The organism is Methylophaga sp. F-2, assembly GCF_056859315.1.
The window spans coordinates 57,672-173,014 of sequence record NZ_JBSXOF010000015.1 but is presented as its reverse complement, the minus strand read 5'-3'; the positions used below and the strand labels follow the sequence as shown (position 1 = coordinate 173,014).

The 115,343-nt window shown below is 43.6% G+C and carries 115 protein-coding genes and 1 tRNA gene (2 of these 116 cut by a window edge); 66 read left to right on the top strand and 50 right to left on the bottom strand.

The window, feature by feature from the left end; genetic code table 11:
• The 4 genes in view from secB to AC13DA_RS03150 are tightly spaced (at most 30 nt apart) and all read right to left on the bottom strand, a layout consistent with a single transcriptional unit that may run on beyond the window.
• Positions 1 to 355: the 5' portion of a protein-export chaperone SecB gene (gene secB / locus AC13DA_RS03165; RefSeq protein WP_007144275.1), read on the bottom strand. 137 nt of this gene lie to the left of the window's left edge; the window shows 355 of its 492 coding nt (coding positions 1-355); it begins with the start codon at positions 353 to 355; its stop codon lies beyond the left edge, outside the window.
• Positions 356 to 372: 17 nt separating this feature from the next.
• On the bottom strand, positions 373 to 630 hold the full coding sequence (grxC, locus tag AC13DA_RS03160) for a glutaredoxin 3 (protein WP_040576134.1): 258 nt from the start codon (positions 628 to 630) through the stop codon (positions 373 to 375).
• 26 nt (positions 631 to 656) lie between these two features.
• Positions 657 to 1,076, bottom strand: coding sequence for a rhodanese-like domain-containing protein (locus tag AC13DA_RS03155; protein WP_284451365.1), 420 nt, complete (start codon positions 1,074 to 1,076; stop codon positions 657 to 659).
• A gap of 30 nt (positions 1,077 to 1,106) precedes the next feature.
• Positions 1,107 to 1,475, bottom strand: a complete 369-nt coding sequence (locus tag AC13DA_RS03150; RefSeq protein ID WP_007144272.1) for an ArsR/SmtB family transcription factor — start codon at positions 1,473 to 1,475, stop codon at positions 1,107 to 1,109.
• 88 nt (positions 1,476 to 1,563) lie between these two features.
• Between AC13DA_RS03150 and gpmI the strand changes: the two genes are divergently transcribed.
• The 5 genes from gpmI to AC13DA_RS03125 are packed head-to-tail and all read left to right on the top strand — an operon-like array spanning position 1,564 to position 6,979.
• Positions 1,564 to 3,096: a 2,3-bisphosphoglycerate-independent phosphoglycerate mutase gene (gene gpmI / locus AC13DA_RS03145; protein ID WP_284451366.1), complete on the top strand. Its 1,533-nt coding sequence runs from the start codon at positions 1,564 to 1,566 to the stop codon at positions 3,094 to 3,096.
• 9 nt (positions 3,097 to 3,105) lie between these two features.
• Positions 3,106 to 4,272, top strand: a complete 1,167-nt coding sequence (locus AC13DA_RS03140; RefSeq protein WP_284451367.1) for a murein hydrolase activator EnvC family protein — start codon at positions 3,106 to 3,108, stop codon at positions 4,270 to 4,272.
• A gap of 26 nt (positions 4,273 to 4,298) precedes the next feature.
• Positions 4,299 to 5,612 carry a S41 family peptidase gene (locus AC13DA_RS03135; RefSeq protein ID WP_284451368.1) on the top strand — a complete coding sequence of 438 codons (1,314 nt, stop codon included), beginning with the start codon at positions 4,299 to 4,301 and terminating at the stop codon, positions 5,610 to 5,612.
• A gap of 10 nt (positions 5,613 to 5,622) precedes the next feature.
• Positions 5,623 to 6,177, top strand: a complete 555-nt coding sequence (locus AC13DA_RS03130; RefSeq protein WP_284451369.1) for a DJ-1 family glyoxalase III — start codon at positions 5,623 to 5,625, stop codon at positions 6,175 to 6,177.
• A gap of 4 nt (positions 6,178 to 6,181) precedes the next feature.
• Positions 6,182 to 6,979: a response regulator transcription factor gene (locus AC13DA_RS03125; protein ID WP_284451370.1), complete on the top strand. Its 798-nt coding sequence runs from the start codon at positions 6,182 to 6,184 to the stop codon at positions 6,977 to 6,979.
• On the opposite strand, the gene AC13DA_RS03120 is transcribed toward AC13DA_RS03125, so the two are convergent.
• Complete coding sequence (locus AC13DA_RS03120; protein WP_284451371.1) at positions 6,956 to 7,861, bottom strand: LysR family transcriptional regulator; 906 nt, start codon at positions 7,859 to 7,861, stop codon at positions 6,956 to 6,958. The two genes, AC13DA_RS03125 and AC13DA_RS03120, sit on opposite strands and share 24 nt — an antisense overlap.
• A gap of 94 nt (positions 7,862 to 7,955) precedes the next feature.
• Here AC13DA_RS03120 and metE point away from each other — a divergent pair, with 94 nt between their 5' ends.
• Positions 7,956 to 10,235: a 5-methyltetrahydropteroyltriglutamate--homocysteine S-methyltransferase gene (metE, locus tag AC13DA_RS03115; RefSeq protein WP_284451372.1), complete on the top strand. Its 2,280-nt coding sequence runs from the start codon at positions 7,956 to 7,958 to the stop codon at positions 10,233 to 10,235.
• A 36-nt stretch (positions 10,236 to 10,271) separates the two neighbouring features.
• Here metE and AC13DA_RS03110 read toward each other — a convergent pair whose 3' ends face one another.
• The gene (locus AC13DA_RS03110) at positions 10,272 to 11,201 is read right to left on the bottom strand and encodes a LysR family transcriptional regulator (RefSeq protein ID WP_284451373.1); all 930 of its coding nucleotides are present in this window, start codon (positions 11,199 to 11,201) and stop codon (positions 10,272 to 10,274) included.
• Between the two features lie 126 nt (positions 11,202 to 11,327).
• Between AC13DA_RS03110 and AC13DA_RS03105 the strand changes: the two genes are divergently transcribed.
• Positions 11,328 to 11,567: a DUF2798 domain-containing protein gene (locus AC13DA_RS03105; RefSeq protein ID WP_284451374.1), complete on the top strand. Its 240-nt coding sequence runs from the start codon at positions 11,328 to 11,330 to the stop codon at positions 11,565 to 11,567.
• A 107-nt stretch (positions 11,568 to 11,674) separates the two neighbouring features.
• Here AC13DA_RS03105 and AC13DA_RS03100 read toward each other — a convergent pair whose 3' ends face one another.
• From AC13DA_RS03100 to AC13DA_RS03080, 5 genes are all read right to left on the bottom strand, one after another.
• Positions 11,675 to 12,541, bottom strand: coding sequence for a DNA ligase (locus AC13DA_RS03100; protein ID WP_007144262.1), 867 nt, complete (start codon positions 12,539 to 12,541; stop codon positions 11,675 to 11,677).
• Positions 12,542 to 12,611: 70 nt separating this feature from the next.
• Entirely contained in the window at positions 12,612 to 13,298 is a 687-nt protein-coding gene (locus AC13DA_RS03095) for a (5-formylfuran-3-yl)methyl phosphate synthase (RefSeq protein WP_007144261.1), read from the bottom strand.
• The gene (locus AC13DA_RS03090; protein WP_284451375.1) at positions 13,288 to 13,866 is read right to left on the bottom strand and encodes a DUF447 domain-containing protein; all 579 of its coding nucleotides are present in this window, start codon (positions 13,864 to 13,866) and stop codon (positions 13,288 to 13,290) included. The genes AC13DA_RS03095 and AC13DA_RS03090 overlap by 11 nt, the downstream gene beginning before the upstream one ends.
• Complete coding sequence (locus AC13DA_RS03085) at positions 13,838 to 15,409, bottom strand: DUF6513 domain-containing protein (protein ID WP_284451376.1); 1,572 nt, start codon at positions 15,407 to 15,409, stop codon at positions 13,838 to 13,840. Before AC13DA_RS03085 ends, AC13DA_RS03090 begins: the two co-directional genes overlap by 29 nt.
• 7 nt (positions 15,410 to 15,416) lie before the next feature.
• Positions 15,417 to 15,965, bottom strand: a complete 549-nt coding sequence (locus AC13DA_RS03080; RefSeq protein WP_284451377.1) for a flavoprotein — start codon at positions 15,963 to 15,965, stop codon at positions 15,417 to 15,419.
• A gap of 140 nt (positions 15,966 to 16,105) precedes the next feature.
• Between AC13DA_RS03080 and AC13DA_RS03075 the strand changes: the two genes are divergently transcribed.
• On the top strand, positions 16,106 to 17,419 hold the full coding sequence (locus AC13DA_RS03075; protein ID WP_273179184.1) for an NAD(P)/FAD-dependent oxidoreductase: 1,314 nt from the start codon (positions 16,106 to 16,108) through the stop codon (positions 17,417 to 17,419).
• Positions 17,420 to 17,491: 72 nt separating this feature from the next.
• Here the strand turns inward: AC13DA_RS03075 and AC13DA_RS03070 are convergent, their stop codons facing one another.
• The 4 genes from AC13DA_RS03070 to rd form a co-directional block, all read right to left on the bottom strand.
• On the bottom strand, positions 17,492 to 18,055 hold the full coding sequence (locus AC13DA_RS03070) for a cytochrome b (protein ID WP_007144256.1): 564 nt from the start codon (positions 18,053 to 18,055) through the stop codon (positions 17,492 to 17,494).
• Between the two features lie 87 nt (positions 18,056 to 18,142).
• Positions 18,143 to 20,563, bottom strand: coding sequence for a DNA topoisomerase (ATP-hydrolyzing) subunit B (gene gyrB / locus AC13DA_RS03065; protein ID WP_284451378.1), 2,421 nt, complete (start codon positions 20,561 to 20,563; stop codon positions 18,143 to 18,145).
• Positions 20,564 to 20,645: 82 nt separating this feature from the next.
• Complete coding sequence (gene recF / locus AC13DA_RS03060) at positions 20,646 to 21,722, bottom strand: DNA replication/repair protein RecF (protein ID WP_273179187.1); 1,077 nt, start codon at positions 21,720 to 21,722, stop codon at positions 20,646 to 20,648.
• Between the two features lie 177 nt (positions 21,723 to 21,899).
• Complete coding sequence (gene rd, locus AC13DA_RS03055; protein WP_007144253.1) at positions 21,900 to 22,064, bottom strand: rubredoxin; 165 nt, start codon at positions 22,062 to 22,064, stop codon at positions 21,900 to 21,902.
• A 212-nt stretch (positions 22,065 to 22,276) separates the two neighbouring features.
• Between rd and AC13DA_RS03050 the strand changes: the two genes are divergently transcribed.
• Complete coding sequence (locus AC13DA_RS03050) at positions 22,277 to 23,203, top strand: hydrogen peroxide-inducible genes activator (protein WP_007144252.1); 927 nt, start codon at positions 22,277 to 22,279, stop codon at positions 23,201 to 23,203.
• Here the strand turns inward: AC13DA_RS03050 and AC13DA_RS03045 are convergent.
• Positions 23,185 to 23,721, bottom strand: a complete 537-nt coding sequence (locus AC13DA_RS03045) for an SCO family protein (RefSeq protein WP_273179191.1) — start codon at positions 23,719 to 23,721, stop codon at positions 23,185 to 23,187. The genes AC13DA_RS03050 and AC13DA_RS03045 overlap by 19 nt on opposite strands.
• 142 nt (positions 23,722 to 23,863) lie before the next feature.
• Here AC13DA_RS03045 and murJ point away from each other — a divergent pair, with 142 nt between their 5' ends.
• A complete protein-coding gene (gene murJ, locus AC13DA_RS03040; RefSeq protein WP_284451379.1) occupies positions 23,864 to 25,405 on the top strand; it encodes a murein biosynthesis integral membrane protein MurJ in 1,542 nt (513 codons plus the stop codon).
• 48 nt (positions 25,406 to 25,453) lie between these two features.
• Here the strand turns inward: murJ and AC13DA_RS03035 are convergent, their stop codons facing one another.
• Positions 25,454 to 26,131 carry an OmpW/AlkL family protein gene (locus tag AC13DA_RS03035; protein WP_284451380.1) on the bottom strand — a complete coding sequence of 226 codons (678 nt, stop codon included), beginning with the start codon at positions 26,129 to 26,131 and terminating at the stop codon, positions 25,454 to 25,456.
• 116 nt (positions 26,132 to 26,247) lie between these two features.
• A complete protein-coding gene (gene fnr, locus AC13DA_RS03030) occupies positions 26,248 to 26,997 on the bottom strand; it encodes a fumarate/nitrate reduction transcriptional regulator Fnr (protein WP_007144247.1) in 750 nt (249 codons plus the stop codon).
• 98 nt (positions 26,998 to 27,095) lie between these two features.
• Here fnr and hisB point away from each other — a divergent pair, with 98 nt between their 5' ends.
• The 10 genes from hisB to tatC are packed head-to-tail and all read left to right on the top strand — an operon-like array spanning position 27,096 to position 32,278.
• On the top strand, positions 27,096 to 27,689 hold the full coding sequence (gene hisB / locus AC13DA_RS03025) for an imidazoleglycerol-phosphate dehydratase HisB (RefSeq protein WP_007144246.1): 594 nt from the start codon (positions 27,096 to 27,098) through the stop codon (positions 27,687 to 27,689).
• A gap of 54 nt (positions 27,690 to 27,743) precedes the next feature.
• A complete protein-coding gene (gene hisH / locus AC13DA_RS03020) occupies positions 27,744 to 28,388 on the top strand; it encodes an imidazole glycerol phosphate synthase subunit HisH (protein ID WP_284451381.1) in 645 nt (214 codons plus the stop codon).
• A gap of 26 nt (positions 28,389 to 28,414) precedes the next feature.
• A complete protein-coding gene (hisA, locus tag AC13DA_RS03015) occupies positions 28,415 to 29,164 on the top strand; it encodes a 1-(5-phosphoribosyl)-5-[(5-phosphoribosylamino)methylideneamino]imidazole-4-carboxamide isomerase (protein ID WP_007144244.1) in 750 nt (249 codons plus the stop codon).
• A gap of 8 nt (positions 29,165 to 29,172) precedes the next feature.
• Positions 29,173 to 29,946 carry an imidazole glycerol phosphate synthase subunit HisF gene (gene hisF / locus AC13DA_RS03010; protein WP_007144243.1) on the top strand — a complete coding sequence of 258 codons (774 nt, stop codon included), beginning with the start codon at positions 29,173 to 29,175 and terminating at the stop codon, positions 29,944 to 29,946.
• Positions 29,947 to 30,330 (top strand): phosphoribosyl-AMP cyclohydrolase, encoded by a 384-nt coding sequence (gene hisI / locus AC13DA_RS03005; protein WP_007144242.1) that lies wholly within the window; start codon positions 29,947 to 29,949, stop codon positions 30,328 to 30,330. It begins immediately after the preceding gene.
• Complete coding sequence (locus tag AC13DA_RS03000) at positions 30,327 to 30,644, top strand: phosphoribosyl-ATP diphosphatase (RefSeq protein ID WP_007144241.1); 318 nt, start codon at positions 30,327 to 30,329, stop codon at positions 30,642 to 30,644. Before hisI ends, AC13DA_RS03000 begins: the two co-directional genes overlap by 4 nt.
• A complete protein-coding gene (locus AC13DA_RS02995) occupies positions 30,644 to 30,982 on the top strand; it encodes a histidine triad nucleotide-binding protein (protein ID WP_040576129.1) in 339 nt (112 codons plus the stop codon). Before AC13DA_RS03000 ends, AC13DA_RS02995 begins: the two co-directional genes overlap by 1 nt.
• Before the next feature lie 9 nt (positions 30,983 to 30,991).
• Positions 30,992 to 31,231 carry a Sec-independent protein translocase subunit TatA gene (locus AC13DA_RS02990; RefSeq protein ID WP_007144239.1) on the top strand — a complete coding sequence of 80 codons (240 nt, stop codon included), beginning with the start codon at positions 30,992 to 30,994 and terminating at the stop codon, positions 31,229 to 31,231.
• Between the two features lie 20 nt (positions 31,232 to 31,251).
• Positions 31,252 to 31,554: a Sec-independent protein translocase protein TatB gene (gene tatB / locus AC13DA_RS02985; RefSeq protein ID WP_007144238.1), complete on the top strand. Its 303-nt coding sequence runs from the start codon at positions 31,252 to 31,254 to the stop codon at positions 31,552 to 31,554.
• Positions 31,547 to 32,278: a twin-arginine translocase subunit TatC gene (gene tatC / locus AC13DA_RS02980; RefSeq protein ID WP_007144237.1), complete on the top strand. Its 732-nt coding sequence runs from the start codon at positions 31,547 to 31,549 to the stop codon at positions 32,276 to 32,278. The genes tatB and tatC overlap by 8 nt, the downstream gene beginning before the upstream one ends.
• Here the strand turns inward: tatC and AC13DA_RS02975 are convergent.
• Positions 32,275 to 32,619: a pentapeptide repeat-containing protein gene (locus tag AC13DA_RS02975; RefSeq protein ID WP_007144236.1), complete on the bottom strand. Its 345-nt coding sequence runs from the start codon at positions 32,617 to 32,619 to the stop codon at positions 32,275 to 32,277. The two genes, tatC and AC13DA_RS02975, sit on opposite strands and share 4 nt — an antisense overlap.
• A 167-nt stretch (positions 32,620 to 32,786) precedes the next feature.
• On the opposite strand from AC13DA_RS02975, the gene AC13DA_RS02970 reads away from it, so the two are divergent.
• Positions 32,787 to 33,038, top strand: a complete 252-nt coding sequence (locus tag AC13DA_RS02970; RefSeq protein WP_007144235.1) for a TIGR02647 family protein — start codon at positions 32,787 to 32,789, stop codon at positions 33,036 to 33,038.
• Here AC13DA_RS02970 and folA read toward each other — a convergent pair.
• A complete protein-coding gene (folA, locus tag AC13DA_RS02965; protein ID WP_284451382.1) occupies positions 33,007 to 33,504 on the bottom strand; it encodes a type 3 dihydrofolate reductase in 498 nt (165 codons plus the stop codon). The genes AC13DA_RS02970 and folA overlap by 32 nt on opposite strands.
• A 286-nt stretch (positions 33,505 to 33,790) precedes the next feature.
• Here folA and AC13DA_RS02960 point away from each other — a divergent pair, with 286 nt between their 5' ends.
• The 14 genes from AC13DA_RS02960 (at position 33,791) to AC13DA_RS02895 (ending at position 47,896) form a co-directional block, all read left to right on the top strand.
• Entirely contained in the window at positions 33,791 to 35,974 is a 2,184-nt protein-coding gene (locus tag AC13DA_RS02960) for a primosomal protein N' (RefSeq protein ID WP_284451383.1), read from the top strand.
• A 105-nt stretch (positions 35,975 to 36,079) separates the two neighbouring features.
• Positions 36,080 to 37,837, top strand: coding sequence for an arginine--tRNA ligase (argS, locus tag AC13DA_RS02955; protein ID WP_284451384.1), 1,758 nt, complete (start codon positions 36,080 to 36,082; stop codon positions 37,835 to 37,837).
• 11 nt (positions 37,838 to 37,848) lie between these two features.
• Entirely contained in the window at positions 37,849 to 38,457 is a 609-nt protein-coding gene (locus AC13DA_RS02950) for an SPOR domain-containing protein (RefSeq protein ID WP_007144231.1), read from the top strand.
• Between the two features lie 102 nt (positions 38,458 to 38,559).
• A complete protein-coding gene (locus AC13DA_RS02945) occupies positions 38,560 to 39,834 on the top strand; it encodes a formylmethanofuran dehydrogenase subunit B (protein WP_284451385.1) in 1,275 nt (424 codons plus the stop codon).
• A gap of 13 nt (positions 39,835 to 39,847) precedes the next feature.
• Entirely contained in the window at positions 39,848 to 41,515 is a 1,668-nt protein-coding gene (locus AC13DA_RS02940) for a formylmethanofuran dehydrogenase subunit A (RefSeq protein ID WP_007144229.1), read from the top strand.
• Positions 41,512 to 42,411, top strand: a complete 900-nt coding sequence (gene fhcD / locus AC13DA_RS02935) for a formylmethanofuran--tetrahydromethanopterin N-formyltransferase (RefSeq protein WP_007144228.1) — start codon at positions 41,512 to 41,514, stop codon at positions 42,409 to 42,411. The genes AC13DA_RS02940 and fhcD overlap by 4 nt, the downstream gene beginning before the upstream one ends.
• The gene (locus AC13DA_RS02930) at positions 42,408 to 43,223 is read left to right on the top strand and encodes a formylmethanofuran dehydrogenase subunit C (protein WP_284451386.1); all 816 of its coding nucleotides are present in this window, start codon (positions 42,408 to 42,410) and stop codon (positions 43,221 to 43,223) included. Before fhcD ends, AC13DA_RS02930 begins: the two co-directional genes overlap by 4 nt.
• A gap of 90 nt (positions 43,224 to 43,313) precedes the next feature.
• A complete protein-coding gene (locus AC13DA_RS02925) occupies positions 43,314 to 44,318 on the top strand; it encodes a class 1 fructose-bisphosphatase (protein ID WP_284451388.1) in 1,005 nt (334 codons plus the stop codon).
• Between the two features lie 36 nt (positions 44,319 to 44,354).
• Positions 44,355 to 44,828: a DUF4124 domain-containing protein gene (locus AC13DA_RS02920; protein ID WP_284451389.1), complete on the top strand. Its 474-nt coding sequence runs from the start codon at positions 44,355 to 44,357 to the stop codon at positions 44,826 to 44,828.
• A gap of 22 nt (positions 44,829 to 44,850) precedes the next feature.
• A complete protein-coding gene (locus AC13DA_RS02915) occupies positions 44,851 to 45,318 on the top strand; it encodes a DM13 domain-containing protein (protein ID WP_284451391.1) in 468 nt (155 codons plus the stop codon).
• 51 nt (positions 45,319 to 45,369) lie between these two features.
• Positions 45,370 to 46,392, top strand: a complete 1,023-nt coding sequence (locus AC13DA_RS02910) for an alpha/beta fold hydrolase (RefSeq protein ID WP_273179237.1) — start codon at positions 45,370 to 45,372, stop codon at positions 46,390 to 46,392.
• A gap of 4 nt (positions 46,393 to 46,396) precedes the next feature.
• Positions 46,397 to 46,792 (top strand): MAPEG family protein, encoded by a 396-nt coding sequence (locus tag AC13DA_RS02905; protein WP_007144222.1) that lies wholly within the window; start codon positions 46,397 to 46,399, stop codon positions 46,790 to 46,792.
• 99 nt (positions 46,793 to 46,891) lie between these two features.
• Positions 46,892 to 47,416 (top strand): lipocalin family protein, encoded by a 525-nt coding sequence (locus tag AC13DA_RS02900; RefSeq protein WP_007144221.1) that lies wholly within the window; start codon positions 46,892 to 46,894, stop codon positions 47,414 to 47,416.
• Between the two features lie 48 nt (positions 47,417 to 47,464).
• Positions 47,465 to 47,896, top strand: coding sequence for an MgtC/SapB family protein (locus AC13DA_RS02895; protein WP_284451392.1), 432 nt, complete (start codon positions 47,465 to 47,467; stop codon positions 47,894 to 47,896).
• A gap of 19 nt (positions 47,897 to 47,915) precedes the next feature.
• Here the strand turns inward: AC13DA_RS02895 and AC13DA_RS02890 are convergent, their stop codons facing one another.
• Positions 47,916 to 48,266 carry a VOC family protein gene (locus AC13DA_RS02890; RefSeq protein WP_284451393.1) on the bottom strand — a complete coding sequence of 117 codons (351 nt, stop codon included), beginning with the start codon at positions 48,264 to 48,266 and terminating at the stop codon, positions 47,916 to 47,918.
• A 205-nt stretch (positions 48,267 to 48,471) separates the two neighbouring features.
• Between AC13DA_RS02890 and AC13DA_RS02885 the strand changes: the two genes are divergently transcribed.
• From AC13DA_RS02885 to AC13DA_RS02870, 4 genes are all read left to right on the top strand, one after another.
• Positions 48,472 to 49,020, top strand: coding sequence for a sigma-70 family RNA polymerase sigma factor (locus tag AC13DA_RS02885; RefSeq protein ID WP_284451394.1), 549 nt, complete (start codon positions 48,472 to 48,474; stop codon positions 49,018 to 49,020).
• Positions 49,021 to 49,043: 23 nt separating this feature from the next.
• On the top strand, positions 49,044 to 50,021 hold the full coding sequence (locus tag AC13DA_RS02880; protein WP_284451395.1) for a FecR family protein: 978 nt from the start codon (positions 49,044 to 49,046) through the stop codon (positions 50,019 to 50,021).
• Positions 50,022 to 50,093: 72 nt separating this feature from the next.
• Entirely contained in the window at positions 50,094 to 52,481 is a 2,388-nt protein-coding gene (locus AC13DA_RS02875; protein ID WP_284451396.1) for a TonB-dependent receptor, read from the top strand.
• A 182-nt stretch (positions 52,482 to 52,663) separates the two neighbouring features.
• Positions 52,664 to 53,104, top strand: coding sequence for a GNAT family N-acetyltransferase (locus tag AC13DA_RS02870; protein WP_284451397.1), 441 nt, complete (start codon positions 52,664 to 52,666; stop codon positions 53,102 to 53,104).
• A gap of 25 nt (positions 53,105 to 53,129) precedes the next feature.
• Here AC13DA_RS02870 and AC13DA_RS02865 read toward each other — a convergent pair whose 3' ends face one another.
• The 3 genes from AC13DA_RS02865 to AC13DA_RS02855 form a co-directional block, all read right to left on the bottom strand.
• Positions 53,130 to 56,300, bottom strand: coding sequence for an efflux RND transporter permease subunit (locus tag AC13DA_RS02865; RefSeq protein ID WP_284451398.1), 3,171 nt, complete (start codon positions 56,298 to 56,300; stop codon positions 53,130 to 53,132).
• A gap of 12 nt (positions 56,301 to 56,312) precedes the next feature.
• The gene (locus tag AC13DA_RS02860) at positions 56,313 to 57,395 is read right to left on the bottom strand and encodes an efflux RND transporter periplasmic adaptor subunit (RefSeq protein ID WP_284451399.1); all 1,083 of its coding nucleotides are present in this window, start codon (positions 57,393 to 57,395) and stop codon (positions 56,313 to 56,315) included.
• Between the two features lie 252 nt (positions 57,396 to 57,647).
• On the bottom strand, positions 57,648 to 58,949 hold the full coding sequence (locus AC13DA_RS02855; protein WP_284451400.1) for a DEAD/DEAH box helicase: 1,302 nt from the start codon (positions 58,947 to 58,949) through the stop codon (positions 57,648 to 57,650).
• A gap of 298 nt (positions 58,950 to 59,247) precedes the next feature.
• On the opposite strand from AC13DA_RS02855, the gene AC13DA_RS02850 reads away from it, so the two are divergent.
• The 3 genes from AC13DA_RS02850 to AC13DA_RS02840 all read left to right on the top strand — a co-directional run bounded on the left by AC13DA_RS02850 (position 59,248) and on the right by AC13DA_RS02840 (position 61,995).
• Complete coding sequence (locus AC13DA_RS02850) at positions 59,248 to 59,976, top strand: plastocyanin/azurin family copper-binding protein (RefSeq protein WP_007144211.1); 729 nt, start codon at positions 59,248 to 59,250, stop codon at positions 59,974 to 59,976.
• A 68-nt stretch (positions 59,977 to 60,044) separates the two neighbouring features.
• The gene (ycaO, locus tag AC13DA_RS02845; protein WP_482945846.1) at positions 60,045 to 61,796 is read left to right on the top strand and encodes a 30S ribosomal protein S12 methylthiotransferase accessory factor YcaO; all 1,752 of its coding nucleotides are present in this window, start codon (positions 60,045 to 60,047) and stop codon (positions 61,794 to 61,796) included.
• A gap of 122 nt (positions 61,797 to 61,918) precedes the next feature.
• Positions 61,919 to 61,995: transfer RNA gene (locus AC13DA_RS02840), tRNA-Asp, on the top strand.
• Positions 61,996 to 62,021: 26 nt separating this feature from the next.
• Here the strand turns inward: AC13DA_RS02840 and AC13DA_RS02835 are convergent.
• The 4 genes from AC13DA_RS02835 to AC13DA_RS02820 form a co-directional block, all read right to left on the bottom strand.
• Positions 62,022 to 63,131 carry a hypothetical protein gene (locus AC13DA_RS02835; protein WP_284451402.1) on the bottom strand — a complete coding sequence of 370 codons (1,110 nt, stop codon included), beginning with the start codon at positions 63,129 to 63,131 and terminating at the stop codon, positions 62,022 to 62,024.
• Positions 63,103 to 64,779, bottom strand: coding sequence for a GMC family oxidoreductase (locus tag AC13DA_RS02830; protein ID WP_284451403.1), 1,677 nt, complete (start codon positions 64,777 to 64,779; stop codon positions 63,103 to 63,105). Before AC13DA_RS02830 ends, AC13DA_RS02835 begins: the two co-directional genes overlap by 29 nt.
• Positions 64,772 to 65,233 carry a gluconate 2-dehydrogenase subunit 3 family protein gene (locus AC13DA_RS02825; RefSeq protein ID WP_284451404.1) on the bottom strand — a complete coding sequence of 154 codons (462 nt, stop codon included), beginning with the start codon at positions 65,231 to 65,233 and terminating at the stop codon, positions 64,772 to 64,774. The genes AC13DA_RS02830 and AC13DA_RS02825 overlap by 8 nt, the downstream gene beginning before the upstream one ends.
• A gap of 106 nt (positions 65,234 to 65,339) precedes the next feature.
• Positions 65,340 to 66,998, bottom strand: coding sequence for an autotransporter outer membrane beta-barrel domain-containing protein (locus tag AC13DA_RS02820; RefSeq protein WP_284451405.1), 1,659 nt, complete (start codon positions 66,996 to 66,998; stop codon positions 65,340 to 65,342).
• A 188-nt stretch (positions 66,999 to 67,186) separates the two neighbouring features.
• Here AC13DA_RS02820 and AC13DA_RS02815 point away from each other — a divergent pair, with 188 nt between their 5' ends.
• Positions 67,187 to 68,248 carry an SEL1-like repeat protein gene (locus tag AC13DA_RS02815; protein ID WP_284451587.1) on the top strand — a complete coding sequence of 354 codons (1,062 nt, stop codon included), beginning with the start codon at positions 67,187 to 67,189 and terminating at the stop codon, positions 68,246 to 68,248.
• A gap of 7 nt (positions 68,249 to 68,255) precedes the next feature.
• Here the strand turns inward: AC13DA_RS02815 and AC13DA_RS02810 are convergent, their stop codons facing one another.
• From AC13DA_RS02810 to def, 14 genes are read right to left on the bottom strand one after another with little or no spacing between them, the layout of a single operon-like run.
• Positions 68,256 to 69,005 carry an HAD family hydrolase gene (locus AC13DA_RS02810; protein WP_284451406.1) on the bottom strand — a complete coding sequence of 250 codons (750 nt, stop codon included), beginning with the start codon at positions 69,003 to 69,005 and terminating at the stop codon, positions 68,256 to 68,258.
• Complete coding sequence (locus AC13DA_RS02805) at positions 68,995 to 69,186, bottom strand: DUF3012 domain-containing protein (RefSeq protein WP_007144203.1); 192 nt, start codon at positions 69,184 to 69,186, stop codon at positions 68,995 to 68,997. The genes AC13DA_RS02810 and AC13DA_RS02805 overlap by 11 nt, the downstream gene beginning before the upstream one ends.
• A 17-nt stretch (positions 69,187 to 69,203) precedes the next feature.
• Entirely contained in the window at positions 69,204 to 70,481 is a 1,278-nt protein-coding gene (locus tag AC13DA_RS02800) for a dihydroorotase (protein WP_284451407.1), read from the bottom strand.
• The gene (locus AC13DA_RS02795) at positions 70,478 to 71,452 is read right to left on the bottom strand and encodes an aspartate carbamoyltransferase catalytic subunit (RefSeq protein WP_007144201.1); all 975 of its coding nucleotides are present in this window, start codon (positions 71,450 to 71,452) and stop codon (positions 70,478 to 70,480) included. The genes AC13DA_RS02800 and AC13DA_RS02795 overlap by 4 nt, the downstream gene beginning before the upstream one ends.
• Positions 71,449 to 71,973, bottom strand: a complete 525-nt coding sequence (gene pyrR, locus AC13DA_RS02790) for a bifunctional pyr operon transcriptional regulator/uracil phosphoribosyltransferase PyrR (protein ID WP_284451408.1) — start codon at positions 71,971 to 71,973, stop codon at positions 71,449 to 71,451. The genes AC13DA_RS02795 and pyrR overlap by 4 nt, the downstream gene beginning before the upstream one ends.
• Positions 71,970 to 72,389 (bottom strand): Holliday junction resolvase RuvX, encoded by a 420-nt coding sequence (gene ruvX / locus AC13DA_RS02785; protein ID WP_007144199.1) that lies wholly within the window; start codon positions 72,387 to 72,389, stop codon positions 71,970 to 71,972. The genes pyrR and ruvX overlap by 4 nt, the downstream gene beginning before the upstream one ends.
• Complete coding sequence (locus tag AC13DA_RS02780) at positions 72,386 to 72,946, bottom strand: YqgE/AlgH family protein (protein ID WP_284451409.1); 561 nt, start codon at positions 72,944 to 72,946, stop codon at positions 72,386 to 72,388. The genes ruvX and AC13DA_RS02780 overlap by 4 nt, the downstream gene beginning before the upstream one ends.
• Positions 72,947 to 72,953: 7 nt before the next feature.
• Positions 72,954 to 74,336, bottom strand: coding sequence for a Trk system potassium transporter TrkA (gene trkA / locus AC13DA_RS02775; RefSeq protein ID WP_007144197.1), 1,383 nt, complete (start codon positions 74,334 to 74,336; stop codon positions 72,954 to 72,956).
• Between the two features lie 9 nt (positions 74,337 to 74,345).
• Positions 74,346 to 75,620 (bottom strand): sigma-54-dependent transcriptional regulator, encoded by a 1,275-nt coding sequence (locus AC13DA_RS02770; protein ID WP_284451410.1) that lies wholly within the window; start codon positions 75,618 to 75,620, stop codon positions 74,346 to 74,348.
• Positions 75,617 to 77,782, bottom strand: a complete 2,166-nt coding sequence (locus AC13DA_RS02765; RefSeq protein ID WP_040576319.1) for a sensor histidine kinase — start codon at positions 77,780 to 77,782, stop codon at positions 75,617 to 75,619. Before AC13DA_RS02765 ends, AC13DA_RS02770 begins: the two co-directional genes overlap by 4 nt.
• On the bottom strand, positions 77,773 to 78,348 hold the full coding sequence (locus AC13DA_RS02760) for a DUF4390 domain-containing protein (protein ID WP_237701185.1): 576 nt from the start codon (positions 78,346 to 78,348) through the stop codon (positions 77,773 to 77,775). Before AC13DA_RS02760 ends, AC13DA_RS02765 begins: the two co-directional genes overlap by 10 nt.
• Complete coding sequence (gene rsmB / locus AC13DA_RS02755; protein ID WP_284451411.1) at positions 78,326 to 79,639, bottom strand: 16S rRNA (cytosine(967)-C(5))-methyltransferase RsmB; 1,314 nt, start codon at positions 79,637 to 79,639, stop codon at positions 78,326 to 78,328. Before rsmB ends, AC13DA_RS02760 begins: the two co-directional genes overlap by 23 nt.
• Positions 79,632 to 80,561: a methionyl-tRNA formyltransferase gene (fmt, locus tag AC13DA_RS02750; RefSeq protein ID WP_284451412.1), complete on the bottom strand. Its 930-nt coding sequence runs from the start codon at positions 80,559 to 80,561 to the stop codon at positions 79,632 to 79,634. Before fmt ends, rsmB begins: the two co-directional genes overlap by 8 nt.
• 9 nt (positions 80,562 to 80,570) lie before the next feature.
• Entirely contained in the window at positions 80,571 to 81,074 is a 504-nt protein-coding gene (gene def, locus AC13DA_RS02745; RefSeq protein ID WP_007144191.1) for a peptide deformylase, read from the bottom strand.
• A 396-nt stretch (positions 81,075 to 81,470) separates the two neighbouring features.
• On the opposite strand from def, the gene AC13DA_RS02740 reads away from it, so the two are divergent.
• From AC13DA_RS02740 to topA, 4 genes are all read left to right on the top strand, one after another.
• Positions 81,471 to 82,502 carry a LysM peptidoglycan-binding domain-containing protein gene (locus AC13DA_RS02740; RefSeq protein ID WP_273179288.1) on the top strand — a complete coding sequence of 344 codons (1,032 nt, stop codon included), beginning with the start codon at positions 81,471 to 81,473 and terminating at the stop codon, positions 82,500 to 82,502.
• 18 nt (positions 82,503 to 82,520) lie between these two features.
• Positions 82,521 to 83,624 (top strand): DNA-processing protein DprA, encoded by a 1,104-nt coding sequence (gene dprA / locus AC13DA_RS02735; protein WP_273179290.1) that lies wholly within the window; start codon positions 82,521 to 82,523, stop codon positions 83,622 to 83,624.
• Between the two features lie 24 nt (positions 83,625 to 83,648).
• Complete coding sequence (locus tag AC13DA_RS02730) at positions 83,649 to 84,116, top strand: Smg family protein (RefSeq protein ID WP_007144188.1); 468 nt, start codon at positions 83,649 to 83,651, stop codon at positions 84,114 to 84,116.
• Between the two features lie 84 nt (positions 84,117 to 84,200).
• On the top strand, positions 84,201 to 86,483 hold the full coding sequence (gene topA, locus AC13DA_RS02725) for a type I DNA topoisomerase (protein ID WP_284451413.1): 2,283 nt from the start codon (positions 84,201 to 84,203) through the stop codon (positions 86,481 to 86,483).
• Positions 86,484 to 86,503: 20 nt separating this feature from the next.
• Here the strand turns inward: topA and AC13DA_RS02720 are convergent, their stop codons facing one another.
• From AC13DA_RS02720 to purE, 4 genes are all read right to left on the bottom strand, one after another.
• Positions 86,504 to 87,019, bottom strand: coding sequence for a hypothetical protein (locus AC13DA_RS02720; RefSeq protein ID WP_284451414.1), 516 nt, complete (start codon positions 87,017 to 87,019; stop codon positions 86,504 to 86,506).
• A gap of 15 nt (positions 87,020 to 87,034) precedes the next feature.
• A complete protein-coding gene (locus AC13DA_RS02715) occupies positions 87,035 to 87,340 on the bottom strand; it encodes an Rdx family protein (protein WP_284451415.1) in 306 nt (101 codons plus the stop codon).
• A 1-nt stretch (position 87,341) separates the two neighbouring features.
• Positions 87,342 to 88,481 carry a 5-(carboxyamino)imidazole ribonucleotide synthase gene (locus AC13DA_RS02710; RefSeq protein WP_284451416.1) on the bottom strand — a complete coding sequence of 380 codons (1,140 nt, stop codon included), beginning with the start codon at positions 88,479 to 88,481 and terminating at the stop codon, positions 87,342 to 87,344.
• Positions 88,482 to 88,594: 113 nt separating this feature from the next.
• Positions 88,595 to 89,086 (bottom strand): 5-(carboxyamino)imidazole ribonucleotide mutase, encoded by a 492-nt coding sequence (gene purE / locus AC13DA_RS02705; protein WP_007144183.1) that lies wholly within the window; start codon positions 89,084 to 89,086, stop codon positions 88,595 to 88,597.
• Positions 89,087 to 89,315: 229 nt separating this feature from the next.
• Between purE and gltB the strand changes: the two genes are divergently transcribed.
• The 3 genes from gltB to hemE all read left to right on the top strand — a co-directional run bounded on the left by gltB (position 89,316) and on the right by hemE (position 96,413).
• Positions 89,316 to 93,800: a glutamate synthase large subunit gene (gene gltB / locus AC13DA_RS02700; RefSeq protein ID WP_284451417.1), complete on the top strand. Its 4,485-nt coding sequence runs from the start codon at positions 89,316 to 89,318 to the stop codon at positions 93,798 to 93,800.
• A gap of 23 nt (positions 93,801 to 93,823) precedes the next feature.
• Positions 93,824 to 95,227 (top strand): FAD-dependent oxidoreductase, encoded by a 1,404-nt coding sequence (locus tag AC13DA_RS02695; protein ID WP_007144180.1) that lies wholly within the window; start codon positions 93,824 to 93,826, stop codon positions 95,225 to 95,227.
• A gap of 121 nt (positions 95,228 to 95,348) precedes the next feature.
• Positions 95,349 to 96,413, top strand: coding sequence for a uroporphyrinogen decarboxylase (hemE, locus tag AC13DA_RS02690; protein WP_040576316.1), 1,065 nt, complete (start codon positions 95,349 to 95,351; stop codon positions 96,411 to 96,413).
• Between the two features lie 80 nt (positions 96,414 to 96,493).
• Here the strand turns inward: hemE and AC13DA_RS02685 are convergent, their stop codons facing one another.
• The 3 genes from AC13DA_RS02685 to AC13DA_RS02675 form a co-directional block, all read right to left on the bottom strand.
• Positions 96,494 to 97,765, bottom strand: a complete 1,272-nt coding sequence (locus AC13DA_RS02685; protein ID WP_284451418.1) for an ammonium transporter — start codon at positions 97,763 to 97,765, stop codon at positions 96,494 to 96,496.
• Positions 97,766 to 97,783: 18 nt separating this feature from the next.
• Positions 97,784 to 98,122, bottom strand: coding sequence for a P-II family nitrogen regulator (locus AC13DA_RS02680; protein WP_007144177.1), 339 nt, complete (start codon positions 98,120 to 98,122; stop codon positions 97,784 to 97,786).
• A gap of 62 nt (positions 98,123 to 98,184) precedes the next feature.
• Positions 98,185 to 98,925 carry a TorF family putative porin gene (locus AC13DA_RS02675; protein ID WP_284451419.1) on the bottom strand — a complete coding sequence of 247 codons (741 nt, stop codon included), beginning with the start codon at positions 98,923 to 98,925 and terminating at the stop codon, positions 98,185 to 98,187.
• Positions 98,926 to 99,222: 297 nt separating this feature from the next.
• Here AC13DA_RS02675 and lgt point away from each other — a divergent pair, with 297 nt between their 5' ends.
• On the top strand, positions 99,223 to 100,005 hold the full coding sequence (gene lgt, locus AC13DA_RS02670) for a prolipoprotein diacylglyceryl transferase (protein WP_284451420.1): 783 nt from the start codon (positions 99,223 to 99,225) through the stop codon (positions 100,003 to 100,005).
• Here the strand turns inward: lgt and AC13DA_RS02665 are convergent.
• Positions 99,992 to 100,345: a diacylglycerol kinase gene (locus AC13DA_RS02665; RefSeq protein ID WP_007144174.1), complete on the bottom strand. Its 354-nt coding sequence runs from the start codon at positions 100,343 to 100,345 to the stop codon at positions 99,992 to 99,994. The genes lgt and AC13DA_RS02665 overlap by 14 nt on opposite strands.
• A gap of 102 nt (positions 100,346 to 100,447) precedes the next feature.
• On the opposite strand from AC13DA_RS02665, the gene mnmG reads away from it, so the two are divergent.
• The 15 genes from mnmG to glmU all read left to right on the top strand — a co-directional run.
• Entirely contained in the window at positions 100,448 to 102,331 is a 1,884-nt protein-coding gene (mnmG, locus tag AC13DA_RS02660) for a tRNA uridine-5-carboxymethylaminomethyl(34) synthesis enzyme MnmG (RefSeq protein ID WP_284451421.1), read from the top strand.
• Positions 102,331 to 102,960, top strand: coding sequence for a 16S rRNA (guanine(527)-N(7))-methyltransferase RsmG (gene rsmG / locus AC13DA_RS02655; protein WP_284451422.1), 630 nt, complete (start codon positions 102,331 to 102,333; stop codon positions 102,958 to 102,960). The genes mnmG and rsmG overlap by 1 nt, the downstream gene beginning before the upstream one ends.
• Positions 102,961 to 102,968: 8 nt before the next feature.
• Entirely contained in the window at positions 102,969 to 103,745 is a 777-nt protein-coding gene (locus AC13DA_RS02650) for a ParA family protein (protein ID WP_007144171.1), read from the top strand.
• A 15-nt stretch (positions 103,746 to 103,760) separates the two neighbouring features.
• Complete coding sequence (locus AC13DA_RS02645) at positions 103,761 to 104,621, top strand: ParB/RepB/Spo0J family partition protein (RefSeq protein WP_284451423.1); 861 nt, start codon at positions 103,761 to 103,763, stop codon at positions 104,619 to 104,621.
• A 294-nt stretch (positions 104,622 to 104,915) separates the two neighbouring features.
• Entirely contained in the window at positions 104,916 to 106,775 is a 1,860-nt protein-coding gene (locus AC13DA_RS02640) for a methyl-accepting chemotaxis protein (protein WP_284451424.1), read from the top strand.
• Positions 106,776 to 106,984: 209 nt separating this feature from the next.
• Positions 106,985 to 107,359, top strand: a complete 375-nt coding sequence (locus AC13DA_RS02635; RefSeq protein WP_007144168.1) for an ATP synthase subunit I — start codon at positions 106,985 to 106,987, stop codon at positions 107,357 to 107,359.
• A 7-nt stretch (positions 107,360 to 107,366) separates the two neighbouring features.
• Positions 107,367 to 108,269, top strand: a complete 903-nt coding sequence (gene atpB / locus AC13DA_RS02630) for a F0F1 ATP synthase subunit A (RefSeq protein ID WP_007144167.1) — start codon at positions 107,367 to 107,369, stop codon at positions 108,267 to 108,269.
• A 57-nt stretch (positions 108,270 to 108,326) separates the two neighbouring features.
• Positions 108,327 to 108,560, top strand: coding sequence for a F0F1 ATP synthase subunit C (atpE, locus tag AC13DA_RS02625; RefSeq protein ID WP_007144166.1), 234 nt, complete (start codon positions 108,327 to 108,329; stop codon positions 108,558 to 108,560).
• 41 nt (positions 108,561 to 108,601) lie between these two features.
• Positions 108,602 to 109,072: a F0F1 ATP synthase subunit B gene (locus tag AC13DA_RS02620; protein ID WP_007144165.1), complete on the top strand. Its 471-nt coding sequence runs from the start codon at positions 108,602 to 108,604 to the stop codon at positions 109,070 to 109,072.
• Positions 109,073 to 109,084: 12 nt separating this feature from the next.
• Positions 109,085 to 109,618, top strand: coding sequence for a F0F1 ATP synthase subunit delta (locus AC13DA_RS02615; RefSeq protein ID WP_007144164.1), 534 nt, complete (start codon positions 109,085 to 109,087; stop codon positions 109,616 to 109,618).
• Between the two features lie 26 nt (positions 109,619 to 109,644).
• Positions 109,645 to 111,186 (top strand): F0F1 ATP synthase subunit alpha, encoded by a 1,542-nt coding sequence (gene atpA / locus AC13DA_RS02610; protein ID WP_284451425.1) that lies wholly within the window; start codon positions 109,645 to 109,647, stop codon positions 111,184 to 111,186.
• Between the two features lie 14 nt (positions 111,187 to 111,200).
• Entirely contained in the window at positions 111,201 to 112,067 is an 867-nt protein-coding gene (atpG, locus tag AC13DA_RS02605; protein WP_284451426.1) for a F0F1 ATP synthase subunit gamma, read from the top strand.
• A gap of 30 nt (positions 112,068 to 112,097) precedes the next feature.
• Positions 112,098 to 113,474, top strand: coding sequence for a F0F1 ATP synthase subunit beta (gene atpD / locus AC13DA_RS02600; protein ID WP_007144161.1), 1,377 nt, complete (start codon positions 112,098 to 112,100; stop codon positions 113,472 to 113,474).
• A 17-nt stretch (positions 113,475 to 113,491) separates the two neighbouring features.
• A complete protein-coding gene (locus AC13DA_RS02595) occupies positions 113,492 to 113,920 on the top strand; it encodes a F0F1 ATP synthase subunit epsilon (protein WP_007144160.1) in 429 nt (142 codons plus the stop codon).
• Between the two features lie 101 nt (positions 113,921 to 114,021).
• Positions 114,022 to 115,343 carry the 5' portion of a bifunctional UDP-N-acetylglucosamine diphosphorylase/glucosamine-1-phosphate N-acetyltransferase GlmU gene (gene glmU, locus AC13DA_RS02590; protein ID WP_284451427.1) on the top strand. 46 nt of this gene lie beyond the right edge of the window, so 1,322 of the gene's 1,368 nt are visible here — the first part of the coding sequence; it begins with the start codon at positions 114,022 to 114,024; its stop codon lies beyond the right edge, outside the window.

Genomic DNA, 115,343 nt, shown 5'->3' with positions numbered 1-115,343 from the left:
CTTCTCTGACAAATGGGAAAAGCGTATTGGGGCAGTAACTACCGACTAACGGTCCCATTTCTTCGGTGGTATAGCCCGTTAGCGTAAAAATACCAGCCTGTTTTACTTCGACTAGAAAGGCGGTTTTATCGCCTACTTTTGCGGTGACGGTAACAGATAACACGATTTCATGTGTGTCATCGTCGATACGGTTATATTCATTGCCTAACTGTAAATCCAGTTGTGGACGCCACTCATCACGAAAAATTTCAGGTGAGTTAGGTGATTCAAAAGACACATCTTTTGTGTAAATTTTTTGGATCACAAAACGTGGTTTTTGTTGTTCTTCACCTGTTGCTGTGTTTTCTTCAGCCATCTCTATTCCTTCTTGTTTTAAGATTGCGCCAGGAGACTATCTAGTTCTTTAGTGCGATCAATCGCAACTAAATCAGTGTAGCCACCTATGGCTTTATTATTGATAAATATCTGCGGCACGGTTCTTTGCTGGCTCTTTTTCATCATCTCTTCTCTTTTTGAAGGATCCAGATCCACACGAATTTCGTCGTATTTCACGCCTTTACGCTCCAGCAACTGTTTTGCCATTACACAGTAAGGACAGTGAGCAGAAGAATAAACAATTACTTTAGCCACAATATAACCCTGCCATTTTGTTTTGATTAACTAAACAGAGGCAATTTAGCCTCTTTCCATCCATTAATGCCACCAGTCATTACATAAACTTCTTCAAAGTCATTTGATTTTAACTTTTTGGCGGCATTCCGTGCACGCTGACCACTAGCGCAGACAATTACCAGAGGTTGCGATTTATTTTTTAACTTTTTAATTTCTTCGTCTAATTTGGATAACGGAAGATTGACCGAGTCAGTAATATGCTCTTTCTCGAATTCATCTGCTTCCCGGACATCAACAAATTTTCCTTTGTACTGATTGACCAGTCTGACCGACTGATTAGCGTCTAATGGCTGTAATCCGGTTAGTTTACGATTAATCGCATCAGAAAAAACTAACCAAGCCAATACAACCCATGCTGCACTCAATATCCAATGATTAACGATGAACTCACCCAAATTTTCCATAGCAACCCTTAAAACTGTCTTAAAATCAGATTAATTTTTTGCAGAACAGAATACTTCACGCATCATCTCAATCAGTCTGAGAGTACGCTCATCATTCACACGGTAATAAATACGATTAGCATCACGGCGTGACATAAGAATGTCTTTTTCACGTAACTTTGCCAAATGCTGTGATACGTTACTTTGTGTGGTGCCAACCTGCTCAACGATATCCTGAACGGATAACTCATGCTCACCAATCGCGCACAGAATCTTGAGCCGTAATGGATGAGACATCGCTTTCAGTGCAAATGCAGCACGTTCGATATCGTTATCAATCGCGATAGAATCTATGTTTAAAGCTTGTGCCACAATTTTGTCCGTCAGTACCTGTGACTGTATTTCATCACAAAACACCATATAATACACGGCATCAATTCTTAATGACATACAAGACAAGGGATAGTCAGCAGATAGCCCGACTACTTTTCGTTTTAAGGACTTATCAATGACGCAAACACACAGACCTCTGGCGCTCATCATCTTTGATGGATGGGGCTACAGTGAATCCGCAGAAAATAATGCCATTCTTGCAGCAAATACACCGAATTGGGACCGTATGTGGGCAACATATCCACACACGCTGATTAATGCATCAGGTGAAGGTGTTGGTTTACCGGGTGATCAAATGGGTAACTCTGAAGTCGGCCATTTGAATTTAGGTGCTGGCCGGGTTGTGTATCAGGAGTTTACACGTATCAGTCTGGCCATCAGAAATGGTGAGTTTTTCGATAATCGTGTGCTGATTGACGCGGTTGATAAAGCAAAAAAAACCGATAGTGCTGTGCATATCTTCGGTTTATTATCCGACGGTGGTGTACACAGCCATGAACAACATATTCACGCCATGGTCGAACTAGCCGCCAGACAAGGCGCCAAACAAGTCTATGTTCATGCCTTTTTAGATGGTCGTGATACCCCACCTAAAAGTGCTGAAGCGGCGATTGAGAAACTAGAAGAAAGCTTCAAAAAATCAGGAACAGGTCAACTTGCTACCATCATCGGTCGTTTTTATGCGATGGATAGAGACAACCGATGGAATCGAGTTGAAGAAGCCTATCAGCTCATCACCGAAGGTAAAGGCCAATATCATGCTGACACAGCGATTGAAGGTCTACGTGCAGCATATGAACGCGAAGAAACCGATGAGTTTGTTAAAGCGACCACGATTGGCACACCGGTAAAAGTGAATGACGGTGACAGCATTGTCTTTATGAACTTCCGTTCTGACCGGGCTCGTGAGCTGACGGAATGTTTCATCAATCCTGAATTTTCCGGTTTTGCTTTACCAAGAAAAATTCAGCTTGCTGACTTTGTGACATTAACCGAATACAAAAAAGACTTCACTGCGCCTATCGCCTTCCCAACAGAAAAATTACATAACATTCTGGGTGAATACTTATCTGCCCATGGCAAGACTCAGCTACGTATTGCTGAAACTGAGAAATATGCGCATGTGACCTTTTTCTTTAATGGCGGTCAGGATACCCCGTATGAAGGTGAGGACCGTATTCTGATCCCATCGCCTAAAGTTGATACCTATGATCAACAACCAGAGATGAATGCCCCAGAAGTCACAGACAAACTTGTCGAAGCGATCAATAGTGCAAAATACGATGTCATCATTTGTAACTTCGCGAATGCCGATATGGTAGGCCACACCGGTAATTTTGACGCAGCCGTGAAAGCCATCGAAACTCTGGACGTCAGTCTGGGGAGAATTTGGACAGCTATTGAAAAAGTGGGCGGCGAAATGCTGGTGACAGCAGATCATGGCAATGCCGAGCGTATGGTCAATCATGAAACTGGACAGCCTCATACTGCACATACCAATAATGTCGTGCCATTATTATTTGCCGGTCGCGAGGCTCATTGTGTCGATGGGGGGACTTTGTCAGACATTGCACCAACCATGTTGTCATTAATGGGGCTCACCATTCCAGACGAAATGGGTAAAAAACTCTTAGTAATAGCCCAATAAGCCTTTCAAGTGACGTTGAGAATACTACTGGCATGCTTAAGCCTGCTGCTCTGTTTCAGTGTTCATGCTGAAACAGATTCAGCATCGCGCCTGGACGATGTTCGCAAAGAAATAAAATCACTGAATAGTGATCTGTCAGAAAAAAAAGCAGACCGGCAGGCGCTTCTAGATCAGTTAAAAACACAAAGCCGACAAGTCTCTGAACTGAACAAACAGCTTCGAAAACTTGAAGCGCAGATTAACGGTAAACATAAAGAGGTAGAAGCGCTACGTCAAAAGATGGGCATCAAAGAAAAAGAGCAAAAACAGCAGCTTGATGCTTTATATAGCCAAATACGTTCTGCTTTTGTTCATTCAGAACCCAGTTATCTGGAGCTATTGTTAAACCAGAAAGATGTGTCTACCCTTAGTCGAGGAAGCACCTATTTTCGCTACTTCCATCAGGCAAGGCAGCAGGAACTGGAAAATATTCATCAACTATTGGTGAAACTCAACGACGAGCAACGCGATGTTTTACTTGCACAGCAATCTTTAGAGAATATGCTGACGGAGCAGCGTTCAAAACAGGCTCAACTTGAACAACAAACCAAACAAAGGAAAGCCACGTTAGCTGCGCTGGATAACACCATATCGACACAAGACAGTCGTCTGGCGTCTCTGAAAGATGAAGAGCGGAATCTGCAGCAATTGCTGGATTCACTTAGCAAAAAATCAGCGCCAACAGCTCCGGTAGCGAAGCCTAACAATAATTCAACACCTGTGAAACCAAACACACCTTTTCCACGTCTGACAGGTAAACTAACATGGCCTGTTAATGGAAAATTACTTGCCCGCTATGGCAGCTCGAGAAATCTTGGTAAACTCAAATGGCAAGGTATCGTCATTGCGTCACCAACTGGAAACGATGTCAAAGCCACAGCAGCAGGTCGAGTTGTTTTTGCTGATTGGTTGAGAGGGTTTGGTCTATTAATCATCATTGATCATGGTGATCAATATATGACTCTTTATGGCAATAATGAATCATTACTTAGAGATGTCGGTGAGTATGTCAAAGCCGGCGACGTTATAGCACAATCTGGCGAACAAGGAATTCGTGGCCTATCCGGCCTTTATTTTGAAATTCGTCATCGAGGCAGCCCAACAAATCCACTAAAATGGTTGGGGAAACAAGGCTGACAAGTCTTATCGATTAAGGAAGGAATATGAGTTTTTTTAAACGTGATTTCGGCTTAATTACCAGCGGTGTAATTTTAGGTGCCACCCTCGTATTTGGCCAAATGGTTTTTGCTGACAAGGAAGCAACAAAACCGGACCTACCTCTTGAAGACTTACGTACTTTTTCAGAGATTTTTGGCAGGATTAAAAGTAGTTATGTAGAACCTGTTGAAGATAAACAGTTACTGGAAAATGCTATCCGCGGCATGCTTTCCGGTCTGGATCCTCACTCAACCTATCTCGATAAAGAACAGTTCAAAGAACTGCGTGAAGGTACCTCTGGCGAATTTGGTGGACTGGGTATTGAAGTCAGTATGGAAGATGGCTTTGTTAAGGTCGTCACACCAATTGACGATACGCCTGCTGCAAAAGCCGGTATCAAACCGGGTGATCTGATTATTCGTCTTGATGACACGCCTGTAAAAGGAATGACCCTGAATGATGCAGTGGATATCATGCGTGGCAAACCAGGCACTGACCTTATGCTAACCATCATTCGTGAAGGTGAAGATACACCACTCAAAATTAATGTCACTCGCGCCATCATCAAAGTCGAGAGTGTTAAGAAAAAAATGCTGGAACCGGGTTACGCCTATGTTCGTATTTCAACATTTCAGTCACGAACTGGCGAAAGCTTAAGAGAAGCGATCTCTGAACTGAAAAAAGAAAATGATGGCAAACTAAACGGACTGGTCCTAGATCTACGCAACAATCCTGGTGGTGTATTAGATGCCGCGGTTGAAGTCTCTGATGCCTTCATTGAAAAAGGGCTCATTGTTTACACTGAAGGCCGTATTCCAGATTCTGATCAGAAATTCCACGCCACTCCTGACGATATGCTGAAAGGTGCTCCCTTAGTTGTATTGGTTAATGGTGGTTCTGCATCTGCTTCGGAAATTGTAGCTGGTGCCTTACAAGATCATGATCGTGCGGTCATTATGGGTACAAAAACCTTTGGTAAAGGCTCTGTGCAGACTGTCATGCCTCTCACTAATGACACTGCTGTTAAGATGACAACAGCTCGTTATTACACACCTTCAGGCCGTTCTATTCAGGCAGAAGGTATTGTTCCGGATATCGAACTAAAACCAGTGCATATTTCTGCGATTGAAGACGCAGAATTTACTCCGCTAAGAGAACGTGATCTGGCTCATCATCTGGTCAATGGTGACGAAGAAGAAAAAACCAATGCTGAACAGAACCAAGCGGATAAAGAGAAAGAGCAACCTCTTGAAGTCTCTGATTATGCATTATCACAAGCACTGAATTTGTTAAAAGGAATGACCATCCTTAAAAAATAAAGGATAGCTTATGTCAACTGTATTGGTTCCTCTCGCCGAAGGCTTTGAAGAAATTGAAGCGGTCACCGTTATCGACTTACTGAGGAGAGCAGGGATCAATGTGGTGACAGCCAGCCTGACCCAGCGTCATCAGGTCACCGGCAGCAGACAAGTGGTATTATCTGCTGATAGCCTGATAGATGATGTCAAAGAAGCGACGTTTGATATGATTGTTCTGCCCGGCGGTCAGCCCGGCACGAACAATCTCAATAGCGATGCTCGTATCGCGACCTTATTACAAAATCAGTTAAATGCTAATAAATATATTGCAGCAATTTGTGCTGCACCTTTGGTATTAGCGAATGCAAAGATCCTTAATCAACACCGTGCTACCTGTTATCCAGGCGTATTGAAGCAAGAAGATTGGCCTGAGATATCACTCATTGATCAAACTGTTGTCATCGATGACAGAATAATTACTTCAAAAGGACCAGGTACCGCCATGGATTTTGCATTAAGCATTATTGAAATTCTGACAACCCAACAAACACGTAACCAAGTCGAAAATGACTTGGTAAGAAACTAAGCCTATGGCCTTACTTACAGCTAACGATTTATCTATTCTGCTGGTTGAACCTTCATCCATGCAGCTCAAGCTCATCATGCGTCATCTGAATGAAGAGGGTGTTCATAAAATTGATGGCGTCAGTAGCGGTAAAGAAGCATTAGCGCTGATTAGTAAATACCCTCCTGATCTGGTGATTACAGCCATGTATCTACCGGATATGACGGCCAATGAGCTTATTGAAACGGTGTTAAAAGACCATCCGGAGCTCAATCTGTCATATATGCTGATTTCCAGTGAAAAAGGGCATGCAGCACTGGAACCTGTTCGTCAGGCTGGGGTGATTGCTATCCTGCCCAAACCCTTCGATCATAAAGACTTACAACGGGCTATAAGGGCCACGTTAGACATCATTGATCCAGAAGAAATTACGCTGGAAAGCTATGATGTCAGTGAGCTGAACTTATTGGTTGTTGACGATAGTCTGACTTCACGTAATCACATTATGCGTATTTTCAGCACGATGGGGATTCAGCATATTGATGATGCTGAAAATGGTCGTAAAGCTTTGGATAAAATTAACGACAATCACTATGACCTGATTGTCACCGATCTGAATATGCCTGAAATGGATGGTCACGAGTTGGTTCAGTACATCAGAAATGATATGGGTAATGACGCCATTCCAATCATGATCTTAACCACAGAAAATAATGAAGCCCGACTTGGTCAGGTCGAACAGGCAGGTGTCTCAGCCATTCTCAACAAGCCTTTTGAACCTAACACCATCCGTGAGATGTTATTTCGTCTGCTTGATTCCTAAAGCACCTTTTTTCTGTCCCATTTCTAAAAATGTTGCCATATAGGGCACCGTCTGTTCACCCACCCGCATCGCTGCAAATAAGGTTTTCATCACACCATGCTGTCCTAGTCTAACGATAGAAGCAGGAATTTCCTGGCAATATTGTTTAGCCAACCAATCAGGTAACACGGTCACACCACGGTTCAGGCTCGCCATTTGTACCATGATATCTAAAGATTCCATCGTTTTATGTTGTGGTTTTACATTGGCAGGCAGTAAGAACTGAGTATAAATATCTAAGCGTTCATGCGGCACGGGAAAAGTCATCAATAACTCTGATTCCAATGCCTCTGCTTCTATATAATCCAGTCCAGAAAATGAGTGAGTACTTGCTACCAACAACACCATTTCATACTCGAATAATGGCGCATAGAATAAATCTTTGTGTGTCACTTTATCCGGTGTTACCAAACAATCTATGTGATGATTTAATAGTCCTTCCAAACCGGAAAACTGGAATTTATGAACAATATCTACATCCATTTTCGGCATCGCGATCAGATAGTCCGTTAATATTGCTTTTAGCCACTGATAGCATGGGTGACACTCCACCCCCACCTTTAACACCCCTTGCTTACCATCAGCCAGAGCCTGCATTGTATTTTCTGCCTGCTCAAAAACAGGTAATACCTGCCTTGCCGTTTTTAATAAAAGTTGGCCAGCCTGGGTGAGCCTCAATTTTCTTCCCTGTCTCTCCCAAAGACGAACCTCTAACTTCTGCTCAAGATAACGAATCTGATGAGTTAATGCCGGCTGAGTGACATATAAGGCGTTTGCAGCCGCCGTTAGACTGCCATGCTCTGCCAAAGCCTGAATAATTTTTAAATGCGTACGCTCAATCATGTATGAAATATTCTTATAGGTTAAGAAATAATTATCATTATTCCTTATCTCTTATCAACTTTACAATGGCCCACGATTTGTAAAGGAACATAACATGGTAAAAACACATAACCTGGGCTTCCCACGTATAGGGAAGAAACGAGAATTAAAATTTGCTCTAGAAGCCTACTGGCGTGGTGAAACATCGCTTATTGATCTGGAACAGCAAGCCACTGAATTAAGAAAAAAACACTGGAATAGCCAAAAAAAGCTGGATTTTAGTCCTGTAGGCGACTTTTCATTTTATGATCATGTGCTAGACACCAGCTTACTGGTAGGTAACTTGCCTCGACGCGCTCGTAGTGGACTGTCTGAACTGGATCAATACTTTCAAGCCGCCAGAGGTCAAACCAGCAAAGCCGTTGAACAAACGTCTGTAGCAGCAGCTGAAATGACTAAATGGTTTGACACAAATTATCATTATCTGGTCCCGGAATTCGACGCAGACACCACATTTGAACTTCATGCTGAGCGCTATCTGTCTTACGTAAGAGAAGCAACGCAGCAAGGCGTCAATGCCAAACCCGTTATTCTCGGCCCCGTCAGCTACCTTTGGCTAGGTAAAAGCAAGGATGACAGCAACAAACTTGACCTGCTACCTAAACTCTTGCCCGTATACGAAGCTTTGTTAAACCTGTTAGCAAAAGAAGGTATTGAGTGGGTACAAATCGATGAAGCCATCCTTGTTACGGAACTGGATAAGGACTGGCAGCATGCACTAAACCAGGCCTTCTTTGCTTTAAACAAAACACCGGTTAAATTACTGCTGACCACTTATTTTGGCAGTCTGAAAGAAAACCTGCAGTTGGCCTGTGAATTACCCACAGCAGGGCTGCATATTGATGCCATTAATGCTCGAGATGAAGTCATTAAGGTAGTCGACTGGTTACCACCACATAAAGTGTTATCTATCGGCATAATCAATGGAAGAAATATCTGGAAGACCGACCTTAACGCAACGCTGGATTGGCTCGAACCTGTTTATATACGTCTTAAGCAACGTCTCTGGTTGGCGCCATCCTGTTCGTTATTGCATGTTCCTGTCGACTTAAACAGCGAAACGGATATCGATACTGAAGTAAAAGATTGGCTGGCATTTGCTGAGCAAAAGCTCGATGAACTGGCTATTGTCGCCACCGCGCTGAATGAAGGCCGTAAGGCCGTTGCAGCAGAACTAACCGAAAATGCTAACGCGATTGCGCATCGACAAAACTCCACGCGAGTTCACCGTAGTGACATTCAACAGCGTCTGCAATCAGTTACCGATGCCATGGCAAATCGCCAACAACCTTATGCAGAACGCGCTGAATTACAGCGTAGCAAGGTCAAGCTACCGCTTTACCCCACGACCACCATTGGCTCGTTTCCACAAACCACCGATATTCGGCAAACACGTCAATTGTTTCGTAAAGGAGAGATAGACTTTACCGCCTACCAAGCCAAAATGCACCAACAGATCCAGCTGGCAATTGAAGAGCAGGAAAAAGTTGGGCTGGATGTTCTGGTGCACGGTGAAGCAGAGCGAAACGATATGGTGGAATACTTCGGCGAACAACTCGATGGTTATATCTTCAGCCGGTTTGCTTGGGTGCAATCTTACGGTTCACGCTGTGTTAAACCTCCTATCATCTTTGGGGATATCGCACGACCCCGTGCAATGACCGTCGACTGGATTAATTATGCTCAATCACTGACCGATAAGCCTGTAAAAGGCATGCTGACTGGCCCTGTCACCATGCTGAACTGGTCCTTTGTTCGTGATGATCAACCACGTTCAGACACGTGTTTACAACTGGCCCTGGCCATTCGTGATGAAGTACTGGATCTTGAAAAGTCTGGGGTTAACATCATTCAAATCGATGAAGCGGCATTACGCGAAGGGCTACCACTGCGTCGTGCTGAATGGCAAGACTACCTTGACTGGGCGGTACGTTGTTTCCGAGTCACTGCCAATGGCGTAGCGAATGAAACGCAAATCCATACCCATATGTGTTATTCCGAGTTCAATGACATTATTGAATCGATTGCTGCGCTGGATGCTGATGTCATCACCATTGAAACCTCACGGTCAGATATGGAACTGTTGGATGTCTTTAATGCCTTTGATTACCCCAATGAAATTGGACCGGGTGTGTATGACATCCATACACCAAATATTCCTAATGTGGAGTACATGAAAACCCTGATGAAAAAAGCAGCTCAGCGAATTCCGGCTGAACGTTTGTGGGTCAACCCCGACTGTGGCCTGAAAACACGTCAATGGGCAGAAGTGAAACCCGCGCTGGAAGCCATGGTTGAAGCCGCCAGAGAGTTACGCCAATCTCAGGCAGCCTAGCGTAATGGATGGGTGGAGTAGGGGACTTAATGGTACCTACTCCCCCTTATCCCAGCTATTAGGTAAATTTTGATGTAAAAAGTCCTGAAAAACCCGTACTTTTAGCGTTTTTGCAAAACGATCAGCAACACAAAAATAATAATCTAAAGGTTCCGCTTCACCGTGAAGTTCAGAGTGATTGCCAGCTTCAAATAAGGGAATGAGTCTTCCTTGAGCAATATAAGGGGTTGCAACGAAAGCCGCTAATCTCGCAATACCGCCACCGGCAACGGTGATATTTGCCAACATATCAATATCATCACAAACCATGGCTGTTCTGACTTCTGGTTGGAAACGTTCACCATGTCTTATAAAAGACCACCCGACTATTTTTTCATCAACAGGAATTTTAAACAGCAAACATCTATGCTGACGTAATTCAGCAATAGAATCTGGAACACCATTTTTATCTAGATAATCAGGGGAAGCACAATAAACAAGCGGAACGGTAGTAAGTCGATTCGCCACCAGGCTATCATCCAGTTGCTCTCGAATTCGAATACTGACATCAATGCCTTCCTGCCGATGGTCAACATGTCTGTCACTGGCCATAAGCTCTATACTCAGTTCTGGATACTGCTCATAAAAAATGGGGAGTAACGGAGCTAATACATGCCGTGCAAAGGCTGCAGAGCAGGCTATTTTCAGTCGTCCAGACACTTTACCATCAACTAATGAAACCGCTTCTGCCGCCAGCTCCATCTCTTGCAACAGACCTTTTACTCGCTGGTAATAAACTTCTCCGCTATCTGTTAATGCCAGACTTCTTGTCGTTCTGGTAAGTAAACGTGTAGCTAAAGCAGACTCTAATCGCGCAATATTCTGGCTGACCGCCGCTGCGCTAATACCTAACCTTCTTGATGCGGCTGCAAGACTGCCTAACTCCACCGATCTGACAAAACTCTCTACACCACGCATCGTATCCATCTGTTGATTCCCTATAAGCAACACAATATTACTAACTTTAACTTAATAATTTATTTAGTTTATACCCTCTATTTACTTAACAGTAACATGGTTAAACTTCTCACCATAAATTAAGAGGAGTCAGTAATGAAAACAAAGAAGTTACCCGTCAAATTGACATCTTATGTATTTGCTTTTTATATGGCAGGGATTATGGCCATGTTAATGTGCTTAATTATTACTGGCGTTAACCAGGGTTGGTCTTCGCACTACATCAGTGATGTTTTACATGCTTATAAAATTGCGATGCCAGCGGCCTTTATTTGCGTTCTTATTGTCAGACCTATAGTAGCTATCCTGGTGAAAAAAACCGTTCACGTTAGCTAAAATTAAACATATACAGTGATACAAACCGACCATACATTGTTACGTTTATATCACTGTTGAGAACACTAAAAATCAAACGCATGGCCAATTCTTCTTATTTGTCAGATTTAATCCAGCTCGGTGTCACGGATACGCAAAAAACGAGCAAAACGTGGCAAGCCTTTTTTGGTATAACCTTGATAACGATAGGTGATAACCGTGCCAATCGCAGGCGGATTTAGGCGATCTTGATCGGATAAACCACTGCCGATAGCGAAAATTTGACCTCGGTCATTTTTAACGCGTAAGGCACCTAACTGATGGGTATATTTGCCTTTACCAGGCAGATGTCCAATAACGACGGCTTCTTCATCGTCGTAAGGTTTTAATTTTAATAATGCTTCTGTTCTGCCACCCTGATGTTTGGCAGAGGCCAGGTGTAGAATCAGACCTTCCGCGCCGTGCTCAAGCTTTTGCTGTAATAGGTCTTGTAATGCGCTATCACTCGCAACGCGTTGTTGTTTAACTGTTTTGAGGTGAGGCAGATCTAGTTTAGTGATTAAACGAGTGTAGTTTTGATAACGTTGCTCAAACGGCAATTTTTTATCAGGCATATCAAATACGCGGTAACTAACATGTTGCCACTCCTCATCAACGGGTGTTTGTGTTCTCACAATACCACTGAGCCGGGCAAAGTCCTGATGCGTTGTCCACAACTCACCGTCCAACCACACATCAGGGAGGGGAGCAGTAAACCATTCCGGGGCATTAATAAGGTTTCCACTTCGCGTCAATAGTTCTGTGCCGGTCCATATAGCTCGAACACCATCAAATTTCTCGCTGACGAGGTAGGCTGATATTGGCTCAGCATTTTCTGACTTATACACACTGGCCAGCTGCACTGGCGGCATGGCCTGAGCAGCATGAACGATCCCGTTAAAGGTAAGCAGGGTAAGAATTAAAAAAACACGGATAAAACGTTGAACAAGTTGCATGTTCGCCTCCTTGCGATTTAATGATGACCTATTTCACTGGCGTCCTGCCAATAAAGCCTGCTGATAACGTTTACTGTAACGCTGACGCGATAGTTTTGGCCAATGTTACGGATAAGGTTCCATTTCGTTTTCGGTCTGGACAAAGGGCACTGCGAAAGCCAAGATAGTCCGGCTGTAATGTTCGCAGGGTAGCAATGTCATCAATGCGTAATGCACCTGCCAAACCACATAATTGTTGTGCATCTTTTACGACGTTTACAAAGTCAGTCAGGGCATCAACGGACCAAAGATCCAACAAGGAACGACCATTTTTTTCAGCGGTATCGATCATTACACCGCTAAATCCTGTCTGCAATACCTGTTTTATCACATCCTTTTCATAGTGACGGTCAGCAAACGTCACGGCAATGACCGGTGTATTAAGTTGTTTGATAACCGGCGTTAATTCTTGCAGACATTCAGCCTGCTCATCGCCGCCAAATAAGCCTACTTTGACATAATCCACACCTGTTTCAGCCATCTTCATAATTGCAGGTTCAATGAATTGAACCTGCATTGGCAAATCACCAACTGTGGCACTGGTTAAACACCGACCTGATGCCCATTTGACGACATTTTTCACCACATCCAGTGGCAGGGCACCCAAGGCGCCTTGTGCCGGTTGTTTCATGTCGAGTATATCTGGCAGACACTCGTTCAAGCTTTGCGCTTCTTCCAGCGATTGCACGCTGGCAAGCCACTTTGTGTTATTCGACATCGATACCTGCTTGTTTAACCTTTTCCATTAACCATCCCCAGGCTTCCCACTCGCGTTCTCCCGCGGTTTTTTCCATGCCAATGGTTAAGTAGTTAATTTCATCGCGAATTTTTTGTTCCGGCAGCATGGACAGTCGACTGACCAAAATCGCCGCTTCAATCACGGCGCTTTGGGCACGGTTGTAACCACGAAATAAGCCGTGTTGCTGTTCATTTACCACAGCACCATAAAAACATGCACGCGGATCATCGTCATCCACATTCTGAATTGCGATTTCACTATGACTTAGCGCATCCGTCAAATAGAGCCCATCCACCTTTTCGCATGGTGATATTGGCCATTGTCGATGCCCGGTTAATGCCCCAGCAAATACACGAACATCATCAATATAATTAATACTACACGACCGCTGGTTCATCAGATTGTTGTATGTTGTTGAGGGTTTAAATGGTTTTATTTGAAAGTAATTGTTTACTTCACTAATTCCCATCGGCGCATGATGCGCCGTACCATCAGCATTTTTTGTTGTTACGATGACTTCATGAATCTTTGCGGTCAGCCGTGCCACAGGGGCGCTCCTTTTTCTTTTTATCGGACTCTGCCGTTCCACAGGCCGTACGTCGTTTTTTCACTTTAGGGGCTTTCTCATCACGCACGATTTTTTTCATACTTTCTCGCGCGGTATCACTGGCCTCAGCTGTCCCGCAGGCACGTTGTTTCTTTGTTTTCTTCATCGTGGTGCCTTCTTCTTTCTGCTCGCTGAGATCGTCTTCCTCTCTCGATACAGCACAACCCCACTGAAGCTCTTCATCCTGAGTATAACGTTTACCTAATTCCCAGGCTGTTTGTGCTCTGGCAAGCTCCACACCCAAGTAAAATGCATGTCCAGGATCATTTTCTACTTCAAGGTGTGGATAAAACTCAAACGGATCCACATCATGAATAATACCGTCACGATTAAACAAATAGATGCCATCAGCTGCAATTTTTATACGATAGTTAGGATCTTTAATGTTTTCAGCCAGCGCTATAATTTCATCCCGACTATCCGTAAAGGGTTTCCGTTCATGCGCAACTAGAAGGTCAGCCGTAAAATCTCGCGGTAAACTATTATCCTGTTTGGCTGCATACATCATTCTCCTTGCCACATCCGCTTCCCTGATAGCTCGTCGCGCATGCGGGCTGACTTCGGTAGCCAATACACAACTTACATTCAGCTCTGAAATAATGCCAAACAACATCGCATTGATGCCACTGGTGTCTGCATCTGTAAGCTCAGTTAAATTTCCCACTCCCATCATTATGGGAATATCAGGGTATTTTTCTCTTAATTGATAGTAACGAACGATAGACGCTGTCAGGCCAAAATGGATAGGATCTAATATTGGGTCAGCAATATACGGTTTGCCCCATCGTTCCATTGTTTCCATCGCTCGCTCTAATGACTTGAGTGAACCTGGTTCAGCTGGAACTAATATCGGTATAGCATCGGTTTCTTTAGCAAGGTCGATGGTTTTTTCAGTAAGGCTCAATAAGTAGTCCGCGCCAGCATTAGCGGCTCTTTTTAAGTCCGGCAATGATAGTGAGTCCACACTTACTTTAAAACCATTATCATGTAATGCTTTAACAGCTTCTTCAAGGTGTGGAAATGATTCTTGAGGTAAGCAACCAATATCAATGACATCGGCACCATTATCACGGTAATAGTTTGCTCGGTCGATAATGCTATCAATCGTACGTTCTGGTGCATCAACAATTTCGGCGAAAATATCAACGGAATAGCGGCTCAGATCGGGGCGTTTTTTTGCTCGACCAAAGTGGATTGGCAGATCCTTAATTTCATCTGGTCCACGTGTAATTTTAATACCTAATTCTTTACCCAGCGCTTCAAGGTCACCACGGCACCGCCCCGGTACGATAATTTCGTCACAGTCCTGATAGTCTTCTGCTTTAAGCCTGCGTGCGATCATCGCATCCGTTATCAACGCCGCCACCGACACACCAATTTGGTGTACCCGGTAATCAAATGGCAGGGGTGCCATTTCCTGTAAAACCTGATTTACACTTGGTTCTGCAAGCTTGCCGGTGATAAACAAAATTCTTTCAGACATGCGGGACTCAGCCCACCTCTTTCAGGCGTATTTTCAGTGCAGCAAACAGCTGGTCAGCATCGTCTACGACGGTGGTTGCTTCGAATGTTCTCAACGTCTTGGTGTGCTCAAGATCGATCCTGCGAGGCCAAACACGCACGATTCGATCTGGTGCAGGTGTATCAATCTCCGGCTCAGAGTCACAGGCCAGCACGATACTTGGGATTTGGCACTTACCTGCCTGAGCAAAAATGTTTGTCACTAAGGTATCAGAAATGCCTAATACCATCTTAGCAACGGTATTAGATGTCGCTGGTGCTACTACTAAACTATGGTAATCACCCCGATAAAAAAGGCCCACAGGTGGCGCACTGGCCGCTCTGTCACGGTAAACCCGTCCCTCTGGTACTTGGGATTTTGGGTCATATCCGTACATTCTCACGACTTCTTCACCTGCACGGCTATAAAACAAGTCCACATCCTCTAATTCCCGGACAATTTCCAGACACTCTTTCAGGTAATGCCCTGAGCCAGTAACAGCCCAAGCCAGACGAGGTTTTTCAGGCCTTGCTTGCATTTCATTTCTCTGTGAATAAGTTAATGTGTAAATTTTGCCAGACTAAACAGATATAGTAAAAATAAGATAGGTTTTATAAGGTTTTTTACGTTAAAATCGATAACTCATTGTAATTTTGCGTCAGATTGGAGCCTTTGCGAATGTCTAACAGTATTCCAAAAATTGTGGTTGTCGGTGGTGGAGCAGGTGGCCTTGAATTGGTCACTAAACTCGGCAAAAAACTGGGTAAAAAGGGCAAGGCTGAAATTACGCTTGTCGATAATACGCACACTCACATCTGGAAACCACTTCTTCATGAAGTTGCAGCAGGCACACTCGATTCTCACGAAGACGAAATTGAATACCTGAGTCAGGCAAACGCCAGCGGTTTCCGCTTCCGTCTTGGCAAAATGGATGGTCTCGACAGAAACCGCAAAACAATATCTCTTGCACCAACACTCAACCCCGATGGTATTGAGATTATTCCTCGTCGTGAATTTGAATATGACTATCTTGTGATATCTGTCGGCAGTGTAAGCCATGACTTTGGTATAAAAGGCGTCCGCGATCACTGTTTGTTCCTCGATACAACTAAGCAAGCTGAATCTTTCCAGAATAAACTGCTTGAGGCTTATCTGCGCGCGCATACGCAAGGCAAACCGCTAGACGAAGGCCAGCTAAACATCGCGATTGTCGGCGCGGGGGCTACTGGTATCGAACTTAGTGCTCAACTGCATGAGGTTTCTCACTTACTGACGGCTTATGGGCTGGATGAAGTGCAACCTCAGGACGTGAAAATTAGTATCATCGAAGCGGCAAACCGTGTTTTGCCAGGTTTACCTGAAAACTTATCAGCAGCGACCACCAGTGAACTTACAAAACTGGGGGTTGATGTTCTCACCGGGGAACGCGTCGTAGAAGTCAACGATAAGGCCATATTTACTGAGAGTGGCAAAACCATCCCTGCATCTATAAAAGTCTGGGCTGCAGGTATTAAAGCACCTGAATTCCTGAAAGATATCGCTGGACTTGAAACTAACTGGATGAATCAACTTGTTGTCAGACAGACACTGCAAACAACTCTTGACGATGATATTTACGCCATTGGCGATTGCTGTGCATGTAAATGGCAGGGTCACGATGAAAATGTTCCACCACGCGCGCAAGCAGCCCATCAAATGGCATCAGTTGTATACAAGTCAATACGTAACAGGATGGCAGGTAAGGTAGCACCTGAATTTGAATATCATGATTACGGTTCTCTGGTCTCTCTTGGTAAGTACAGTACTGTTGGTAACCTGATGGGCAACCTGAGCAAAGGTAGTTTGATGATTGAGGGCTTTATGGCGCGTCTCATGTATCTGTCACTGTATAAGATGCATCAGGTAGCCTTATTTGGGCCTTTCCGTGTAGCGATGCTGTCGTTATCACATATCTTTAGACGTAGCGTACATCCTAAAATCAAACTTCATTAAGCCTCTTTTCTCGCTTAACGATATAAAAAAAGGCCCTGTCAGGGCCTTTTTTATTCCGAGATGCCTCATTATTTATTTTCTGGAAAATAATGACATTCGCTGATTAATAGTATTACCACTAAGGCGGTGTTTTACTGCTGCGCCGATATGAATGACTAGTATAGCGATCAATGTAAATGCAAGAATTTCATGTATTTCACTGAAATACTCTCTCATATCAGGATCCGCTTCAGCCAGCCTGGGTAACACAATGCCCCAGAGCTTAGTATCGTATTTGCTGTACATTGACTGAAGATATCCGGTGAAAGGCATAGCAACCATCAATACATATAATAGCCCATGAACGCCACCAGAAAGCCGCTGTTGCCACGATGGAATGTAAGAGGGTAGTTGTGGTGCTTTGTGTGATAATCGCCACGCTATGCGCAGCACAATGAGAACAGCGACACTTATACCGAGTGACTTGTGCAATAAAAACCAAAACGCCCTTACACTCTCCTGGCCTGGCGGTAATTCCCATTCTTTGGGAAGCTGAACCATATACAGCCCAATAGCAATCATCGCTAATATCGCCAGTGCGATTAGCCAATGCAAGATTCTTTGTACCAAGTCATACTGATTTTCAGTTTCGGACATACCGTTTCCTTCACTTTCTTTTATGCATAAAAAAGTCACACAACCTATCGGCTGTATGACTTATTTAATCAGGAAAGATTCCTGGATTTAGATATCCAGATTCGAGACCTGTAATGCATGTGTTTCAATAAATTCTCTACGCGGTTCAACATTATCACCCATTAGCGTATTGAATGTTTCATCGGCTGCAATAGCATCATTGATTCTTACCTGAAGTAGTCTACGTTTAGACTTATCCATTGTGGTTTCCCATAATTGATCAGGATTCATCTCTCCCAGACCTTTATAGCGCTGGACATGTTGCCCTCGTCTGGCTTCGGCTAACAACCAAGTGACCGCTTGTGAGAAATAACTGACTTCTTGTTGTCTTTCACCACGTTCAACCCGTGCACCATCACCGAACAAACCATTGATTTTATTAGAAAATACCAAAATCTTCTGATATTCAGTACTATCAAAGAATTCACCCGGTACGTGATAGTCTGTGCTGATACCATGTCTGCTATAGCTAATATTAATGGTACCGACGGGCTCATTTTCCTGACGTTTGATGCTCAGTTTAAATTGTGTACCTGTCGGCAGTCCTTTGTTTAAAGCAACTTCAATATTTGCTAGCCATCCATTAATCGCCGCATCATCATTCATGTCTGGAATTTGCGGCTCGTACACCAATTTATCCAGAAACGCAGGGTAATAATGATTAGACAATCTACCAATAATTGAATTGACCGTTTGATATTCCGTTACTAGCGACGCCAGTGCAGTACCTTCAATCGGTTGAGCATTTTCTGCCGGATATAATTTCGCATTCGTTAATGCTACTTCAGTAAGATACCGCTCCATCTCAGCATCATCTTTTACGTAACGTTCTTGTTTCCCTTTTTTAATTTTATATAAAGGTGGCTGTGCAATATAAACATGGCCACGCTCTATTAACTCGGGCATCTGACGATAAAAGAATGTCAGTAGAAGCGTACGAATATGAGAACCGTCAACGTCAGCATCCGTCATGATAATAATATGATGATATCTGAGCTTTTCAGGATCATATTCATCACGACCAATACCGCAGCCCAAAGCCGTAATTAATGTTCCGACTTCTGCAGAGCTGATCATTTTGTCAAAACGCGCTCTTTCTACGTTAAGAATTTTTCCCTTCAGCGGTAATATCGCTTGTGTACGACGGTCACGGCCTTGTTTGGCACTACCACCTGCCGAGTCCCCTTCCACTAAGAATAATTCTGATAGGGCAGGGTCTCTCTCTTGGCAGTCTGCTAGTTTACCTGGTAGTCCGGCAATATCTAATACACCTTTTCGGCGTGTCAATTCTCTCGCTTTTCTTGCTGCATCCCGAGCACGGGCGGCGTCAATCATTTTATTGGCGATTAATTTAGCATCGGTAGGATTTTCGATTAAGAAATCGTGGAAAAACTCATTCACATAAGATTCCACAATTGTTCTTACTTCTGACGACACCAACTTATCTTTTGTTTGAGAGCTAAACTTAGGATCCGGGACTTTAACCGATAGCACTGCTGTTAAGCCTTCGCGAGCATCGTCACCACTTGTTGTGACTTTAGACTTTTTCGCCAAACCTTCACTTTCAATATATTGATTTAAGGTTCTGGTCAGGGCTGCACGAAATCCAGCTAGGTGTGTACCACCATCACGTTGCGGAATATTATTGGTAAAGCAATAAATATTTTCTTGATATGAATCGTTCCATTGCATCGATAACTCGACAGCAACATCATCACGCACACCTGATATCTTGATAATATTTTCGTGGATCAGATCTTTGTTCTTATTAAGGTGCTGAACAAAAGCAGTGATACCACCTTCGTAAAAGAAGGTTTCTGTCTTTTCATTACGCTCATCGGTTAGAACGATTTTTACACCTGAATTCAGAAAAGCTAATTCACGGATACGTTTTGCCAAGATATTGTAGTCAAACGTCACGTTAGTGAATGTTTCTTCACTTGGCCAGAACTGAATTTTTGTTCCTGTTATCTCTGTGTCTGCAACATCTGTTAATGGCGAGTCGGGTACACCATGTGTATAGGTTTGTTTATAAACTCTGTTATTCCGATGAATTTCCATTGCCAGCTTTTTGGATAATGCATTAACAACAGAAACCCCCACACCGTGAAGTCCACCTGACACTTTGTATGAATTATCATCGAACTTACCGCCAGCATGAAGAACCGTCATGATAACTTCAGCAGCAGAAACACCTTCTTCTTCGTGGATGTCGACAGGAATGCCACGACCATTATCAATGACTGATACTGAATCATCTGGATGTATACGCACCTGAATTTCACTACAATGACCGGCTAACGCTTCATCAATTGCATTATCTAACACCTCGAAAACCATGTGGTGCAATCCTGTGCCATCATCGGTATCACCGATGTACATACCAGGTCTTTTTCTAACTGCATCAAGTCCTTTTAGGACTTTTATATTCGAAGAGTCGTAAGTGTTGTTGTTTTTTTCCGTTGTCATAATCAAACTATTCCTGGCCAAATGGAGGATGTGCTGAATAACCTTCTATTCTACTACTTATACAGGTTTGTTGACAGTCTCATTATGAAGCTATCATTTCACCTTGTTTCACGTGGAACACTTTTTCTTTGTCTGTATTGATTAATGATGCGAGTTCGCTATTTGTACTCGTTATGAAACTCTGTACAGGTAGATTTCGTAGTGTATCTATGACTGTTATTTGATGGTTCCAATCCAGCTCTGAGCTTAGATCATCAATCAATAAAACCGTGTTTTTGACATCTTTTTCGTTCAGTAAAATGATTATTTGTGCCATGCATAGGCCCAGGTAAAACAATTTTTGCTGTCCCCTAGAAAGCATTTCTTCAGCAGAGGCATCATTAATACGTAATGTCCAATCGGCTGAATGTGGACCATTGCGACTATAGCCCATAATCCGATCACGCTCATAATTTTCATCCAGGATTTCGGCTAAAGATTTTTCCTTACTCCAACCCTTGTTGTACTTGACGGTAAACTTGCAGTCACTCAGCGATGGACAGAGCTTATGGAATAATGGCTCAAAAACACTAACGAGCTTATCTAAATAAGCTTCACGATAGTCCGTTATAATTAAACCATGCTTTATTAAATATTGATTCCATAGTTCAGTCTCATTTCTAGACTTTTTGTTTTTTAATGCTGCATTCTTCTGAAGTAGCGCTTTTTTATACGTTTGCCAGTGATAATTAAATTTGTGTTCCACGTGGAACATACCCCAATCGATCATCTTGCGACGAAATTTTGGGCCTAACTCAAAAAACTGGTGACAATTTGCAGAAATAAATTGTAGAGGAGTGTTAACTGCCAAATCTGATAACTTTTTAAGCGGGGCATTATTCAAACGAATTTGCAGCCCTGACTGGATATCATATAACAGTCCAACCGGTGTCATTTCAGAGGAACGCGCAAAAAGCGTAAATTGAGAATATTCTAGCTGGACAATATTTTTCAGATGACGCGATCGAAATGATCTACCCATGGCAAGTAAGTGTAGAGCTTCAAGAATACTTGTTTTACCAGATCCATTTTCCCCAAGAATTAGGTTAATACCTTCAGAGGGGGATAGAGTAGCAGAACTAATATTACGAAAATGAGCGAGGGTCAGGTGTGAAAGCACAAGTAATCTTATACGACCAAACAATTATTTCTGAACAGCAAAAGAAATCAATAACCTCATATGTTGTTATCATTTACGACAAAACAATAAATAGAACACTTCTGTGAACTAATGTTCATGTACATAGAACCCATTTATCTATAGGATCAAGGCGTTTGATTTGGACAAAAGAAACTTCTAGATTTCTACCATTTCAAAATCGTCTTTGCCAACACCACATTCAGGACATTCCCAGTCTTCTGGAATATCTTCCCAAGCTGTTCCAGGGGCAATTCCTTCTTCAGGTAAACCTTCTGCTTCATCATAGATAAAACCACAAACAATACATTGCCATTTCTTCATTCTAAAACTCCGAGTATTTGAGAATAAAATCTAGTTATTATGAGTAAAGAATCTTAACAAAATTGAAGAGTTTGCGCTCAATCAATCCTCGTCAATAGACAATAATAAAACTATTAGCGTTACTGCAAGTCGATAAAGTAATAGACTAGGTTTAGCACATATAATATTTATGCTATAAATCAATAGAAAGATAATAAACGGAAATATCGATTATGCGACTACCGACATTAAGACAACTGCAATATTTAACTGCTGTGGTGGAAGAGAAACACTTTGGACATGCTGCCGATAAATGCTTTGTCACACAATCAACTTTAAGTGCCGGTATTCAGGACTTAGAGCAGTTACTTGAAGTGTCTTTATTAGAGAGGACAAACCGAAAAGTACTACCGACCCCGATCGGAGAAGAAATCGCCAGCAGAGCACAACAGATACTATCATTGACTGAAGACCTTGTTGACCTTGCTTTATCGGAGAAGAACCCATTATCTGGTCGAATTCAAATTGGCATCATTCCGACAATAAGTCCTTTTTTATTGCCAAAAGTCTTACCCACTGTCAGAAAACAATTGCCAGATCTTGAGATAGTATTAATAGAAGACCAGTCAGAACGTCTGTTAGATCAATTGGAAACAGGTAGTATCGATGTCGCTGTATTGGCATTTCCATACAATACTCGCGGATTAACACATCGAGAGTTTGCAAAAGAACCCTTCTGGATAGCATTACCACAAAATCATCCCTTAGCCGATAAGGATAAGTTGAGCGCTGATGAATTACCTATTAATGAATTATTACTATTAGCAGAAGGACACTGTTTGCGAGAGCACGCATTGAGTGCTTGCCAATTACCCGCATCAGCTCAACGTAAAAGCGTTCAGGCAACAAGCTTATATACACTGATTGAAATGGTGGCCAGTGGATTAGGGATCACACTTATACCTGACATGGCGATAAATTCAGATATGGTTATACATTCAGACATTCGTCTTGTTCCTTTAGCTGCTGATAAAGAACAAGCTATGCGTGAGATAGGGTTAGTATGGCGACCAAGCTTCAGAAGAACAGCGACCTTAGAGCAGCTGGCAAAAACATTTTCTGATGCTTTAGCAGATACTAATTACTCACTACGAGCATAAAAGTCGCGTATCTGAAAAAATATTTTTTGAATAGCTAAGGAAGTAAAAGGCGGTTTGAATACAGCATAAGCACGCCCTTGAGGATCAATCAGATAAATATAATGCTGTTGTTCAACTTTCAAGCTGTGTTCATATTCCTCAGGCTCTAAATATAAAAAGTCGACACTTTTAGTGATAGATTCGATAACTTCCGATGAACCGCCAAAGGTTTTTAAGTCAGGAAAGGAAAGGGAAGCAGTGTCGGTATTATCGCCAAAGTTAATAATTAAAAACTGTATTGAGGAACCAGCAAATAAACGTTGCAAATGCTGCATCACTTTTACGACAACAGTACACTCTGGCTCACAATATAGGTGTGTAAAGTAGACAAAGCTCCATTTGCCGTCGAGGGAGACATTCGTTAATACCTGTTTTTCATGGCCTTGCAATACAAACTGAGGTATCAGTTGTGGAGGGGAGATAAGAAATTTTCTCAGATTGTCAGGAATATCACGCCTGTCTGGTTGCGTAAACTCCATTCTGCTTAGCCACAACACTAAAATAATCAGTGTAATAACAAGATATAACGCTAAAAAAGCCTTAGAATTAACACTTTTAATTGGCTTAAACATCTTTATTTAACCTTGTACAGCCGAGATATAACCCTGTTGTGAGTAAAACATGAGCGAAAAACTCTTCAAGTCTACCGCAGTTGTCAGTGTGATGACTTTTTTATCCCGGATACTAGGCTTTGTAAGAGATATTGTCATTGCCAGAATGTTCGGTGCAGGCTTGGGCGCAGATGTTTTCTTTGTTGCTTTTAAGATCCCCAACTTTTTAAGACGACTTTTTGCTGAAGGTGCCTTTTCACAAGCTTTTATTCCCGTTCTTGCAGAATTTAAAGAACATGGTGATAAGCCCTTACGGCAATTGATTGCACAAACCAGCGGCACTTTAGCCGTTATTCTAACCATGATAACGGCTGTGGGGATGATTGCCGCACCTGTGATTATCATGATTTTCGCCCCCGGCTTTGTAGAAGACCCAATCAAAGCCGACCTGGCAGCTAATCTTCTTACCATCACCTTTCCGTATATCTTTTTTATCTCATTAACGGCGCTTGCCGGTTCAATTCTCAACAGTTTTGGTAAGTTTGCTATTCCTGCATTTACCCCCGTATTTCTTAATATATCGCTAATTGCAGCAGCGATATGGTTATCACCTAAATTAGAGGAACCAGTCACAGGTCTCGCCTGGGGTGTTTTTATAGGTGGGTTTGTACAGTTTTTATTTCAGCTACCCTTTTTAATAAAACTCGGCTTATTGCCCAGGCCAAAATGGGGGTGGAAAAGTGAGGGTGTCAGGAAAATTATCCGCTTGATGATCCCGGCTATGTTTGGTGTTTCCGTTGCGCAGATAAATCTTCTACTGGATACCTTACTTGCATCATTTTTAGTTACTGGCAGTATTTCCTGGTTGTATTATTCAGACCGACTTGTTGAGTTTCCATTGGGTGTTTTTGGAATCGCTTTATCTACTGTTATTTTACCGAGCCTATCTAGAAAACATGCAGCCAAGACCACAGAAGAATTCTCAGACACTATCGACTGGGCCTTACGCTGGGTGTTTCTTATTGGAACACCGGCTGCAATAGGGCTGATTTATTTAGCTGAACCTTTGTTAATGACATTATTTCAATATGGAGAATTTACAACCGTCGATTCTCATAAAGCTTCTTTGAGTTTAATGGCCTATGGCTTAGGTCTATTACCGTTTATATTTATCAAAGTCCTGGCACCAGGCTATTACGCCAGACAAGACACAAAAACCCCTGTCAAAATAGGCATTATTGCCATGATCAGTAATATGGGGCTGAATATAATCCTGATGATCTATCTTGAGCACGTGGGCTTGGCTTTAGCGACATCATTATCAGCCATACTTAATGCTGGCCTGCTTTATCAAGGTTTAAGAAAGCGCGGTGTTTATTCTCCAAACCCTGGCTGGGCACGATTTTCATTGAAATTAATTATCGCGAATTCAGGTTTATTGCTGTTTTTATTCGCCTTGAATCCGGTATATAAAAACTGGGAAATGTGGGATGCTTTACAGCGAGCCAGTCATTTATCTGGATTAATCGTGGGTGCAGCTGTGATTTATTTTGTCTTACTACTCATCTTACGTATCAATCTAAGAAGCTTAGTTAGACCAATCAACAGATAAAAAAAAGGCCCTCCGAAGAGGGCCAAGCACTACGAGGACATTAATTTCTTAGAAGCGGCGTCCGATACCAATACCCCAAACAAATGGGTCGATATCAGCGTCAATTTTTGCTGATGCTGCCGCTGCAGTATTTTTGAAATGTGCAGTGGTATCAATATCAATATATTTCACATCAAAGTTCACAAACCAGTCATCATTTAAAGCCACATCAACACCTGCTTGTGCGGCTAAACCCCATGAGCTATCCAGTTTCACTTTTGCACCAGACTGGTCTAGAACATTACCTGCTACTTCTTCATCGAAGAAATAGGTGTAGTTAATACCCGCACCTACATAAGGTCTAATATTCGAGTCCGGCATAAAGTGATATTGCAGCGTTAAAGTAGGTGGCAATACTTTAGTATCAATAACATCACCTAGAGCTGACCAAGATTTCTCACCTTTAACAGTGTGATTTGAATAACCTAGGATTAATTCTACACCCCAGTTTTTATGGAGCATGTAAGTGATATCAAGCTCTGGAACCGTATCAGAGTTAACACTAACGCCTTTTGTGCCTTGGTCAACACCATTTAATGTAAGTGTTCCACTGTCATCATTAGGATTAACGTTGATAATACGACCACGAACTAACCAGTCACCTGCTTCATAAGCCATGGCAGGAGCGGCAAGCGTAGACATGCCTAGAGTAGTAAGTAGTGCTGCAGCAAGTGTTGTTGTTTTCATTTTTTCCTCCTCGGACAAACTATGTTCTGTAAGACATGGTTTGAATTTTACGGAGGTGTGGGGTTAATGCATTGACCTGGATCAATAAAGCGAGCGCTTACCAATTTTTACCGGAATTACCCACATAATGTTTTTAATTTTTCAGTGTCACGCAAAGAAATAGATTTGTTTTGAATATCGATCAAGCCTTCATCCTGAAAGCGCGAAAAAAGCCGACTGACGGTTTCAACAGCCAGACCCAAATGATTAGCGATATCACCACGTGACATACTGAGCTGAAATTCACGTGCAGAAAAGCCACGATCCTGGAAACGACGCGAAATAGATAATAAAAATGTCGCCAGTTTTTCTTCAGCCGTTTTTTTGCCTAATAAAAACATCAGACTTTTATCACCAGACAGTTCTTTACTCAAACGTGACATCATCTGTACTTGAAGTTGAGGCATATTGGTGCCCAACTCTTGCAACATATCGAAAGGTAATTCACACACACTACTGCTTTCTAATGCTTTTGCGTTAGAACGATAAGCCTGTTCATAGATAGCATCCAGACCAACAAACTCACCCGGAAAATAAAATCCGGTTACTTGCTCGCGACCGTCAACCGCAGAAACCGTTGTTTTAAAGGAACCAGAACGAACAACATAGATAGAATTGAACGGTGTCTGGGTACTAAACAGTGGCTGACCCCGGGAATAACTCTGACTGCGCTTGATGATTTTATCTAATTGAATCAAGTCGTTATTGTGTAAACCAAGTGGCAAACATAAACGATAAAGTGAACACTCCTGACAAGCGAGATTATGTTCATGTTCGACTTTAGCGAGGTCCTGAAATAGTGGGGTAACGTTGCCTAACTGGGTCATTGCTAATCCTATATAGTGAACGTTGACTATAATAACGCTTCAAACCCTTGTTCGAAACAGTTATTATCTCCTTTTATTACTAATTTTCAGGAAATCAAATGACCACTCGTAGCGCGTCAGTTGCGCGAAACACACTGGAAACGCAGATCGAAGTTTCAATCAATCTGGATGGTAGCGGTCAATTCAATGCCGAAACGGGTGTTCCGTTTTTAGATCACATGATGGATCAAATAGCCCGTCATGGCTTGTTTGATCTGAATGTTAAAGCAAATGGCGACTTACACATCGACGCTCATCACACCGTTGAAGATGTAGGCATCACAATCGGTCAGGCCTTAAAAAAAGCATTAGGTGATAAAAAAGGGGTTGTTCGCTACGGACATGCCTATGTGCCGCTAGATGAAGCATTATCTCGCGTTGTACTTGATCTTTCTGGTCGTCCTGGACTCGAGTTTGATGTCACATTTACCCGCGATAAGATTGGCGAGTTTGATGTTGACCTGTTCTACGAATTCTTCCAAGGCTTGGTAAATCACGCCGGCATTACACTACACATTGATAATCTAAAAGGCCGCAATGCTCATCATATTGCTGAAACCATTTTCAAGGCATTTGGTCGAGCATTACGAATGGCTGTTTCACTGGATCAGCGCGCATTAGAACAATTGCCTTCAACTAAAGGTGCTTTATAATCTTTTTAAAAGAATTATTAGCCATAAATTATTAAGTAAATAAACAGGTTTAACATGCATCGCATAGCAGTGATTGACTACGGCATGGGTAATTTACGCTCTGTCTCAAAAGCACTAGAAGCAGTTTCCAATAATGCCTCTGTTGTTGTTACGTCAGATCCTCAGACCATTCTTTCTGCCAGCCATGTTTTATTTCCAGGTGTTGGAGCAATACGTGATTGTATGGCAGAACTAAAACATCTGGAACTGGAACACGTTATCAAACAAGCTGCTCAGGAAAAGCCTTTTCTTGGAATATGCTTGGGGATGCAGGCCTTATTGACTCATAGTGAAGAAAATAATGGCGTCAATACACTTGATATTTTCACTGGCGAAGTCAAATTATTTCAGCCTGCCAAAAATGCTGATGGCGAAAAACTCAAAGTCCCACACATGGGATGGAACGAGGTTCATCAAACCTGCTCACACCCGTTATGGAAAGGCATAGAGCAAAACAGCCGTTTTTATTTTGTACACAGTTTTTATGCTGTTCCTGAAGACAAACAGGTTATCGCTGGCACATCTGCCTATCCTGATGATTTTGCCGCCGCACTGTATAAAGACAATATCTTTGCTGCTCAATTTCACCCTGAAAAAAGTCAGCGTGCTGGGCTTCAGTTATTAGAAAATTTTGTAAACTGGGACGGTCAGTCGTCCTAATCAACATCAACAAACGGAGTAAGATTATGTTGTTAATCCCTGCCATTGATCTCAAACAAGGTCACTGCGTGCGCTTGCGTCAGGGGCGAATGGAAGATAACACCGTGTTTTCAGAAGATCCTGTTGCCGTTGCCCGTAAATGGGTAGAAGCGGGAGCCAAAAGACTTCATATGGTAGATTTAGACGGTGCTTTTGCTGGTAATCCGGTTAATGCTGAAGTTATCCATGAAGTTTGCAAAACATTTCCTGAGCTAGATGTACAAGTTGGGGGTGGCATTCGTGATGAAGAAACGATAGAAACATATCTTCACGCCGGTGTTCGCTACGTCATTCTGGGAACCAAGGCGATCAATGCGCCCCATTTTGTGGGTGATGTATGTGCCGAATTTCCAGGTCACATCATCGTTGGTCTCGACGCTAAAGACGGGAAAGTCGCCATTGATGGCTGGTCGAAATTATCCAATCATGATGTCGTCGACATTGCCCAGCAATTCGAGCAAGACGGTGTTGAAGCCATTATTTACACAGATATCAGCCGCGATGGCATGATGCAGGGCTTTAATCTTGAATCTACTCGAAACTTGGCTCGGGCAATTCAAATCCCTGTTATCGCATCAGGTGGCGTCAGCTCCTATGAAGATATTGAATCTTTATGCGCTTGTGAAGACGAGGGTGTGATGGGGGCTATTTTAGGCCGCTCAATTTATGAAGGCAGTATCGACCTGAAAAAAGGTCAGGAACTGGCTGATAAATTAAACCCGCCGTTGGAGTTTTAAAGCTAACCATGGCTCTCGCGAAACGCATTATTCCTTGTCTTGATGTTGATGGTGGACGTGTCGTAAAAGGCGTCCAGTTTGTTGATATCAGAGATGCCGGCGATCCAATTGAGGTTGCTAAACGTTACGACCAACAAGGCGCTGATGAAATCACTTTTCTCGATATCACAGCCACACATGCTGAACGTGACACAATGGTCCATGTTGTTGAAGCTGTAGCCAGTCAGGTGTTTATTCCATTAACTGTTGGTGGAGGAATAAGAACGGTTGAAGATATTCGCCGAATGCTGAATGCCGGTGCCGATAAAGTGGGCATCAACTCTGCTGCAGTTAATAATCCTGAATTTGTTCGCGAAGCGGCAGAAAAATTCGGCTCACAATGTATTGTGGTAGCGATCGATGCTAAAAAAGTCTCTGCTGAAAACGAAACTGATAAATGGGAAATTTTTACCCACGGTGGTCGTAAACCTACAGGGATTGATGCTGTTGAGTGGGCTAAAAAAATGGTCGACTATGGTGCTGGAGAAATTCTGTTAACCAGTATGGATAAAGACGGCACCAAATCAGGGTTTGACCTGGCACTGACGCGAGCAGTCAGCGATGCGGTGAACGTTCCTGTTATTGCGTCAGGTGGTGTTGGCAAACTTCAGGATTTAACCGATGGTATAAAACTTGGCCATGCCGATGCTGTCTTAGCAGCAAGTATCTTCCACTTTGGTGAACACACTGTTGAAGAGGCAAAACAACAAATGGCAGCACAGGGTATTGAGGTGAGACTGTAAATGACAGCTTGGATAGAACAAGTAAAATGGAATAGCGATGGACTTGTTCCTGTTATTACACAAGAGTTTGAAAGCAAGCAAGTACTTACTTTAGCCTGGATGAACAAAGACGCTTTACAACTGACCGCAGAAAAAGGGCATGCTGTTTACTGGTCTCGTTCCCGACAAAAGTTATGGCATAAAGGGGAACAGTCAGGGCATCAACAACTCGTTAAATCGATACGAATGGATTGTGATAACGATGCCATCTTGCTTGAAGTGATTCAAAAAGGCGGGATAGCCTGTCATACAGGCCGCCATCACTGTTTCTTCAATGAGCTTCAAGAGGGTCAATGGCAAGCTGTTGAGCCTGTGTTAAAAGATCCCAAAGATATCTATTCATGAGCGATATAATCAAACAACTGAGTGAAGTTCTTATTGAACGTAAAACAGCAGATGCAGACAGTTCTTATGTCGCTAGTCTCTATGCTGCTGGCACCGATAAAATCCTGAAAAAATTAGGTGAGGAAGCGGTAGAAACCGTTATCGCGGGTAAAGGTGGAAACAAAGATGAAATCATCTATGAAACTGCCGACTTATGGTTTCATAGTCTTGTTTTACTGGCACATAATGATATCGATACTCAAGCGGTGCTAGACGAACTTGCAAGACGTTTTGGCCTCTCAGGCCTAGAAGAAAAGGCTAACCGGAGTAAATGATGAGTGATTGTATATTCTGCAAAATTATCGCAGGTGAAATACCTTCAAGCCGGATCTTTGAAGATGAGCTGATTTATGTCTTTAAAGATATCAACCCAAAAGCGTCGGTCCACCTGTTAGTTATCCCAAAACAGCATATTGCCAGACTGGATCACGCTAATCAGCAACACGCCTCACTTCTTGCTCATATGATGCTCAGTCTGCCTAAAATTGCAGAGAGTCAAGGTTTGGATAATGGCTTTAGAACTATCATCAATACCGGACCGGGTGGCGGTCAGGAAGTTGATCATCTGCACATTCACATCCTTGGCGGCGATAAAATGCCAGGATTTAACTAGGAGATAACCATGTTAGGTGGTATTAGCATTTGGCAGTTACTGATTGTTTTAGCCATTGTGATTTTATTATTTGGTACAAAAAAATTACGCTCACTGGGCGGAGATTTAGGCAGTGCCATAAAAAACTTCAAAGACTCAGTGCAAGATGGCAAGGATGACATCGAGAAAGGTGAACATGATTCAATTCAGCACCATGATACGCATGAGTCATCACAGAAAAGCGATAGTAAAGATAAAACATCTCACTAAGCTAAATCGGCGTATTTGCCATGTTTGATATTGGATTCTGGGAAATCTTGGTTATTGCTCTTGTGGCACTGATTGTTGTCGGCCCGGAAAGGCTGCCTAAACTCATCAGAGTGACAGGATTATGGATAGGGCGAGCCCAGGCTTCTTTGCACGCCATAAAAACCGATATTTCAAGAGAGCTTCGGGCACAAGAGCTTAAAGATGCTCTGAATAAAACCAATCAAACCATGTCTGATATGAATCAAACAATTCATATTGATGAAAGCTTAGAAAGCCAGAAAAAAACAGAAAACACCGAAGAGACAGATAAAAAAGATGGATAATAACGATCAACAACCATTGATATCACATCTGGTTGAACTTAGGGATCGTTTGCTAAAAGGCGTGTTAGTTGTACTGGTCATCGCTTTATGTTTACTGCCTTTTTCTAATGACCTTTACCACTTTTTGTCCGAACCGCTCTTAAAGCAATTACCAGAGAGCAGCACCATGATTGCGACCGAGGTCGCTTCCCCCTTTTTGACCCCCTTTAAACTGACGCTGAGCATCTCCATTCTGTTGGCTGTTCCAGTTTTGTTATATCAACTGTGGGCCTTTGTTGCACCAGGCTTATATTCACATGAAAAAAAGCTGGTATTCCCACTGCTGTTTGCCAGCACCATTTTATTTTTCTTAGGAATTATTTTCGCTTATTACGCGGTGTTTCCACTGATCTTTGCTTTTTTGACGCAAGCTGCTCCTGAAGGGGTAGCAGTGATGACAGATATCAGTAGTTATCTGGATTTTGTTTTAAAACTATTTTTTGCCTTTGGTTTGGCCTTTGAGGTCCCTATTGCCACTGTCTTGCTTATCTGGACTCAAGCGACAACGGTGGAGGCCTTGAAAGAAAAACGGCCTTACATCATCGTGGGGGCGTTTGTAGTGGGCATGTTACTCACGCCCCCGGATGTGATTTCTCAGACCTTACTTGCTGTCCCCATTTGGCTATTATTTGAGATGGGATTATTCAGCGCACGGTTTTTACCAAAAAAACAGCAAGAACTCTAAGCCTTGTAACGCATTCGTGTTCCATGTTGTAAAGAAAGTAAAATTTCCTCAGCTTCAAATTGTTTAGGAAAATAGACCCCGGAAATTTTTGCACCATGAATGCTCGCACCTTCCATGCTGACACATTCGGTAAAGTCTATCCCCCTCAAATCTGCTTGACGAAAATAGCTATTTGAAAAGTCCAGACCTTTTGCTAGCAAACCAACTAATGTTAAGTGCCTAAAATCGCATCCCCTTAAATCTACCTGCTCACCGGCAGCAACTCGTTGGTTAAATTCTTGAACTTTACCATCACGTAGTAATTGGTAAAGTGGGTTATCGGTAATTACTGGAGCAGCCATTGTTGTTTCTCCCTTACTGTCTTTATTGTTATATAACGGCTAGATTCTAGCTAAGTCCATCATATTTCTATACAAAAGAAAATATTCCGATATATTTCACAAATACCTAAATGAATTTCACCCTTTATGCTATTTTAAATCCATAAAAACAGCAAAAGGCTCAGATCATGACAATCAAACAATATCTAATAGAAGAAATCGAAGTATTACTTCAATTCCCGTTAAACAGCACTCAAGCAGGCATTAAAGTTCATCACAACGCCAGACAAGAAATGATCGATGCCACTGAAAATTTATATAAAAAAGGACTCATCAGCCAACATGATGGGGGTTATCTCACTGATTTAGGGTACGAAGCTGCAGAACATTTACAGCACGCATTACAAATCATCTGTTCTGAATCTTCTGAAATAGCATAAAGCTATAATCATACTGATTCTTTTCATCGGCTTTATGGTCTTCTGAACTCACCAGTTTCCAATCAGAACGATCCCAGTCAGGAAACCAGGTATCACCACCATCAATGGTGGTGTGGACTTGTGTGATATAGAGTTTGTCACATAGTGGAAAACATTGTTTATAGAGCGATGCTCCTCCCATAATCATCACTTCTTCAGCATTTTCACACAAAGAAAATGCCTGCTCCAATGAATGAACAACATCACAACCGTCAGCAATATAATCATCTTGTGACGTCACAACGACGTTTCTTCGACCCGGTAGTGGTCTGCCAATTGATTCATGTGTGTTTCTTCCCATGATAATGGGTTTACCCATGGTGGTTCGTTTAAAAAACTGTAAATCGGCAGAAATTTTCCATGGCAAATCATTGTCTTTGCCAATCACACCTTGTTCATCCATCGCCACAATCATTGCTATTTTCATTCATTCTCCAAACACATTTTTAACCTAATAACAGGCGTAAATTTTACTCATAATAAGTGCTGTATAAGATCCATATAAGATCGATCACAAGCTGTGGATAACTTTCCCTGTGGATAAATCCTGTTTTTATCCACAGGATTTAGTCTGCGCAGCTTTAAAGTTATCAACAAGTGTAAACATCGATAACAATCTGATTTATATGTTGTAATAAGAACTATCCAACAATCCACAGGCATAAATCATTAACATCACTAAAAAAATATCTTTCTTTCTTTATGTTTAATTAATGACTTGCATACTTCACATTAGCGTACCGTGTCCTCTCAGACAATTGTTTGATTACACCTCAGACTTACCTATCTCCGAATGGGAAATAGGTGCTCGGGTAAAAATAAACTTTGCCAACCGACTCTGCACCGGCATTGTTGTAAAACTGACCGAAGTTAAAAGCGATACAGATATCACTAAGTTAAAAGCGATCGAAGAAAAGTTAGATGACAAAAAATTAATTCCAGATGAATTAATGCAAACATTACTTTGGGTAAGTCGGTATTATCACCATCCTCTTGGCGAATGTTTTCAGACAGCTTTACCCAAATTACTCAGAACAGGAAAACCAGCAGAACTTGATAAAGAAACGTGGTGGTTCAGAACAGACATATCTGTCGATAAAAAAATGGGTTCAAAACAACAGCAGTGTCTGGATTTACTAGAAGATTATGCTGACGGTATCAGCCAGTCGATGTTTAAACAGTATTTAGGGAATGTCAGCAGTTCTCTCAAAGCGCTTGAAACAGCAGGCTTGATATCACAACAACAAAAAGCAAAATTACCCATTCCAAGTAATGAACTGAATGTTGATTTAATACTGAATCAGCAACAACAACAGATTGTAGAAAACGTTTGGCAAAAAAAAGAAGAATTTCAGCCCTTTTTATTGGAAGGAATAACCGGTAGCGGTAAAACAGAAGTTTATATTGAGCTAACCGAAAGAGTGTTAAAAACCAATAAACAAGTATTAATACTTATTCCAGAAATTGGTCTGACAGAACAGTTTGTTGAACGATTTAAAAAAAGACTGAACACGACCATAGTCATCCTGAACTCTGCCGTTTCAGATAAAGAAAGAAAACAAGCCTGGTTATTAGCAAAACAAGGTTTAGCAAATGTGATTATCGGTACACGCTCAGCCGTTTTCACCCCATTGATTAACCCTGGACTTATCATCATCGATGAAGAGCATGACAGTTCCTATAAACAGCAAGATGGCTTACGTTATCATGCAAGAAATGTCGCTCTGATTAGAGCTCAAAAATACAATATACCGATCGTCATGGGCAGTGCGACACCGTCACTAGAGAGCTTGTACCAAGTAAAAAAACAACGTTTTCAATTGCTTGAGTTAACACAAAGAGCAGGTAATGCTCAATTACCAGCGGTACGTTTAGTCGATAACAGTCAAGCAAATCCTGAGCATGGCTTTAGCGATGTCTTACTCAAAGCAATCAAAAAACATTTGGATGCGGGTAATCAGATTATTTTGTTTATCAACCGACGTGGTTATGCCCCCGTTTTGATGTGTCATGACTGTGGCTGGCAAGCTAAATGCAAACATTGTGATGCAAGAATGGTGGTTCATCAGCATCGCAATATTTTGTTTTGTCATCATTGTGGTTTTATTCAGCGATTAGTTGAGGAATGTCCTGAATGTGAATCAAAGTCATTGAAAAGTTATGGTGCTGGCACGGAAAAAATTGAACAGCACTTGCAAAAACTTTTTCCTGAAACACCGGTTATTAGAGTCGATCGAGATACTACCCAGAGAGTGAACGCTTTTTCAGATCTGATTGCTGATATTAAACAAGGGGAAGCCCGAATTCTGGTGGGAACACAAATGCTGGCAAAAGGTCATGATTTTCATGATGTTACTCTCGTTGGTGTTCTCGATACTGATCAGGGATTGTATAGTGCTGATTTCAGAGCCACAGAAAATCTGGCACAAATGATTACCCAGGTCACTGGCAGAGCCGGGCGTGGAGATAAGTCAGGCGAGGTATTAATTCAGACAGAACAACCTGCGCATATTTTCTGGAAAAACCTCATCAAAAACGGCTATAAAAAAACAGCAGAGAGCTTGTTGGAAGAACGTATTGATATGGAATTACCGCCGGTTTCGAATTGGGCGGTTATCCGCGCTGAATCTTCTGATAGAGAACAAGCAACAGCGTTTTTACAAGAGTTCAGCGCACAATGTCATCAACATGCGTCAGAGGAGGTTCTGATTTTGGGACCGGTTCCAGCCATTATGGAAAAAAAGGGAGGGCGGTTCAGAGCGCAATTATTATTGAGTAGCGCACATCGAAAACCCTTACATCAGTTATTGGATCGACATATCAGTGTGATTTCACGGCATAAACTGGCAAGAAAAGTACGTTGGTCAATTGATATTGATCCAGTCGATCTTTTGTAAACATATTTACCACCTAAAAACGATAACGAAACAAGGATGTAATCCAAGCGGATGATCGGGTAAAATGCGCGACACTATTCAAATTGCATTCAAGGTTCATCAACGTTGAAAAATCAACTGAAAAACCTGCTTGGTCAGGCTTTATCTTCATTTACTCAGAAACATGCTCTAGAGTTTGATCTACCTGAGATTCAGATAGAACGAACCAAAGATAAATCTCATGGTGATTTTGCTTCAAATATTGCGATGATGTTGGCAAAACCAGCCAAAATGAATCCACGACAAATTGCGACCGAAATTCTCGAAGCATTACCAGAAACCGACTTTGTCACAAACGTCGAGATTGCCGGACCTGGATTTATTAATTTTTTCCTTTCTGCTGAAGCGAATCAACAAGTCATCAAAGATGTGCTTGAGCTGGGTGAAAAGTTCGGATTAAGCCAGGTAGGTCAGGGTAAAAAAGTACAAGTTGAATATGTCTCAGCTAACCCTACAGGTCCTTTGCATGTCGGTCATGGGCGTGGTGCAGCTTATGGTTCTGTTGTTAGTAGTCTGTTATCTGCCGCTGGCTTTGATGTGCATCGCGAATATTATGTCAACGATGCTGGCCGCCAGATGGATATTCTGGCTACTAGTGTCTGGCTTCGTTACCTAGATGAATGTGGTGAAGTGTTTACCTTCCCAAGTAATGGCTATCAAGGTGAATATGTTCGCACCATCGCCGCAGAGTTAAAAACGGAGTATGGAAATCAATTTTTGCTGTCTGCCAGTCAGGTCTTTGAGGATATCCCTGCTGATGAACCTGATGGCGGCGATAAAGAAATGCATATTGATGCCTTAACCAATAAAGCCAAAAGCTTATTAGGTGAAGCCAATTATCGGATTGTTTTTGATAAAGGCTTAAATGCCATCCTCAATGACATTCGTGATGATCTGGCTGAGTTTGGTACCGAGTATGACGAGTGGTTTTCTGAGCGTTCATTAGTTGAATCCGGTGATGTAGACAAAGCTGTTGAAATGCTGAAACAAGCTGGTCATCTCTACCAGGACAAAGGTGCATGGTGGTTTAAATCCACAGATTTTGGTGATGAAAAAGATCGCGTTGTTGTGCGTGATAATGGTCAGGCCACCTATTTTGCTTCTGATATTGCTTATCACCTCAATAAATATCAACGTGGCTTCGATCGCATCATTGATATCTGGGGTGCTGATCATCATGGTTATATTCCGCGTGTTAAAGCGGCTGTGGAGTCAATGCAGCTTGATGCGGATAAATTAAATGTCTTGCTGGTGCAATTTGCTGTGCTGTACCGGGGAACTGAAAAAGTAGGTATGTCTACTCGCAGTGGTGAGTTTGTCACTCTTCGTGAATTACGCAATGAAGTTGGCAAAGATGCAGCGCGTTTCTTTTATGTAATGCGTGGTGCTGATCAGCATATGGATTTTGATCTGGAACTGGCCAAATCACAGAGCAACGATAATCCGGTGTATTACGTCCAGTATGCCCATGCACGTGTCTGCAGTGTTTTTAGACAACTGGCTGAACGTGGACACAACTGGGATGCAGAAGCGGCAAAACAACATTTAGCTAAGTTGACTGAGCCTCATGAAGAAGCTCTGATGAGCATGTTATCGCGTTATCCTGAGATTCTGGAAACAGCCGCGTTAAACCATACACCACATCTACTGGCACATTATCTTACTGATTTAGCTCGTGATTTCCACACTTACTACAATGCACATCAGTTTATTGTGGATGATATGGAATTGAGTCAGGCTCGTTTATTACTTGTATCTGCAGTCAGACAAGTGATTAAAAATGCATTGTCTGTTATGGGTGTTTCTGCGCCTGAGTCTATGTAAGAGGTTGAACATTGGCGGCAAAAAGAAATACACGTAACGATTCATCATCACGCTCCCTGCCATGGGGGCCGATGTTATTGAGCTTTGCTGTAGGCGCATTTGTGATGTTTTTATTGCATCTCAAAGATAATGTTCCAGCAGATAAGTCTGGCAGTGTAAAAACAACCGAGTCGAAGCAAAAACAAAAGCCTGCAAAAAAAGAAGGGGTGGAACCCACATTTGATTTTTATACCTTACTTCCTGAGATGGAAGTCATGGTGGATAAAAAAAATCAGGGTTCTCAGCCTATCGTGACTTCGCCTTCTGATGACTCAGATGCAGCAGAAGCCACTATTGGAAGCGAAACGGGCAGTGAAACGCAACCCTCTGCTGAAGCTGATGTCAGTTATATGTTGCAAGTTGGCTCGTTTAAGCGGGCAAGTGACGCTGATGGTTTCAGGGCCAAATTAGCCTTATTAGGTATTGAGTCTAAAGTTCAGAGCGTTACTATAGACAATAAAGATACGTGGCATCGCGTTCAGGTGGGTCCTATTGCTGGGCGTAGTAAAGCTGATGCATTGCAGAAGCAGTTACGTGATAACAATATTGACTCACTACTTTTGCGAGCCAAACATAATTGATAATAGAAAGTTGAATTAATTCGTGACTGTCATGGTCCCGGCTGTTTATTATCAAGCGCTACTGATTTCAGTTTTGTAATTTGAGTAATTGAGGACACCGACATGACGGACAATACAGCAGCTCACATCTTTGAAGATGTAGTGAGTCCTTTTTGTGGTATTGCTTCCGATGATTTAGTCATTGAAGTTAAAGGCAATACTGTCACGGTGAAAGAAAATGGCGATGCGGTCACCAAACCAGGCTTTGAGACACCGATAACCGATCTTTCACCACGAATAAAAGGTCAGGATGTTTCATTTGAACAAGCAGTTAACCATATCGCGAGTTTGCTGAAATCAAGCAAACAGCCGCTGATTAGTGGTATGGCTACTGATTTAAACGGTGCTCGTGCAGCGATGGCCGTGGCTGATGCGACACGAGCAACAGTCGACAGTTTTTATTCTGATAATGCCTTTAAAAATATTCTGGTGCTGCAAGACACCGGCTATATGACGACCACGCTGACCGAAGTCAGAAATCGTGTAGATTTACTTATCGTTGTCGGTAGTGATATTGAAAAAGGCTTTCCCCGTTTTTATGAACGCATGGTTTGGCCACAAGAAAGTATGTTCGGCCAGGATATTGAATCTCGAGAAGTGATTTATCTAGGTAAGGCGCCTTCAGGTGATGCTTCTACTTCACCAGCAGGTAAAAAAGCAGCTGTTCTGCCTTGCGATATAGATGATTTACCCGAGGTGATTTCAGTATTACGTGCTCTGGTAAAAGGTAAATCTGTTCAGGCTGAAACCGTTGGTGGTATTGCTGTATCAGAACTCGCCAATTTGGCTGAAAAAATTAAAGCTGCTAAATATTCTGTTCTGACCTGGTCTGGTTCTGAAATGAGTATGGAGCATGCTGAAGCTACTATTCAAAACCTGTGTGAAATGATCAAAGAGGTCAATGAAAAAACACGTTGCAATGGTTTGATGTTAGGCGGTAAGGATGGTGATACAACGGTGAATGCTGTGTCATCCTGGCAGGCAGGTTACCCAATGCGAACCAGCTTCAGTCGCAATATGCCCGACTATGATCCGTATTTGAACCGTGGACAACGCATGTTGGATGAAGGCGAGGTGGATTGTCTGGTGTGGATTTCCAGTTTCAATACCCAATTAACACCACCAAAAACAGACGCACCAACAATTGTTTTAGGCCGCTCTGGTATGACATTTGATAATGAGCCTGAAGTCTTTATCCCGGTGGGTGTTCCTGGTATTGATCATGTCGGTCGTACTTTCCGCTGTGATAGTTCTGTGTCACTACCACTCAAAAAATTACGTGACAGTGGCTTGCCAAGCACTTATGACGTGCTGACTGCTGTTGAGAAAGCCCTGTAAACGGAGAAAAAATATGCTGACAAAATTAACAGGTGGACGCATTTTTGACCCAGAACATGGGCAAAATGATGTGGTGAGAGATATTTATATCCGTGATGGTCGCATCGTTGATGCACCGGCGGATGGTAAAGTTGATGAAGAAATTGATGTTCGTGGCAAAGTCATTATGTCGGGTGCGATTGATATGCACACGCATATTGGTGGTGGTAAGGTCAATATTGCCCGTACCATGTTGCCGGAAGATCATGCGGAATCGTTAATTGAACGTACCGAGTTAATGCGAAGTGGTTGTGGCCATGCTGCACCAAGCACATTAACTACGGGTTATCGTTATGCCGAAATGGGTTACACAGCCGGTTTTGAGCCTGCGGTGATGCCAGTTAATGCTCGCCAAGCGCATATGGAAATGCATGACACACCGATTATTGATAAAGGTGGTTATGCCATGCTGGGAAGTGATGACTTCCTGTTACGCATGATGGCAGCCAATGAAGATCAGGAAGCGATTAATAACTATGTTGCCTGGACATTAACTCACAGTCAGGCGATTGGTCTGAAAGTGGTTAATCCTGGCGGTATTAACGCATTCAAATTCAATCAACGTAAGTTGGATCTGGATGAGAAAAATAGTTTTTATAACGTTTCTCCACGTGAGATTTTACAACGCCTATCTCGTGCGGTGACGGAACTGGGTGTTCCTCATCCATTACACGTACATGGTTGTAATCTTGGTGTGCCAGGAAATAAAGATACTACCCTCGATACTATTCAAGGTATTGAAGGTTTGCCGATGCATCTAACGCATATTCAGTTCCATAGTTATGGCACAGAAGGTGACTTTAAATTCTCATCCGGTGCAGCAGAGATTGCAGAAGCGATTAACAGAAACAAAAATATCACCGTCGACGTGGGTCAGATTCTGTTTGGCCAGACAGTCACTGCCTCTGGCGATAATATGCGTCAGTTTGATGGCAGTAAACATGCCCACCCCAATAAATGGGTGTGTATGGATATTGAATGTGATGGTGGTTGTGGTGTTGTACCGTTCAAATACAAAGATCAAAGTTTTGTGAATGCTTTGCAGTGGATGATTGGTCTGGAAACCTTCCTGATGGTGGATGATCCATGGCGCATATTCCTGACCACGGATCACCCGAATGGTGCACCTTTTACCAGCTATCCTCATTTGATTAAGTTGTTGATGGATAAATCATTCCGTAACGATATGCTGTCTACCCTGCATCCGGAAGCACAAAATGCCACGCATTTAGCGTCTTTAGATCGCGAATACAGTCTTTACGATATTGCGATTATGACGCGTGCCGGTGCAGCAAAACTGGTCGGTTTGTCTGATCGTGGTCATTTAGGTGTAGGCGCTGCAGCGGATATCACCGTGTATACCGATCATGCTGATCGTGAAAAAATGTTCACTTCACCGGATTATGTGTTTAAAGATGGCAATATCGTTGTGAAAAATGGTGAGCTGGTTAAAGTCACCTGGGGGACGACTCATGTGGTCAAACCTGAATACGATAAAGGCATTGAAAAACCATTAAAAGAATACTTCGATAAATATCACACCATGACGATGGGTAACTTCAAAATCAGTGATGATGAAATCGTGGATGATGGCCGCGGAAGCTTGACCGTACAGCCGTTGAAAAAAGGAGGCAAGTTATGATTATCAACGGCGTCACTATAGACGAGACGTTTGCTGAAGCTTTTCCGATGAAAGGCACTCGGCTGATTATTACGGCATTAAATGCCAAGTGGGCCATGATTTCGGCACAGGCATTTACCGGCTTTGCTACCTCTGTTATTGCCTGTGGTTGTGAAGCGGGTATTGAGCGTGAATTGGATCCAAGTGAAACACCAGATGGTCGCCCAGGCGTCTCTGTGCTTATCTTTGCTATGGGCGGTAAAGGCCTTGCAAAACAAGTAGAAACACGTGCTGGCCAATGTATTTTGACTTCACCGACTTCAGCCTTATTTTCTGGTCTGGATAACAGCGAAAAAGAAATTGCTCTAGGTCAAAACCTGCGTTATTTCGGTGATGGTTTCCAGATTTCAAAAATGATTGATGGCAAACGCTACTGGCGTATTCCTGTGATGGATGGTGAATTTTTAACACAGGAAAAAACCGGTGTGCATGACTCGGTCGGTGGTGGTAACTTCCTGGTATTGGCAGAATCACAAGCTCAGGCTTTAGCTGCCTGTGAAGCGGCTATCGAAGAGATGAGAAAAATTCCAAACGTCATCATGCCTTTCCCTGGTGGGGTTGTACGGTCCGGTTCTAAAGTGGGCTCTAAATTTAAAGCCTTAAACGCATCGACCAATGATGCCTTTTGCCCGACCCTGAAAGGTCAGACTAAGAGTGATTTATCACCAGAAGTTGAATCGGTCATGGAAATTGTTATTGACGGCCTAACCAAAGAAGATATTGATAAAGCGATGCGAGTGGGTATTCAAGCTGTGTGTGACTTGGGCGCTGAAAACGGTATTCGTCGAATCAGTGCGGGTAACTACGGCGGTAAATTAGGCCCATATCACTTCCACTTGCAGGAGATTATGGCATGAGTGCATTAACATTCACGTTAAAAACGTCACCTGCACAGCGGGTGGATTGTTCACCATTAACAGCGGATAAACTGGCTGATAAAACAGCTGCTGAGATTGCAGCGATCACCTTAGTTGTCGGTAATCAAAAAGTCCGTACCGATGAAATTTTTGATATTCAAGGTGAGGATGTCGAGAATATTCATTTTGCTAAAGCTACAGACAAACTGGACCATATAGGTCATGCCATGGCTACGGGTAAAATCACGGTTGATGGTGATGCCGGGGCTTATCTTGGTCAGTTTATGGCAGCCGGTGATATCGTTATTAACGGCAACACTGGGGTTTATGCAGCCTGTGAAATGAAAGGTGGCACCATTAAAATTAATGGTAATGCCGGTGATTTCCTGGGTGGTGCACGCATTGGTTATAAAAATGGCATGACTGGTGGTACCGTGATCGTGACAGGTAATACAGGTGCACGAACCGGTGATCATATGCGTCGTGGGTACATCTTCATTGAAGGTAATGCCGGTGATTACTGTGGTTCAAGAATGGTGTCTGGCACGATTGCTGTGTTAGGAAAAGTCGGTAAGCATTTTGGTTACGCGATGAAACGCGGCACTTTATTACTGACATCAGCACCGGAACAAGGTATTTCTGCTAACTTTAATGACTGTGGTTCACATACATTAGCGTTTTTGCCGCTGATGTTTGCGTCATTTAAAAAGTTTGATACCAAATTTGCTGAAATTGAACCTTTTTCACGTGTTCAACGTTATGCTGGTGATGTTTCCGGCATAGGCATGGGTGAGATTTTAATTAAAATTTAAACCTTAAAAACCCGGCTTCAGGCCGGGTTTCTTTTCTCTCCGTGTTAGAAATGGTGATAGCTTTAATGTGTTAATAACGGAGACGCTTCTATGTCTGATATCGGACAATCAGTTAATCAATTCCTTGTTGAAACGCAGCGTGCTCATCCTTCTGCTACAGGTGATTTAACCGGGCTGTTAAATGATGTCATCAGCGCCTGCAAAAAAATCGCGAATCTGGTTAACCGTAGCAGTATTTTAGGCCTTGAAGGTTATGCCAGCAGTAATAATGTGCAGGGTGAACATCAGAAAAAACTCGATATTCTGACCAATGATGTCATGGTTGAGCACTTAAACTGGACAGGCCACCTTGCTGCCATGGTGTCAGAAGAAATTGATGAAATTATCTCTATTTCTGAGGATTACCCCAAGGGTAAGTACTTACTATGTTTTGACCCGTTAGATGGCTCCAGTAATGTCGATATCAACCTGAGTGTGGGTACCATCTTTTCGGTATTACGCTGTCCTGAAGGTATCAAAAACCCAAGCCACGAACATTTTTTGCAAAAAGGCACAGAGCAAGTTTGCGCTGGATTTTGTGTGTATGGTCCGAGCACGATGCTGATTCTTACCACGGGATTTGGAGTGAATGGTTTTACCTTAGATAGAGAGGTCGGCGAGTTTATTTTGACGCATCCCAATATGCAGATTCCTGAGGATACCGCCGAGTTTGCCATTAATATGTCGAACCAGCGCTATTGGCAGTCGCCTGTTAAACGTTATATTGATGAATGTGTTCAGGGTGTTGATGGTGTGCGTGAAAAGAATTTCAATATGCGTTGGAATGCTTCAATGGTGGCGGAGGTCTATCGCATTTTGACACGCGGTGGCATTTTTATGTATCCACTTGATAGTCGGATTGCAGAGCAGGGAGGAAAGTTACGCCTGATGTACGAAGCTAATCCGATGAGTTTTATCATTGAGCAAGCGGGTGGTGTCAGCAGCACGGGCACACAGCGTATTATGGACCTGCAACCAGAAACTATCCATCAGCGTGTCCCGGTCTTTCTTGGCTCAAAAAATGAAGTGGAAAGGGTGGTTTCCTATCATAAGTAAGCGTTATCGCTATAAAAGGGATTTTAGGAGCAATGGATGTCACGACTTTTATTATTAATCAGTCTTTGTTTTGGATTAGCAGTTCAGGCAGACATTTATAAATGTCATGATAATGGACAAGTTCATTATCAGGATAAGCCCTGTAATGCTCAGTCTGAAAAAGTCGAAATCAAACTTCACCAACCTTCGAAACAAGATATTGAACAACAAAACAAGCTAACCGCTGCATATAACGAAAATTCACGTATTTACCAGATAAATATGCTCAAGCAAGAAAACAGGGCATTGCAAAAACAAAAAATCGCGTTGGAAAAAGAAAACAAAGCAAGATATGACGAGTTGCAGAATCAAACCTATGATGTAGGAAATGGGATGATCGCCACTCGTGACCCGGCATTATTGAAAAATATGCGTGGGATAGTTGAGCAGCATGTACAGCAGCTTAAAAGCCTTCAGCAGGAAATAGATAACAATAAACGACAGATAAAAGCGCTTTCTGCACAACAGTAACGTGGTCAAGGGGGGGTAACCCATGAAAAAGCTATTATTACTGATAACGCATGGAATGATGTTGGTACTTGGTTTTGGCTTAGGTATTTATGCTTTACCCATACTGACACAACCGGATAAACCGTCCATGACGGAGATTGGTCAAGTTGCGACATCAGCATTATTTACTGGCCAGTTTGAGCGCGATCTTGAGGGAAGTGATGCCCTACATTACGGTAGTGGTACGCTATATATTAATGCTAATAAAATAGCGTTTGATGGGCAGATTTCTCCCGGTCCGGATTACAAATTATATTTATCACCCGTGTTTGTTGAGAATAAAACAGACTTTTTAGCGAATAAAGATAAGATGTTAAACATAGGTGATGTCAGAACCTTTAACGGCTTTATGCTTGATATACCAGAAGGTATTAATCCGGCAGATTACCAGGCCGTCGTGATTTGGTGTGAGTCTTTTAATCTCTTTATCACGGCGGCTAAATATCACTAATATTAATGATATTTAGCCAAAAACAACAAAGAAGCAGGTAAATAGTTAGTCATGATGAAGATATGCCATGCCATTAGTTTTATTGTTACGCTGTTATTGATCAGTTCTTCTGTCTCAGCAAATAATAAAACGGGGTTTAGATTAGAGAATTTTGATTACCCATATCCAGTTCAGTTTATGCCTCTTTCCAGCCAGAAAAAGCAGTTGGAAATGGCTTATATGGATATAAAACCGACAGCCAAAGCTAATGGGAAAACGATTGTATTGTTTCATGGTAAAAACTTCTGTGCAGCCACCTGGGGGGAGACAATTAAAGCGTTAGCGGCAGCTGGTTATCGGGTTATAGCAATGGATCAGATAGGGTTTTGTAAATCTTCAAAACCAGTTGATTATCAATACAGCTTCCATCAATTGGCAACCAATAGCTGGAATTTATTAAATAAACTGGGTATTGAAAAAGCTGTCATTGTCGGCCACTCAATGGGTGGCATGCTGGCAACACGCTATGCTTTGCTGTATCCAGATAATGTTGATGCTTTATTTTTAGTGAATCCAATCGGTCTGGAAGATTGGTTAGCTAAAGGCGTGCCATATGTGTCGATTAAAGACTGGTATAAAAACCAACTGACACTAACAACAAAGCGCGCCAGAGCCTATCAACAAAAAACATACTACGCGGGTCAATGGCGTGATGATTATCAGAAGTGGGTCGATATGCTGATGATACAGTATAGGGCGGATAAAGAAGACTCAGCCTGGTTATCTGCTATTCATTACGACATGATTTTAACGCAGCCCGTCGTACATGAATTTGATCAGCTCTCAGTGCCGACATGGCTATTTATTGGTGAGAAAGACAATACTGCTATCGGTAAAGCCTTTGTGCCAGACGATATCAAAAAACAATTGGGCAACTACCCCGTATTAGCCAGAAAAACGGCAAAAGCGATTCCTGATTCACATTTGATATTGTTTAATGATTTAGGTCATTCGCCACAGATTCAGGAACCTGAACGTTTTCAACAGGCGTTATTAAACGCATTAAACACCGTATTTTCTAAACAAAGCGAGTAGATGTATGCCGTTTATTTTATGGGTCTTATTTATCGTGGCTATTTTGCCGATGTTACTGGCGGTGTTAGGTGGTTATTGCCGTTACAGGCAGTTTGGCAAGTTTGATAATCATTATCCGAGATCACAGCAAGCACATATGACCGGCTTGGGTGCACGTGTTATGGCTGCCCAACACAATGCCTGGGAGTCATTGACTCTGTTTTCTGCTATGAGTTTACTGGCATATGCCTCTGGACTTAATCTAGCTGATTTTAGTTATCCAGCCGGCTTATTTTTACTTAGTAGAATTTTTCATCCCTTATTTTATATTCTCGATATGGATACCTATCGTTCATTGGTTTTTTTGATTGGTTTATTTAGTGCCATCTATATTGGTGTGAAAGCAATCACTGCCTTTTAGGATCCATCAGCTTATTTCTTCTTTAAGGGAAACAATAGCGTCAATTCGTGTCGTACACATATTGCTTCAGCCATAAAAATAATGAGAGGACGGTGATATATGCGGCTAATCGGCATGCTTTGTTTGTTAGTTATGAGCGTCGTAGCCTGTACAGGCACACCCAAAGGCGTCACACCTGTAGATAACTTTGTTTTAAACCGCTATCTCGGCAACTGGTACGAAGTAGCCAGACTTGATCATCGCTTTGAACGTGGTTTAAGTAATGTTACAGCGCAATACTCTTTAAAAGGGGATGGTGGCGTTAAAGTGATCAACCGCGGTTACTCGGAAGAGGATAAGGAGTGGAAACAGGCCGAAGGCAAAGCCTATTTTGTCGAAGGTCCACATACTGGACATCTTAAAGTCTCTTTTTTTGGGCCTTTTTATGGCAGTTATGTGGTATTTGAGTTAGAAGATGATTATCGTTATGCCTTTGTTTCAGGCCCAAATCACAATTATCTGTGGTTACTTTCACGGACTCCGGATGTGTCTGAAGAGGTGAAGCAACGCTTTATTAATAGAGCTAAAGCGGCGGGGTTCGATACAGATGATCTGATCTTTGTGAAACAAAAATCATTGAAATAGATCGCCTGCTAATGGCATGGTGACACTCTGCCTTTAAGAGATGTTTTTATGCCCGATATTAATTTTGATCAGGTTTGGTTTAATTTATATCAGATAGGTATCGCGTTTATGCTCGCACTGCCTATTGCGTTTAATCGTGAATATGTAGATAGCGGCGGTGCTGGGTTAAGAACCTATCCCTTGGTGTCTATTGCCTGTTGTGCCTTTATGTTGGTAGCGATGGATGTTTATCAGGGAAGTGATGCTGAAGCGCGGGTCATGTATGGCGTGATTACCGGTATGGGATTTATTGGGGGTGGTGCCATAGTGAAAGAATCTGGTAGAGCGATGGGTACCGCTAACGCGGCCGGTATTTGGTTAACGGGTGCGATAGGTCTTTCCGTGGCTTACAGAAGGTATGAAATTGCTATCGTGTTATCGTTGATTGGTTTTTTGATATTTCAGTTTGGCAGTTATTTAAAAAGGCGTGATGAATCATAAGTTTGTCGGAGGTTATCGTTTATTCAGACCATACGGCATATTGATTACCAGTGAGATCGGTGAAGTGAAAACGTCGTCCTCCCGGAAAAGCGAAAATGTCTTTGACAATCTGACCACCAGCGGCGTTTACGTCTTTTAGTGTTTCCTCCAGAGCGTTGCTATAGAGCACTATCAATACACTACCTGACTCTGGTGTCGCGACCAGTGGTGATCGATAAAATCCACCATCAATGCCGGCGTCTTCAATGGCGATATAGTCAGGACCATAATCAATAAATTTCCAGCCAAATGCATGACTGAAAAAAGCTTTGGTCTTATCTAAATCCGACGATGGAATTTCAAGATAGTTAATCTTTCCTGTCTCTTTCATTATTTATCATTATCTCTGGTTATTTTATCTATTCAATGTAGATCATCCGCTTGCTTCTACACATAATTCATATCTTACTCAATGCAATAATCGCTTCATATTAACTCAGATAACGGTTTTTATTAAAAACAAAAGGTTGCATAAGGGATAGTTTTTAAATGATAATAGTTATCATTAATATCTATATATGGTTCAGCCGTTTAATATGTCGAGTAATAAACAGATTGTTTTTGATCAGCCGAGCTATAAAAACAGTTTTATTGCGTCTTTGTATGAAAATCATCACTATTGGTTGACGGGCTGGTTAAGTAAAAAATTAGGCTGTTCGCAAAACGCCAGCGATCTCACCCATGACACCTTTGTGAATGTCATCAGCAAACAAAATGACTTAACTCAAATCAGAGAACCTCGTCCCTGGTTGTTGACGATTGCCAAGCGCTTATTGATTGATAAACGTCGCCGCTTTTTATTAGAACAAGCCTATTTAGAAGAGTTAAAACTCAGCCTGGATGATGCAGATCCAATACCATCAACAGAAGATGTTTATCTGGCCATTAATGCACTTAGTAGAATTTCTGAGGCGCTGGAAACCTTACCTAGCCACGTCAGACAGGCTTTTATTCTCAGGCATATTGATGGTTTAACCCAGTCTGCCATTGGTAAAAAACTGGGTGTATCCACCACCATGGTGCAGAAGTATCTGATTCAGAGTTTAGTCGCCTGTCAGCAGGCGTTTGAAACAGAAATCTTTTAATGGTCACGAGTTCATCACCTTAAATGACAGATTCAGAAAGTATTGCCACCCAAGCTGCGGAGTGGGTTGTGTTGATGTCAAATGAAGAAACCCCACCGTCAACAGCACAAAAACAAGCCTTCCTTGACTGGAAAAATCAGGATCCTCGGCATGCTGAGGCGGTGGATAAGTTACAAGCGCTATTAGGTGACATCCAACAGTTTCCCCGGTCGGCATCAAAGGCTGCGTTATCAGTCTCAACCAGCAAAGCATATCATCAGCATTCCTGGCAGACCTTAGCAAAAACCTTTGTATTATTAATGGTTATTTTTATCCCAATGTTTGTTTGGCTACCAGATAAAGTCACGCTGATGATGGCTGATAAACAAACATCCGTCGGTGACTGGCAATCCTACACCCTGGCAGATAACTCAGTAATTATGCTCAGCAGTGATAGTGCTATTAATGTGGATTTTAATCATATCCAGCGAACCATTCATTTATTAAAGGGAGAAATACGGGTCAAGGTAAGTAAAAATCCACAAAGACCGTTTGTCGTCAAAACAGAACACGGTAGTCTCACGGCTTTGGGTACAGAGTTTAGTGTGGATAAGCGTAGCGATTACACCTTACTGAAAGTGATCGAATCCACTGTAGCAGCCACATGTCAGCGACGAGGCTGTGATGTTAAGCCCCTTCAGCCGGGCCAGCAGATTCGTGTTTATGCTGAACATTTGGGTAAGGTTTCTGACTTTAGTGTTGATGATGCCAGTCTGATGTGGAATAAACACCAGTTGATGGTGGATGGTATGCCGTTAACTGAGGTGCTTACTATTCTGAACCGTTTCCATAAGGGCTATTTCTATTTTGATGCTCAGCAGTTAGAGAATTATCATGTCTCGGCCGTGTTGCCACTTGATAATCCGCAGGCGGCATTAGCCTTATTAGCAGACTCATTCCCGCTAAAAGTCACCCATATCACTCCCTGGTGGACGGCTATTACTGTTGTCCCAAAAACATAAATGAAGTTAAAGGTGGTGATTTCTTTATGTCATTCGTCAGAGTAGGTAAGACAAATGAAATAAGGGAGTCTCATGTTTATTTATCGTTTTTTTTCAACAGCCGGGTTTCGCTATAGCCTTGTTGTGTTTTTATTAAGCTGGCTTTCCGTTGTGTCGGCGGCAGAGAGTCAGAAAAAGCCAATTGATATTAAGGCAGGTCTTTTATCAAGTAGTCTCAACCAACTTGCCAGCCAGACAGAGATATCCATCGTGGTGAATACTGATCTGGTGAAAAACAAATCAGCAAAAGCGATTAAAGGTTTTTATACGCCGCAGAACGCTTTAGAGATGTTATTAGATGGACATAAGCTGCAGGCGGAAGATACCGGTACAGGCTTTGTTATTAAAGCGGTGTCAGAGGATGAGGTTGTTTTAAGCGCTATTGATATAAACGCTGAAAAAGTAAAAAAGTCCTTACAAACTGATAAATATGCTGGGGGACAGGTCGCGAAACAAGGTCGTGTCGGTATCCTGGGTAACCGTGATGTGATGGACACGCCGTTTAATATGACCAACTTTACCAGTGATTTTATCGACAATACACAGGCCGAAACCATAGCCGATGTGGTATCAACTGATCCTTCCGTCAGAACAGCACATGTGAGTGGTGGCATGCTGGATTCTTTCCGTATTCGTGGTTTTGCTATGAATGAAGGTAACTCAGGTGATATCGCCTTTGATGGTGTCTATGGTGTGGCGTCTAATTACCGGGTGTTGGCAGATTATGTGGACAGAATTGAAGTCATAAAAGGCCCGGCATCGATGATCTATGGAATGTCACCAGATAGTAGTGTGGGTGGCAGTATCAATATCGTTCCCAAGCGCGCTCTGGATGAGGATTTAACGCGGTTGACCGCATCTTATGCTTCCGACAGCCAATTAAAAGGCCATCTTGATCTGAGTCGACGTTTTGGTGATGACGATCAATTTGGGGTTAGATTTAACGGTACGGTCAGTGATGGTAATACCGAGCGTGAAAATCAATCACGCGAAGTCGAGTCATGGGCATTAGCTTTGGATTATCAGGGTAAAAAACTGAGGATGACAGCCGATCTTATTCATCAAAAAGAGGATCTGGATGCCCCCTTACGTCATTTATGGTTAGCCAATGGTGTTGATGTGCCGTCAGCGCCGGATGGTGAACATAATATTACTCAGGATTGGGAATGGTCGAAGGTAGATGACAAGTCATTACTGCTCAAAGCGGAATACGATATCCATGACCAATTAACTTTTTTTGCAGATATCGGCGGTGGTAAAACCCGTGTATCCCGGTTATTTGGTTATCCCAGCATTACCAATGCATCGGGTGATGTCAGCGTAACACCAAGTAATGCCGATTTTAATGTGGATAGATATACCGTCAGCACTGGCTTGAGAGGCTGGTTTGATACGGGTGCGATAAATCACAATATGACTGTGCAATTAACGGAGTATCGCGATCAGCTCGAAAAAGCGACGATCAATGCCAGTTCATCCTATTTAAATAATCTTTATTCACCGACCGATCAGGCAGAGATTGTGGTCGCTAATCCGCATAATGCACCTAGAGTCAGTGAGAGTCGATTAACAGGGATAGCTTTAGCGGATACCTTGTCTGCGTTGGATGACAGAGTGCAACTGACCCTTGGTGTCAGAAGACAACAGGTGGAATCAGACAGTTTCAATGCCAGTACTGGTGCCGTCACCACACACTACAATGAAAGTGCATTAACACCGATGGTGGGTGTAGTCATTAAACCCTGGGAAAATGTATCGTTTTACGCCAATCGCAGTGAGGGCTTGAGTAAAGGCGATATTGCGCACGATAGTTCAGCCAATGCGGGGGAAGTGTTTGAACCCTATAAAACCAAGCAATATGAAGTGGGTGCTAAGATTGATTTTGGTGAGTTCACATCAACAGTGAGTTTGTTCCAGATCGAAAAGCCCAGCTATCAGACGGTGAACAATATCTCATCTGTGTCAGGTGAACAACGCAACCGCGGCATCGAAATGAATGTGTTTGGACAATTAACCCCAGATGTTCGGCTATTAGGTGGTTTGATGTTACTGGATGCAGAATTAAATAAAACCAATAACCCGGCAACCCAAGGTAATACCCCTGTTGGTGTCGCTGAACGTCAGGCCAATATTAGTGCTGAATGGGATATGCCCATGCTGCCAGCTTTAACCTGGACGGCAAATTTGATTTACACCGGTGAACAATATGTTAATCAGGCCAATACTCAGAAAATCCCCAGCTGGACCCGACTCGACCTAGGTGCTCGTTATGATCTGTTGGTGGCAGGTAAAGACGTGACCGTTCGTGCCGGTATCCATAATGTCTTTGATCGTGACTACTGGTCAGGTGTGGATACCTGGAGCGGCATGGCTTACGGCGCACCACGCACATTTACCATTTCAACCAGCATCGACTTTTGAATTATCCGCCTCTCTTGTTATCAGACAACAGAGGCGTTTTTTTCAGCATAATTTAGCTTTGGCTGTTCTGGTCACTTGGCTTCACTCTGGTGTTGAAAAGGTATAATCACGCCGTTTAATGGATGCCTTTATTATGTTTATTTTTGATAGTCATCATCCTATTGCCGTTGTCGTTGAGAAATATGGAAATTAGAGAAATAGCTTCACAGCAAACACATGCTTTAAGAAGTCAGGTTTTGCGCCCAGGTAAACCGCTTTCTGAATGTGTCTTTGAGGGCGATGATGCTGTCACCACAAGACATTTTGCTGCCGTGGATCAAACCGAGAATATCGTTGGAATAGTATCGGTTTATCTCAACGATAATCCTTTATTGAAGCAGAGCAATAGCTATCAAATCAGAGCGATGGCAACTGCACCGGATTACCGAGGCAGAGGTGTTGGAAGCGCCTTACTGACGGCTGCGGAGCGATATGCGAAATCCCAGGGAGCAACCCTCATCTGGGCCAATGCCAGAAGTACGGCAATCGGTTTTTATCGCCGATCAGCTTATACGCTGGCTTCCGAGGAGTTTATGATTTCCGGCATCGGTCCACATTATCTGGTCAGCAAACCATTGAGATAAATTCAAATAGAACAAGTGGTGTTAGTTACATTCTCGTCGTTGCTTCATTAATCTCTGTTTTCTTAACGGAGAAGCGTTCAGCCCAGTTTAAAACAGTGATTAACAAGCTGGGTAAAAAGGTCAGCGTGACGATCATTGAACATAAAATGCCAACCAGCACGACGATACCGACGCCGCGATAAAGCTCCGTCCCTGCACCTGGAATAAAGACCAAAGGTGCCAGGCCAAACACGGTAGTGGCGGTTGACATCAAGATTGGACGCAAGCGAGTGGCAACCGCCTGATTGACGGCATCACGCACGGATACTGCTTTATCTTCTAAATTCCTTCGCGCCTGTTCAACAATCAGAATAGGGTTGTTGACGACAGTACCCAGCAAAATGACAAAACCAAGCATGGTAATCATATCGAATGGTTGAATAATCGCTGGAAGACCAAACAGGTTGAGTAATGGCCCGGCGGCATTGACTGCTGCTAAGCCGACAATACCACCAGCAATACCTAAGGGCACGGTCGCAAGAATGAGTAATGGATACCACCAGTGACTAAATATAGCGACTAACAGCAAATAAATAAGAATTAATGCAATGACAAGGTTGCCTGATAAAGATTCACGGGTAGCATCTAACTGATCAGCAGCACCCGAAATACTGATAGAAACCCCTTTAGCTACTTCTCCCTCAGCCTGCATATTTGGCAGCATTTGGGTGCGAACCTGGTTCACCGCTGTTTCCAGTGCAATTTCTCGTGGTGGAATAATCAGTAAGGTGACCGTGCGACGGCCATTCACACGGCGTAACTGATCACTGTCTACCGTATCAACAATATTGGCCAGCGCATTTAAGGGTAAAACCGTACCTTGTGGCGTCATGATAGGCACATTAGCCAGTGATGACAGGGTTTGGTTTTGTCCGGCGGTGCTAAAGATGAACATATCAATTTTGTCATCATTCATAAAAAACTCATCGACATAAGCACCGTCACTTAATGCGGCTACCGTATAACCAAAATCATCTGCAGACATATTGATCTCGGCTAGCCGATCCCAGTTCGGACGAATTTCGACCAACGGTTGGTCCAGAGACAGCGCTGAAGGTTCAGACTCAATCTGAGGGTTACCAAACAGCTTTTCAGCACGTCTCATTGCATATTCAGCCGTGCTGTAGAGGCTTTCCTGATCGGCGCCGGAAATATCAAGGTTAACAGCGCGCGTGCCGCCCTGATTACTGGAAATAATTGAACCTCGGTTCGAGAAACCACGCATTCCCGGATATTCTTTAAACATTGATGTGAGTGCATCCATCATCGCCTGTAAATCTTGTGGACGAACAGGTTCGCTCAGAATCCATATCGAACCTGGATTAATACGCTGAAAATAATATTTAAGTGCTGGTAAGCTGTGTTCACCGTTATCAAACTTTTGTGGATCGGCATGCAAGGCTTCGCTTAAATGCTGGCGGATGTCATCTGCCAATAAACGCATCTCAGGTATGTTATAGCCGGGCGGGGCAATCATCATACTGAAGGCTTTGGGTTCTTCGCCTTCCGGTAAATACTCAGCTGGTGGTAGCAGATACCAGCCAGCGCCCATGGTGCTGGTAAAAATAATCACAATGGAGAGTAAGCGCTTTAAAGGTGAGGTATTGAGCCAGCTGACCATTTTTAAAATCGGGCCAGGATGTTTTAAATCATCACCATGATCACGATCATCACCAAAGCCAACTCGGGCACAGGCAGCAGGCACCACGGCGACAGCAAATAGCATAGAGGCTAAAATAGCTGTGGATATCGCAATCGCGATATCTGAATAAAGCTGTCCTGCTTCTTCATCAACAAATAACACCGGAGCAAACACTAATACCGTGGTCATACTGGAGGCCAGTACCGCAGTCCACACTTCTTTTACGCCAGTAATGGCCGCTTGGATCCGATCCAATCCTCGTCGACGTGCCTGTTCAATACTTTCCAGGACCACAATGGTGTTATCCACGGTCATACCAATGGCAAAAGCAATCCCTGCCAGAGAGATCACATTGATCGTGCGATCAAAGGCGAGTAAACCGATAAAGGCTGCAATCGTACATACGGGCATGCCGAGTAGGCCGATAACGGTGGCTCTGCCCGAACGTAAGAATAAATACAGAATAAGCGTCGCAAGAATGGCGCCCAGGGCCAGGTTCTGCGTGACTTTTTCTACAGAGGCTTGAACATAACGAACGTCATCACCTATCAGGGAAATAGTTAAGCCGTTAGGATGAAGTTGATCCTGGCGGATTTCATCAATTTCTTTCAGCATGGCCTGTTTGATATCAATGACATTTGAGCCTGTTTCACGCTTAACAGCCATGGTCAGTGCGGCTTCATCATTGACTATCGACAAACCTCGCACTTCATAATGATCCAGCCTGACTTCTGCTACGTCCTTAAGTTTGATATCCGTATTATTGCGATGAGCCAGAGTCAATTCTCGAAGGCTTTCAACATCTTTGAAACGACCTACGGTACGGATAAAGTAACGGCGCTTACCATCGTCAAGATCGCCGGCTGAGGTATCTCTGTTACGTTCACGAATGGCGTCTCTGACATCAGTTAACGATAGACCGCGTTGTGCCAGTTTAGCGGGATCTATGTGGATTTGTATTTGTCGTTCAGCACCACCACGAAGTTGAACTTCGGATACACCAGGAACACGTTCCATACGCGGTCTGACATCGTCATCAATGAAATCAGTGACCATATCCATATCAAGGCTCAGTGGATTACCAGGCAGCGGTGTAACAGCAAAATACATAAACGCATTTTCTGAGAAAGAGCTGCTGTACAGGCGTGGCTGATCGACATTTTCAGGGTAGTTAGATACCTGACTAAGGGCGTTGGATACTTCTATTAAGGTCTGATTGATGTCAACGCCGAAAGGAAATTCCAGCTCAATGCTGGCTTCGCCTGTATCTGCCAGTGATTCCATTCTGGTCAGGTTGGGCACACTGCGCAGGTAGCGCTCCTGCTCAATGAGGATTTCTTTTTCAATATCCTGTGGTGTCGCGCCAGGCCAGCCGGTAACCACACTGATGGTTTGCACATCAAGATCAGGAATCATCTGTACCGGAATACGTTTTGCGGCAGCAATGCCCAGTACCATTATGATAAGAACGATAACCGTGAGCAGCTTTCCGTTTCTGATGGGGGCTTCAAGCATAACTAGACCTGATTATTGTGCTGATTCAACGATGGTAATGCTTTGCCCATCACGTAATACCTCATTACCACGCGTAACAACCTTATCGTCTAGAGTGATGCCAGACAAAATGGTAACGCCCTGACTACTTTGGGTGCCGATGTGGACTTTATGGCGTTTGGCAACACCGTCTTTTACTACAAAGACACTGTAACCACCGTCAGGGTGCAAAAGTAATGCATCTCTAGGGATAATGATTCGTTGTTGTTTCTGTTGATTGTCATTCAAGCCAATAATGGCTTTTGCTGAGGTGCCAGGCAGTAAGCTGATATCACCGGTATCAATAAGAATACGTACTAAAAAGGCTCTAGCCTGTGGATCACTGACTGGTACAATGGCATTGATCGTACCCTTGAAGCGTTCATCAGGAAAAACATCTGGGATAACTTCTACCTGACTATGCCTGTTGATTTCAGAAAAGCGTTCCTGAGGTACTTTGACATCCAGTCTGACTTTATTGGTAGCCACCAGCTCAAGTACAGTGGTTCCTCGGTTAACCCACTCACCAACTTCGGTAAGCTTAGCGCTGATAACACCCGAAAACGGCGCGGGGAGACGATGGCGACTTAGCTGTTCCTGTGCTGAGGCTTCTGCTGCCTTGGCAGCCATAAGCGCTGCCTCTGAGAGGTTCAGATTCGATAATCGACTGGCATTTTCACTGGCAGAGATATAGTTTTTTTCTCGTAAACCTTTGGCTTCATCAACAAGTCGCTGCGCTTCGTTACGTGCTGCTTGTGCTTCAGCGGTGGCGGCTTTTGCCTGAGCCAAAACCTGTTTAGATAAGGCGGGATCAAGCTCCAGTAATAAGTCGCCTTTTTTGACTTTACTGCCAGCATCAACAAATACCTTTGAAACTAGGCCATCGACTCGCGGTGACAACATCGCTTGTTTTTCAGCCGTCAGTGTTCCTGATAGTGATAAGTTATCACTTACTTTTGATTTTTCTGGTGATACAACAGTAACTGGTGTTTCAGCAAGAAGAACTGTAGATGTCATTAATCCAGACAAAACAAATAAAAACACACAGGCTAATTTTAAATGATAATGATTCTTCATATTATTCCGTTATAGCACGTTCATCGCTTACTTAGGTAATAAGTCAGAGCTTAGTTCCCGGAAGCGTAAATATTTGTTAAGAAATGTGTAATGAAGGTTACATTGAATAAAAATTTTTTACTAATTCTGCCATAGCAGGCGAGAGTATTGGTCTGTTGAGGTAATGTTCTGAAGCTTATTTGAATGCTGATTTGGTGAGCATGGGGTCATAAAAAGACGCAAAGAGCTAACTTTGCGTCTGCTGTTGAAGATCTAGCGTGGTTTTTTATTGGTTCTATTGGCCGGTTTGGCCCGTGGCGGACGACGCGCAGGTCGCTTTGCAGCTGTTGCATTGTCCGTGTTCGCTCTTGGTGGGCGGCGTTTTGCCGGTCTCTGTTTAGAGGGAGCTTTTTTGCTAATACTGTAACTATCTGGTACGTCATGCGTTGGCTCAAAACCATCCATATACTCTCGTTCCAGTTTATTACCGATAAGTTTTTCGATATCTTTGAGTTGATCAATTTCGTCAGCACTGACTAGTGAGATGGCCTCTCCAGTAGCACCAGCACGACCTGTGCGGCCTATTCTATGAACATAATCAGCAGCCACATTGGGCAGATCAACGTTGATGACATGAGGTAGTTGATCAATATCTAATCCCCTTGCGGCAATATCTGTAGCAACTAATACCTGAATCGTATTGGACTTAAAATCAGCCAGCGCTCGTGTTCTTGCTCCCTGACTTTTATTGCCATGAATGGCCGCAGCTTTCAGGCCGTGATCTTCTAGATATTTAGTTAATTTATTGGCGCCATGTTTTGTTTTTGAAAACACTAACACCTGATACCAGTTGTTATCCTGAATGAGTTGATTGAGTAATGCAGGTTTTTGTTTTTTATCAACAGGAATGATCCACTGTTTCACTTTCTTGGCGGTGGTATTCGCCGGTGCAACAGAAATCTCAACGGGGTTTTTAACCAGGCGTTTTGCCAGCTCGCGGATCTCATTAGAGAATGTCGCCGAAAACATTAAGGTCTGGCGCTTTTGTGGTAAGACGTTAATGATCTTGCGGATATCGTGTATAAAACCCATATCCAACATGCGATCGGCCTCATCCAGTACTAAGACTTCCAGTTCATCAAAGCGAATCGCATTTTGTTGGTAAAGATCCAGAAGACGTCCTGGTGTGGCCACTAATACATCAACCCCACGGCGCATTTGCATCATTTGAGGGTTTATTTTAACGCCACCAAACACTACAGCTGAACGTAATGGTAAATATTTACCGTAAGTTTTAATGCTTTCTTCAACTTGGGCGGCAAGTTCACGCGTCGGTGTTAATACAAGGGCACGAGCCTGATTAGCGCGGGCTGGTTTGCCTTCAGACAGTTTATGCAGAAGTGGTAAGGTAAACCCTGCAGTTTTACCTGTGCCCGTTTGGGCAGCAGCCATCACATCATTACCCTGCATGATTGCAGGAATGGCTTTGGCTTGAATTGGAGAAGGGGTCGTATAACCTGATTCTGTGACGGCACGTTGCAGTGGCAGAATGAGGCCTAACTCGGAAAATGTCATAATTTACTCAATATAAAGCGTTATAGTGAAAACAGCGTCTTCGCATTATTCAGCGTGTGTCGTTGGATAAGGTTAACAGTCACGGTTTTGTTACATCGACAAGAAGTGATGTAAAAGCGGAGGTGATGCCAGAACGTCTGTTAACACATAGAACTTATTGTTTACCATGAAAATAGGTAACGACGAGTTCTATGAATGCAATTATGACAGAGTTTTAATGAGAATATTGTTTTCTCTACACTAAATCGTTAGTTGAGAATGTTATCATTCACCTATGAATTTTTATCCAGGAGGAATCATGAAGAAAAAATCGATTTTAATTGCTATTGTGATTGCGTTACTAGCAATCTTTGTTGTGGCGGCTGTCTCCACAGTGTTTGTTAACGATAGTAAAGAACGTTACGCCAATGTCTCATCTAATAAGTCTGATGATGCTGTTGCACCAGCCTCAGTTAAAGATGAATCAACACAGCCACTGGCACAAAATGAAGTCGGTGGGGTGAATGAGACAGTTACCGAGCATATGGAAGATGCGAATGAAGCTGTGCCTGAAACGGTGGTAGATGAAGGCGCGATAGCAGAACCGGATACGACTGAAGAAGCGACAGCGCCGGTTGAACAAGACCAAGCAGAAGCGGCTCCTGCAGAACAAGAACAAGCCTCTGCCGAAGCAAAAACACATATCGTGACTGCGGTCGGTCTGAAGTACGAGCCTTTGGTGATTCAAATTCAACCTGGCGATAAAGTCGCCTGGGAAAATATGCCTACACATGACACCCAATCTCTGGAAGGTCTGATTCCAGAAGGTGCTGAAGCATGGCATTCACAAATGGGTGAAAACTATCAGCGCACCTTCACGGTTGAAGGGATTTATGTTTACAAATGCACGCCTCACTTTGGTGCTGGCATGGGAGGGGCCATTATTGTGGGTAACCCTGTCAATCTGGATCAAATCAAAGCGGCTGATGCAAAAGGTGCAGCAGCACGTCTGGTGAAAAAAGCCATTGCTGCCGCTGAAAAAATGTAAGAAACAGCTGATGATGTCAATCAACCCTCTGCTCGTACCGGGCAGGGGGTTATTTTTTGGAAGAAATGATGACTGAGCAAACATTTATTAAAGGTAAAGATCGTGATCTGGAAACCAGTATTGCGACCATGCAAGCAAAGCTAAAGGCATTTGGTTTTGATGTGGAAGAAGCCTCGTGGCTGAATCCGGTCAGTCATGTTTATTCTGTACACATACGGGATAAAACCTGTCCGTTGATGTTTACCAATGGTAAAGGCAGCTCTGCTAAAGCCTGTTTAGCCAGTGCCTTGGGTGAGTATTTTGAGCGCCTCAGCTGTAATTACTTTTTTGCTGATTTTTATTTAGGTGAGCAGCATAGCCAGGCACCCTTTGTGCATTATCCGAATGAGCGCTGGTTTGTTTCCAATGATGATGAGATGCCTGAAGGTTTATTAGATGAAGGCTTATGGGATCACTTTGATCCAGAAAGAACACTGACACCAGAGAAATTATTTGATACTAACTCCGGTGCTGGTGAAAGAGGCATCTGTGCGGTGCCGTATGTGCGTCAGCGTGACTACGAAACCCTCTATTTCCCGGTGAATATCATCGGTAATATCTATGTCAGCAATGGTATGTCTGCAGGCAATACCCAGAATGAGGCTCGTGTTCAGGGTTTATCTGAAGTGTTTGAGCGTTATGTCAAAAACCATATCATCGCTGAAGGGATTTGTTTACCCGAAGTGCCACAGTATGTCATCGACCGGTTTCCTAAAATTAAAGCCGCATTAGAAGAGCTTGAGGAGCATGGTTATCACCTAAAAGTGGCTGATGCCTCACTAGGTGGTCAGTTCCCTGTGATGAACGTGACCTTGATTAATCCGAAAGATGGTTCTGTGTTTGCCTCTTTTGGTGCCCATCCCAGCTTTGAAGTGGCTTTGGAACGAACGGTCACCGAATTACTTCAGGGTAGAAGTCTGGACCAACTGGATGTGTTCCATCCACCGACATTTGACATGGAAGAGGTGGCATCACCACAAAACCTGGAAATGCACTTTATAGATTCCAGTGGTTATGTCTCCTATGACTTTTTTCGTGATGCGCCAGATTACGAATTCTATGACTGGGATCACGATGCGCCTACCCGCGATGAGTTTACTTATCTGACCGATATCATTCATGAGATGGGGTTTGATATCTATATTGCCGACTATGAGCATCTGGATGTCTACGCTTGCCGTATTCTGGTGCCAGGGATGTCGGATATCTATCCAGTGGATGAATTGCTCTGGGAAAATAATAATGAAGGCGCCTTATTTCGCGAAGACTTATTATCACTGAAATTTCGTACCAAAGAGCAGTGGAGAGAGTTATTAGTGGCTTTGGAAGATGGTGGTTATAACGACCATACACCGGTTGCTCAGTTTATCGGTTTAGCGCCTGACCCTGGCACTTTGTGGTCAACCATTCGCTTAGGTGAAATCAAATTGATGTTGTGTTTGGCTTTGGAAGATGAGCAGGCATTGGAGTGGGTGGACTGGTGTTTGTCGCTGGGGCAAGGCGACGAGGCGCAATTACGCTTCTATCGCTGCTTAAAAGCGTTACTGGACATCAAATGGGATGATGAGCGTGAATATAAAGACTATCAGCAGTATTTGGCCTTAATGTACGGTGAGCAAAATGTGCAAGATGGCATCGCTATCGTTGATGCAAAAACAGTTTTCCATCAATTACATACACCTGGTCTGAGCCTGCATGGCTTTGAACGTCATAATGCACTGTTGGCTGGCTATGAAAAACTTCAAAAAGCCAAAAAAGCGTACTGGGATAAAAAGGATTAAGAGCGATTTAAAGGTGAGAGAAAAAATTTTTACATGAAACACTAACACCTTTGTAAAAATTGCTGTATATTCTCTCGCTTCTTCGGCCAACAGACGTTTTTTCGTCTGCCAAGAAGGATAGTGGAGCGGTAGTTCAGTTGGTTAGAATACCGGCCTGTCACGCCGGGGGTCGCGGGTTCGAGTCCCGTCCGCTCCGCCATTATTCCTTACCTATTTTCCCCAAGTTTATTTCACATTTTTTGTTTCTAAATGAGCGAAAAGTTCATGCCTGACTTCTGCATTGCTAATCCGCCAGATACAGCTATCAACAAAATAATGATGAATATTTATCAAGCTTGAAACCAGTACTGCAAATGTAAATTGTTGGTTTTCGATAGAGATAAATTCCGGAAAGTAAAAAAAGACGATACCGGCACTGAGCAGCAATACGTAATATTTTATAGCCCAGGCTTTTAATGCAAATTGTTTGATATCACCTAAATTTGCTTGTCGACGGTTTAACTCAACACGCATTGGAAACGGTAGATACTGTAATGCGTGAGATGCTTGTACCAACAAGTATGCTTCTGGCATAAAAAATAATACGAAATACCATAAATAAATCGATAACCACGAGACGAGTATACGTTTATCTGGAATTCGCTTTGTTCGAAGATAAACGCCATACCACACCATCGATGAGGCAAAAAAGGCAAGACAAGCAGCGATATTGACCAAGCTCAGCAACATATCAATATTGGCATGTAAAACACCACCAAACCATTCTGCAGGTAGATCCTGAGCTCCCCAGATTACATGCCATGTAAGCAAGGTTCTTAGCCCTAAACGAAGTGTAAGCCGTTCACTTTTTTTCAGCGTCAACTGACTCAATTTGCTGTAAGTCGCTATCATCCCCCAAGCCTGTCCGGTGTAATGCCAAGCAAGATAGAAGGCAGCAACGAGCCAGCAAAAATAGGTGACATCCTGATTCACAGAAAATAGCGATACAGTTCCTTCGGTTGGCTCACTGGTGACTAACCCAACTATTAAGATTAATAAAAGTACTGATGGGATATAAATAGTGGCTGACTTGTAGCGTTTTATATTACTTTTTGGAGTATAAATAAGTCGATAAGCACCCATGAAATGGGGCCAGTTAATGAGTAGCTGTAGCACAATGGCAGTGCCTAAGATGCTGGTAATGTTAGCTGTAGATTGTGGGACGCTAGTAAAAAAGATATAGACCAACAATAAAAACATCACAACAATGGATACACCGCCTGTCATCCAAAAATCGAGGCTTTCAGACAGAATATAACCGGACCGATTACCGCGAAGTGCTTTTTTTGGTTTCATGTAGTTTTTTCATTGCTCGTAAGGTTATTGCTTGAATAGTAAGACCGGGTGACTCACCACCGCCTGAACTTGGAAACACGCTACCATCAACAATATATAAGTTGTTCCAGCGATGACTTTGACACCATTGATTGACGACAGACTGCTCTGGGTCATTACCCATCCGGCAGGTGCCAAACACATGAGAGCTACTAAAAATATCGTAGCAACTAAATTCTTCAAAAATATCCGTGGTTCCAGCATGTTTTAGGATGTCTCTGCATATCTCTGCCATAAACCGTATACGCTTGGTGGTCATCTCATCAATATAACTGTGAATCCTTGCTGCTGGTTGTTTATGTCTGGTTTTGATACTTGGATCGAGATCGATAAAACTTTTGGGGTGTGTGTGACTTTCAGCTATACCACTCAGCGATAATACCTGACCGAACTGTTTTCTCATCTGTTGTTTGTGTTCTAGTCCCCAGCCTGCAACTACTCGTTGAGCATAGTTAATTGGACCAATAAGATCTGATTCAGCTACAGAAGGCGAAAAACGACAGCCGCCAATAATGCCCGGAATACTGTCAGGCTGATTATAGTCCCAGCAAATACTATCGACAGCCAGGCCACGATGACTGCCAAGTGGAGCATCTAAAATGGCATTTGATGTCCATAAAATGGTTTCCATGAAGTTTTTTCCAACTTGGCCGGATTCATTGGCAAGACCTTTTGCGTCCTTGGTTCCAGATGCTAGTAATAATCTGGGGGTTTCTATAGCACCAGCAGCAAGAATAAGATGTGGTGTTGAAATGAAGTGTTCAACGCCATCATTGTCGATATAGTAAATACCTTTTACTTTATCGTTTTTATCAGCCTCAATTTGTGTGACGTAGCAGCCGGTTTTTATATCACAGCGTCCGGTTGCCTTTGCCATTCGTATATATGTCACATCAATACTGCCTTTGTCAGCGCGTGGGCAACCTTTGAGGCAGCAGTTGCAATAATTGCACTCTGGTCGGTCTTGTTTATTGGCGCTAAGTATCGCGACACTGTTTTCTATCAGATTCAGATTTTTTTCTGAAAAGGCTTTTTTTAAAAGCTGACTGCTATAGCTCTGTTTATGAGGGCTTTGTGGATAAGGTTGGGAACGAGGACGTGAGTTATCGGTGGTCGAGCCTGCTACGCCAACCAGTTGCTCAGCTTGATTATAGAAGGGTTCTAGTTCCTTGTATGAAACTGGCCAGTCAGCCGAGAGTCCGAATTCTGAAAACATGTTCATTGAGCGAGGGTTCAGACGGTGTGCTTCACCACTAAAATGAAGTGAGCTACCACCAACCCCTTGGACATGCTGATAGCCAAATGGGATACGACGATCCGTTTTGTTTAATTTCCCTTGAATATGATTCCATGAACGCAGATCATCATTCTTTTCAGAAAGTAATTGCATATCCGCATAGCTATAATTTCCCTGGCTAAGTTTTTTTTGTGGGAAGGGTGACTCCCACTGACTAGTGGCAGCTAAATAATCATTTTCAGGGTGGAAATATGGTCCAGCTTCAATTACAAGCACTTTCCAGCCATGATGACTTAAATACCAGGCAGCAGTACCTCCGCCAGCCCCGGAGCCAACGATGACGGCATCATAATAGGGTGTGGCGTTATTCATTAAGTAACGGTCTGAAGTAGCTTAAATAGCCGGTCGGTTGTGGTGGTGAAATGTCTAATCCTGACCAGCTGGCTGGATTAGCATAGTAAAAACGAAACAGATCCTGCCTAATGTGAGTAAAAAATTGTGCAGGGATACTCAGCTCATCACTGTTTGCTGCTTTTTTTATAATAAGGTTTTGTTGTTCAACACTAAGACGAAGAAACGGCTGTTGATTAATGAGGTCCGCTTGGTTATCTAACCACTGACAACCAAGCTGAATCAGCTCAGGATAGTTTTTTATTTCTTTAGCGTGAAGTAACAAGGTTTGATGAAGTTTTAGTTGTGAAGCGGAAGGTGTTGTATCAGCCGGAATTAATGCGTCGATGAAGGCTACAAGGGTGCGTGTTTGCTGAAAAGATAACAAGTTGGCCAAAGCTGTTGGTAAAGAGAAGTAGGGTAAAAATAACCCCAAACCAACCCCACTTTTTATTATATCTCGGCGTTTCATATCTGTATTTAGTACACGCTATAAACGAAAAAGGCACCATTAAGGTGCCTTTATCATTACTGTTTTATGATTAGAAAGTCCAGTCAGCATAGAGCTGACCATTATAGGCACGATAACCGGAAGAGGCTTCTGCACCTAGCTCAACACCCAGTGACAGGCTATCTGTTTTTGCCCAGTTAACCCGGCCACTAATACTGCCAGTATTACGATCGACATTTTGACCAACACTCTCAAACTGACCACCACCACCCAAGAATGATGATGTAGTTTTGATGCCATCTTCTTTAAATTCATGACGCCAGCTTACTTGTAGTGTCGGCGTTAAGATACTGCCGTCGGATAATTCAAACTCTTTGCTCACTTTTGTACCCACAAGTGAACGGAAGCGATTAGACTCATTACTATTTATGTGCATAGAAAGGTAGTCAGCCCCTTTCTCCGTATAGCCTCTCTGTCTGGTGTGGTAAGCTTCAACACCAAAAAAAGGCGTGACAGTAAACTGCTCAAGATAGAGTGGCATACCTGACACCAGTCTTGCAGCAAACATATCACCATCAAAGTCACCTTTGGCTACACCGATAACATGAGTATTTCGTTTGGTTTCGTAGTTCTGATAGGCGTAAGTCAGCATGCCTTCTACATAAAAACGTTCAAAAGATTGATTGAAGTAGGCCGTTAATTGATAGGTATCAATATCGGCGCCATCACCATCACGATAATCATTCATATTGACATCGGTACGAGCATAAGCAAACGCCGCTCCTAGGGTGAGATCTGAGCTATTGGTAAAGTCCATGCCACCCATTACACCGTGATAACGCGAGTCTGCGCCGGCAAAACCATCTTCACTATCTTGTTTAGATTTCCCACCAAGCGCTTTAACCCAAGCATGGCGCTCTAATATGCCATCAAGAACTCCACCGGAGGATAAACCTGATGAATGATTCAGGTTTTGGACATCTGTACCACCCAGCCTGAGCGAATCAAGGCGTACCTGAACGGTGTCGAAACTTCCGGAAACCGTATTATTAACAGATTGACCTAATGCCTGACTTTGTTCCGGTGAGATGCTTTTTAAAACTTCCTGTTGCTTTTCTGGTGTTTGACTAGCGAGCAGTGTGATGAAATCATCGAGTTTACCTCCAACGTTGCCACTAATTTGATCTAAGTGTTGCCCAACCCCGGTTTTCTGATTTGATCCGGCGTTGGACTGAAAAGTAGATGAGGAAACAACTTGAGATTGATCGATAGGGCCTGAATTAGAGCCATTATATCTCGCACCATTTACGGAAATACGGTAGCCATCAAAGGTGAACTGACCTGAGGTCGCTTCTATAGTAAAAGTAGTTGTACCAGAAGGGGTAATATTGGCGGCTGCTAGCGTGGGGTCAGTTGCTCTAAACGATGATGCTGATTGTGTAACATTCGAAAAGTCAGTTGCTAAAGTGTCATAGCTAAAAGTTTGACTCCATGAGCCGATGGTTACTTTTAAACTGTCTCCAGCTGACCATGAAACATTATTATCCACTCCAGTACCCAGAAAATGAATATCAACAAGCCCACTTGCTCCAGCGCTTTCGTATGATAATTGGGTTATTTCAATACCTTGACCTGACTTCAGGTTGATAGGCGTATTACTTGAGCCTTGGGTAAACAAGTGACCAGCATTAGCGGAGAATGAAACTAAAAGAAGAGAAAAGAACGTAAAACGTAAAAAGAATTTGACCATGATGCCGCTCCGTTACCAAATCTCGTCCAATAGATTTTGTTGAGATTGGAAAATATTATATGTATGTTTTTGTAAAAAACACATGATCTAATGTGAGATAGTTTATATTTTCGTTAAGGTTTCTCAGCATTGCTCATTAGATTTTTATGTCTATATTTATCGGTTCAAAAGGATAAAATTTGAAACAAATGTTTTTGTTTTTTCTACAAGTGCTTCTTATCGTTTCCAATATTTTCGTTACAGCACATGCTGATAGTTTTTCCGAAGGCATGGATGCGGCGCAAAAAGGCGATTATCAGGCTGCCCAGCAAAATTGGTTAGCCGCTGCCAAGCAGGGAAATATTGAAGCCCAATATAATCTCGGGGCTTTACTGCTATCAGGAAAGCTGGGCCAACCAGATTATGATTCTGCAATGAGCTGGTTAGATATCGCCGCGCAAAAAGGCCATGATGAAGCGGCTTATGCATTGGGAATGCTTTACTACACAGGGAATGAGCCAGACGTAAAGAGAGATCAAAAGAAAGCCTTTGAACTTTTTAAAAAATCTGCAGAAAGAGGCAGTGCCGTGGCTCAGTTTAATGTCGGTGCCATGTTAATGAATGGACAGGGTGTCAAAAAAGATCTCAAAGCTGCCGCTGACTGGTTTGAAAAAGCCGGTGAACAAGGACATAGTCAGGCCCAATTCAATCTTGGGCTTCTCTATTTAAGTGGTTCTGGTGTTAAGCAGGACACAAAACAGGCTTATTCTTGGTTTAAACGCTCAGCAGAATCTGGTTATCCGAATGCACAATATCGTGTAGCAAAAATGTTATTTGATGGGGATGGTGTTGCTTTAGATCATGTACAGGCAAAAAGCTGGTTTCTAAAAGCCCAAGAGAATAATAGTGTTGAGGCAGCATTTATGTTGGGGTTTATGAGTTATCTAGGGCTAGGGGGCAGTCAGGATAATTTAATGGCAAGACACTGGTTTGATGTTGCCGCGAAGGGATGGGACCGAAATGCACAGTTTTATTTGGGGCTGATGAACCAGCGTGGTGATGGTGATCAGAAGAATCTTCTCGAAGCCTATAAGTGGTTTGATTTAGCCGCTTCTAGCGGACATGAAGATGCCCATTACTATCGTTCAGCTGTGGCGGCTGCGTTAAGTGCAGAGCAGAGACAGCAAGCCAGTCAGTTAGCCCAGCAGTGGTTTGATGAAAATCACGATACGCCACACAAACACTACAATAAGATTCCTCACCAGCACTAAATTTGTATCAAAGTAGTGCCATGTCTGAGAGTTGGATAACAGAGATTCTGTCGATATTATTTGCACTTTCCTTATCTGAAGCGGTGTTGTAGCCCCAACTCGCCAGATAGAGCTTGATATCATCCAGACCGTCTTCAGTGATGACATTTATCAGTGCTGGAAGTCTATCCTCAATGAAAACAATCTCCATATCCGGTTTTTCGGCGTGCAGATCGCTGAGGATCTGTTGTTTGCTCATATTTCTGTCCAGGCCATAAACCTGTGCTATTGGCAGTGAAATCTGATTCGCTTTGAGAATATGATCAACGAAGCGTTCTTGTTTTGTGGTGATAATCACTAGATTATCCGTTGGAATGGTCCGAAGTTTTTCAGCAATACCTTCGAATAATGGATTCATAGCAATCCAGCTATCAAAGTCGTCCCTAATCCATTCATCGCGGGTTTTACCGAAGACTTCTTTCAGTTCATCGACAAACATATCATCGCGGATCATCAACGCTTCAATCTGATGATGAAATGCAGACATGAGTGTGTCAGCAGACATGCCTTCATACAGCAGTCGCATGATAAGCACGGCCTCATAGCCCGTTTCCATGACTGGACGCACTTGCCGGAATTTTTCCAGTAAATCATCAGGCATCTCAGTTGGCATATCTGCCCATACTTTCAGGGCAACCTTCCAACCTGCTATGCCAGTCTCTATAGCGCTATCACAGATAACACCATCAAAATCCAGCGCGTAGAGTTTATTTGTCATTGCTTGGGAAAATACAGTAACGAGTGAAGTCAGCGGCTTCGTTGGCAGTCCAGTCGCCTTTGGCTTTATCTTTCATCATTTGGCACCAGTCTTCGCTGCCTACTTCTGGGCTACAGGCGGTTATCATGAAAAATGCAGCAATTAACGTGGCGCAGCATAAAGCCATTTTTATTGATTTCATCTTGTTTCCTTTAACTCTTAATCTCGTTCATGAACTAAGCGACCATGAAATAAAGTATGGCTGACCTGGTGGTTAAATAACCAGCCTTCAAACGGGCTATTTTTACCGGCACTGACAAAGTTTAACGGTTGGCATTCATATTCAGAATCAGGATCAATTAAGCAGATATCGGCAGTAGCCCCAACTTTAAGCTGTCCTGAGTCGATACCCAGAATGTCTGCCGGGTTACAGGTTAGAGCAGCTAAAGCGGTGTGCAAATTAACCTCGTCATCTTCTACTAACTTCATTGTTAATGGTAATAAGGTTTCAAGACCAGAAATACCAGGTTTTGTTTCTGCGAAGGGGCCTAATTTGTCGTCTTTATCAAGTGGTTGATGATGGGAAGATATCGCTGAAATAACACCGTCACGGACACCTTGTTGCAGTTGCTCTCGGTCGCGGATACTGCGAAATGGCGGCAATACATGGCTTAACGCATCGTAATTACCCAGATCATGCTCGGATAAATGTAAATGATGGGCACTGACATCGGCGGTTACCGGTAACCCTCTATTTTGTGCATCACGAATTAATTTAACCGCTTTAGCTGTGGATAAATTATGAAAGTGAGCACGCACTCCGGTTTGTTCGATTAAGATCAAATCACGACTGACAGCAATGGTTTCAGCACTTTCTGCAATGCCTCCTAAACCAAGTCGTGAGCTAACTGCGCCCTCATGTACACAACCCTGGCTTTGTAACCATGGATCGGCAGGCGTGATAAAAACCGTCATATCGAGTGTGGCAGCATAAGCCATTGCTCTTTGTAAGATGACACTATTTTTAATCGGAGACAGTCCATTACTGATTCCGACACAACCAGCGGCTTTTAGTCTGGCCATCTCGGCTAATAATTCACTGTTCAAATTTTGCGTCATTGCGCCCATGGTCAATACCATGCTGCGACCGGATTTTTTAGCACGATCCTCAATGAGTTCAACTACAGTGGGATTATCAATCACCGGTGCCGTGTCGGGCGGTACACAGACCGTGGTGATGCCACCAGCGGCTGCTGACTTGGTTTCTGTGAGGATAGTGGCTGTGTGTTCCTGTCCCGGCTCACGTAATCTGACACTGAGATCAATTAACCCGGGGCAAACGATTAAACCGGTTGCGTCAATGGTTTTATCAGCCTCAAAGCCATCTAATTGCTCGCCGATAGCGATGACTTTTCCATCGCTGATATAGACATCCTGGCGGGCATCAAACTGGCTTGCAGGATCGATAACACGGCCATTTTTTATACGAATTTTCATGCTGGCAGCTCGTTTTGTTCTGATTGTGCACCCATAGCCATAGACATGACAGCCATTCTGACGGCGATACCATGAGTGACTTGTTCTAATATGACCGATTGCGGGCCGTCAGCCACCGAAGAGGCAATTTCGACGCCTCGATTGATTGGACCTGGGTGCATCACAATGGCATCCGGTTTCGCGAGTTTGAGTTTGTCGTCTGTTAGCCCAAAGCAGTGAAAATACTCCCTGGCGCTGGGGATTAAAGCCCCTTGCATACGTTCAAGTTGCAGACGTAGCATAATAATCACATCAACATCTTCTAAGCCCGCTTCCATATCGTGATACACATGCACGCCGAGCGTTTGGCAGTCGGCAGGCAGTAAGGTTTTGGGACCAATAACACGAATTTCACCAACGCCAAGTGTTGATAACGCTTGAATCTGTGAACGTGCCACCCGTGAGTGCAAAATATCACCGACAATCGCCACCCGCAGATCAGGGAAGCTTTTTTTATGGCGACGAATGGTAAACATATCCAGCATGGCTTGTGTCGGATGAGCATGACAGCCATCACCTGCATTAATGACACTGACGTGAGGTGAGACATGTTGGGCAATAAATTCAGCGGCACCGCTTTGATTGTGTCTGACAACAAACATGTCTGTGTGCATCGACTCAAGGTTGTGCAAGGTATCCAGCAGACTTTCACCTTTTGAAGTGGCTGAGGTGCTGATATTAAAATTCATGACATCGGCAGACAGACGTTTTGCTGCCAGTTCAAAGGTAGAACGGGTACGAGTACTGTTCTCAAAAAACAGGTTAACGATGGTTTTCCCCCGCAGGATGGGGACTTTTTTTACCTGACGATTGGTGATGCCTGAAAATTGCTCTGCCCGGTCCATAATTTCCGTCAGTAGTGGCTTTTTTAGTCCTTCAATCGTGAGGAAGTGGCGTAGCTGACCGCTTTCCGTCAATTGGTTGTTATTCATTCAGCCTTGCCTTTGTTTCGATATTCCAACTGTAATCCTGAGCTATTAGTGAGTTTGATATGTTGGCCTTTGGCGACTTCAACGGTTTTTCCGATGATATCTGCCTGGATAGGCAGTTCACGCCCATTGCGGTCAACCAAAACCACCAGCGTGACGCTGGCTGGGCGGCCATAGTCAAAAATCTCATTGAGAGCGGCACGAGTGGTGCGTCCACTATGCAGCACATCATCAACCAGAATCAGATGACGGCCATCTACGCTAAAAGGCAAATCCGATGGTGTCACCTGAGGGTGCATGCCAATGCGGGTGAAATCATCCCGATAATAGGCAATGTTAAGGGTGCCGAGTGGCGCGTCGAAAAAATCCTTACCCAGAATATCCTGTAAGGCTTTAGCTACCCATACGCCTCCGGTATGAATACCGACGAGTAAGGGTTGTTTTTCCGCGAATTTATCGCGAATATCTGCTGCCATATCATTGAGCAGGTTCTGAACTTGATTTTGGGTCAGTGCGATGGTCATTGTTGGTTCAGCCATGATTGAAGTATGAGTTGTGCAGATAACTGATCGACGTCACTGCGTTGACGAGAGTCCATTTTACTGCGGATTCCCATTTGGTCTAGTGCTTCGTATGTTGTCAGTCTTTCATCTTGCCATTCCACTGGAATATTAAATCGACCATTCAGTCGATTTCCAAACCGTTTAGCGGCGGCCGTCATTTCTTGTTCAGTCCCATCCATATTCAGAGGAAGACCGACGATAAGCAGATCGGGTTGCCACTCTTTCAGCAGTTTTTCTATTTGCGACCAGTCCGGAATACCATCACGTGCCTTGATTGCGGTCAGCGGGTTAGCTGTGGCCGTTAATTCCTGACCGACGGCAATGCCGATATTTTTCATGCCGAAATCGAAACCAAGTAAGGTCCTGGCTGCACTCATGAGTGGCCTGCAAAGTTAGACATCAGGTTAATATCAACGCCGATAGATTTAGCGGCTGCTTGCCAGCGCTGTTCGGCTGGTGTGGTAAATAATAACTCATGACTGGCTGGAACAGTTAGCCAGCTATTTTCCATGAGTTCCTCTTCTAGCTGACCTGCGGACCAACCGGCATAACCCAGGGTTACCAGGGCATTAGATGGGCCTTCATCGGTACCAATGGCTTCAAGAATATCAGTGGATGTGGTTAAGATAACATCGTCAGATAATTGCAGACTCGATTTCCAGGGAGATTGAGCCTGATCATGTATCACCATGCCCTGGCCTTTTTGTACCGGTCCCCCAAATAAAACCGGTGTGTTTTTTATGCTTTCGGAGGGGTTCTCAATATGAAGGTGAGATAAGAGTTCTTCTAACATGACACGGGTCGGTCGATTAATAATCAGGCCCATAGCACCATTTTTATCATGTTCGCAGAGATAAATGACCGAACGATAAAAAAATGAATCGGCCAGAGTAGGCATCGCAATCAGAAAATGGTTTTGTAATGAAGACTCCATAGCACTCCTAAAAGAAGGTAAAGCCAACCTGGAATAAACGTTCGACCTCTTTTATATAGCGTTTATTCACTAAAAACAAAATAACGTGGTCTTCAGATTCAATAATGGTCTCATCTTTAGCAATAATCACTTCTTCACCCCGTACAATCGCCCCAATGGTTGTACCCGGCGGTAAGTCGATTTCATCAATGCGGCGACCGACAACGACAGAGGAACTGCTATCACCATGAGCAATCGCTTCCAATGCTTCAGCAGCACCACGGCGTAGGGAGTGAACGGCGACAATATCGCCACGACGAATATGGGCAAGTAGACTACCAATAGTCGCCTGCTGAGGTGATAAGGCAATATCAATACTGCCACTTTCTACCAAATCCACATAGGCTGCCCGATTAATCAGCGATAAAACCTTACTGGCACCAAGTCGTTTTGCCAGCATGGCAGAGAGAATATTGGCCTCGTCATCATTGGTTAAGGCACAAAACAGATCGACTTTATCGATTTCTTCTTCGAGTAACAGCTCTTCATTGGCGACATCGCCTAACAGCACAATACTGTTGCTCAACTCTTCTGACAAGAACTCAGCGCGATCGGGGTTGGCTTCGATTAGTTTGATTTGATAATCATTTTCTAAGGCTTTTGCCAGGCGGGCACCGATATTACCGCCGCCAGCCAGCATAATACGCTTATAGGGTTTTTCCAGACGACGCAGTTCGCCCATGACAGCACGAATGTCTTTGGTGGCGGCGATGAAAAAAACTTCATCATCGGCCTGAATCGTAGTGTCACCGGTGGGCGTGATAGGGTGACCATCACGGAAAATAGCGGCAACCCGGGTTTCTGTTTTCGGAATATGTTTGCGTAAATCACGCAGTGGATGCCCGACCAACAGACCGCCATGAAAAGCTTTTACAGCGACAAGCTGCACTTTACCTTCAGCAAAATCTAATACCTGTAAAGCATTAGGATGGCTGATAAGTCGCTGGATATATTCCGTGACGATTTGCTCAGGACTGATCAGCATATCAATGGCAATCGCCTGAGGGTTTTCTTTATCAAATAATTGTGGCGTCGACAGGTAGCCTGTTGAGCGAATACGGGCAATTTTGGTGGGCGTGTTGTAGAGCGTATGACAAATCTGACAGGCCACCATATTGGTTTCATCACTGTTGGTCACCGCTAGAATCAAGTCAGCATCTTCAGCGCCGGCCCGGGCCAACACATCGGGATGAGAGGCTTGTCCCTGAATCGTTCGAATATCGTAATGATCCTGCAGTTTGAGTAAGTTAGTGCTGTCTGTATCGACAAGGGTGACATCATCGTCTTCGCGAGCCAATGTTGCCGCCACAGAAGCGCCGACTTGACCGGCTCCGAGGATCAGAATTTTCATAGTCGATTCCTAAATCTGTTTGGTGTCTATACCAAGAGAGCGAAGCTTTCGATAAAGATGTGTTCTTTCCATGCCAGCCAGTTTAGCCGCTTTACCTACATTGCCGTCTGTTTCTTGTAATTTACGTAAAAGGTAAATGCGCTCGAATTGTTCTCTGGCTTCACGCAGAGGTAATTCAAAGTTAATAGTTTCATCACCATTTTCGATAGCTTCAGCTTCTGAGGCGAGTGCAAGATCGACATCTGCGACATCAATATCTTCACCATTCCCCAGTACTAATAAGCGTTGGATGACATTTTTCAATTCAAGAATATTGCCAGACCATTCATGGTTCCTGAGGCGGTTTTGTGCGGCAACAGTGAAACGACGGTATGGTAGGCCTGAGCGGGTGGTTTGTACGTCAACAAAGTGATGAACAAGCTCTGGAATATCTTCAATATGATCACGAAGTGGTGGTACTACCAGAGTGATGCTATTGAGTTGATACAACAGGCTCTCCAGAAAGTCACCGTTATCGACGGCTTTTTGTAAGGAGTATTGTGTAGCGCAAATCAGCTGACACTGCTGTAATTTATGACTCTCCAACAGGTGTAATAACAGTGCCTGAGCTTCATCACTCAGCAAGGCCAAGTCATGGATATACAAACAGTTATTTTTAGCTAATGAGGTAATCTTCAGGCTATCTAATGGAAAGCTTTCTGGGCTTAATTCAATAAATTTACCGCCTGAGAATTGACCCAGGCTATGTAAATAATGCGAAAAACAATGTTTACCCACCCCAGGCTCACCTACCAGCAGAATAGGCATTTCATGTTTCGCAACGCGTTCAACTTGTTCACGCAATAATTTTATCTGCTGACTTTTACCCACAGGAATCTGTGCCAGTTCTTTTTGTATGCTGGCTTGTTTTGCTCTATTTTCGAGGGCTTGCTCAACACCGCGCAGAAGTTTGGCCGTCGACAGCGGTTTCTCAATGAAATCACTGGCGCCCAGCCGCGTTGCTTCTACGGCGGTTTCTATCGTGCCATGGCCGGACATCATCACGATAGTGACATTTTTATTTTGTTGTTTGAATTCTTTTAACAAGCTAATACCATCGATATCCGGCATCCAGATATCGAGCAGAATCAGATCAGGCTGTTGTTCGTTAAAAATTTGTTGTGCTTCCTGCCCATCAGCAGCAATTCTGACTTCATAGTTTTCGTCTTCCAGAATGTCTTTGATTAGCTCGCGAATATCCGGCTCATCATCAACAACAAGAATCAGGGGTTTGTCATTACTCACGACGGAGACTCCTCCAATGGCAATCTTATAATTATACTCGTTCCTTCTGGATCCAGATTTTCCGCCCAGACATCACCACCATGTTCTTCGATCATTTTTTTAACGATAGCTAAGCCAAGCCCGGTGCCTTTATGTTTCGTCGTGGCGTAGGGTTCGAATAATTTATCAATAATAGAAAAGGGGATGCCAGGACCGTAATCCCGAACAGAAATTTCAAGCCAACGACGTTGTTGGTGAGTAAGTGGATGGTAACTGATAACGATATCGACAGGAAGTTGAGCGTCCTCACAAGCTTCGATAGCGTTTTTCAATAAATTATGCATGACTTGCCGAAAACGATTGACATCAATTTTGACCGCCACACTTTCCGGACTGTTTAACAGCGTGAACTGATGATTCGGATTACTCTGATACATGGTGAGCACTTCTCGAATCAGTTGACCGATATCATAGGACTGTAATTGTAATGCCGGCGTGCGCGCATACTCGGAGAATTCATTCACCATTTCTTTCATCGCTTCAACTTGTTGAATGATGGTATTGGTGAGTTTATCGACCACTTCGACCTGCTCCTCGGGCACAATCGCTGCGTATTTTCGTTGCAGACGTTCCGCTGACAGCTGAATCGGTGTTAAAGGATTTTTTATTTCGTGAGCCAGACGCCGTGCCACTTCCCCCCAAGCGGCATTACGCTGGGCTTGTAGCAGTGTAGTGATGTCTTCAAAGACGATAACCCAGCCACTATTATTGGGTAATTCAGTACCATGGCAAATTAAGGTTTGGTTGCCGTTTTGTTTTTGTAGTTCTACCTGTTGTTCCCAGGCAATACCTTTGACAGCGCAACGTTCGATCATTTCGCAGAACGTTTTCATGTTTTTGTTAATTTCAGCCAGCTTGGATAAAGGGCTTTCCAGACGTTGCTGGAGCTTAACACCGAGAATTTTGCTGCTGGCATTATTGGCTGTATGCAGATAAAGGCGTTTATCCACGGTGACCACGCCACTGGATAAGCTGCCAAGGACGGTAGTTAGGTAACTTGTTTGTTGTTCCAATAAGCGATGACTACGCTGTGACGCATTGCGGGCATGGGTTAGCCTTTGTGTCATCTGGTTAAACGAGCGAACCAGGAAGCCAATTTCATCGTGGCCTGAGGCCGTCAGTTGCATATTGTAGTTACCGGAAGCCACCGCTTGTGTACCTTGCGCTAGTTCTTGTAGCGGCTCGACGATACGTCGGGATATCCAGATAGCAAACCAGATAGACACCAGAATGGTTAAAAACACAATCAGGCTTAAGGTCAGTGTAAACACGGTAATTAAAGGTTTTCTGAGATAACTTAACTCTTTGTAATCAGAGTAAGCATCTTGCACGGTTTTACCGAGCTCACTTAAATGATCATTGATCGGAAACAACACATTGAGAATTCGTTCTTCGGCTAAGACAGACTTTTGTGGAATTCTGACAGCGGCCCGCAGTTGGAGCTTGTCATTTTCTGAGGGGTCCATGCCGATATAATCTTCACCCTGAAGCAGCTGATGCATGATGGTATCGTTAGGTCTGTTCGGTACCATAATAGTTGGACTTTCAATACTCGACGCAATCGGTTGTCCATCTCTTGCCCAGATACTAAGCTCCAGTGCGCCACTCAATTGCGTTAAATCCCGTAAGCTGTGTGATAGCTCGCTATCGGGTAGTTCACTAAGAACACCAGCCATCATCCTTGTTTGGCGTAGCAGGGTTCGCATGCGGATACCAAAAGCGGTACGGCTTAACTCCAGTGAATCATTCAGTGCTTGTTCTACTTTGACATCAAACCAGCTGTTAATACCACGATGCAGGAAGTGAATCGAAAAGCCGTAAACAATCGATGTGGCAACTAAAATCAATAAAACAAACAGGCTGACCAGTCGGACGGTAAGCCGCGATCCCGCCTCATGTTTTTTAAAGTCGCGATATAAACGAAAGAGGCTGCGAGCAAGAATGCCCACCAGTAATAATAGACAGGCAACACCAATACCAAAGATAACCAGAAAGAGGTCATTCAGCCGTGAACTATCTTGAGTAGCCGCGCTTAGCAAATAGGCGAGAACAAGCAGTAAAAATGCGAGAGAGAAGTATGGTGCTGTACCTGAGCTAAGTCGCTTGATAAGACTTATAGCCATACTGCTTGAACCCATGGACTGGTGAGTTGCCATTTGTCAGAGATTAAGGCTCCAGGACGCATTGGAGTTGGTAAGGCATTGAGATCCAATCCACTGCGAATTTCCAGAATCAGATTTTCCGTATCTTCGGTATATTCTGGTGGCAGCGAGAGCGCATTAATATCGCCCAAGGCTTTTAGAGCACCACTCAAACTAGGGAAGTTTTGTTGTTCATGAGTATCGAGTGACTCCACAATATATTGCTCTGATAATGCGTGGTAACGAAGCTCATAGCTCAGAGTGCTCTCCCATAAGGTGGTTTCCCATTGCCAGAAGCTGCCCAATATTGGCATAGCATCAATTAGCCGAAACTCTTGCAAAAAGGTAATGGGTACGCCATTTTGCAGGGCTTCAATCACTCGTGGTGTTAATGGGTAATTAATTTGAGCCGTCAGCACATAGGCATTACCAATGGGATGAACAACCGGGTTATTGACGCTAAAAACAGTGGCATTGGCTGATGTTTGAATAAACAACCATAAGAAAAGAGACAGGAATAGACGCTTACTTACGGCGAAGGCAGGCATAATAAAAACCGTCCATAACATCATCACCAGGCAGTCTCTGGTAGCCGAAAGGCCTAGCTGTCGCTGGTGTCGAAGAGAGTTTGACTTCTTCAGCATCTGGATGTCGTTGTAGAAACGCTTCAATTTGCTGCTCATTTTCTTTTTTAAAGGCAGAGCAGGTAGTGTAAACCATTAAACCATCGGCTTTCAGCAGTGGCCACAAATTATCTAATAAAGCCTGTTGTTTACTGGCCAAAGTATCGATATCTTCTGGATGACGTAGTAGTTTTATGTCCGGATGGCGGCGAATGACACCACTACCCGTGCAGGGTGCATCGATAAGGATGCGGTCAAACGCTTGTCCGTTCGACCAATGGTTGGTGTCTGCGGCATCGGCAGCAACTAATGTGGCGTGTAAACCAAGCCGATCCGTATTTTGTTGAATTTGCAGTAAGCGATCAGATGATATATCGATAGCTGTGACGTCATTTTCAGGAGAGGTTTCAAGAATATGGCATGTCTTACCGCCGGGCGCAGCACAGGCATCTAACACGCGCTGTCCTGGCTTTATATCCAGAATCGTTGTGGCTAGTTGGGCTGAGCCGTCTTGCACAGAAACCCAACCTTCTTCAAATCCCGGTAGTTTATATACATCGCAAGGTTGGTCCAGCAAGATACCCTGGTCGGTGGCTTCAATAATTGAGGCAGCAATCTGTTCAGACTGTAACTGCTGAAGATATGCTTCACGTGAAACTTTTTGCTGATTAACCCGGAGCATCATCGGGGGCTGTTTATTATTAGCGTTGGTAATATCTTGCCAGCTTTCAGGCCAGTCTTGCTGGTATTGTGAGAGTAACCAGCTTGGATGCCCGTAATTAGCTGGGTCATTTGCCAACAGCTTCTGTTCGATCTGTTCTTGTTGTCTTAGATAGTTTCTCAGGCAGGCATTTAATAAACCACCCGCCCAGACTTTTTTCAGTTTTTTACTGGCATCCACTGTTTCAGAAATAGCGGCATGATCCGGTGTATTTAAAAAACGTAACTGTAAAATACCGAGTATTAATAGTTGCTCAATATCTTTGTCTTTAGCTTTAAAGGGTTTTTTTATCAGCTGGTGGACGATAAATTGCAGAGTCGGGTAATGACGCAAACTGCTATAGCAAAGCTGTTGACAAAAACCACGATCTTTTTCATCAACATGAGGCAAATACTGAGCTAAGGCCGTATTGAGAGAACGTTGCTGAACGACTACTTCATTCAAAATGAGTGCAGCATTCGTTCGGGCACCTTTAGTGGGGTTAGGCTTAGCCAAAATGATCGCCAACTTTCATGGTGTTTGCATTAAGGAAATCCTGCACAGACATCGCACGTTTACCGGGTAACTGTAGCTCAGTGATGCGAATAACACCGTCGCCGGTGGCAACATCAATCCCGACTTTATCGACCTTAATAATTTGACCTGCTGGTTGCCGTGTTTCTTCTTTCACTAATTGTGCTCGCCATATACGAAAAATGGCATCGTGCCAGATCGTCTGCGCTACAGGCCAGGGGTTAAAGGCATTGATTTTACGAAGAATATCTTGAGCTGAAAGTTGCCAGTCAATATCGGCTTCTTTTTTATCTAATTTGCTGGCATAGCTTGTCAGATCGTCATTTTGTGGTTTGGCATTGCGTTGGCGTTGCTCAATATCCTTGAGAGTTTCAACTAAGGTTGTGGCGCCCAATATTGCGAGACGATCATGAAGTACCTGGGCAGTATCTTCTTCGGTAATTGGACAACGCGCTTCAGAAAGAACGGGGCCGGTATCAAGGCCGGCTTCCATTTGCATGATGCAGACACCGGATTCTTTGTCGCCGGCCAAGATAGCTCGTTGGATAGGCGCTGCGCCACGCCAGCGGGGAAGTAGAGAGGCATGCACATTGATGCAGCCAAGCTTGGGCGTATCCAGAACGACTTGAGGTAACAATAAACCATAAGCAACAACGATCATCAGATCCGCCTGGTAGCCGGCTAGGGTCTGTATCGCGTCATCGGTTTTGAAGTTAACAGGCTGCTCTACCGGAATATTATGTTCGAGAGCGAGTTGTTTAACAGGACTGGCTGTTAATTTACGTCCACGACCTGCGGGGCGATCAGGCTGGGTATAAACGGCGCAAATTTCATGCTCGGTATTGATTAAAGCTTTCAGTGTTTCTGCGGCGAAAGCCGGAGTACCGGCGAAAATAATGCGCATCCAAGATCCTTATAGTTTTTGTTTTTGGTGTTTTTCTAAGCGTTTTTTTATGCGTTCGCGTTTTAGGTTACTCAGATAATCAACAAATAATTTACCATCGAGGTGATCAATTTCGTGTTGAACACAGGTCGCCAGAAGTCCTTCGGCAGAAAATTCAAAAGGTTCACCATCTCGGTTCACTGCTTTTATGGTTACTGTGTCAGCACGCACAACGGTTTCATAGGCCTCTGGCACGGATAAGCAGCCTTCTTCATATTCTCGTTCACCTTGCTTATCAAGTATTTCTGGGTTGATAAGGATGAGTGGTTCTGATTTGTCTTCAGAAATATCGATAACTATCAGGCGTTTTTGTACATTCACCTGATTGGCGGCAAGACCTATTCCTGGCGCATCATACATCGTTTCTAGCATGTCGTCGGCAAGTTGACGGATGTCATCAGTCACTTCCTCTATGGGCTCAGCTTTTTTGCGCAGCCGTGGATCGGGGAAATGGAGAATATTTAAAATGGCCATGAGTAATACCTGTCAGGATGATTTACTGCTTTTACAAACCTTATATTGTAGTCTGCCAGCGCCTTATTGAAAATATAATGAATTTTGCTTGATCCCGATTAGTCATTGGTGACGGTGAATCAAAACCTAAGCAAACCAGCTATGGCGTCATAAACCGAGCCTGTTAACATTTTTTTGAGTTTTTTCCCGGTATCCTTGTGCTGAATGCGACAGTTAGACTCAATGACTAGTTTCAGCGCTGAGTCTCAAATTACTTGCCGGAGTTTACTTGTTGTCTAAAAATGATTAAGTTTGACGCTGGTAGCAATACTTGATTAGTCATACCGCATATAACACACTATTTAAAGTTGCCCATTACAGGATTGGGGCAAGATTAAGGTCCATGAGGATGGTTCGATGATAAAGCGCATAGCGATTAGTTTAATTTTTGTTTTGCTGAGTAACCCTCTGCTGGCCAAAGAAGTGGAGCTTAATCCAGACCATCCACAACGATATACGGTTAAAAAAGGCGATACCTTATGGGATATTTCAGGCATGTTCTTAAAATATCCGTGGCACTGGCCTGATATTTGGTATGTGAATCCGCAAATTGAAAATCCCCACCTGATCTATCCTGGTGATGAATTATCTCTCAGTTATCGTGATGGCAAACCGGTCATTGAGATTAATCGTGGTAAGCGTAGTGTGAAGCTGTCGCCTGAGGTTCGAGAAACGATTTTAGATAAACCCATCCTGACTATTCCGCTATCGGCAATTGGCCCATTTTTATCCAAACCTCGCGTAGTGGGCGATGAAGTACTCAATGATGCACCTTATGTTGTTGCCAGTGCCGATGAACGTCTTATCTCAGGCGCGGGCGATTATGTTTACGTAAGGGGTATCACAGACTCGGATAGTAATACATATAGTCTTTTCAAGGGTGGCAAAGCATATAAAGATCCTGACACTGGCGAAGTATTAGGATACGAAGCAATCTATCTGGGGGATGCTGAAACAATGACTCAGGGGGATCCGGCCAAAGTCAGCTTGACCTACACAAACAGAGAAATTCAAATTGGTGATCGCTTATTAAAAGTCGAAGATGACGACTTTGATCTTAATTTCATTCCTCGTGCCCCTGATAAGCCGTTAGATGGACGTATCATTTCTGTTTTTGATGGTGTTTCTCAAATAGGGCAATATCAGATAGTTGTTCTAAGTTTAGGCAAGCGCGATGGCTTGCAAACAGGAAATGTTTTATCCGTCTATCAAGCTGGGGAAACGTTAAAAGATTCAGTGTCAGTTGATCGCAAGGACACGGTGACATTACCTGATGAACATGCTGGTGAAGCTATGGTATTCAAACTATACGACAAAGTCAGTTATGCCATTGTTATGAAAGCCACCCGTGCTATGCATGTGTATGACAAAGTGAAAAGCGCCCAATAAAAGGACTTATTCAGCGGAATGATAGCTAACAAGCACAGTGAATTAGCTTGTTGGATTGCTCTACAGCGAGTGCCAGGGATTGGCCCGGTAACATATCAAAAACTGTTGCAACAGTATGGCAATCCGCAATACATATTAAATAACCCAGGCCAAATAACTGGCTTCAATGATGAACTGGTAGAGAAGTTACGCCATCCCGACTGGCAACAAGTTGAGCAAGATTTGCTCTGGTTGGAACAAGATAACCGTTACATTCTGACCATTGAAGATGAACGCTATCCAAGTTTGCTCAAAGAAATTACCGATCCACCTTGTTTACTCTATGTTCAAGGTGATGTTTCATTATTAAACGACTGGCAGCTTGCGATTGTGGGCAGCCGAAACCCATCGCCGTCAGGCAGAAATACGGCGTATGACTTTGCTCACTACCTGGCTGAGGGCGGTTTAGTGGTGACGAGTGGGCTTGCAATGGGGATCGACGCTGCCGCACATAAGGGCGCCCTGAGCAAGGGGAAAACAATAGCGGTTGTTGCTACAGGTCTTGATCGTGTTTATCCTGCCCAGCATCGTCAACTAGCCTACGATATTGTAGAAAACGGTGCGATGGTGTCAGAGTTTCCGTTAGGTACTTCACCACGACCAGAGCTATTCCCGAGAAGAAACCGAATCATCAGTGGATTATCGCTAGGAACCCTGGTGGTTGAGGCCGCATTAAAAAGTGGTTCTCTAATCACAGCCAGAATGGCAATGGAGCAGTCACGCGAGGTTTTTGCTATTCCCGGTTCGATTCATAACCCTTTATCCAGAGGCTGTCATCAGTTGATCCGGGATGGGGCAAAGCTGGTAGAGACGGCGCAGGATATTATTGAAGAGTTGGGTGCGCTGGCAGGAATCAAGACTCAACATGAAGACACTAAAGACAAAACAGAATCCACACATGAAAAAGACGGTGACTACCAAGTGTTGCTTAATCATCTTGGATTTGACCCAGTTGCCATAGACAGCCTGATAGAAAATACTGGATTGACGGCTGATGCTGTTTCATCCATGCTGTTATTACTTGAGCTAGAGGGCGTGGTTGAGTCATTGCCCGGCAGCCGTTATGTTCGGACGGGTTCCTGAACCAGGCTTATTAAAGAGAGTCAGATGAAAGAAAATGTCATTGATGTGTTGTTATATCTATTTGAAACCTACATCGATACGGAAGAACGAAATAAACCTGATAATGAAGTGTTAGAGCTTGAATTAGAGCAGGTTGGTTTTCAGGAATTAGAAATTCATAAAGCGCTGGAATGGTTAGATAATATGACCGTGGCCGCTGATCAACCTCTCAAACGGCACGCCACAATGCGCGTGTTCAGTGACAATGAGCTGGAACGGTTGGATGTGGAGTGCCGAGGTTATTTATTGTTTCTGGAACAAGTGGGCGTTTTAGACGTCGAAACTCGGGAGATCGTGCTCGAACGAGTGATGGCGCTGGATACAGAAGAGATTGACCTTGATCAGCTTAAGTGGGTTGTGCTGATGGTGTTGTTTTATCAGCCTGGAAGGGAAGTCGCTTTTGCCTGGATGGAAGACTTGGTCTTTGAAGACATGGAAGCCATCGTTCACTAGACTAAAAATAGAATAAGAAACTTCAACATTGCCCGTCTCAACGGGCTTTGTTTATATGTGCGTAGGTTTTTGGTATCGGGGAAAATGGGAAAAAAACTAGTCATCGTTGAGTCGCCAGCCAAGGCGAAAACAATCAAAAAATATCTCGGTAAAGATGTCGAAGTCTTAGCTTCTTATGGTCATGTGCGTGATTTATTACCAAAAGAAGGGGCGGTTGATACTGCCAAAGATTTTGAGATGAAATACCAAGTTATCGACCGTAACAGCAAGCATGTCGATGCGATTGTAAAAGCGATGAAAAAAGCTGATGCCCTTTATCTCGCGACTGACCCTGATAGAGAAGGGGAAGCCATTTCCTGGCATCTGTATGAGTTATTGAAAAAGCGCGGCGCTCTGAAAGACAAAGAGACACACCGTGTCGTTTTCCACGAAATTACCAAACAAGCGGTAAATGACGCCGTTGCCCACCCTCGTGAATTATCCATGTCGCTTGTTAATGCACAGCAGGCCAGACGCGCCTTGGATTATCTGGTTGGTTTTACCCTGTCTCCACTGCTTTGGAAAAAGGTTCGACGCGGACTTTCTGCAGGAAGGGTACAAAGTCCAGCGTTGAGAATGATCGTTGAGCGTGAGCTTGAAATAGAAGCTTTTGTTGCGAAAGAGTATTGGAGCATCGAAGCTGATGCGAGTGCTGATAAAAACGATTTCCAGGCCAAGCTGACCTATTTCGAAGGTGAGAAACTCAGTCAGTTTAGTGTGACGGATGAAAAGCAATCGGCAAAGGTTGTAAAGGCATTAGATAAAGCCGCACAAGGTAAGTTGCTGGTTTCCAATGTTGAGAAAAAACAACGCAAACGTAACCCTGCAGCACCGTTTACCACATCCACATTACAGCAAGAAGCATCACGCAAACTAGGTTTTGGTGCCCAGCGTACTATGAGCATTGCTCAACAGTTATACGAGGGTGTAGATACCGGAGAGGGCGCGGTTGGTTTAATCACCTATATGCGTACTGACTCTGTCACCTTGGCTCAAGAAGCTTTAGATGAAATACGTGGATTCATTGCAGAAAAATACGGCCAGAAAATGGTTCCTGCAAAACCACAAGAATACAAAACGAAATCAAAAAACGCGCAAGAGGCGCATGAAGCGATACGTCCGACTTCTGTGCTTAGAACGCCAGAAGATATGAAAGCTTATCTTTCTGCCGATCAGTTAAAGCTTTATACACTTGTCTGGCAACGTACTATGGCGAGTCAAATGATTCATGCAACCCTGAATACGGTTGCTGTCGATTTGGCTTGTGGTAAAGGTAATACTTTCCGTGCAAATGGTTCGACGGTAGTCAATCCAGGCTTTATGAGTGTGTATCTGGAAGATAAAGATGATTCTGCCGCCAGCGACAAAGACGAAAAACTGCTGCCTCCGATGGAAGTCGGCCAAGTTGTTGAATTAAAAGCGATCAGACCTGAGCAGCACTTTACTGAACCACCACCCAGATATAGTGAAGCCAGCCTGGTCAGAAGTCTGGAAGAGCACGATATTGGCCGACCATCAACATACGCGAGCATTATTTCTACACTTGTTCAGCGTGAATACGTTGAAATTATCAATAAACGTTTTCATCCGACTGACGTGGGTCGTGTGGTGGGTAAGTTTCTTGTCGATCACTTTACTAAGTATGTCGACTATAACTTTACCGCTGAGTTGGAAGATGAACTTGATGCGGTGGCCAGAGGCGAAGAAGAATGGGTGCCATTACTGAGAAAGTTCTGGGGACCGTTTAAAGAACAAGTCGAAACCAAGGATAAAGAAGTTCAACGCAGTGATGTGACACAAGAACTGCTAGATGAAGACTGTCCTAAATGCGGTAAAAAACTCTCCAGCCGTCTTGGCCGGAGTGGGCGTTTTATTGGCTGTACTGGTTACCCAGAGTGTGATTACACCCGTAATATTGATGGTGAAGAAACCACTAATAATGAACCTGAGGTGGTTGAGGGCAGGAAATGTCCAAAATGTGACTCTGATTTATGGATACGAACTGGACGTTATGGGAAATTCATTGGTTGCTCCAGCTATCCTAAGTGTAAACATATCGAATCATTGGAACAGCCGGCCAACACTGGTGTTGAATGCCCACAATGCCATAAAGGCGAGATTCTGACGCGTAAATCACGTCGAGGAAAAGTCTTTTACTCTTGTTCAGAGTATCCTGATTGCGACTACGCTTTATGGAATGAGCCACTGAAAGAACCTTGCCCGAAATGTAGCTGGCCGATTCTGACACTAAAAACGACTAAAAGTCGTGGTACAGAGAAAGTCTGTCCACAGAAAGACTGTGATTATTCAGAGAAAGTTGAAAGCTAAATCACTCATCCGGTGATAACTTATTTAAGTTGTTGCTGGATGCTAATCACTAGTTGTTTGGCTTTTTCGGCTTCTTCTAAGGCTTTCTGTTGGCGGGCCTCGTCATTTTCCAGCAGACCATTTTTCAGATCCAGACCGATGTAAATCAGGTTCTCATAGATAGCAAACAAAGGGGCACTTGGCTGTTTTTCTAAAAACGCTTTATTGTGTTCAAAATCGCGACTGTATCTTATCTTCATTGACATATATTCAGGTGTCCATTTATGGTTACGGTACTGAATAAAGTCATAAGTATTGTTGGACTGTTTTGCTTGCTGATAGTGTTTAAGTAGTTGTTCTTGAATGCTTATGTAGCTGTTGGCCATTTCATTGGCGTATTCATTAATATTTTTACTACTTAATTCTGTTGCTTCGTTTTGTTTGGGTGAGTGTGGAGCTGTTGTATTTGTACTATCACAGCCCAGCAAAAAAAGCGTGAGCAGCATGGAAATGCCCGCTTTAAGAAGTAGGTGCATAAAGGTGTTATCTGCACGCATAGTCTTCACCTCGTCTTAAGATTGAATATCAGAGCTTGGTTTCTTATCACTATGACCCAAAGACCTATCAGGAGCGATGATATCACGCACCAGTTGCTTTAACTCTGTAATCTCAGGAAAGCGGCCTTGTTCTTTTCGCGACCATAGTAGTTCATCATTCGCTCGCACTTCGAAAAGACCACCTGTTGCCGGAATCAACGTCAGTGAAGTGATTTCATCATCAAATGTTGTCAACAGTTCTTGTGCCATCCAGCTGGCTCTCAGTAACCAGCGGCACTGTGTACAGTAACTGATGGAAATATGATTATGTTTAGTCGTCAAATCAATCTGCTTTTAAATTTTCAAAACAAGTGTCGGCTTGCTGCATCGCTTGATCAACGGTTTCAGCCAGAACATTGAAGTGTCCCATTTTGCGACCAGGTCGTGCTTCTTGTTTACCATATAAATGCAGTTTGATATTTGTTTCTGATAGTAAGGTTTCCCAGTGAGGCTGACTGTTACCCCATACATCACCTAATAAGTTCACCATAACGACCGGGGTTATCAGGTCACAATCTCCGGCAGGTAAGCCGCATAACATACGAACTTGCTGTTCAAATTGTGATGTGTGGCAGGCATCAAGTGTGTAATGCCCTGAATTATGAGGGCGGGGCGCTATTTCATTAGCAATGATTTCGCCTGATTGACTGACAAAAAACTCTACAGCCATCGTGCCTACGTAACCTAGTCCTTTAGCAATATCATTAGCCATTTGAATGGCCTTTTGCGCTTGTTCAGCAGCGACGGAGGTGGGGACTGTGGTTGTATGCAAAATACCATTCACATGGACATTTTCTGCAACTGGAAAATTAATAATGGTGCCGGTTTGACTTCTGGCCAGAACCACAGAGATTTCTTTATCCAAATCAATTCGTTGTTCTAAAACACACTCTTTTTCACCTAATGCTTCAAATCCGGCATAAACATCTTCAATCGTTTTGCAAGGGATTTGGCCTTTGCCATCGTAACCAAAGGTCGCTACTTTGAGGATAGCTGGAAAACCAATGACTTTTTCAGCTTCTGCGATATCTTGTTGCTGACGGATGGCGAAAAAAGGCGCTGTTTGAATGCCGAGAGAGGCGATGAAGTTTTTCTCAACATTACGGTTTTGTGTTGAAGCCAAGGCTTTGGATGATGGATGAACAATAGTTTTTTGCTCAAGAAAAGCTAATGTCTGCGCAGGAATGTTCTCAAACTCAGTAGTGATGGCAGCACACAGCTTTGCCATATCATCTAATGCTTTTTCATCATCGTAAGCAGCACAGATATGCTGATCAGCAATAACACCAGCTGGACTTTGTGGATCAGGATCGAGAACCACAACCTTATACCCCATGATTTGAGCAGCAGAGGTAAACATGCGGCCAAGTTGACCTCCACCCAGCATACCTAATGTTGAACCGGGTAAAATCTGTGTATTCATCATTGACCTCATTTTAATGTTAGCGAGTCGAAAATAAGCGTTGTATTTGATTATCGGTAATTAGCGCTTGAGATTGATTAAAAAATAATCAACAGGCTTTATTTATCCATGTACTATTGGGGAGGTAGGGTCATCTCAACAACGGTTTGGTGTTGTTTTTTGCGAAACGCATCCAGTTTCGCTGCCAGATGAGCATCATTCACGGCGAGTTGGGCGATAGCAAACAATGCCGCATTAGCTGCGCCAGCTTCACCAATCGCAAATGTGGCGACGGGAACGCCTTTAGGCATCTGTACAATCGATAACAGTGAGTCTTGACCTTTAAGATACTTGGATGGGACTGGAACACCTAAAACAGGAACGATAGTACTAGCGGCAAGCATACCAGGTAAGTGCGCTGCGCCACCTGCACCTGCTATAATGCAAGCGAGTCCCCGCTGTTGGGCCGTTTCTGCGTATTCCGTCAATAAGTCTGGCGTGCGATGAGCCGAAACAACTTTGGCTTCATAGCTGATGCCAAATGCTTCTAGTTGCTCAACTGCTTTTTGCATAACGGGCCAGTCACTGTTGCTGCCCATGACGACACCGATTAAGGGTTTGTCCATGATCGTTCCGTTGTTCTCGTCAAAAACAGTGCATTTTAGCTATTTTATTGAAAATAGGAAAATTTAACGCTCATATTTTGCCAAGGAAGGTATCGTAATAATTGAATGGCAAGGTATCCATCGTTATAATAGATGATCCTTTCTGCCGTATTTGGTCAACGCTCCTCGAAGATGATTTCCGAATACCGCCGGGCTATCCGACGGGTGAGCAGTGACGGCGCTAACTAATATGAAGGTACGTGACGTGAGTCAGCCAACAGAAATGAATCAAGGTCTCTATAGACCGCAATTTGAACGTGATAACTGTGGTTTTGGCCTAATCGCCCAGATGGACGATAAAGCTAGTCATTGGTTAATCGAAACAGCAATTGAAGCCTTAGGCAATCTTACCCATCGCGGCGCTATTGGTGCTGACGGAAAAACGGGGGATGGCTGTGGTTTACTGCTGAAGAAGCCAGATAGCTTTTTCAAAGCCATTGCAGAAGAGCTCGGCTATAACTTATCTGCTTTATATGCAGTGGGTATGGTTTTTCTTTCGCAAGATGAAGCGAAAGCGGAATTTGCGCAAAAAGCTGTTGCTCAGAACTTAGCTAAGCAGGGATTAGAGGTTCTTGGCTGGCGAGATGTGCCAGTAGATCCTGAATCAGCCTGTGGCCAACAAGCATTGACGTCACTGCCGGTGATGCGTCAGGTTTTTGTAAATGCTGGCGAAGGCATGTCTGAAGCTGATTTTGAGCGTCAACTCTACATTGCTCGTCGTCTTGCTGAAAAAGCCGTGACCGATGACAGCGACTTCTATATCCCGACTTTGTCTTCGCATGTTGTCTCGTACAAAGGTCTGGTGATGCCGTCGTACCTGCCGGTATTTTATAAAGATTTGAATGACAAACGCATGGAAACATCCGTGGCTGTTTTCCATCAACGTTTTTCAACCAATACCTGGCCGCAATGGCGACTTGCTCAACCTTTCCGTTACCTTGCTCACAATGGTGAAATCAACACGGTTCAGGGTAACCGTAACTGGGCTCTGGCACGTGGTGCCAAGTTTGCCACTTCTCTGATTGAAAATATGGATGACATTCGTCCATTAGTTGGCACTTCAGGCTCAGATTCATCCAGTATGGATAATATGCTGGAAGCTTTATTAGCGGGCGGTGTGAGTCTATTTCGTGCGATGCGTTTGATCATTCCACCTGCATGGCAAAATGATCCAACCATGGATGCTGATTTAAAAGCATTTTATGACTACAACTCTATGCACATGGAGCCATGGGATGGTCCTGCTGGTGTAGTAACTACTGACGGTCGTTATGCCGCCTGTACCTTGGATAGAAATGGCCTGCGTCCAGCGCGTTACATCATCACTAAAGATCGTCATATCACATTGGCTTCTGAAGTCGGTGTTTACAAATATGAACCAGAAGATGTTATTGCTAAAGGCCGTTTGAAGCCTGGGCAAATGCTGGCTGTTGATACACAAACAGGTGAGTTATTGATGCCGGAAGACATCGATAACATGCTGAAAACTGCTCAGCCATACCGTGAATGGTTAGAAAATAATCTGCAAAGATTGTCTGATGCGGCTGATGATGAAACTGGTCCAACACTTGAAGGTGATGAATATCAGGTTTATGAAAAGTTATTCAATATCACGTTTGAAGAGCGCGATCAGGTCATCCGCGTTTTAGGTGAAGTCGGCCAGGAAGCGATTGGTTCAATGGGCGACGATACCCCGTTCCCTGTTTTATCCAAACAAGTCCGTTCGGTTTATGACTACTTCCGCCAACAGTTCGCGCAAGTTACCAATCCGCCGATTGATCCACTTCGCGAAAATATTGTGATGTCACTGGAAACGTGTTTCGGTGAAGAACGCAATATGTTTGAAGAAGGTGAAGACCATGCACAGCGTGTTGTGGTTGATTCACCGGTATTGTCTGAGAGCCAGTTCCGCCAGTTATTGGCAATGGGTAAAGACAATGCTGAATACGAGTCAATCATTTTATCCTTGAACTATGATCCTGCTGTCGGTCTTGAAGCCGCTATAGATGCGCTTTGTGATAAAGCGATTAAAGCTGTTGCTGACGGTACAGTGGTGATTGTGCTCAGTGATCGTGATATTGCCAAAGATAAATTGCCAATTCATGCTTTATTAGCAACGGGTGCAGTGCATCAGCGTCTGATTCAAGCTGGTTTACGTTGTGACGCTAATGTCATTGTAGAAACGGCAACAGCACGTGATCCACATCATTTCGGTACCTTATTAGGTTATGGTGCGACGGCGATTTATCCATATCTTGCCTACGCTTGCCTGAACGACATGATTCATACCAATGAAATTAGAGACTTGGATCGTGCAGAATTGTGTCGCCGTTACCGTAAAGGTATCAATAAAGGCTTATTTAAAATTACCTCAAAAATGGGTATTTCCACGATTGCAAGTTATCGTGGCGCCCAGTTGTTTGAAGTGGTTGGTTTAAACGATAGTATCGTTGATAAATGCTTTACAGCCACCACTAGTCGCGTCAGTGGTTCGACTTTCGCTGACCTTCAATCAGATGATGAAAAACTGTCAAAACTGGCTTGGAATCAACGTAAAAAGCGTGGTCAGGGTGGTTTGCTCAAGTTTATTCATGGTGGTGAGTATCACGCCTACAATCCAGACGTTATTGCGACCTTACAGAAAGCGGTTCAAGGTGGTAACTACGATGATTATAAAGCCTATGCCGAACTGGTTAATGATCGGTCACCAATGGTGTTACGCGACTTAATGAAGGTCAAACTGGCTGATAAGCCACTTGAATTAAATCAGGTTGAAGATATCAGCAATATCCTGAAACGATTTGATAGTGCGGGTATGTCATTGGGTGCATTATCTCCAGAAGCGCATGAAGCCCTTGCTGTGGCAATGAACAGACTGGGTGGCCGTTCAAATTCTGGTGAAGGTGGTGAAGATCCGGATCGTTTTGGTAATGAACGCGTTTCAAAAATCAAACAGATTGCTTCAGGTCGCTTTGGCGTAACGCCTCACTACCTGGTTAATGCAGAAGTGCTGCAGATCAAAGTAGCGCAAGGGGCTAAACCAGGTGAAGGTGGACAGTTGCCTGGTGGCAAAGTTAATCAAATGATTGCCACATTACGTCACTCAGTGCCGGGTGTGACATTGATTTCACCGCCACCGCATCATGATATTTATTCAATTGAAGATCTTGCTCAATTGATTTTTGACTTAAAACAAGTCAATCCAGATGCGCTGGTCTCTGTGAAGCTTGTATCACAGGCGGGTGTGGGTACAGTCGCTGCTGGTGTGGCCAAAGCTTATGCTGACTTGATTACTATTTCTGGTTATGACGGTGGTACTGGTGCAAGCCCGCTGACCTCAGTGAAATATGCTGGTGGACCTTGGGAATTAGGTCTGAGTGAAGCACATCAGACATTGCGTGCTAATGACCTTCGTGACAAAGTCCGTTTGCAAACAGACGGTGGTCTGAAAACCGGTCTTGATGTGATTAAAGCGGCGATTTTAGGTGCTGAAAGCTTTGGCTTTGGTACAGGACCAATGGTGGCGCTGGGTTGTAAATACTTACGTATTTGTCACTTGAATAACTGTGCAACGGGTGTTGCAACACAAAATGAGAAGCTGCGTACACAGCACTTTATTGGCTTGCCACAAATGGTAATGAACTACTTCCAGTTTGTTGCTCGTGAAACACAAGAGTGGTTAGCTAAATTAGGTGTAGTAAGTCTGCAGGACTTAATTGGTCGTACAGATTTACTGGAGTTATTGCCAGGTGAGACAAGCAAACAACATAGCCTGAATCTAGCGCCGTTGTTGTCATCTGCAGGTGTACCGGCTGACAAACCGCAGTTCTGTCTAGAGCCTAAAAATGAACCTTATGATAAAGGTGAACTGGCTGAACAAATGGTGGCGGATATTAAAGAAACCATTGTTAATAAAACAGGTGGTGAGTTTAGCTACCAGGTTCGCAATGTTAACCGTTCTATTGGTGCGCGCTTATCGGGTGAAATTGCCAAGCTTTATGGTAACTATGGTATGGCTGATAAACCTATCCGTCTGAAATTGACCGGTTCTGCAGGTCAAAGCTTCGGTGTATTCAACGCCGGTGGTCTTGAAATGTATCTGGAAGGTGACGCCAATGACTACGTTGGTAAAGGTATGGCTGACGGTAAGATTGTCATTTATCCTTCGCCTGAAAGTGAGTTTGAAACACAGGAAGCCAGCATCATTGGTAACACATGTCTCTATGGTGCAACAGGTGGAGCGCTGTATGCTGCGGGTCGTGCTGGTGAGCGTTTTGCTGTTCGTAACTCAGGTGCCACGGCCATAGTAGAAGGTGTTGGTGACCATGGTTGTGAGTACATGACTGGCGGTGTTGTCGCTGTATTAGGCGAAACAGGACTGAACTTTGGTGCTGGTATGACAGGTGGTCTCGCATTTGTATTAGATAGTGATAATACGTTTGCTGAGCGTTATAACAAAGAACTGGTCGAGCTAGTTAGAATCGACAGCCCTGAAATGTCAGAGTTATCACTCTATCTCAAAGGTATGATTGAAGATCATGTCCGTGAAACGGGTAGTGTGTGGGGACATCAATTGCTGGATGCGTTTGAACAACGCATTAAAGAATTCTGGTTAGTCAAACCTAAAGCAGCAGCAATCGATGGCTTGTTAAAACTTGCTACTAAAGCGGCATAAGTCCAGAGACTAAGATAATAATTATGGCAAAAAATACATTTCAGTTTTTAGATGTGGGGCGTTTTGACCCAAAGAAGCTTGATGCTGACGTTCGGATCAAACAATTTGGCGAAATTTATGGCAGTTTTGACTCCGATTCTTCAGCAGAACAAGCAGACCGCTGTTTAGAGTGTGGTAATCCTTACTGTGAATGGAAATGTCCTGTTCACAACTATATTCCTAACTGGTTGAAATTGGTTAGTGAAGGCAATTTAGAAGAAGCTGCTGAGCTATCTCATGCGACTAACACCTTGCCGGAGATCTGCGGCAGGGTATGTCCGCAAGACCGTCTGTGCGAAGGTGCATGTACATTAAATGATGGTTTTGGTGCGGTGACTATCGGTTCTGTAGAAAAATACATCACCGATACTGCGCTTGAGCAAGGCTGGCGTCCAGATATGTCTAATGTGACAGATACTGGTAAGCGTGTTGCCGTCATCGGTGCTGGCCCAGCTGGTTTGGGGGCTGCTGACGTACTGGTACGTAATGGTGTCAAACCCGTTGTGTTTGACCGTTACCCAGAAATCGGTGGTTTGCTGACCTTTGGTATTCCAGAGTTTAAGTTGGAAAAGCAAGTTGTGAAGCGTCGCCGTGAAGTACTCGAAGGCATGGGCGTTGAATTCCGCTTAAACACAGAAGTCGGTAAAGATGTTGATTTTCAATCCTTAATTGATGAATACGATGCCGTATTCCTGGGAATGGGAACATATACCTACATGAAAGGCGGTTTTCCAGGGGAAGACTTGCCCGGCGTTTACGAAGCACTGCCTTTCTTAGTCGCGAACAATAAGCACCTGTTAGGTCTTCCTTCCGATGACTATGTATCAATGGAAGGCAAACGTGTGGTTGTATTAGGTGGTGGTGATACAGCGATGGACTGTAACCGTACCTCTATCCGTCAAGATGCTGCCAGTGTGACTTGTGCCTACCGTCGTGACGAAGAAAATATGCCGGGTTCACGCCGAGAAGTAAACAATGCACGTGAAGAAGGCGTTCAGTTTTTATGGAATCGTCAGCCGGTAGAAATTGTGGGTAATGGTAAAGTAGAAGGCGTAAAAGTTGTTACAACTGCTTTAGGCGAAGCTGATGAACGTGGTCGTCGTCGTCCTGAACCCGTGCCTGGTAGTGAAGAAATTATTCCTGCTGATGCCGTTGTTATTGCGTTTGGCTTCCGTCCAAGCCCGGCACCATGGTTTGAGAAATTTAATATTTCGATTGATGACGGCGGCCGTGTTGTGGCACCGGCTGAAGCAGCCATTAAGTACCAAACAACTAACCCAAAGATTTTTGCCGGTGGTGATATGGTACGTGGATCTGATCTGGTTGTTACTGCGGTGTGGGAAGGTCGACAGGCAGCAGAAGGTATTCTGGATTTCTTAGACGTATAATCACTGATCTACATCATTAAACAATAAGGCTTTTTCATACAGGGATAGGGCTTCCTGTATGATGAAGCCTTTTTTATATCTATCATTCTTAAAAACAGGTCCAGCTATTCAGGAGTCAATTGTGAGCAGTCTAAAAAACGATCGTTATCTCAGGGCATTACTAAAGCAACCGGTAGACAAAACCCCGGTCTGGGTCATGCGTCAGGCGGGTCGTTATTTGCCTGAATACTGTGAAGTCAGACAAAAAGCGGGCAATTTTATGACGCTTTGTTCTACCCCTGAATTGGCTTGTGAAGTTACCTTACAACCACTTAGACGCTATGACCTTGATGCCGCTATCATCTTTTCAGATATCTTAACTGTACCTGACGCGATGGGTCTAGGACTGCATTTTGTCACGGGTGAAGGGCCAAAGTTTTCTAAAACAATTCAAAATGCACAGGATATAGCTAATCTTGCAGTACCTGATATGGAAGATTCTCTTGGCTATGTGATGGATGCGATACGTCTGACCAGAAAAGAACTCGATGGCAAAGTACCACTTATCGGTTTTAGTGGCAGCCCTTGGACTCTGGCGTGTTATATGGTGGAAGGTGGAAGCAGTAAAGACTTTGCAAAAGTAAAAGGCATGATGTTTGATGCACCAGATCAAATGCATGCTTTACTAAATGTATTGGCTGAGTCGGTTATTGACTATTTAAACGCTCAAATTAAAGCGGGTGCTCAAGCTATTATGTTATTTGATACCTGGGGCGGCACATTAAGTCCTGAGAATTACAAAGCATTCTCACTAGCTTATATGGACAAAATCGTTAATGGTTTGATTAAAGAATCTGAAGGACGAGAAGTTCCTGTGACCCTGTTTACCAAAGGTGGTGGCCAATGGCTGGAATGGATGGCTGAGACCGGTGTGAATGGATTAGGACTGGATTGGACGACAGATATTCGTTCAGCAAGACAGCGTGTCGGTGATAAGGTGACGTTACAAGGCAATATGGACCCATGCGTTTTATATGCATCACCCGATCGTGTTGAACAAGAAGTGAGTACGATTCTTGAAGCTTATGGTAACGGAACAGGCCATGTATTTAACCTTGGTCATGGTATTCACCCATCGGTGAACCCAGAGAATATGGCAAGACTCGTTGATTCTGTACATCGATTAAGTGAAAAGTACCATCAGTAGCTATTATTGATATCGCAAAAATAAAAAAGGGCAAGTAATGAATACTTGCCCTTTTTATTTATTGAGTTTGCCTAAGTGGCTTATTTGCCAGTGTTAGTAAACTCTGGGTACGCTTCCATACCACATTCAACGTAGTCAACGCCTTCGTACTCTTCTTCTTCAGAGACACGCAGACCCATCACAGCTTTTAGGATACCCCAGACGATCAAGCTGGTAACAAATACCCAGACAAAGATAGTTGCTGCACCAATCAACTGACCAGAGAATGAAGCATCACTGTTTGTTAAAGGCACTGCTAACAGACCCCACAGACCAACGGTACCGTGAACAGAGATCGCACCAACAGGATCGTCGATTTTCAGTTTGTCTAAGAAGACGATTGAGAAGACAACGATGATACCGCCGATAGCACCGATGATAGTCGCCATTAATGGTGATGGAGTATCAGGACCTGCAGTGATAGCAACAAGACCGGCTAATGCACCATTAAGAATCATAGTTAAGTCCGCTTTACCGAACATGATTTTAGCCACAATAAGGGCAGCGATAACACCACCAGCTGCAGCAGCATTGGTATTCAGGAATACCATAGCAACAGAGTTGGCACTGGCAATATCACCTAGTTTTAAAACTGAACCACCGTTAAAGCCGAACCAACCCATCCATAAGATGAATGTACCTAATGTTGCCATTGGTAAGTTAGCACCTGGAATTGGGTTAATTTCGCCGTTAGGGCCGTATTTGCCTTTACGAGCACCAAGTAACAATACACCTGCAAGAGCTGCAGCAGCACCAGCCATATGCACGATACCTGAACCGGCAAAGTCTAAGAAACCAAGGTCACCAAGGTTGTACATACCTAAGACATCGTTACCACCCCATGTCCAAGAACCTTCCATTGGGTAGATAAACGCAGTCATGACGATCGCAAAGCCAGCAAATGCCCACAGCTTCATACGTTCAGCAACCGCACCAGAGACGATAGACATCGCAGTTGCAACGAAAACAACTTGGAAGAAAAAGTCTGAAGCAGCTGAGTAAACAGAACCACCATCAAAACCATTTTCAGCAGAAGATGCTAAGGCATCTGCAACTAATGTGTCACCGCCATCAATCCCAGCAAGGAAGATACCGCCGCCGTACATGATGTCATAACCAACAACCAGATAAGCTGTGCAGGCAATAGCAAACAACATCACGTTTTTGGTTAAGATTTCAGTCGTATTTTTTGCGCGAACCAGACCGGCTTCTAACATTGAGAATCCAGCGGCCATCCACATGACAAGAGCACCCATTACTAAGAAGTAAAAGGTATCCATGGCATATTGGAGTTCGAAAATTTGATTTTCCATATTATTTTCTCCCCAAGCTTACAGTGCATCAGGACCGGTTTCGCCTGTGCGAATACGGACCACTTGCTCTAATGGATAAACAAAGATTTTACCGTCACCAATTTTGCCAGTGTTGGCGCCTTTGATAATGGCTTCAATCACTTGTTCGACGATATCGTCATCGACGGCGATTTCCAATTTCAACTTAGGTAAGAAATCAACGACATACTCAGCACCACGATAAAGTTCGGTGTGGCCTTTTTGACGTCCAAAACCTTTTACCTCTGAAACGGTTAATCCTTGTACACCGATTTCTGAGAGAGACTCTCTGACATCATCAAGCTTGAAGGGCTTAATAATTGCTACAACTTGTTTCATAAGCGTATTTCCTTCTGTAGAAAATCTACCCCCTCAACATCGAGGGGGTAGCTGTGAGAAGTTTAGAATGATGCGCTAACGCTAGCTACGAAGCGATCGTCAGATGTTCCATCACCTAATTCAAAGTCTTCACCATCGCTGTTTGTACCAACATAAGCTACAGACCAGTCAAGACCAATAAATGATTTTGATAATCCGATTGTGTAGTCCATGTAGCTGTCAGATAAAGTGCTGTCATAATCATTACGATCAGAGTCAGTGTAACCAATTGCAGCATTTAAGCCGAAGCCGTATGGAAGTTCATAATCAAACGCAAGGTTGTAGTAGATTTCATCAGCATCTTTACCATCACCACCTTGAATATTGTTTGTGTAACCAATCATTGCAGTGAAGTAGCTGTATGAAAGAGAACCTAAGTATTCTGTGTAATCAAGTTCGTCATTACTGTTTTGACCAGGATAAGTGTAACGAACAACTGATACATCGTAGCCAATACCAGTGTCACCAAACTCATTAGCGAAACCAGCATAAAGGTCAATTTCAATATTGCTATCAGCACTGTCACTGATATTTGATGCCCAAGTACCAGCATACAGACCTGATGAGTGTGCGTAATCAAAACTACCTTGGATAGCTGGATCTTCGTCTGTTAATGAAATACCACGGAAAATGTAGTCTGTTGTTAATGTAACGCTAGCACTGGTTGAGTGCTGACCGTCTTCACTTTCCCAAGCCATTGCTGATGATGCAGCAAATAATGATGTCGCTGCTAGTGTAAGAGCCGAAATTGTACGTAATTTCATTATGGTGTTACTCCTCGGTTTTAAAATGTTTATTAGTCTTTTTTGAATCCATGCGTTGGTCTTTTGCAACACTTTGTATTCATACTACAACAACAAGAGCAGAATGTGTGCCAACTTTACAAATTTTATATAAAACAGAGATATAGATAGTCAACGGATAGCATTAACCGAATGATTGTGATCAATTTGGTGCGATAAATTTGACGCTTTGTCCAAAATGGTGCAGATAAGATTTTATCTTTCGCGTTATATGCACTGAATTGGTATGATTGCTGTACTTTACATAGAGTGACACAGATGACATATCCCCAAATTGATCCTATCGCCTTAAGCATTGGCCCTCTGCACATTCATTGGTATGGGTTGATGTATCTATTTGGTTTTTTGTTTGTGTGGTTGTTAGGTCTTTACCGTGTAAATAAAACAGACTGGACCCGACAACAATTAGAAGACTTACTTTTTTATGGTGCGGTCGGTGTCATTATCGGTGGTCGTTTAGGCTATGCCATTTTTTATGACTTGCAGACTAACCTGGAAAACCCACTGAATCTGTTCAAAATCTGGCAGGGCGGTATGTCGTTCCATGGTGGTTTACTGGGTGTGCTGACAGCCTTTTGGTGGTTTGGTAGAAAAACCGGGAAATCTTTTTTTGAGATCAGTGATTTTATTGCACCGATGGTACCGATCGGTTTGATGTTCGGTCGCATTGGTAACTTTATTAATGGTGAATTATGGGGAAAAGTCAGTGATGTACCCTGGGCCATGATTTTTCCAGGTGCAGGGCCATTACCAAGACATCCTTCACAGCTTTATGAAGCGGCATTAGAAGGTGTCTTGTTGTTTATCATTTTATGGTGGTTCTCTTCTAAACCGAGACCGAAAGCGGCGGTTTCTGGTTTGTTCTTGCTGGGATATGGATTTTTCCGCTTTATCATCGAGTTTGTTCGTATTCCTGATGCTCAGTATGGCTATTTAGCGTTTGACTGGTTAACGATGGGCCAAATTCTCTGTTTACCGATGATTGTGTTTGGCATCTTATTAATGGTGGCATCTTATAGAATGGATGCTAAAGCAAAATAGTCAGCCAGGTAGCAGTAGCAATCAAGATGGTCATTAACACAGCAAAAGAACCATAGTCTTTAGCTCGGCCAGATAATTTGTGTTTATCTGTACTGACACGATCAACAACAGTTTCAATGGCCGAGTTCAATACTTCAACGATCATCACTAAAACAACACTGGAAATCATCAGTAACCGTTCGACCGCGGTGACATCAAGATAAAAGCTGATAGCGGTTAAAAAAACAAACGCAAAAAACTCCTGACGAAAGGCCTCTTCGTGTTTCAAGGCTGAGATGAGACCTTGCCATGAGTAGACCAGAGCGAAGAGTAAGCGCTTAATGCCACGGTTTTTTTCCATAATGTCCTCAGTGGTTTGTAAGATAAACGTTTGAATTATAGGCAAACATTATTAACAGCATGTTAAAATTACCCTCTTTATTTTTTAGATTGTTGGTGTGATATGAGTTTCCAGGATCATTACGAGGTCATCGTTGTTGGCGGTGGTCATGCCGGGACTGAAGCGGCTTTAGCGTCTGCACGTCAAGGTGTGAAGACACTACTATTGACGCAAAACATCGAGACACTGGGGCAAATGAGTTGTAATCCAGCAATCGGTGGCATTGGTAAAGGTCATCTGGTCAAAGAAATTGATGCCATGGGCGGGATTATGGCAAAAGCCGCTGATAGAGCGGGTATTCAATTTCGTACATTGAACTCCAGCAAGGGGCCAGCAGTAAGAGCGACACGTGCTCAGGCCGATCGTATTCGTTATAAAGCGGCAGTGCGGGCTTACCTGGAAAATCAACCCAACCTATATATATTCCAGCAACCAGTCGATGATCTTGTTGTGGAAAATGATCGAGTTGTTGGTGTCGTGACACAAGCGGGTTTACGTTTCTCAGCTAAAGCCGTTGTGTTAACTGTGGGGACTTTCCTTGGCGGTTTAATTCATATTGGCTTACAACATCATCAAGGTGGTCGCGCTGGCGATCCTGCTTCTATTGCTTTATCCCAACGCCTGCGTGCTTTACCTTTTAGAGTTGATCGCTTAAAAACCGGTACACCACCACGTATTGATATCAATAGTATTAATTTCTCAGAACTGACCGAACAACCGGGTGATACACCGACCCCTGTTTTTTCTTTCTTAGGTAAAACTGAGCATCATCCTCGCCAAATCTCGTGCTTTATTACTCACACCAATGAGCGAACTCATGATGTGATCAGAAATAATCTGGACCGCTCCCCGATGTATAGCGGTGAAATTGAAGGTATTGGTCCACGTTACTGTCCTTCAATTGAAGATAAAGTCGTTCGTTTTGCTGATCGTCAGTCCCATCAGATTTTCCTGGAGCCAGAAGGTCTGGAATGTGGTGAAGTCTATCCGAATGGCATATCAACAAGCCTGCCGTTTGATGTGCAATATGAAATTGTCCGTTCCATGAAAGGTTTGGAAAATGCGCACATTACCAGACCAGGTTATGCGATTGAGTATGACTTTTTTGATCCACGTGATCTGCATCCCTGGTTAGAAACCAAACACATGGCTGGATTATTCTTTGCCGGTCAGATTAATGGTACAACGGGGTACGAAGAAGCTGGGGCACAAGGTCTGATTGCTGGTCTCAATGCGGGTTTACAGGCGCGTGGTGAAGAACAGTGGTATCCGCGTCGTGATGAAGCCTATATGGGCGTACTTATTGATGATTTAATTACCTCCGGCACCCGCGAGCCATATCGCATGTTCACCAGCCGCGCTGAATATCGTTTAATGCTTCGCGAAGACAATGCGGATATTCGCCTGACACCAATTGCCCGTCAACTAGGGTTGGTAGATGACGAGCGCTGGGCGGTATTCAATGAGAAGCAGGATGCTGTCGCCAAAGAAAATGCTCGTCTGGACAGTTACAAGTTTGTACCGGAAAAAGTGGATCAAGAAAGAGCTGAACAAGTCTTAGGCGAGAAACTGAATAAAGTTGCTTCAGCAAAAGAATTACTGCGACGCCCGAAAGTTGATTATGCAGGACTGCTTGATTTGATGGGTGAAGAGCAAGATGTTGCTGATGATGTAGCTGAGCAGGTGGTGATTCAGGCTAAATATTCGGGTTACATTGATCGTCAGCAAAATGAGATCGAACGTTTGCAACGCCATGAGAACACGGAATTGCCACTGGATATGGACTATAAAAACGTTCGTGGTTTGTCTAATGAAGTTCGTGAGAAACTAGAACAGGCAAGGCCAGGAAATTTAGGTCAGGCTGCACGAATTTCAGGTGTGACGCCCGCCGCCGTCTCACTATTATTAGTGCATTTAAAGCGTAGCGGAATGAGCGAAGCGAGTTAATGCTTGAGCAAAGTCTATTAAACCAGTTAAAGCGTGGATGTGAGTTACTTGGGCTAACGTTAGCCGACGAACAATGCCAGAAACTTGTCGCTTACGTGATGTTGTTACATAAATGGAACAAGGTATACAACCTGACATCCATTCGCGAGCCGGAGCAAATGATGGCTCGTCATATTATCGATAGTCTCTCAGTATTACCCTATATCACATCAATATCATTATTAGATGTAGGTACCGGTGGAGGCTTACCTGGTGTGCCTGTTGCTATCTGCCAACCGCAAACGCGGGTCAGCTTACTTGATAGTAACTCAAAAAAAACGCGTTTTTTACAACAAGTCAAAGCAGAACTTGCCTTAGATAACGTCACGGTTGTGCATGGGCGTGTAGAACAGGTATCTTTACCTAAATTTGCTATTATCACGGCTCGGGCATTTGCCAGTATTGATGACATCATTCAGCTTGCCGGTTCTCATTGTGAGGAGGGTGGCAAATTAGTGCTGATGAAAGGCACTTACCCAGAAGAAGAATTAGCATTTGAATCTACAGACTTTCATTTGCACGATGTCATATCTTTAAACGTGCCTGAGTGTGATGGTGAAAGACATTTAGTAAGACTTATCAAGGATTAAGACTAAGTATGGGCGATATCTTTGCGGTGACCAACCAGAAAGGGGGAGTGGGTAAAACGACCACAACAGTTAATCTGGCAGCGTCACTGGCCGATTATGGTAAAAAAGTCTTGCTCATTGATCTTGACCCGCAGGGAAATGCGACAACAGGATGCGGGCTGGATAAAAATCAGATAGAAAACAGCAGTTATGAAGTGATCATGGCTGAGGCGCGTGCAGTTGATGCCATTATTCGACCCGATGAGATTGGCTTTGATGTCATGCCAACCAATGCTGATTTAACGGCGGCTGAGGTCGAGTTACTGGAGATTAAGCTGCGAGAGCATCGTTTACGTCTTGCGCTTGAGTCAACACGTGATAAGTATGATTACATTCTGATTGACTGTCCGCCCTCATTGAGTATGCTTACCGTCAATGCGTTGGTTGCAGCACAGGGTGTTTTGATTCCGATTCAATGTGAATACTATGCACTTGAAGGTTTATCGTCATTACTGAAAACGATTGAAAGGGTAAAACAGCGAGCCAACCCCAATCTGGAAGTCACCGGATTATTGAGAACCATGTTTGATGCTCGGAATAATCTTGCCAATGAGGTTTCTCGGCAATTGATTAGCCATTTTGACGCAAAGGTTTTTCACTCGATTATTCCAAGAAACGTCAGGTTAGCTGAAGCGCCGAGTTATGGATTACCTGTATTGAATTATGACCGGGCCTCTAGAGGGTCGATTGCTTACATGGCGCTAGCCAGTGAATTTATGCGACGACAAAAGCAAAGTGCTAAATGACAAGGTTGATAGAGAATGAGTAAAAAAAGAGGTTTGGGACGAGGGCTAGATGCCTTGCTTGCGGATGTTCATCAGGAAGAAAACGCAAATCTAGATGATAGTTTGCAACATTTTCCTCTTGATATGATTCAGCCGGGCAAATATCAGCCACGTATTGATATGTCTCAAGAGTCTCTGGAAGAACTGGCCGACTCTATCCGTGCCCAAGGACTGGTTCAGCCAATTGTTGTTCGCCCTATCGGTGAAGGTAAATATGAAATAGTGGCTGGTGAACGCCGTTGGCGAGCATCCAGAATGGCAGGGCTTGTGGAAGTACCTGTCTTAATTCGTGACGTTTCTGACAGAAGTGCCATTGCCATGGCCTTGATTGAAAATATTCAGCGTGAAAACCTCAACCCGATGGAAGAAGCTAATGCCTTATTCCGTTTACGTGAAGAGTTTGAAATGACCCATCAGCAGGCGGCTGAAGCGGTTGGTAAGTCTCGTGCTACGGTGACTAATTTATTGCGATTACGTAATCTGAATGATGATGTTAAACGTATGCTGGAAAATGGCGATATTGAGATGGGCCATGCCCGAGCCTTGCTAGGGCTTGAAGGCACTGTTCAATCAGAAGCGGCTAAGCAAATTGTGGAAAAGGTACTGTCTGTCAGAGAAACAGAACAGCTGATCAGACGCATTCTAAAGCCTTCACCAGAGAAAAAAGCTGAGCCAGCTGTCGTGCAAGCGGATATCGAAGAGCTAGAAAAGCGAATTGCCAATAAGTTAGGCAAAGGAATTAGCATAAAACATCGAGCTAATGGTAAAGGTAAGCTTGTCTTTGATTATGCCAACATTGATGAGTTAAAAAATCTGATGAAGCAGATTGGGGCATAATGGATTTGTTTTCAGAATTTACAGAATAAATGCACAAAAATGAAACTTTGCATTCCTGTGGTGCGTTAACCACGGTTGATGAGCAATAAGTCTTGTTAAATACAACTTCATCCTCAAAAAAAGATTTATATATAAATCCATTGAATCGTAGAGGCTTAAATGTGAGTGTGCGCTTACTTTTTATGGTTTAACTGATCGTTATTAGCTATTTTCAAAGTCTAGGAAATATAACCAGAGATTGGACTGGCTATTGCATAAACCAAATATATGCCTATGTATTTGGAAAGTTAGCCAATGAGTTTATTAAGAAGAATTCTTAGCAATCCTGTTTCTAAACAGTCACTGGATGATACACAAGTGATGGAAGCCCCTGTTGAAGAGGTGGCTTTTAGTGAAGATGAAAAACGGTTCTATCGAGCTTTGCAGTTAGTCAGCTCCCAGACATCCCAATTATCACGCCAGATTTTTCGTGCTTTGGAAGTACAAGACAACTTTTTATCTGAAATCAGTCAGCGAACAAGCAAGCTCGATGCTGAACTGAATATGGCAAATGATTATCTAAACAGCTCAAATTCAACGGTAGGTGCTTTACAGTCACAAATTGATGTTGAAGTAAAAGAGGTAAACACCTCGGTTAGTGAAGCGATGGAGCAGATCAGTCAGACGCTTGCCGAAAAATCTCATAATGTTACCGACGTGTTAGACGGTATTTTAGAAATCGGAAAAGGCGTTAATTTGCTAGCCTTAAACGCAGCGATTGAAGCTGCCAGGGCGGGAGAACATGGCAGGGGGTTTGCGGTTGTGGCCGATGAAGTAAGACGACTTGCTTCTGTGACCATGGAACAGGCTCAGCAAGCAGCTAAACAGCTTGATTTCACAGTGGTCAACGATGAATTACAAAATATCAGCCAGTCCAATAAGCAACGGCTCGACAATTTCGTCGAGGTCATACAAGCTGCTACGGCACAATTAACGCAGCTATTCCAATCGATCAGTGATCAACTCCGACTTGTCATGAATAACACGGCCGTCATTTTTGAAACGCTGGATTTAAGCTCGGGTTCCATGGAGCGTATAAAGGGTAAAAACCGCATCATTAATGATGTTGTGGAAGAGATGAGTTCTGGTTTGGATGAGATCGATATTCAGAATGCCAATATCGACAAAGCGATAGGGGCTTTTGATAATACCTTAAAAAAATTGTATCTGGTGCCTGATGCCGCCCACGATCAGCTGGATGATATTTTGAATCGTGGAAAATTACGCGTTGCTGTTGAACCCAATTTTGTTGGTTTATCTTTTCGCGAGAAATTAGGCGGACCACTTGAGGGCTTGGATATCGATTATGCTAAAGCATTTGCTAGTTATCTCGGGGTAGAGTGCGAATTTATCGAAGCACCGTGGGACATGTGCACCGAATTACTCACAGCAGGTAAGAAATTTGGTGAACCGCCGGCAGATATTGTTATTAGTGCATTGCCGCCATCAGCCGAGTACGACAATGTGGCTTATTCAGAAGCCTATACTTATCTTCACTGGGTGTTAGCAAGAAGAAAAGGGGATAAGCGAATCAATGGTGTTAATGACTTAGACGGTAAAGTATTAGGCATCATTAATGACCCGGCGGCATTCGATTTATTAGAGCATAGAGGAGTGCGTTGGAGCAGTAATGAAAATAAACCTAATGGAAAGGTGATGTTGGAGAATTTAATCGCTTATTCCGATCAGTCCAGAATACATCACTGTCTTGCTGATGGTGTTGTAGATGCGTTTGGCGTCGATCTGCCAATTTATCACTGGGCCAGTAAAAACCCGGCCAGTCCATGGTATAACAAGATTGAAATTATTCCTGGCAATATTGCGGAACAGCCTTATTACTATACGATGGCAGTTAATGCCTGGGCATCAAGCTATCGTTTACTGGCAAAAGCCAATGAGTTTATTACTTGGTTCAAAACACAAAGTGAGCGTACAGCCATTGAAAAAAGATGGCAGGGTGAGCCCGTGGCTGGGAATATCAGTTATCGTGATGAAGCTGGCAATCTGATGGGTGAAGAAGAACTGAAAAAACTTTATCTGGCACATTGTGAGAAATTTAAACTGTCCCCGAAAGGACTGGCTTTACCAACGAGACTAACACAGGAAGTTGCCTAGAGAATGGATCAATCTGAGTACAGATTAAGATATAGCTAGGATAGCCGATGATCTAAGTTGAGAACTTAGTTCCAATAGTCAGGATTCTGTATCCTGACATGAGTAGTGAATATCGTATTGAAGTCGATAATTGTCGTTGACCCGGCTAAGTATACGTCTATATAATGCCATGATTTGCTTAACGCAAAGACTAAATCCAAGTGGAAAAAATGGAACAGTTAACTAGATTGCAACCACTCAAACGTGTTGTGTGGTGGCAGGTTGCCATGTGGGCACTAGTTGTACTTTTCGCCTCTTGGTCAAGTGGTTTTGAGAGCGCAATTGCGGCTGGTTTTGGCAGCATCATTGCAATCATCAATACGCTCTTGATGATTTGGCATATCCTGCGAGCAGTGGAGACTGCAAGAGCAGATGCCGAGAGAAATTTAAGTAGAGCATACAGATGTGTAGCTGAACGCTGGCTGAATACGATTGTAATGTTTACCACTGGCATTATTTTGTTAGAGATGAATATTGTAGCGTTGATGCTTGGCTTTACAGCGACACAGATGATGTTGTTTATGGGACATACTAACCGGGCTTGAAACCGACATGGCTAGTGAAACAATTACTACATCAGAATACATCAAGCATCACCTTCAAAATCTGACGTTTGGTCAGAAACAAGTACAAATTGAGCCTGGCGTTTGGGCTCCGAACGGCGACTGGGGCTTTGCAACTTCAGCAGAAGAAGCCGCTAAAATGGGATTCTGGGCAATTAACGTCGATACGATGTTTATGTCTCTCCTATTAGGCGCTCTGATGATGTGGTTCTTCCGCAGCGCTGCTAAAAAAGCTTCTGCTGGTATCCCTACCGGCATGCAAAACTTTGCTGAAATGATTATCGACTTCATTGATGACACTGTGAGAGGGTCTTTCTCCGGTGGTAAAAATAACCTTGTAGCTCCTCTTGCACTGACCATCTTCGTCTGGATATTCCTGATGAACTTAATGGACTTACTGCCTGTTGATTTGATTCCGATGGCGGTGGCTCAAGGTGCTGCAGCAATGTTTGGTGCGGATCCGCATCATGTGTTCTTCAAAATCGTACCTTCAACTGATCCAAATGCCACATTAGGCATGGCGTTGTTAGTGTTTGCCTTAATGCTGTTCTACAGCTTTAAGATTAAGGGTACAGGTGGTTTCCTGGGTGAATTAGCCTTCCAGCCTTTTGGTAAATGGGCGTTGCCAATTAACTTGATTCTGGAAACCGTTACATTATTGTCAAAACCATTCTCGTTAGGTTTACGACTGTTCGGCAATATGTATGCCGGTGAAATGGTATTCATCCTGATTGCGACTATGTATAGCGCAGGTATTGTGATGGGATCTTTTGCTGGTCTGTTACAGATCGGCTGGGCGATTTTCCATATTCTGATTATCACGTTACAGGCATTTATCTTTATGGTGCTGACAACGGTTTATCTGGATATGGCACATCAAGAACATCATTGATGTTTGTTGGGTTTTTAACTTTTTGTTTTTAGTCTTTACTTTTTGTAGGAGAAAAAAATGGATATGGGTTTAGTTTATATTGCTGGTGCTTTAATGATCGGCTTGGGCGCACTGGGTGCGGCTATTGGTGTTGGTTTATTAGGTGGTCGTTTCTTAGAAGCTGCTGCTCGCCAACCTGAATTAGTTCCAATGTTACGTACACAGTTCTTCCTGGTTGCTGGTCTGGTTGACGCGGTACCTATGATTGCTGTTGGTTTGGCTATGTACGTTCTGTTCGCAGTGGCTGGTTAAGATTTATAACTTCCCATTAGCGATAAATTAGAGGTACAGGCATGAATATCAATGCAACCATCATAGGCCAGATGATCGCTTTTGCGATCTTCATTGCCTTCTGCATGAAGTATGTATGGCCACCTATCATGCAAGCGCTTGAAGAGCGTAAAAAGAAAATTGCTGACGGTCTGGCAGCTGCAGAGCGTGGTAGACATGAGCAAGAGTTGGCTGAAAAACGTGCACAGCAAGTGATCCACGAAGCGAAAGAGCAAGCGAATGAAATCGTTGCTCAAGCAACTAAACGTGGTAACCAAATTGTGGACGAGTCAAAAGACAATGCCCGTGTTGAAGGTGAGCGAATCCTGACAGCGGCGAAAGCTGAGATTGAACAGGAAGCAAACCGTGCTCGTGACGAGTTGAAGTCACAAGTTGGCAGTATTGCGCTGGCTGGTGCCAGTAAAATTGTCGGCCGTGAAATTGATGAAAAGGCACACACCGATTTGCTTGACGAATTGGTTAGCCAAATCTAGAGGAATGTTAGGATGGCAGAAGCAATAACCATCGCTCGTCCCTATGCCAACGCGGTATTTTCTATCGCGCAGGAAAAAGGCGAGTTGAAGGCGTGGTCTGACCTGCTTGCGGTTTTAGCACAATGTGTTTTAGAACCAGAAATGCAATCCATTATCACTAGCCCTGCAGTAAGTGACGAGCAGGCTGTTGATTTGTTGGCAGAGATTGCTGGCGATGCAATGACAGCCGATGCACGCAACTTTCTGTTGTTGTTGGCAGAAAATAACCGTCTGTTATTACTGACAGATATTACCGTTCTCTTCGAAGCATTACGTGAAGAAGCTGAAAAATTAATGACTGCTGATGTAATTTCAGCACGTCCTTTGACGGAAGAGCAGGCCGCAAAAATTTCTGCCGCTCTGAAAGCACGTCTGGGCCGTGACATTACATTAAACACGACCATTGATGAAAGCTTACTGGGTGGTGCAATTATTCGAGCAGGCGATATGGTAATCGACGGTTCTGCCGTGGGTAAACTGAACAGACTGGCCAACGCTATTACATAAGCGGCCCGTTTATAGAGGAAACAGAGATGCAACTGAATTCAGCAGAAATCAGTGACCTGATCAAAAAGCGTATCGAAAGCTTTGAAGGGGCCACTGAAGCGCGTACAGAAGGTACCGTAGTCGGTGTTACCGACGGTATCGTTCGTATTCATGGCTTAGCAGATGTGATGTCAGGGGAAATGCTTGAATTCCCAGGTAACACGTTTGGTATGGCCCTTAACCTTGAGCGTGACTCAGTAGGTGCCGTTATTCTGGGTGCTTACCAACACATTTCAGAAGGCGACAAAGTTAAATGTACTGGTCGTATTCTTGAAGTACCAACAGGCGAAGCACTATTAGGTCGTGTTGTTGACTCACTAGGTAAACCAATTGATGGTAAAGGTGATATCAATGCAGAAAGCTCTTCTCCAATTGAGAAAGTAGCGCCTGGCGTTATCGCTCGTCAATCGGTTGATCAACCCATCCAAACTGGTTTGAAATCAGTTGACTCTATGATTCCAGTCGGTCGTGGCCAGCGTGAGCTGATTATCGGTGACCGTCAAACTGGTAAAACAGCGATTGCTATCGACACCATCATCAACCAAAAAGGTACAGGCGTTAAATGTATCTATGTGGCTGTTGGTCAAAAAGCATCTTCTATTGCTAACGTTGTTCGTAAGTTAGAAGAACACGGTGCCTTAGATCACACCATCATCGTTGCTGCTTCTGCATCAGACTCTGCTGCGCTGCAATTTATTGCACCTTATGCCGGTTGCTCGATGGGTGAGTACTTCCGTGATAAAGGTGAAGATGCTCTGATCATTTATGATGACTTAACTAAACAAGCATGGGCATACCGTCAGGTATCTCTGTTGTTACGTCGTCCACCTGGTCGTGAAGCTTATCCTGGTGACGTTTTCTACCTTCACTCACGCCTGTTAGAACGTGCTGCTCGTGTTAACGCAGACTACGTTGAAAAAGAAACTAACGGTGCTGTTAAAGGTAAAACAGGTTCATTAACTGCATTGCCTATCATCGAAACACAAGCGGGTGACGTATCTGCGTTCGTACCGACTAACGTTATTTCGATTACTGACGGTCAGATCTTCCTTGAAACTGACTTGTTCAACTCAGGTATCCGTCCTGCGATTAACGCGGGTCTGTCAGTATCTCGTGTTGGTGGTGCAGCTCAGACGAAAATCATCAAGAAACTGGGCGGCGGTATTCGTCTAGACTTGGCTCAGTATCGTGAATTGGCAGCGTTCGCTCAGTTTGCTTCTGACCTTGATGAAGCGACACGTGCACAGATTAACCGTGGTCAACGTGTTACTGAACTGATGAAACAGAAACAATATCAACCTCTGTCAGTGGCTGAAATGGCGGTATCGCTGTTCGCAGCTAACGAAGGTTTCCTGGATGATGTTGAAGTCAATAAAGTGGGCGACTTTGAAGCCGCTTTATTAGCGAATATGCATTCAAACCAAGCTGACTTGATGGCAACTATTAACGAAACCGGTAACTTTAATGACGACATTGCAGCGCAAATGAAAACTGCAATTGAGAGCTTTAAAAAAACTGGTAGCTGGTAATCGGAGCATAAGTCATGGCTAGCGGTAAAGAGATACGGACTCAAATTGGCAGCATCAAAAATACGCAGAAAATTACTTCTGCTATGGAGATGGTTGCAGCGAGTAAAATGCGTAAGGCTCAAGATCGCATGGTAGCGACACGTCCTTATTCAGACAAGATTTACAACGTTATTCAGCATTTAGCTTTTGCACATCCAGAGTACAAACATCCGTACTTACAAGATCGTGAAGAAAGCAAACGTGTTGGCTACATTGTGGTCTCGTCTGATCGCGGACTTTGTGGCGGTCTGAATAACAACCTGTTTAAATCCGTTTTGAAAGATATCAAAACAAAATTGGATGCAGGTTTGGAAGTAGATGTCTGTGCTATCGGCCAGAAAGCGTCTACTTTCTTTAAACGACTGCCCGTCAACCTTGTCAGTCAGAAAGTGCAATTAGGTGATGCGCCACAAGCGCATGAACTGATTGGTACTGTTAAGGTTATGCTGGATGCTTACAACGAAGGTCAGATTGACAGCCTATATTTTGTTTATAACGAGTTCGTGAACACCATGACTCAGGAAAACAAAATTGTACGGTTGTTACCGGCCAAGCCTGAGAAGCCGAGCGAAGAGCTTTCCCATCACTGGGATTACATTTACGAACCTGATGCAAAAGATGTACTTGACGACCTGCTCGTTCGTTACATCGAATCATTAGTTTACCAAGGTGTTGTCGAGAATATTGCCTGTGAGCAAGCCTCTCGAATGATCGCAATGAAAAATGCGAGCGACAATGCAGGTGATCTTATTGATGACTTGCAATTGGTTTACAACAAAGCTCGACAAGCTGCGATTACGCAAGAGATCTCCGAGATTGTTGCAGGTGCCGCTGCGGTATAACTGATATAGAAGATATTAAGAGGAAGCGAGATGAGCTCTGGAAAGATTGTTCAAATTATCGGCGCGGTCGTCGACGTGGAATTCCCACGTGACAGCCTGCCTAAAGTATATGACGCCCTCCTGGTTGAAGAAGCTGGCTTAACGCTGGAAGTTCAACAACAACTAGGTGACGGTGTTGTTCGCGCAATTGCCATGGGTACAACAGATGGTCTGAAGCGTGATTTAGCAGTTTCCAACACAGGTAAAGCGATTAGCGTACCGGTTGGTAAAAAAACATTAGGTCGTATCATGGACGTCTTAGGTAATCCTATTGACGAAAAAGGCGACATCGGTGAAGAAGAGCGTTGGGGTATCCATCGTAAAGCACCGTCATTTGACGAATTAGCAGCCAGTAATGAATTACTGGAAACAGGTATCAAAGTTATCGACCTGGTTTGCCCATTCGCTAAAGGTGGTAAAGTCGGTCTGTTCGGTGGTGCCGGTGTAGGTAAAACCGTTAACATGATGGAACTGATTCGTAACATCGCGATCGAGCACAGCGGTTACTCAGTATTCGCGGGTGTAGGTGAACGTACTCGTGAAGGTAACGACTTCTATCATGAAATGACAGATTCAAACGTTATCGACAAAGTATCACTGGTTTACGGTCAGATGAATGAGCCACCTGGTAACCGTCTGCGTGTTGCGTTGACTGGTCTGACTATGGCGGAATTTTTCCGTGATGAAGGCCGTGACGTACTGTTCTTCGTTGATAACATTTACCGTTATACTTTGGCCGGTACTGAAGTATCAGCGTTGTTAGGTCGTATGCCTTCTGCGGTAGGTTACCAACCAACACTGGCTGAAGAAATGGGTGTTCTGCAAGAACGTATTACGTCAACTAAGACAGGTTCTATCACTTCTATCCAAGCGGTATACGTACCTGCGGATGACTTGACTGACCCATCACCAGCAACGACCTTCGCTCACTTAGACGCGACTGTTGTATTGTCACGTTCAATTGCTGAATTAGGTATCTACCCAGCAATCGATCCGTTAGATTCAACTTCACGTCAGCTAGATCCATTAGTGGTGGGTAACGAACACTATAACGTGGCTCGTGGCGTTCAAGGTACATTGCAACGTTATAAAGAACTGAAAGACATCATCGCGATTCTGGGTATGGACGAACTGTCAGAAGAAGATAAATTGACAGTAGCACGTGCTCGTAAGATTCAGCGTTTCTTGTCACAACCGTTCTTCGTAGCAGAAGTCTTTACTGGTGCACCTGGTAAATACGTCTCTCTGAAAGACACGATTGCTGGCTTCCAAGGCATTCTGAATGGCGACTACGATTCACTACCAGAACAAGCGTTCTACATGGTAGGTAGCATCGAAGAAGCTGTCGAGAAAGCTAAGAAGTACTAATCCCCTGGGAGGTAAACATGGCTATGACTATCCATGTTGATATCGTAAGCGCAGAGAAACAGATCTTTTCAGGTCTGGCACAAGCTGTCTTTGCATCAGCTGTGTTGGGTGAAGTGGGTATTTACCCACGTCACACACCTATGCTGACTCGCCTTAAACCAGGTGAAGTTCGTGTCTTAAAAGACAACGGCGAAGAAGAGCAGTACTACGTTTCTGGCGGCATGCTGGAAGTTCAACCACACGTTGTAACTGTGTTGGCTGACTCCGCATTACGTGCGGCTGACGTTGATGAAGCCGCTGCATTACAAGCGAAAGCTGATGCAGAAAAAGCCATCAATGACGGCTCAGCGAAACGTGACTTTGCAGAAGCTCAGAAAGAACTGGCTGAAGCAATGGCGCAACTGCGTGCAATCGAACGATTGAGATCGAACAGTAAAGGACGTTAGTCTTTCACTGTAAAAAATAAAAAAGGCTGTCTTCGTGACGGCCTTTTTTTTATCTATTGTCTGCTAAACTTAACCCCATTATCACCAATATGGAACACCCTATGAGCCTGAGCATTATCATCCTCGCTGCCGGTAAAGGCACTCGCATGAAATCGGCTAAACCGAAAGTCATGCACATACTCGCTAACAAACCTTTACTCCAACATGTGATTGATACCGCCAAACAACTCAATCCCAGCCAACTTGCTGTGGTCTGTGGCAGTGGTGCAGATGACGTCGTGCCTTATCTGCAGCAACAAGGTATTGATACCGCTATGCAGCTAGAGCAAATGGGAACAGGCCATGCTGTTGAGCAGGCCAAAGCCTTTTATCAGGAGAGTGACCAAGTCCTGGTGTTATATGGTGATGTACCTCTCATAGAAAAAGACACCCTTGAGGCACTAATTCATGAAGGTGATGCTAATACACTCAAAGTGTTGACCACGGTATTGGATGATCCAACAGGTTATGGCCGCATCGTGCGTGATGTCACCGGACGTATGCTGATGATCACCGAAGAAAAAGACGCCAACGAAGAAACGCGTGAAATCAACGAAGTGAATACCGGCATTATGTGTATTCCAGCAAAATGGTTAAACGGGGCTTTATCTCAACTTGATAACAATAATGCCCAAGGTGAATATTACCTGACGGATCTGATTGCCAAAGCAGTGGAAGAAGGCATCGAGATCGACTCCATCACCTGTGAAGACGAGCAGGAAGTGGCTGGTGTAAACAACCGGGTACAACTGGCCGAACTGGAAAGTTATTATCAGCAGAAAAAAGCCACAGAACTAATGATGGCAGGTGTCACCATGCGTGATCCCGCTCGTGTTGATATTCGTGGTGAACTGACGGTTGGACAAGATATTACCGTTGATGTGAATGTGATTTTCGAAGGCAATAATACGCTGGCAAATGATGTCACTATCGGCGCCAACTGCATCATCATCAATAGCATCATTCATCAAGGGGCTGAAATTCTGCCTAATAGCATTATTGAGAATGCTGAAGTGGGTACTAACTGTTCGGTAGGTCCTTATGCCCGTTTACGTCCGGGTAGCCGTTTAGCTGCAAAAGCCAAAGTGGGTAACTTTGTTGAAATTAAAAATGCGAATATCGGATTAGGTTCTAAAATCAATCATTTAAGTTATATTGGTGATACCGATATGGGTGCTGATGTAAATATCGGTGCCGGTACCATTACCTGTAACTATGATGGTGCGAATAAACATCGTACCGTGATTGGGGATCGGGTGTTTGTGGGGTCGGATACGCAGTTGGTTGCTCCAGTGACGGTTGAGGATGGGGCGACTATTGGCGCTGGGTCTACGATTCGGAAGGATGCTCCTTCGGAGGCTTTAACTTTGACGGTGTCTAAGCA

What these genes read in the sequence shown, in the direction of transcription:
- AC13DA_RS03155 (WP_284451365.1), bottom strand. Translation starts at nt 1,076, where the DNA reads ATGGAAAATTTGGGTGAGTTCATCGTTAATCATTGGATATTGAGTGCA.
- AC13DA_RS03150 (WP_007144272.1), bottom strand. Translation starts at nt 1,475, where the DNA reads ATGGTGTTTTGTGATGAAATACAGTCACAGGTACTGACGGACAAAATT.
- gpmI (WP_284451366.1), top strand. Translation starts at nt 1,564, where the DNA reads ATGACGCAAACACACAGACCTCTGGCGCTCATCATCTTTGATGGATGG.
- AC13DA_RS03135 (WP_284451368.1), top strand. Translation starts at nt 4,299, where the DNA reads ATGAGTTTTTTTAAACGTGATTTCGGCTTAATTACCAGCGGTGTAATT.
- AC13DA_RS03130 (WP_284451369.1), top strand. Translation starts at nt 5,623, where the DNA reads ATGTCAACTGTATTGGTTCCTCTCGCCGAAGGCTTTGAAGAAATTGAA.
- AC13DA_RS03125 (WP_284451370.1), top strand. Translation starts at nt 6,182, where the DNA reads ATGGCCTTACTTACAGCTAACGATTTATCTATTCTGCTGGTTGAACCT.
- AC13DA_RS03120 (WP_284451371.1), bottom strand. Translation starts at nt 7,861, where the DNA reads ATGATTGAGCGTACGCATTTAAAAATTATTCAGGCTTTGGCAGAGCAT.
- metE (WP_284451372.1), top strand. Translation starts at nt 7,956, where the DNA reads ATGGTAAAAACACATAACCTGGGCTTCCCACGTATAGGGAAGAAACGA.
- AC13DA_RS03110 (WP_284451373.1), bottom strand. Translation starts at nt 11,201, where the DNA reads ATGGATACGATGCGTGGTGTAGAGAGTTTTGTCAGATCGGTGGAGTTA.
- AC13DA_RS03105 (WP_284451374.1), top strand. Translation starts at nt 11,328, where the DNA reads ATGAAAACAAAGAAGTTACCCGTCAAATTGACATCTTATGTATTTGCT.
- AC13DA_RS03100 (WP_007144262.1), bottom strand. Translation starts at nt 12,541, where the DNA reads ATGCAACTTGTTCAACGTTTTATCCGTGTTTTTTTAATTCTTACCCTG.
- AC13DA_RS03095 (WP_007144261.1), bottom strand. Translation starts at nt 13,298, where the DNA reads ATGTCGAATAACACAAAGTGGCTTGCCAGCGTGCAATCGCTGGAAGAA.
- AC13DA_RS03085 (WP_284451376.1), bottom strand. Translation starts at nt 15,409, where the DNA reads ATGTCTGAAAGAATTTTGTTTATCACCGGCAAGCTTGCAGAACCAAGT.
- AC13DA_RS03080 (WP_284451377.1), bottom strand. Translation starts at nt 15,965, where the DNA reads ATGCAAGCAAGGCCTGAAAAACCTCGTCTGGCTTGGGCTGTTACTGGC.
- AC13DA_RS03075 (WP_273179184.1), top strand. Translation starts at nt 16,106, where the DNA reads ATGTCTAACAGTATTCCAAAAATTGTGGTTGTCGGTGGTGGAGCAGGT.
- AC13DA_RS03070 (WP_007144256.1), bottom strand. Translation starts at nt 18,055, where the DNA reads ATGTCCGAAACTGAAAATCAGTATGACTTGGTACAAAGAATCTTGCAT.
- gyrB (WP_284451378.1), bottom strand. Translation starts at nt 20,563, where the DNA reads ATGACAACGGAAAAAAACAACAACACTTACGACTCTTCGAATATAAAA.
- rd (WP_007144253.1), bottom strand. Translation starts at nt 22,064, where the DNA reads ATGAAGAAATGGCAATGTATTGTTTGTGGTTTTATCTATGATGAAGCA.
- AC13DA_RS03050 (WP_007144252.1), top strand. Translation starts at nt 22,277, where the DNA reads ATGCGACTACCGACATTAAGACAACTGCAATATTTAACTGCTGTGGTG.
- AC13DA_RS03045 (WP_273179191.1), bottom strand. Translation starts at nt 23,721, where the DNA reads ATGGAGTTTACGCAACCAGACAGGCGTGATATTCCTGACAATCTGAGA.
- murJ (WP_284451379.1), top strand. Translation starts at nt 23,864, where the DNA reads ATGAGCGAAAAACTCTTCAAGTCTACCGCAGTTGTCAGTGTGATGACT.
- AC13DA_RS03035 (WP_284451380.1), bottom strand. Translation starts at nt 26,131, where the DNA reads ATGAAAACAACAACACTTGCTGCAGCACTACTTACTACTCTAGGCATG.
- fnr (WP_007144247.1), bottom strand. Translation starts at nt 26,997, where the DNA reads ATGACCCAGTTAGGCAACGTTACCCCACTATTTCAGGACCTCGCTAAA.
- hisB (WP_007144246.1), top strand. Translation starts at nt 27,096, where the DNA reads ATGACCACTCGTAGCGCGTCAGTTGCGCGAAACACACTGGAAACGCAG.
- hisH (WP_284451381.1), top strand. Translation starts at nt 27,744, where the DNA reads ATGCATCGCATAGCAGTGATTGACTACGGCATGGGTAATTTACGCTCT.
- hisA (WP_007144244.1), top strand. Translation starts at nt 28,415, where the DNA reads ATGTTGTTAATCCCTGCCATTGATCTCAAACAAGGTCACTGCGTGCGC.
- hisF (WP_007144243.1), top strand. Translation starts at nt 29,173, where the DNA reads ATGGCTCTCGCGAAACGCATTATTCCTTGTCTTGATGTTGATGGTGGA.
- hisI (WP_007144242.1), top strand. Translation starts at nt 29,947, where the DNA reads ATGACAGCTTGGATAGAACAAGTAAAATGGAATAGCGATGGACTTGTT.
- AC13DA_RS03000 (WP_007144241.1), top strand. Translation starts at nt 30,327, where the DNA reads ATGAGCGATATAATCAAACAACTGAGTGAAGTTCTTATTGAACGTAAA.
- AC13DA_RS02995 (WP_040576129.1), top strand. Translation starts at nt 30,644, where the DNA reads ATGAGTGATTGTATATTCTGCAAAATTATCGCAGGTGAAATACCTTCA.
- AC13DA_RS02990 (WP_007144239.1), top strand. Translation starts at nt 30,992, where the DNA reads ATGTTAGGTGGTATTAGCATTTGGCAGTTACTGATTGTTTTAGCCATT.
- tatB (WP_007144238.1), top strand. Translation starts at nt 31,252, where the DNA reads ATGTTTGATATTGGATTCTGGGAAATCTTGGTTATTGCTCTTGTGGCA.
- tatC (WP_007144237.1), top strand. Translation starts at nt 31,547, where the DNA reads ATGGATAATAACGATCAACAACCATTGATATCACATCTGGTTGAACTT.
- AC13DA_RS02975 (WP_007144236.1), bottom strand. Translation starts at nt 32,619, where the DNA reads ATGGCTGCTCCAGTAATTACCGATAACCCACTTTACCAATTACTACGT.
- AC13DA_RS02970 (WP_007144235.1), top strand. Translation starts at nt 32,787, where the DNA reads ATGACAATCAAACAATATCTAATAGAAGAAATCGAAGTATTACTTCAA.
- folA (WP_284451382.1), bottom strand. Translation starts at nt 33,504, where the DNA reads ATGAAAATAGCAATGATTGTGGCGATGGATGAACAAGGTGTGATTGGC.
- AC13DA_RS02960 (WP_284451383.1), top strand. Translation starts at nt 33,791, where the DNA reads ATGACTTGCATACTTCACATTAGCGTACCGTGTCCTCTCAGACAATTG.
- AC13DA_RS02945 (WP_284451385.1), top strand. Translation starts at nt 38,560, where the DNA reads ATGACGGACAATACAGCAGCTCACATCTTTGAAGATGTAGTGAGTCCT.
- AC13DA_RS02940 (WP_007144229.1), top strand. Translation starts at nt 39,848, where the DNA reads ATGCTGACAAAATTAACAGGTGGACGCATTTTTGACCCAGAACATGGG.
- fhcD (WP_007144228.1), top strand. Translation starts at nt 41,512, where the DNA reads ATGATTATCAACGGCGTCACTATAGACGAGACGTTTGCTGAAGCTTTT.
- AC13DA_RS02930 (WP_284451386.1), top strand. Translation starts at nt 42,408, where the DNA reads ATGAGTGCATTAACATTCACGTTAAAAACGTCACCTGCACAGCGGGTG.
- AC13DA_RS02925 (WP_284451388.1), top strand. Translation starts at nt 43,314, where the DNA reads ATGTCTGATATCGGACAATCAGTTAATCAATTCCTTGTTGAAACGCAG.
- AC13DA_RS02920 (WP_284451389.1), top strand. Translation starts at nt 44,355, where the DNA reads ATGTCACGACTTTTATTATTAATCAGTCTTTGTTTTGGATTAGCAGTT.
- AC13DA_RS02915 (WP_284451391.1), top strand. Translation starts at nt 44,851, where the DNA reads ATGAAAAAGCTATTATTACTGATAACGCATGGAATGATGTTGGTACTT.
- AC13DA_RS02910 (WP_273179237.1), top strand. Translation starts at nt 45,370, where the DNA reads ATGATGAAGATATGCCATGCCATTAGTTTTATTGTTACGCTGTTATTG.
- AC13DA_RS02905 (WP_007144222.1), top strand. Translation starts at nt 46,397, where the DNA reads ATGCCGTTTATTTTATGGGTCTTATTTATCGTGGCTATTTTGCCGATG.
- AC13DA_RS02900 (WP_007144221.1), top strand. Translation starts at nt 46,892, where the DNA reads ATGCGGCTAATCGGCATGCTTTGTTTGTTAGTTATGAGCGTCGTAGCC.
- AC13DA_RS02895 (WP_284451392.1), top strand. Translation starts at nt 47,465, where the DNA reads ATGCCCGATATTAATTTTGATCAGGTTTGGTTTAATTTATATCAGATA.
- AC13DA_RS02890 (WP_284451393.1), bottom strand. Translation starts at nt 48,266, where the DNA reads ATGAAAGAGACAGGAAAGATTAACTATCTTGAAATTCCATCGTCGGAT.
- AC13DA_RS02885 (WP_284451394.1), top strand. Translation starts at nt 48,472, where the DNA reads ATGTCGAGTAATAAACAGATTGTTTTTGATCAGCCGAGCTATAAAAAC.
- AC13DA_RS02880 (WP_284451395.1), top strand. Translation starts at nt 49,044, where the DNA reads ATGACAGATTCAGAAAGTATTGCCACCCAAGCTGCGGAGTGGGTTGTG.
- AC13DA_RS02875 (WP_284451396.1), top strand. Translation starts at nt 50,094, where the DNA reads ATGTTTATTTATCGTTTTTTTTCAACAGCCGGGTTTCGCTATAGCCTT.
- AC13DA_RS02870 (WP_284451397.1), top strand. Translation starts at nt 52,664, where the DNA reads ATGGAAATTAGAGAAATAGCTTCACAGCAAACACATGCTTTAAGAAGT.
- AC13DA_RS02865 (WP_284451398.1), bottom strand. Translation starts at nt 56,300, where the DNA reads ATGCTTGAAGCCCCCATCAGAAACGGAAAGCTGCTCACGGTTATCGTT.
- AC13DA_RS02860 (WP_284451399.1), bottom strand. Translation starts at nt 57,395, where the DNA reads ATGAAGAATCATTATCATTTAAAATTAGCCTGTGTGTTTTTATTTGTT.
- AC13DA_RS02855 (WP_284451400.1), bottom strand. Translation starts at nt 58,949, where the DNA reads ATGACATTTTCCGAGTTAGGCCTCATTCTGCCACTGCAACGTGCCGTC.
- AC13DA_RS02850 (WP_007144211.1), top strand. Translation starts at nt 59,248, where the DNA reads ATGAAGAAAAAATCGATTTTAATTGCTATTGTGATTGCGTTACTAGCA.
- ycaO (WP_482945846.1), top strand. Translation starts at nt 60,045, where the DNA reads ATGACTGAGCAAACATTTATTAAAGGTAAAGATCGTGATCTGGAAACC.
- AC13DA_RS02835 (WP_284451402.1), bottom strand. Translation starts at nt 63,131, where the DNA reads ATGAAACCAAAAAAAGCACTTCGCGGTAATCGGTCCGGTTATATTCTG.
- AC13DA_RS02830 (WP_284451403.1), bottom strand. Translation starts at nt 64,779, where the DNA reads ATGAATAACGCCACACCCTATTATGATGCCGTCATCGTTGGCTCCGGG.
- AC13DA_RS02820 (WP_284451405.1), bottom strand. Translation starts at nt 66,998, where the DNA reads ATGGTCAAATTCTTTTTACGTTTTACGTTCTTTTCTCTTCTTTTAGTT.
- AC13DA_RS02815 (WP_284451587.1), top strand. Translation starts at nt 67,187, where the DNA reads ATGTTTTTGTTTTTTCTACAAGTGCTTCTTATCGTTTCCAATATTTTC.
- AC13DA_RS02810 (WP_284451406.1), bottom strand. Translation starts at nt 69,005, where the DNA reads ATGACAAATAAACTCTACGCGCTGGATTTTGATGGTGTTATCTGTGAT.
- AC13DA_RS02805 (WP_007144203.1), bottom strand. Translation starts at nt 69,186, where the DNA reads ATGAAATCAATAAAAATGGCTTTATGCTGCGCCACGTTAATTGCTGCA.
- AC13DA_RS02800 (WP_284451407.1), bottom strand. Translation starts at nt 70,481, where the DNA reads ATGAAAATTCGTATAAAAAATGGCCGTGTTATCGATCCTGCAAGCCAG.
- AC13DA_RS02795 (WP_007144201.1), bottom strand. Translation starts at nt 71,452, where the DNA reads ATGAATAACAACCAATTGACGGAAAGCGGTCAGCTACGCCACTTCCTC.
- pyrR (WP_284451408.1), bottom strand. Translation starts at nt 71,973, where the DNA reads ATGACCATCGCACTGACCCAAAATCAAGTTCAGAACCTGCTCAATGAT.
- ruvX (WP_007144199.1), bottom strand. Translation starts at nt 72,389, where the DNA reads ATGAGTGCAGCCAGGACCTTACTTGGTTTCGATTTCGGCATGAAAAAT.
- AC13DA_RS02780 (WP_284451409.1), bottom strand. Translation starts at nt 72,946, where the DNA reads ATGGAGTCTTCATTACAAAACCATTTTCTGATTGCGATGCCTACTCTG.
- trkA (WP_007144197.1), bottom strand. Translation starts at nt 74,336, where the DNA reads ATGAAAATTCTGATCCTCGGAGCCGGTCAAGTCGGCGCTTCTGTGGCG.
- AC13DA_RS02765 (WP_040576319.1), bottom strand. Translation starts at nt 77,782, where the DNA reads ATGGCTATAAGTCTTATCAAGCGACTTAGCTCAGGTACAGCACCATAC.
- AC13DA_RS02760 (WP_237701185.1), bottom strand. Translation starts at nt 78,348, where the DNA reads ATGCCTGCCTTCGCCGTAAGTAAGCGTCTATTCCTGTCTCTTTTCTTA.
- fmt (WP_284451412.1), bottom strand. Translation starts at nt 80,561, where the DNA reads ATGCGCATTATTTTCGCCGGTACTCCGGCTTTCGCCGCAGAAACACTG.
- def (WP_007144191.1), bottom strand. Translation starts at nt 81,074, where the DNA reads ATGGCCATTTTAAATATTCTCCATTTCCCCGATCCACGGCTGCGCAAA.
- AC13DA_RS02740 (WP_273179288.1), top strand. Translation starts at nt 81,471, where the DNA reads ATGATAAAGCGCATAGCGATTAGTTTAATTTTTGTTTTGCTGAGTAAC.
- dprA (WP_273179290.1), top strand. Translation starts at nt 82,521, where the DNA reads ATGATAGCTAACAAGCACAGTGAATTAGCTTGTTGGATTGCTCTACAG.
- AC13DA_RS02730 (WP_007144188.1), top strand. Translation starts at nt 83,649, where the DNA reads ATGAAAGAAAATGTCATTGATGTGTTGTTATATCTATTTGAAACCTAC.
- topA (WP_284451413.1), top strand. Translation starts at nt 84,201, where the DNA reads ATGGGAAAAAAACTAGTCATCGTTGAGTCGCCAGCCAAGGCGAAAACA.
- AC13DA_RS02720 (WP_284451414.1), bottom strand. Translation starts at nt 87,019, where the DNA reads ATGCGTGCAGATAACACCTTTATGCACCTACTTCTTAAAGCGGGCATT.
- AC13DA_RS02710 (WP_284451416.1), bottom strand. Translation starts at nt 88,481, where the DNA reads ATGAATACACAGATTTTACCCGGTTCAACATTAGGTATGCTGGGTGGA.
- purE (WP_007144183.1), bottom strand. Translation starts at nt 89,086, where the DNA reads ATGGACAAACCCTTAATCGGTGTCGTCATGGGCAGCAACAGTGACTGG.
- gltB (WP_284451417.1), top strand. Translation starts at nt 89,316, where the DNA reads ATGAAGGTACGTGACGTGAGTCAGCCAACAGAAATGAATCAAGGTCTC.
- AC13DA_RS02695 (WP_007144180.1), top strand. Translation starts at nt 93,824, where the DNA reads ATGGCAAAAAATACATTTCAGTTTTTAGATGTGGGGCGTTTTGACCCA.
- AC13DA_RS02685 (WP_284451418.1), bottom strand. Translation starts at nt 97,765, where the DNA reads ATGGAAAATCAAATTTTCGAACTCCAATATGCCATGGATACCTTTTAC.
- AC13DA_RS02680 (WP_007144177.1), bottom strand. Translation starts at nt 98,122, where the DNA reads ATGAAACAAGTTGTAGCAATTATTAAGCCCTTCAAGCTTGATGATGTC.
- AC13DA_RS02675 (WP_284451419.1), bottom strand. Translation starts at nt 98,925, where the DNA reads ATGAAATTACGTACAATTTCGGCTCTTACACTAGCAGCGACATCATTA.
- lgt (WP_284451420.1), top strand. Translation starts at nt 99,223, where the DNA reads ATGACATATCCCCAAATTGATCCTATCGCCTTAAGCATTGGCCCTCTG.
- AC13DA_RS02665 (WP_007144174.1), bottom strand. Translation starts at nt 100,345, where the DNA reads ATGGAAAAAAACCGTGGCATTAAGCGCTTACTCTTCGCTCTGGTCTAC.
- mnmG (WP_284451421.1), top strand. Translation starts at nt 100,448, where the DNA reads ATGAGTTTCCAGGATCATTACGAGGTCATCGTTGTTGGCGGTGGTCAT.
- rsmG (WP_284451422.1), top strand. Translation starts at nt 102,331, where the DNA reads ATGCTTGAGCAAAGTCTATTAAACCAGTTAAAGCGTGGATGTGAGTTA.
- AC13DA_RS02650 (WP_007144171.1), top strand. Translation starts at nt 102,969, where the DNA reads ATGGGCGATATCTTTGCGGTGACCAACCAGAAAGGGGGAGTGGGTAAA.
- AC13DA_RS02645 (WP_284451423.1), top strand. Translation starts at nt 103,761, where the DNA reads ATGAGTAAAAAAAGAGGTTTGGGACGAGGGCTAGATGCCTTGCTTGCG.
- AC13DA_RS02640 (WP_284451424.1), top strand. Translation starts at nt 104,916, where the DNA reads ATGAGTTTATTAAGAAGAATTCTTAGCAATCCTGTTTCTAAACAGTCA.
- AC13DA_RS02635 (WP_007144168.1), top strand. Translation starts at nt 106,985, where the DNA reads ATGGAACAGTTAACTAGATTGCAACCACTCAAACGTGTTGTGTGGTGG.
- atpB (WP_007144167.1), top strand. Translation starts at nt 107,367, where the DNA reads ATGGCTAGTGAAACAATTACTACATCAGAATACATCAAGCATCACCTT.
- atpE (WP_007144166.1), top strand. Translation starts at nt 108,327, where the DNA reads ATGGATATGGGTTTAGTTTATATTGCTGGTGCTTTAATGATCGGCTTG.
- AC13DA_RS02620 (WP_007144165.1), top strand. Translation starts at nt 108,602, where the DNA reads ATGAATATCAATGCAACCATCATAGGCCAGATGATCGCTTTTGCGATC.
- AC13DA_RS02615 (WP_007144164.1), top strand. Translation starts at nt 109,085, where the DNA reads ATGGCAGAAGCAATAACCATCGCTCGTCCCTATGCCAACGCGGTATTT.
- atpA (WP_284451425.1), top strand. Translation starts at nt 109,645, where the DNA reads ATGCAACTGAATTCAGCAGAAATCAGTGACCTGATCAAAAAGCGTATC.
- atpG (WP_284451426.1), top strand. Translation starts at nt 111,201, where the DNA reads ATGGCTAGCGGTAAAGAGATACGGACTCAAATTGGCAGCATCAAAAAT.
- atpD (WP_007144161.1), top strand. Translation starts at nt 112,098, where the DNA reads ATGAGCTCTGGAAAGATTGTTCAAATTATCGGCGCGGTCGTCGACGTG.
- AC13DA_RS02595 (WP_007144160.1), top strand. Translation starts at nt 113,492, where the DNA reads ATGGCTATGACTATCCATGTTGATATCGTAAGCGCAGAGAAACAGATC.